At 69.8% G+C, this 112479-nt stretch carries 109 protein-coding genes and 2 pseudogenes (2 of these 111 only partly in view); 64 read left to right on the forward strand and 47 right to left on the reverse strand.

The features are described from left to right. Positions 1–103 carry the end of an NAD(P)-binding domain-containing protein gene (locus AB0M51_RS19705; RefSeq protein ID WP_344197445.1) on the forward strand. The gene continues 614 nt to the left of window position 1, outside the view, so the window shows 103 of its 717 coding nt (coding positions 615–717); the start codon falls outside the window, past its left edge; its stop codon occupies positions 101–103. A gap of 4 nt (positions 104–107) precedes the next feature. Here AB0M51_RS19705 and AB0M51_RS19710 read toward each other — a convergent pair whose 3' ends face one another. Next, the gene (locus AB0M51_RS19710; protein WP_344197447.1) at positions 108–1301 is read right to left on the reverse strand and encodes an NADH-quinone oxidoreductase subunit D; all 1194 of its coding nucleotides are present in this window, start codon (positions 1299–1301) and stop codon (positions 108–110) included. Between the two features lie 26 nt (positions 1302–1327). Here AB0M51_RS19710 and AB0M51_RS19715 point away from each other — a divergent pair, with 26 nt between their 5' ends. Both AB0M51_RS19715 and AB0M51_RS19720 read left to right on the forward strand, forming a co-directional pair. Then, complete coding sequence (locus AB0M51_RS19715; protein ID WP_344197449.1) at positions 1328–1816, forward strand: PH domain-containing protein; 489 nt, start codon at positions 1328–1330, stop codon at positions 1814–1816. After that, on the forward strand, positions 1813–3219 hold the full coding sequence (locus AB0M51_RS19720; protein WP_344197452.1) for a PH domain-containing protein: 1407 nt from the start codon (positions 1813–1815) through the stop codon (positions 3217–3219). The genes AB0M51_RS19715 and AB0M51_RS19720 overlap by 4 nt, the downstream gene beginning before the upstream one ends. Before the next feature lie 107 nt (positions 3220–3326). On the opposite strand, the pseudogene AB0M51_RS19725 reads toward AB0M51_RS19720, so the two are convergent. Further along, positions 3327–3971 (reverse strand): annotated as a pseudogene (locus AB0M51_RS19725) (SAM-dependent methyltransferase); the annotation flags it as partial. 30 nt (positions 3972–4001) lie between these two features. Here AB0M51_RS19725 and AB0M51_RS19730 point away from each other — a divergent pair. Beyond that, entirely contained in the window at positions 4002–6800 is a 2799-nt protein-coding gene (locus AB0M51_RS19730) for an AAA family ATPase (protein ID WP_344197454.1), read from the forward strand. Here the strand turns inward: AB0M51_RS19730 and AB0M51_RS19735 are convergent. Then, positions 6790–7347 (reverse strand): 2'-5' RNA ligase family protein, encoded by a 558-nt coding sequence (locus AB0M51_RS19735; protein ID WP_344197456.1) that lies wholly within the window; start codon positions 7345–7347, stop codon positions 6790–6792. The two genes, AB0M51_RS19730 and AB0M51_RS19735, sit on opposite strands and share 11 nt — an antisense overlap. A gap of 82 nt (positions 7348–7429) precedes the next feature. Between AB0M51_RS19735 and AB0M51_RS19740 the strand changes: the two genes are divergently transcribed. From AB0M51_RS19740 to AB0M51_RS19770, 7 genes are all read left to right on the forward strand, one after another. Then, positions 7430–8257, forward strand: a complete 828-nt coding sequence (locus AB0M51_RS19740; RefSeq protein WP_344197458.1) for a Rossmann-like and DUF2520 domain-containing protein — start codon at positions 7430–7432, stop codon at positions 8255–8257. Beyond that, positions 8254–9081, forward strand: a complete 828-nt coding sequence (gene panC / locus AB0M51_RS19745; RefSeq protein WP_344197460.1) for a pantoate--beta-alanine ligase — start codon at positions 8254–8256, stop codon at positions 9079–9081. Before AB0M51_RS19740 ends, panC begins: the two co-directional genes overlap by 4 nt. Before the next feature lie 22 nt (positions 9082–9103). Next, complete coding sequence (locus AB0M51_RS19750) at positions 9104–10762, forward strand: L-aspartate oxidase (protein WP_344197462.1); 1659 nt, start codon at positions 9104–9106, stop codon at positions 10760–10762. Further along, on the forward strand, positions 10755–11609 hold the full coding sequence (gene nadC / locus AB0M51_RS19755; protein ID WP_344197464.1) for a carboxylating nicotinate-nucleotide diphosphorylase: 855 nt from the start codon (positions 10755–10757) through the stop codon (positions 11607–11609). Before AB0M51_RS19750 ends, nadC begins: the two co-directional genes overlap by 8 nt. Further along, complete coding sequence (locus AB0M51_RS19760) at positions 11609–12373, forward strand: type III pantothenate kinase (protein WP_363749703.1); 765 nt, start codon at positions 11609–11611, stop codon at positions 12371–12373. Before nadC ends, AB0M51_RS19760 begins: the two co-directional genes overlap by 1 nt. A 63-nt stretch (positions 12374–12436) precedes the next feature. Beyond that, positions 12437–12868 (forward strand): DUF6220 domain-containing protein, encoded by a 432-nt coding sequence (locus AB0M51_RS19765; protein ID WP_344197469.1) that lies wholly within the window; start codon positions 12437–12439, stop codon positions 12866–12868. Further along, positions 12869–14314 carry a multicopper oxidase family protein gene (locus tag AB0M51_RS19770; protein WP_344197472.1) on the forward strand — a complete coding sequence of 482 codons (1446 nt, stop codon included), beginning with the start codon at positions 12869–12871 and terminating at the stop codon, positions 14312–14314. Here AB0M51_RS19770 and AB0M51_RS19775 read toward each other — a convergent pair. After that, positions 14302–14862 (reverse strand): carboxymuconolactone decarboxylase family protein, encoded by a 561-nt coding sequence (locus AB0M51_RS19775; protein WP_344197475.1) that lies wholly within the window; start codon positions 14860–14862, stop codon positions 14302–14304. The two genes, AB0M51_RS19770 and AB0M51_RS19775, sit on opposite strands and share 13 nt — an antisense overlap. Positions 14863–14990: 128 nt before the next feature. Here AB0M51_RS19775 and AB0M51_RS19780 point away from each other — a divergent pair, with 128 nt between their 5' ends. Further along, positions 14991–16289: a hypothetical protein gene (locus AB0M51_RS19780; RefSeq protein ID WP_344197478.1), complete on the forward strand. Its 1299-nt coding sequence runs from the start codon at positions 14991–14993 to the stop codon at positions 16287–16289. Here the strand turns inward: AB0M51_RS19780 and AB0M51_RS19785 are convergent. The 4 genes from AB0M51_RS19785 to AB0M51_RS19800 are packed head-to-tail and all read right to left on the reverse strand — an operon-like array spanning position 16269 to position 18964. Further along, positions 16269–16973 (reverse strand): DedA family protein, encoded by a 705-nt coding sequence (locus tag AB0M51_RS19785; protein ID WP_344197481.1) that lies wholly within the window; start codon positions 16971–16973, stop codon positions 16269–16271. The two genes, AB0M51_RS19780 and AB0M51_RS19785, sit on opposite strands and share 21 nt — an antisense overlap. Before the next feature lie 46 nt (positions 16974–17019). After that, complete coding sequence (locus AB0M51_RS19790; protein ID WP_363749704.1) at positions 17020–17916, reverse strand: SPFH domain-containing protein; 897 nt, start codon at positions 17914–17916, stop codon at positions 17020–17022. Next, complete coding sequence (locus tag AB0M51_RS19795) at positions 17904–18350, reverse strand: NfeD family protein (RefSeq protein ID WP_344197486.1); 447 nt, start codon at positions 18348–18350, stop codon at positions 17904–17906. Before AB0M51_RS19795 ends, AB0M51_RS19790 begins: the two co-directional genes overlap by 13 nt. 56 nt (positions 18351–18406) lie before the next feature. Beyond that, positions 18407–18964, reverse strand: coding sequence for a winged helix-turn-helix domain-containing protein (locus AB0M51_RS19800; protein ID WP_344197489.1), 558 nt, complete (start codon positions 18962–18964; stop codon positions 18407–18409). Positions 18965–19022: 58 nt separating this feature from the next. Between AB0M51_RS19800 and AB0M51_RS19805 the strand changes: the two genes are divergently transcribed. The 7 genes and pseudogenes from AB0M51_RS19805 to AB0M51_RS19835 all read left to right on the forward strand — a co-directional run. Further along, positions 19023–20234 carry an MFS transporter gene (locus AB0M51_RS19805; RefSeq protein ID WP_344197491.1) on the forward strand — a complete coding sequence of 404 codons (1212 nt, stop codon included), beginning with the start codon at positions 19023–19025 and terminating at the stop codon, positions 20232–20234. Between the two features lie 9 nt (positions 20235–20243). Next, a complete protein-coding gene (lysS, locus tag AB0M51_RS19810) occupies positions 20244–21764 on the forward strand; it encodes a lysine--tRNA ligase (RefSeq protein ID WP_344197493.1) in 1521 nt (506 codons plus the stop codon). A 189-nt stretch (positions 21765–21953) separates the two neighbouring features. Next, a complete protein-coding gene (locus AB0M51_RS19815) occupies positions 21954–22286 on the forward strand; it encodes an Lsr2 family protein (RefSeq protein ID WP_325039858.1) in 333 nt (110 codons plus the stop codon). Between the two features lie 342 nt (positions 22287–22628). Further along, complete coding sequence (locus tag AB0M51_RS19820; RefSeq protein ID WP_363749705.1) at positions 22629–25172, forward strand: ATP-dependent Clp protease ATP-binding subunit; 2544 nt, start codon at positions 22629–22631, stop codon at positions 25170–25172. A gap of 376 nt (positions 25173–25548) precedes the next feature. Next, positions 25549–27630: a kinetoplast-associated-like protein gene (locus tag AB0M51_RS19825; RefSeq protein ID WP_344197498.1), complete on the forward strand. Its 2082-nt coding sequence runs from the start codon at positions 25549–25551 to the stop codon at positions 27628–27630. A 132-nt stretch (positions 27631–27762) separates the two neighbouring features. Continuing rightward, positions 27763–28653 (forward strand): hypothetical protein, encoded by an 891-nt coding sequence (locus tag AB0M51_RS19830; protein WP_344197500.1) that lies wholly within the window; start codon positions 27763–27765, stop codon positions 28651–28653. Between the two features lie 371 nt (positions 28654–29024). Continuing rightward, positions 29025–29360, forward strand: a pseudogene (locus AB0M51_RS19835) (GNAT family N-acetyltransferase); the annotation flags it as partial. A gap of 84 nt (positions 29361–29444) precedes the next feature. On the opposite strand, the gene AB0M51_RS19840 reads toward AB0M51_RS19835, so the two are convergent. Then, positions 29445–30293, reverse strand: a complete 849-nt coding sequence (locus AB0M51_RS19840; protein ID WP_344197504.1) for an A/G-specific adenine glycosylase — start codon at positions 30291–30293, stop codon at positions 29445–29447. Positions 30294–30359: 66 nt separating this feature from the next. On the opposite strand from AB0M51_RS19840, the gene AB0M51_RS19845 reads away from it, so the two are divergent. Next, positions 30360–31028 carry a hypothetical protein gene (locus AB0M51_RS19845; protein ID WP_344197506.1) on the forward strand — a complete coding sequence of 223 codons (669 nt, stop codon included), beginning with the start codon at positions 30360–30362 and terminating at the stop codon, positions 31026–31028. A gap of 5 nt (positions 31029–31033) precedes the next feature. Here AB0M51_RS19845 and AB0M51_RS19850 read toward each other — a convergent pair whose 3' ends face one another. The 11 genes from AB0M51_RS19850 to AB0M51_RS19900 all read right to left on the reverse strand — a co-directional run bounded on the left by AB0M51_RS19850 (position 31034) and on the right by AB0M51_RS19900 (position 43805). After that, complete coding sequence (locus AB0M51_RS19850) at positions 31034–32539, reverse strand: DHA2 family efflux MFS transporter permease subunit (RefSeq protein WP_344197509.1); 1506 nt, start codon at positions 32537–32539, stop codon at positions 31034–31036. Continuing rightward, complete coding sequence (locus AB0M51_RS19855) at positions 32515–33087, reverse strand: PadR family transcriptional regulator (RefSeq protein ID WP_344197511.1); 573 nt, start codon at positions 33085–33087, stop codon at positions 32515–32517. The genes AB0M51_RS19850 and AB0M51_RS19855 overlap by 25 nt, the downstream gene beginning before the upstream one ends. 120 nt (positions 33088–33207) lie before the next feature. Then, positions 33208–34302: a DNA integrity scanning diadenylate cyclase DisA gene (gene disA, locus AB0M51_RS19860; RefSeq protein WP_344197513.1), complete on the reverse strand. Its 1095-nt coding sequence runs from the start codon at positions 34300–34302 to the stop codon at positions 33208–33210. Positions 34303–34470: 168 nt separating this feature from the next. Then, on the reverse strand, positions 34471–35445 hold the full coding sequence (locus tag AB0M51_RS19865) for a beta-ketoacyl-ACP synthase III (RefSeq protein ID WP_344197515.1): 975 nt from the start codon (positions 35443–35445) through the stop codon (positions 34471–34473). 111 nt (positions 35446–35556) lie between these two features. Then, positions 35557–36957, reverse strand: a complete 1401-nt coding sequence (gene radA / locus AB0M51_RS19870) for a DNA repair protein RadA (protein WP_344197517.1) — start codon at positions 36955–36957, stop codon at positions 35557–35559. A 10-nt stretch (positions 36958–36967) separates the two neighbouring features. Continuing rightward, positions 36968–38254, reverse strand: a complete 1287-nt coding sequence (locus tag AB0M51_RS19875; protein ID WP_344197519.1) for a hypothetical protein — start codon at positions 38252–38254, stop codon at positions 36968–36970. Then, positions 38251–40023: an ABC transporter permease subunit gene (locus tag AB0M51_RS19880; protein ID WP_344197521.1), complete on the reverse strand. Its 1773-nt coding sequence runs from the start codon at positions 40021–40023 to the stop codon at positions 38251–38253. The genes AB0M51_RS19875 and AB0M51_RS19880 overlap by 4 nt, the downstream gene beginning before the upstream one ends. Further along, the gene (locus AB0M51_RS19885; RefSeq protein ID WP_344197523.1) at positions 40023–41183 is read right to left on the reverse strand and encodes an ABC transporter substrate-binding protein; all 1161 of its coding nucleotides are present in this window, start codon (positions 41181–41183) and stop codon (positions 40023–40025) included. The genes AB0M51_RS19880 and AB0M51_RS19885 overlap by 1 nt, the downstream gene beginning before the upstream one ends. Positions 41184–41262: 79 nt before the next feature. Continuing rightward, positions 41263–41814, reverse strand: a complete 552-nt coding sequence (locus tag AB0M51_RS19890; protein WP_344197525.1) for a hypothetical protein — start codon at positions 41812–41814, stop codon at positions 41263–41265. 91 nt (positions 41815–41905) lie between these two features. After that, complete coding sequence (locus AB0M51_RS19895; RefSeq protein ID WP_344197527.1) at positions 41906–42601, reverse strand: class I SAM-dependent methyltransferase; 696 nt, start codon at positions 42599–42601, stop codon at positions 41906–41908. Positions 42602–42605: 4 nt separating this feature from the next. Further along, a complete protein-coding gene (locus AB0M51_RS19900) occupies positions 42606–43805 on the reverse strand; it encodes an MFS transporter (RefSeq protein ID WP_344197529.1) in 1200 nt (399 codons plus the stop codon). 84 nt (positions 43806–43889) lie between these two features. On the opposite strand from AB0M51_RS19900, the gene AB0M51_RS19905 reads away from it, so the two are divergent. After that, positions 43890–45314, forward strand: a complete 1425-nt coding sequence (locus AB0M51_RS19905; protein ID WP_344197531.1) for a family 20 glycosylhydrolase — start codon at positions 43890–43892, stop codon at positions 45312–45314. A gap of 88 nt (positions 45315–45402) precedes the next feature. Next, positions 45403–46839, forward strand: a complete 1437-nt coding sequence (locus AB0M51_RS19910; protein WP_344197533.1) for a wax ester/triacylglycerol synthase family O-acyltransferase — start codon at positions 45403–45405, stop codon at positions 46837–46839. On the opposite strand, the gene AB0M51_RS19915 is transcribed toward AB0M51_RS19910, so the two are convergent. Beyond that, positions 46836–47468: a VOC family protein gene (locus AB0M51_RS19915; RefSeq protein ID WP_344197535.1), complete on the reverse strand. Its 633-nt coding sequence runs from the start codon at positions 47466–47468 to the stop codon at positions 46836–46838. The genes AB0M51_RS19910 and AB0M51_RS19915 overlap by 4 nt on opposite strands. Positions 47469–47535: 67 nt before the next feature. Between AB0M51_RS19915 and AB0M51_RS19920 the strand changes: the two genes are divergently transcribed. Beyond that, on the forward strand, positions 47536–48459 hold the full coding sequence (locus tag AB0M51_RS19920; RefSeq protein ID WP_344197537.1) for an NAD-dependent epimerase/dehydratase family protein: 924 nt from the start codon (positions 47536–47538) through the stop codon (positions 48457–48459). Here the strand turns inward: AB0M51_RS19920 and AB0M51_RS19925 are convergent. Beyond that, positions 48452–49192 carry a hypothetical protein gene (locus tag AB0M51_RS19925; protein ID WP_344197539.1) on the reverse strand — a complete coding sequence of 247 codons (741 nt, stop codon included), beginning with the start codon at positions 49190–49192 and terminating at the stop codon, positions 48452–48454. The genes AB0M51_RS19920 and AB0M51_RS19925 overlap by 8 nt on opposite strands. A 62-nt stretch (positions 49193–49254) precedes the next feature. Here AB0M51_RS19925 and AB0M51_RS19930 point away from each other — a divergent pair, with 62 nt between their 5' ends. Genes AB0M51_RS19930 through AB0M51_RS19955 form a run of 6 tightly spaced genes read left to right on the forward strand, consistent with a single transcriptional unit; the run spans position 49255 to position 53704 of the window. Beyond that, entirely contained in the window at positions 49255–50187 is a 933-nt protein-coding gene (locus AB0M51_RS19930; protein ID WP_344197541.1) for a Ppx/GppA phosphatase family protein, read from the forward strand. 4 nt (positions 50188–50191) lie between these two features. After that, positions 50192–51040 (forward strand): sugar phosphate isomerase/epimerase family protein, encoded by an 849-nt coding sequence (locus AB0M51_RS19935; protein ID WP_344197543.1) that lies wholly within the window; start codon positions 50192–50194, stop codon positions 51038–51040. 7 nt (positions 51041–51047) lie between these two features. Continuing rightward, positions 51048–51638, forward strand: a complete 591-nt coding sequence (locus AB0M51_RS19940) for a TetR family transcriptional regulator (protein WP_344197545.1) — start codon at positions 51048–51050, stop codon at positions 51636–51638. Continuing rightward, positions 51638–52207: an HD domain-containing protein gene (locus AB0M51_RS19945; protein WP_344197546.1), complete on the forward strand. Its 570-nt coding sequence runs from the start codon at positions 51638–51640 to the stop codon at positions 52205–52207. The genes AB0M51_RS19940 and AB0M51_RS19945 overlap by 1 nt, the downstream gene beginning before the upstream one ends. A 40-nt stretch (positions 52208–52247) precedes the next feature. Next, positions 52248–52970 carry an ABC transporter ATP-binding protein gene (locus tag AB0M51_RS19950; protein WP_344197548.1) on the forward strand — a complete coding sequence of 241 codons (723 nt, stop codon included), beginning with the start codon at positions 52248–52250 and terminating at the stop codon, positions 52968–52970. Beyond that, positions 52967–53704, forward strand: coding sequence for an ABC transporter permease (locus AB0M51_RS19955; protein ID WP_344197550.1), 738 nt, complete (start codon positions 52967–52969; stop codon positions 53702–53704). Before AB0M51_RS19950 ends, AB0M51_RS19955 begins: the two co-directional genes overlap by 4 nt. A 33-nt stretch (positions 53705–53737) precedes the next feature. Here AB0M51_RS19955 and AB0M51_RS19960 read toward each other — a convergent pair whose 3' ends face one another. The 3 genes from AB0M51_RS19960 to AB0M51_RS19970 form a co-directional block, all read right to left on the reverse strand. Then, positions 53738–54769 carry a hypothetical protein gene (locus tag AB0M51_RS19960; RefSeq protein ID WP_344197552.1) on the reverse strand — a complete coding sequence of 344 codons (1032 nt, stop codon included), beginning with the start codon at positions 54767–54769 and terminating at the stop codon, positions 53738–53740. Between the two features lie 11 nt (positions 54770–54780). Continuing rightward, the gene (locus tag AB0M51_RS19965) at positions 54781–55287 is read right to left on the reverse strand and encodes a SigE family RNA polymerase sigma factor (protein ID WP_344197554.1); all 507 of its coding nucleotides are present in this window, start codon (positions 55285–55287) and stop codon (positions 54781–54783) included. 70 nt (positions 55288–55357) lie between these two features. Next, positions 55358–56392, reverse strand: coding sequence for a DUF695 domain-containing protein (locus AB0M51_RS19970; protein ID WP_344197556.1), 1035 nt, complete (start codon positions 56390–56392; stop codon positions 55358–55360). Positions 56393–56483: 91 nt separating this feature from the next. On the opposite strand from AB0M51_RS19970, the gene AB0M51_RS19975 reads away from it, so the two are divergent. From AB0M51_RS19975 to AB0M51_RS19985, 3 genes are all read left to right on the forward strand, one after another. After that, positions 56484–57413 carry a proline dehydrogenase family protein gene (locus tag AB0M51_RS19975; RefSeq protein ID WP_344197558.1) on the forward strand — a complete coding sequence of 310 codons (930 nt, stop codon included), beginning with the start codon at positions 56484–56486 and terminating at the stop codon, positions 57411–57413. 29 nt (positions 57414–57442) lie between these two features. Further along, entirely contained in the window at positions 57443–58246 is an 804-nt protein-coding gene (proC, locus tag AB0M51_RS19980; protein WP_344197560.1) for a pyrroline-5-carboxylate reductase, read from the forward strand. Positions 58247–58320: 74 nt separating this feature from the next. After that, positions 58321–58890, forward strand: coding sequence for a hypothetical protein (locus AB0M51_RS19985; RefSeq protein ID WP_344197562.1), 570 nt, complete (start codon positions 58321–58323; stop codon positions 58888–58890). On the opposite strand, the gene AB0M51_RS19990 is transcribed toward AB0M51_RS19985, so the two are convergent. Next, a complete protein-coding gene (locus AB0M51_RS19990) occupies positions 58862–59308 on the reverse strand; it encodes a TIGR03618 family F420-dependent PPOX class oxidoreductase (RefSeq protein ID WP_344197564.1) in 447 nt (148 codons plus the stop codon). The two genes, AB0M51_RS19985 and AB0M51_RS19990, sit on opposite strands and share 29 nt — an antisense overlap. Before the next feature lie 50 nt (positions 59309–59358). Here AB0M51_RS19990 and AB0M51_RS19995 point away from each other — a divergent pair, with 50 nt between their 5' ends. Then, positions 59359–59715: a helix-turn-helix domain-containing protein gene (locus tag AB0M51_RS19995; RefSeq protein WP_344197566.1), complete on the forward strand. Its 357-nt coding sequence runs from the start codon at positions 59359–59361 to the stop codon at positions 59713–59715. Between the two features lie 4 nt (positions 59716–59719). Then, positions 59720–60622, forward strand: coding sequence for a TIGR03560 family F420-dependent LLM class oxidoreductase (locus tag AB0M51_RS20000; protein WP_344197568.1), 903 nt, complete (start codon positions 59720–59722; stop codon positions 60620–60622). Here AB0M51_RS20000 and AB0M51_RS20005 read toward each other — a convergent pair. Further along, entirely contained in the window at positions 60608–61354 is a 747-nt protein-coding gene (locus AB0M51_RS20005) for an endonuclease/exonuclease/phosphatase family protein (RefSeq protein ID WP_344197571.1), read from the reverse strand. The genes AB0M51_RS20000 and AB0M51_RS20005 overlap by 15 nt on opposite strands. A 119-nt stretch (positions 61355–61473) precedes the next feature. On the opposite strand from AB0M51_RS20005, the gene AB0M51_RS20010 reads away from it, so the two are divergent. Continuing rightward, a complete protein-coding gene (locus AB0M51_RS20010; RefSeq protein ID WP_363749867.1) occupies positions 61474–62655 on the forward strand; it encodes a transposase in 1182 nt (393 codons plus the stop codon). Positions 62656–62693: 38 nt separating this feature from the next. On the opposite strand, the gene trpS is transcribed toward AB0M51_RS20010, so the two are convergent. From trpS to AB0M51_RS20030, 4 genes are all read right to left on the reverse strand, one after another. Further along, positions 62694–63662 (reverse strand): tryptophan--tRNA ligase, encoded by a 969-nt coding sequence (gene trpS / locus AB0M51_RS20015; RefSeq protein ID WP_344197573.1) that lies wholly within the window; start codon positions 63660–63662, stop codon positions 62694–62696. Positions 63663–63810: 148 nt separating this feature from the next. Then, complete coding sequence (locus tag AB0M51_RS20020; protein WP_344197575.1) at positions 63811–64569, reverse strand: hypothetical protein; 759 nt, start codon at positions 64567–64569, stop codon at positions 63811–63813. Positions 64570–64805: 236 nt separating this feature from the next. Then, on the reverse strand, positions 64806–65900 hold the full coding sequence (locus AB0M51_RS20025) for a GDSL-type esterase/lipase family protein (RefSeq protein ID WP_344197577.1): 1095 nt from the start codon (positions 65898–65900) through the stop codon (positions 64806–64808). 59 nt (positions 65901–65959) lie between these two features. Beyond that, a complete protein-coding gene (locus AB0M51_RS20030) occupies positions 65960–66517 on the reverse strand; it encodes a TetR family transcriptional regulator (protein ID WP_363749706.1) in 558 nt (185 codons plus the stop codon). A 74-nt stretch (positions 66518–66591) separates the two neighbouring features. Here AB0M51_RS20030 and AB0M51_RS20035 point away from each other — a divergent pair, with 74 nt between their 5' ends. The 3 genes from AB0M51_RS20035 (at position 66592) to AB0M51_RS20045 (ending at position 68430) form a co-directional block, all read left to right on the forward strand. After that, complete coding sequence (locus tag AB0M51_RS20035; RefSeq protein ID WP_363749707.1) at positions 66592–66903, forward strand: hypothetical protein; 312 nt, start codon at positions 66592–66594, stop codon at positions 66901–66903. 17 nt (positions 66904–66920) lie between these two features. Continuing rightward, positions 66921–68096 (forward strand): acetoin utilization protein AcuC, encoded by a 1176-nt coding sequence (locus AB0M51_RS20040; RefSeq protein WP_344197582.1) that lies wholly within the window; start codon positions 66921–66923, stop codon positions 68094–68096. Positions 68097–68214: 118 nt separating this feature from the next. Continuing rightward, positions 68215–68430, forward strand: a complete 216-nt coding sequence (locus AB0M51_RS20045) for a helix-turn-helix domain-containing protein (protein ID WP_012923942.1) — start codon at positions 68215–68217, stop codon at positions 68428–68430. 44 nt (positions 68431–68474) lie between these two features. Here AB0M51_RS20045 and AB0M51_RS20050 read toward each other — a convergent pair whose 3' ends face one another. Then, positions 68475–68954: a MarR family transcriptional regulator gene (locus tag AB0M51_RS20050; protein WP_344197583.1), complete on the reverse strand. Its 480-nt coding sequence runs from the start codon at positions 68952–68954 to the stop codon at positions 68475–68477. A 64-nt stretch (positions 68955–69018) separates the two neighbouring features. On the opposite strand from AB0M51_RS20050, the gene AB0M51_RS20055 reads away from it, so the two are divergent. Continuing rightward, complete coding sequence (locus AB0M51_RS20055) at positions 69019–70254, forward strand: amidohydrolase family protein (RefSeq protein WP_344197585.1); 1236 nt, start codon at positions 69019–69021, stop codon at positions 70252–70254. A gap of 48 nt (positions 70255–70302) precedes the next feature. On the opposite strand, the gene AB0M51_RS20060 is transcribed toward AB0M51_RS20055, so the two are convergent. Next, on the reverse strand, positions 70303–71163 hold the full coding sequence (locus AB0M51_RS20060; protein ID WP_344197587.1) for an alpha/beta hydrolase: 861 nt from the start codon (positions 71161–71163) through the stop codon (positions 70303–70305). A 53-nt stretch (positions 71164–71216) separates the two neighbouring features. Between AB0M51_RS20060 and AB0M51_RS20065 the strand changes: the two genes are divergently transcribed. Next, positions 71217–72992: a BTAD domain-containing putative transcriptional regulator gene (locus tag AB0M51_RS20065; protein WP_363749708.1), complete on the forward strand. Its 1776-nt coding sequence runs from the start codon at positions 71217–71219 to the stop codon at positions 72990–72992. A 174-nt stretch (positions 72993–73166) separates the two neighbouring features. Here the strand turns inward: AB0M51_RS20065 and AB0M51_RS20070 are convergent, their stop codons facing one another. Beyond that, a complete protein-coding gene (locus AB0M51_RS20070) occupies positions 73167–73382 on the reverse strand; it encodes a hypothetical protein (protein ID WP_344197590.1) in 216 nt (71 codons plus the stop codon). Positions 73383–73486: 104 nt separating this feature from the next. Here AB0M51_RS20070 and AB0M51_RS20075 point away from each other — a divergent pair, with 104 nt between their 5' ends. Further along, positions 73487–73660, forward strand: coding sequence for a hypothetical protein (locus tag AB0M51_RS20075; RefSeq protein WP_344197591.1), 174 nt, complete (start codon positions 73487–73489; stop codon positions 73658–73660). On the opposite strand, the gene AB0M51_RS20080 is transcribed toward AB0M51_RS20075, so the two are convergent. Next, positions 73657–74139, reverse strand: a complete 483-nt coding sequence (locus tag AB0M51_RS20080; protein ID WP_344197593.1) for a GNAT family N-acetyltransferase — start codon at positions 74137–74139, stop codon at positions 73657–73659. The two genes, AB0M51_RS20075 and AB0M51_RS20080, sit on opposite strands and share 4 nt — an antisense overlap. A 31-nt stretch (positions 74140–74170) precedes the next feature. Beyond that, the gene (locus tag AB0M51_RS20085) at positions 74171–74833 is read right to left on the reverse strand and encodes a class I SAM-dependent methyltransferase (protein ID WP_344197595.1); all 663 of its coding nucleotides are present in this window, start codon (positions 74831–74833) and stop codon (positions 74171–74173) included. Positions 74834–74943: 110 nt separating this feature from the next. Here AB0M51_RS20085 and AB0M51_RS20090 point away from each other — a divergent pair, with 110 nt between their 5' ends. From AB0M51_RS20090 to AB0M51_RS20100, 3 genes are all read left to right on the forward strand, one after another. Beyond that, positions 74944–75045: an AURKAIP1/COX24 domain-containing protein gene (locus AB0M51_RS20090; protein WP_008356322.1), complete on the forward strand. Its 102-nt coding sequence runs from the start codon at positions 74944–74946 to the stop codon at positions 75043–75045. Positions 75046–75082: 37 nt separating this feature from the next. Beyond that, a complete protein-coding gene (locus AB0M51_RS20095; protein WP_344197597.1) occupies positions 75083–76090 on the forward strand; it encodes an NAD-dependent epimerase/dehydratase family protein in 1008 nt (335 codons plus the stop codon). 310 nt (positions 76091–76400) lie between these two features. Further along, on the forward strand, positions 76401–77342 hold the full coding sequence (locus tag AB0M51_RS20100; protein ID WP_344197599.1) for a lysophospholipid acyltransferase family protein: 942 nt from the start codon (positions 76401–76403) through the stop codon (positions 77340–77342). 351 nt (positions 77343–77693) lie between these two features. Here the strand turns inward: AB0M51_RS20100 and AB0M51_RS20105 are convergent, their stop codons facing one another. Continuing rightward, complete coding sequence (locus AB0M51_RS20105; protein WP_344197601.1) at positions 77694–78824, reverse strand: DUF5667 domain-containing protein; 1131 nt, start codon at positions 78822–78824, stop codon at positions 77694–77696. A 205-nt stretch (positions 78825–79029) separates the two neighbouring features. After that, positions 79030–79572 carry a sigma-70 family RNA polymerase sigma factor gene (locus tag AB0M51_RS20110; RefSeq protein ID WP_130384882.1) on the reverse strand — a complete coding sequence of 181 codons (543 nt, stop codon included), beginning with the start codon at positions 79570–79572 and terminating at the stop codon, positions 79030–79032. A 394-nt stretch (positions 79573–79966) separates the two neighbouring features. Between AB0M51_RS20110 and AB0M51_RS20115 the strand changes: the two genes are divergently transcribed. From AB0M51_RS20115 to AB0M51_RS20155, 9 genes are all read left to right on the forward strand, one after another. Continuing rightward, positions 79967–81409, forward strand: a complete 1443-nt coding sequence (locus AB0M51_RS20115) for an AMP-binding protein (RefSeq protein WP_344197604.1) — start codon at positions 79967–79969, stop codon at positions 81407–81409. An 11-nt stretch (positions 81410–81420) separates the two neighbouring features. Continuing rightward, complete coding sequence (locus tag AB0M51_RS20120) at positions 81421–81642, forward strand: glutaredoxin family protein (RefSeq protein WP_344197606.1); 222 nt, start codon at positions 81421–81423, stop codon at positions 81640–81642. 100 nt (positions 81643–81742) lie between these two features. Beyond that, entirely contained in the window at positions 81743–82498 is a 756-nt protein-coding gene (locus tag AB0M51_RS20125; protein ID WP_344197608.1) for a redox-sensing transcriptional repressor Rex, read from the forward strand. After that, positions 82495–83772, forward strand: a complete 1278-nt coding sequence (locus tag AB0M51_RS20130) for a glutamyl-tRNA reductase (RefSeq protein ID WP_344197610.1) — start codon at positions 82495–82497, stop codon at positions 83770–83772. The genes AB0M51_RS20125 and AB0M51_RS20130 overlap by 4 nt, the downstream gene beginning before the upstream one ends. After that, a complete protein-coding gene (gene hemC, locus AB0M51_RS20135) occupies positions 83769–84662 on the forward strand; it encodes a hydroxymethylbilane synthase (protein WP_344197613.1) in 894 nt (297 codons plus the stop codon). The genes AB0M51_RS20130 and hemC overlap by 4 nt, the downstream gene beginning before the upstream one ends. Further along, positions 84659–86395 carry a uroporphyrinogen-III synthase gene (locus AB0M51_RS20140; protein WP_344197615.1) on the forward strand — a complete coding sequence of 579 codons (1737 nt, stop codon included), beginning with the start codon at positions 84659–84661 and terminating at the stop codon, positions 86393–86395. The genes hemC and AB0M51_RS20140 overlap by 4 nt, the downstream gene beginning before the upstream one ends. A 1-nt stretch (position 86396) precedes the next feature. After that, the gene (gene hemB, locus AB0M51_RS20145) at positions 86397–87380 is read left to right on the forward strand and encodes a porphobilinogen synthase (protein ID WP_344197617.1); all 984 of its coding nucleotides are present in this window, start codon (positions 86397–86399) and stop codon (positions 87378–87380) included. 126 nt (positions 87381–87506) lie between these two features. Continuing rightward, the gene (locus tag AB0M51_RS20150) at positions 87507–87992 is read left to right on the forward strand and encodes a nuclear transport factor 2 family protein (protein WP_344197620.1); all 486 of its coding nucleotides are present in this window, start codon (positions 87507–87509) and stop codon (positions 87990–87992) included. Between the two features lie 87 nt (positions 87993–88079). Beyond that, complete coding sequence (locus AB0M51_RS20155; protein WP_344197622.1) at positions 88080–88997, forward strand: acyltransferase domain-containing protein; 918 nt, start codon at positions 88080–88082, stop codon at positions 88995–88997. Here AB0M51_RS20155 and AB0M51_RS20160 read toward each other — a convergent pair. The 5 genes from AB0M51_RS20160 to AB0M51_RS20180 are packed head-to-tail and all read right to left on the reverse strand — an operon-like array spanning position 88987 to position 94653. Beyond that, entirely contained in the window at positions 88987–89811 is an 825-nt protein-coding gene (locus AB0M51_RS20160; RefSeq protein WP_344197624.1) for a carbohydrate ABC transporter permease, read from the reverse strand. The genes AB0M51_RS20155 and AB0M51_RS20160 overlap by 11 nt on opposite strands. Next, entirely contained in the window at positions 89801–90739 is a 939-nt protein-coding gene (locus AB0M51_RS20165) for a sugar ABC transporter permease (RefSeq protein WP_344197626.1), read from the reverse strand. Before AB0M51_RS20165 ends, AB0M51_RS20160 begins: the two co-directional genes overlap by 11 nt. Further along, positions 90736–91986, reverse strand: coding sequence for a sugar ABC transporter substrate-binding protein (locus tag AB0M51_RS20170; protein WP_344197628.1), 1251 nt, complete (start codon positions 91984–91986; stop codon positions 90736–90738). Before AB0M51_RS20170 ends, AB0M51_RS20165 begins: the two co-directional genes overlap by 4 nt. 42 nt (positions 91987–92028) lie before the next feature. After that, the gene (locus AB0M51_RS20175) at positions 92029–93624 is read right to left on the reverse strand and encodes an FAD-dependent oxidoreductase (RefSeq protein WP_363749709.1); all 1596 of its coding nucleotides are present in this window, start codon (positions 93622–93624) and stop codon (positions 92029–92031) included. Then, a complete protein-coding gene (locus tag AB0M51_RS20180) occupies positions 93625–94653 on the reverse strand; it encodes a LacI family DNA-binding transcriptional regulator (protein WP_363749710.1) in 1029 nt (342 codons plus the stop codon). A gap of 172 nt (positions 94654–94825) precedes the next feature. On the opposite strand from AB0M51_RS20180, the gene AB0M51_RS20185 reads away from it, so the two are divergent. Next, on the forward strand, positions 94826–96688 hold the full coding sequence (locus AB0M51_RS20185) for a hypothetical protein (RefSeq protein WP_363749711.1): 1863 nt from the start codon (positions 94826–94828) through the stop codon (positions 96686–96688). Here the strand turns inward: AB0M51_RS20185 and AB0M51_RS20190 are convergent. Then, positions 96685–98430, reverse strand: coding sequence for a hypothetical protein (locus AB0M51_RS20190; protein WP_344197637.1), 1746 nt, complete (start codon positions 98428–98430; stop codon positions 96685–96687). The genes AB0M51_RS20185 and AB0M51_RS20190 overlap by 4 nt on opposite strands. 203 nt (positions 98431–98633) lie before the next feature. Here AB0M51_RS20190 and AB0M51_RS20195 point away from each other — a divergent pair, with 203 nt between their 5' ends. The 5 genes from AB0M51_RS20195 to AB0M51_RS20215 all read left to right on the forward strand — a co-directional run bounded on the left by AB0M51_RS20195 (position 98634) and on the right by AB0M51_RS20215 (position 104145). Beyond that, positions 98634–99557 carry a sugar ABC transporter permease gene (locus tag AB0M51_RS20195; protein WP_344197639.1) on the forward strand — a complete coding sequence of 308 codons (924 nt, stop codon included), beginning with the start codon at positions 98634–98636 and terminating at the stop codon, positions 99555–99557. Further along, positions 99547–100431: a carbohydrate ABC transporter permease gene (locus tag AB0M51_RS20200; protein WP_344197641.1), complete on the forward strand. Its 885-nt coding sequence runs from the start codon at positions 99547–99549 to the stop codon at positions 100429–100431. Before AB0M51_RS20195 ends, AB0M51_RS20200 begins: the two co-directional genes overlap by 11 nt. 18 nt (positions 100432–100449) lie before the next feature. Then, positions 100450–101751 carry a sugar ABC transporter substrate-binding protein gene (locus AB0M51_RS20205; RefSeq protein WP_344197643.1) on the forward strand — a complete coding sequence of 434 codons (1302 nt, stop codon included), beginning with the start codon at positions 100450–100452 and terminating at the stop codon, positions 101749–101751. A gap of 40 nt (positions 101752–101791) precedes the next feature. Further along, positions 101792–102862 carry a Gfo/Idh/MocA family oxidoreductase gene (locus tag AB0M51_RS20210; protein ID WP_344197645.1) on the forward strand — a complete coding sequence of 357 codons (1071 nt, stop codon included), beginning with the start codon at positions 101792–101794 and terminating at the stop codon, positions 102860–102862. A gap of 65 nt (positions 102863–102927) precedes the next feature. After that, positions 102928–104145 carry a cytochrome P450 gene (locus AB0M51_RS20215; protein ID WP_344197647.1) on the forward strand — a complete coding sequence of 406 codons (1218 nt, stop codon included), beginning with the start codon at positions 102928–102930 and terminating at the stop codon, positions 104143–104145. Between the two features lies 1 nt (position 104146). Here AB0M51_RS20215 and AB0M51_RS20220 read toward each other — a convergent pair whose 3' ends face one another. Further along, on the reverse strand, positions 104147–105496 hold the full coding sequence (locus AB0M51_RS20220; RefSeq protein WP_344197650.1) for a hypothetical protein: 1350 nt from the start codon (positions 105494–105496) through the stop codon (positions 104147–104149). 194 nt (positions 105497–105690) lie between these two features. Here AB0M51_RS20220 and AB0M51_RS20225 point away from each other — a divergent pair, with 194 nt between their 5' ends. Together AB0M51_RS20225 and AB0M51_RS20230 are read left to right on the forward strand one after the other, a co-directional pair. Next, complete coding sequence (locus AB0M51_RS20225) at positions 105691–106620, forward strand: phosphotransferase (protein ID WP_344197652.1); 930 nt, start codon at positions 105691–105693, stop codon at positions 106618–106620. A 24-nt stretch (positions 106621–106644) separates the two neighbouring features. Beyond that, positions 106645–108042 carry a HAMP domain-containing sensor histidine kinase gene (locus AB0M51_RS20230; protein ID WP_344197654.1) on the forward strand — a complete coding sequence of 466 codons (1398 nt, stop codon included), beginning with the start codon at positions 106645–106647 and terminating at the stop codon, positions 108040–108042. Positions 108043–108053: 11 nt separating this feature from the next. Here AB0M51_RS20230 and AB0M51_RS20235 read toward each other — a convergent pair whose 3' ends face one another. Beyond that, complete coding sequence (locus AB0M51_RS20235; protein ID WP_344197656.1) at positions 108054–108632, reverse strand: TetR family transcriptional regulator; 579 nt, start codon at positions 108630–108632, stop codon at positions 108054–108056. A 101-nt stretch (positions 108633–108733) separates the two neighbouring features. Between AB0M51_RS20235 and AB0M51_RS20240 the strand changes: the two genes are divergently transcribed. After that, positions 108734–109516, forward strand: coding sequence for an SDR family NAD(P)-dependent oxidoreductase (locus AB0M51_RS20240; RefSeq protein ID WP_344197658.1), 783 nt, complete (start codon positions 108734–108736; stop codon positions 109514–109516). Between the two features lie 44 nt (positions 109517–109560). Here AB0M51_RS20240 and AB0M51_RS20245 read toward each other — a convergent pair whose 3' ends face one another. Further along, positions 109561–110793 (reverse strand): aldose epimerase family protein, encoded by a 1233-nt coding sequence (locus AB0M51_RS20245; RefSeq protein WP_344197660.1) that lies wholly within the window; start codon positions 110791–110793, stop codon positions 109561–109563. A gap of 178 nt (positions 110794–110971) precedes the next feature. Between AB0M51_RS20245 and AB0M51_RS20250 the strand changes: the two genes are divergently transcribed. Next, positions 110972–111571, forward strand: coding sequence for an isochorismatase family protein (locus tag AB0M51_RS20250; protein WP_344197662.1), 600 nt, complete (start codon positions 110972–110974; stop codon positions 111569–111571). Between the two features lie 4 nt (positions 111572–111575). Then, on the forward strand, positions 111576–112479 hold the 5' portion of the coding sequence (locus AB0M51_RS20255) for a DJ-1/PfpI family protein (RefSeq protein ID WP_344197664.1). Its footprint extends 14 nt past the window's final position; 904 of the gene's 918 nt are visible here — the first part of the coding sequence; the start codon lies at positions 111576–111578; its stop codon lies off the right edge, out of view.

The following is a 112479-nucleotide window of genomic DNA, read 5'->3' on the forward strand; positions in this document are numbered from 1 at the left end:
CGCCGCCGGGAACGCCGATCCGGGGAAGCCGCTGCCGGTGGCCAAGCTCGTCCAGCTGATCGCGGCGGCACACCGTCCGCCGGTGGCCGGCCGCGAGTTCTGACGCGCTACTTGTCGATGTCGCCGACGACGAAGAACATGCTGCCGAGGATCGCGATCATGTCCGGGATCATCGTGCCGGGGAGCAGCGCGGGGAGGGCGGAGATGTTGTTGAAGCTGGCCGAGCGGAGTTTCAGCCGCCACGGGGTCTTGTCGCCGCGGGAGACCAGGTAGTACCCGTTGATGCCGAGCGGGCTCTCGGTCCAGGCGTACGTCTGCCCCTCGGGGACCTTGAGGATCTTCGGCAGCCGCACGTTGACCGGCCCGCCCGGCAGCGTGCGGAGCTTGTCGAGGCAGGCGTCGACCAGGTCGAGCGACACCTTCACCTGTTCGAGCAGTACGGCGAACCGTGCGAAGCAGTCGCCCTCCGGCCGGGTGACCACCCGCAGCACGTCCTGCAGGTCGCCGTACGCCAGGTAGGGCTCGTCGCGGCGCAGGTCGGCGTCCACCCCGGAGGCACGCGCGATCGGGCCGGAGACGCCGTACTGCGCGACGAGTTCGGGGGAGAGCTTGCCGACGCCGACGGTGCGGGCGCGGAAGATCTCGTTGCCGAGGATGATCTCCTCGATGTCGGGCAGCCGCTTGCGGACCGCGGCCGACGCGGCGGACGCGCGGCCGAGCCAGCCGTACGGGAGGTCCTCCTTCAGCCCGCCGACGCGGTTGAACATGTAGTGCATCCGGCCGCCGGACAGCTCCTCCATCACCGCCTGGATGGTCTCGCGCTCGCGGAACGCGTAGAACACCGGCGTGATCGCGCCCAGCTCGAGCGGGTAGGAGCCGAGGAACATCAGGTGGTTCAGCACCCGGTTCAGCTCGGCCAGCAGGGTGCGCAGCCAGACCGCGCGCTCCGGGACCTCGAGGTTCATCATCCGCTCGACCGCGAGCACCACGCCGAGCTCGTTCGCGAACGCCGACAGCCAGTCGTGCCGGTTCGCGAGCACGATGATCTGCCGGTAGTCGCGGACCTCGAAGAGCTTCTCGGCGCCGCGGTGCATGTAGCCGATGATCGGCTCGCAGCCGACGATCCGCTCACCGTCCAGCGTCAGCCGCAACCGCAGTACGCCGTGCGTCGCCGGGTGCTGCGGGCCGATGTTGAGCACCATGTCCGTGGTCGGCAGGTCCGAGCCGGCCCCGCCACGCTCGTACGCAGGGTCGAATCCAGCAGCTCCTGCCCCGACTCCGACCACTTTTTCCGTGCTCATGACCACTATCGTGACAGGCTTTACCCGTGGACGACCTCTTCGCACCCTCGGATGTCAGCTGGACGCCGGTCTCGCCGAAGCTGGCCACGCTGCGCCGGCTCAACGCGGGAATCATCGCCGGGCTGGTCGCGATCGCGGCGCTGCTCGCGCTCGGACTGACCGTGGGCTGGCTCTACGGCGTGCTCGCGGCGGTGGTGACCGCGCTCGTCCTCGGCTGGGCGTGGATCCTGATCGGGCGTAACCAGCGGTCCTGGAAGTACGCCGAGCGCGAGGACGAGCTGCTGGTCAGCCACGGGATCATGTTCCGCGAGCTGGTCGTCGTACCGTACGGCCGGATGCAGTTCGTGGACGTCACCGCCGGGCCGCTGGAGCGGGCGTACGGGATGGCCACGGTCGAGCTGCACACGGCCACGCCGGCCACCGACGCGAAGATCCCCGGGCTGCATCCCGACGAGGCGGGGCGGCTGCGTGACCGGTTGTCGGCCCTCGGCCAGTCGCAGGCGTGGGGCCTGTGACCCAGCAGGCTGTGGAGACCGTCGGGCAACGGCTCCACCCGCTGACCCCGTTCGTGAAGGGCTGGGGCTACTTCGTCGTCGCGGCCATCGCCCTGGTCAACAACGAGGGCCTGCGGCAGAACCTGACGTACGCCGGGATCGGCCTGGCCGCCGTCCTGGTCGGCGGGATCCTGCTCGGCGCGCTGTCCTGGTGGTTCACCAAGTGGCAGCTCACCGAGGATGCGATCCGGGTGGACAGCGGGTTCCTGTTCCGGCGGACGCGGATCATCCGGTTCGACCGGATCCAGGCGATCGACGTGGCGCAGCCGTTCGTCGCGCGGCTGTTCGGGATGGCCGAGCTGCGGATGGACGTGGCCGGCGGCGGCAAGAGCGACGGCAAGCTGAGCTTCTTCCGGTACGAGCACGCGCAGGAACTCCGTACGACGCTGCTGGTCCGTGCGAAGGGCCGGCAAGCCGCGGAACAGCAGGCGGCCGAGCAGCAGACCGAGGCCGTCGCCCCGCCGCTGCTGACCGTGCCGACCGGGCGCCTGCTCGGTGCGACGCTGCTGTCGTCCACCGTGGTCGGTAGTGCGGGTGGTCTGATCTGGTTGATCGTGGCGACGACCGTGCTGAACTTCCATGTCGGGTTGGTCGCCGGTGTGCCGCTGCTGCTCGGTGTGGTGCAGCCGATCTGGAAGCAGGTCGTCGGGAACCACGGGTTCACGCTGTCGGAGTCGACCCACGGTCTGCGCACCAAGCGCGGGCTGTTCGACGTCCAGCGGCAGACGATCCCGCCGGGCCGGGTACAGGGGCTGCTCATCACCGAGCCGCTGATCTGGCGACTACTGCGCTGGTCGCGGGTCGAGCTGGATATCGCCGGAGTAGCCGGTAAGCAGGACGACGCCGACGACCACATGGAGGGTGCGCAGCTGCTGCCGGTCGGCGACCGTGCCGAGGTGGCTTACGTGCTGGCGCGGATCCTTCCTGGGTTCGACATGAGCACCATCGAGCTGCACCCGGCTCCGGCACGCGCCAAGTGGCTGCGGCCGGTCGGCTGGCGTTACCTGGCGTACGGCGTCGACGAGCAGGTGATGGTCACCCGCCGCGGCTGGGTCAGCCGCCGTACCTCGATCGTGCTGCATCACAAGACGCAGTCCGTGCGCTTGGAGCAGGGGCCGATCCAACGGCGGCTGGGGCTCGCCAACGTGCATGTGGACACGCCGCTCGGTCCTACGGACGCGGTGGCGCTGCACCAGGATCAGGTGGACGCGGCGGCGCTGGTGGAGGCTCAGGCGGACAGGGCGCGCGCTGCCCGCCGTACGGTGTCTGCTCCGGTCGCCGTCCAGACCCAGCCGAAGCCACCCAGTCCGGAGGGGTCCAGCAGCTCGGCTGCTTCGCCGGCTGACGACAGCTCGGACAGGTAGCGCAACGGGTCCGTCTGAGCGAGCTCCAGCGGTGGCCTGCGCCCGGACACGCCCAGGGCAGTCAGAGCCTCGCGCTGCGAGATGAGGTGCCCGCCGACGGCGGCCGCGAGTGAGTCCAGCGCTACGTGTGCGGTGATGTCGCAGCTGCCGTCCGGCGTTGGGTCACACTCGTGGCCGTTGCGGAAGCCGGTCAGGGTCCCGTACGGCGGCCTGGTCGCCTTCTCGTGCCCGTAGTCGATCGCGAGAGCGAGGCTCCCCGGCCTGAGCCGACCGACGACGTCCGCCCAGGCCCGTTCACGAGCCAACCCCACCTCAGCCTGCTCACCCGCCGGCCACCACGTGTTGAGCCAGCGCAGATCGTTGCCCTCAACAACCGGACCTGGCGTCGAGTCGGCGAGCAGGTAACGGGGGACACCTGCGTCGTCCCACTCGACGACCTCGCACGGGATGTTGTCGAGCCATTCGTTCGCGATCACCAGCCCGGACAGCTGCGCGGGCAGTTCGTCGTCGAGTTCGATGCCGGTGACGGTCAGGCCTTCGGCCCGCAATACCTCGCCCAGCTCGCCGGAGCCGGCGCCGATGTCCACCACGACATCCAGCTCGAGCTGCCGGGCCAGCCGCGCGATCGCCCGGCCGAACAGCGGCGAGGCGTGCACCGACGTACGGAAGTGGGCAGCCGGCCGCTCCCGGCGGTAGAACCCGCCAGGCCCGTAGAGCGCCCGTTGCCAGGCCGCCCGGAAGTATTCGGTCATATGGACCAGACCGCTCCTAGGATCGGCGTCGTGGCGATCCTTCCAGAAGAGCTCGGTGTCATGTACGACGGCGAACCGGTGTTCGACGTCGTCGGTGCGGACCGGCCGTTCGGCGTCACGCCGGAGTGGCTGGACAGCACCCGGACGAAGGTGGCGGAGATCGTCGCCCGGGTACCGAACGACGACCCCACGAAGGGCCGGTCCGGTTACCGCGACGGCACGCCGCGACTGGCGAGCAACTTCTACTTCGTCGTCCGGAGCCTGCTGCCACCGCTCGGCATCGTGATCGGCGGCGCCCGCAACCTGGGCTGGCTGATCGCCTCCGAATGGCGGACCGAGCCGGAGACGATCTTGACCGACATCGAGGGCTGGGTGGCCGGGCCGACCGAGTTCGTCATCCCGTTCCCGTTGCGGAGCAAGCTCGACCCCGCGTTGCAGGAGCCGTACGTGCGCGCCTGCCGCGAGATGCTCGACCTGCTCGCCGGCGTCCCCGGCCTGGAGACCCGCAGGGCTGCGATGGCCACGATGCTGGACGACGTGCTGGCCGACCCGGAGTTCCTCGCTCTGCACACCAAGGAACTGCGGCCCGCGATGCTGAAGCGCTGGGCCGAGCGGTTCGGCGACGACCAGCTCCGCCGGGCGTTCCCGAACCTGTCCGGCAATCCGCTCGACCTGATGGTGTACGGCGTGAACCGGCTGCAGTCGGCGTACGACAAGATCGCCGCAGCCACGCCCGAGACCGAGCAGCCGTTCGCGGCGGAGCTGGGCGCCCTGCTCCGGCAGCTGGGGCGCACCAGTACGCCGGCCGGGCTGTCCTTCACCGGTCTCGGCCCGTCCGGCGCGGCCGACGTACAGAAGGCGCTCGACCAGAAGAAGGACGTGTTGACGCCGGCCGAGTGGCGGCGCCGGCAGCTGGACCGGATGAGCCGGGCCGTCGAGGCAGGCGTGCCGTACCAGGCACGCGAGTACCTGGCCGCGATGTACCAGGTCAGCGCCAGCTTCAACGGCCTGCCGAACCAGCCGGACGCCCCGAAGGACCTGCTGATGACCGTCGGCTTCGTCCGGCGGCTACGGGACCTCAACGCGCTCCGGCCGACCAGCCCGGCCGATGCCGCGGTGGACCCGGCCGGCACGCCGGACCCGCAGCGCGCGGACCCGCCGGTCGACGGCGACCCGATCGCCGACCTGAACGCGATGATCGGCCTCGGCCCGGTGAAGACCCGGGTGCACGAACTGGTCGCCGAGGCGCAGGTCGCCAAGCTCCGGATCGACGCCGGCCTGCGGCTGCCGAAGCCGATGGGCCACCTGGTGTTCAGCGGCAACCCGGGCACCGGCAAGACCACGGTCGCGCGGATCCTCGCCGAGGTGTACCGGGATTTGGGCATGCTCTCGTCCGGGCACCTGGTCGAGGTGGGCCGGGCCGACCTGGTCGCGTCGTACATCGGGCAGACGGCGCCGAAGGTGACCGAGGTGGTCGAGCGGGCGCTCGGCGGCGTGCTGTTCATCGACGAGGCGTACTCGCTCTACAACGACTCCGGGAAGGACTTCGGCCGGGAGGCGATCGCGACGCTGATCCAGCTGATGGAGAAGTACCGGGACAACCTGGTCGTGGTGATGGCCGGGTATCCCGGCGAGATGTACCAGCTGCTGGAGAGCAACCCGGGCGTGAAGTCGCGGATCCGGACATTCGTGAACTTCCCGGACTACACCGACACCGAGCTGCACAAGATCTTCCTGCACGCCGTCGAGCAGTCCGGGTTCGTGCTCGGCGAGGGTGTGTCCGGGCTGGTGCTGACCGGGTTGCAGAAGGTGCCGCGGGGGCCGGGGTTCGGCAACGCGCGGACGATCCGCACGCTGCTCGAGCGGATCGCGACGCTGCAGGCGGTCCGGCTGGCCGCGCTCGAGTCGCCCAGCCTGGAAGAGGTCCGGACCATCGAGCCGGCCGATGTCAGCAACCTGTCCGAGGAGAGCCTGCGGGACCTGCCGCGGAACCGGGACCCGCAGGCCGAGCTCGCCGCGATGACCGGCCTGACCGACGTGAAGGCCACCGTCCAGCGGCTCGCCGCCGAGGCCAAGGCCGACGTCCTGCGGGCGCAGGCGGGGATGCCGCCGCCGGAGCGTTCCCGGCACCTGATGTTCACCGGGAACCCGGGCACCGGGAAGACGACCGTGGCGCGGCTGGTCGCACAGATCTACCGGGACCTGGGCCTGCTCGGCGTCGGCCAACTGGTGGAGACGACCGCGACGAACATGGTCGGCGAGGCGTACGGGCGGACCGGTCCGAAGGTGCGGCGGCTGGTCGACCAGGCGCTCGGCGGGGTGCTGTTCGTCGACGAGGCGTACGCGTTCGCGGATCTGAGCGACCTCGGCCGCGAGGCGATCGCGACCTTGATCAAGCTGATGGAGGAGCACCGCGACGACCTGGTCGTGGTGCTCGCCGGGTACACCGAGCCGATGGAGCGGCTGTTCCAGCTGAACCCCGGGCTGCGCTCGCGGGTGCCGACGACGGTGGACTTCCCGGACTACTCGGAGCCGGAGCTGGAGCAGATCTTCGCGTACCTGGCCACCAAGGCCGGGTACGTGCCGGCCGAGGATGTGCTGGAGCGGATCGGTCCGCTGCTGCGGCAGGCGCGGAACGCCGAGGACTTCGGCAACGGCCGGGACGTCCGCAACCTGTTCGACGCGGTCGTCGCGCAGCAGGCGGTCCGGATCAACGCGCTGCGGGACCCGTCGGTCGAGCAGATCCGTGCGCTGACGGCCGCCGACGTACCGGCGGAGTGGCGGACCGCTGAAACGCCGGTGTCAATGGGGTTCCAGGTCAGGCGCTGAGCGGTACGGCGCCGAACTGGCGCCACACGCCCGCTGCGTCCTCCCGCCACAGGCCCAGCTCGGTCAGCTGGACTGTGGGCGCCGGTGTGGCGGCCAGGGCGGCGTTGGCCTCGGCCACGACCTCAGGGCCGCCCTGGGTGGACGAGGAGATGGTCAGGTGCGGGTGCGGATCCGGGAAGTCGCCGCCGTACGGCGGACACTCCGGGAAGGCCTCGAAGACCGTCAGGAGCAGTGCGCGGACCTGGTCGAACGGCTCCGGCTTCAACCACGCCGTACCGTTCGGGAACTGGCCCGCGGTCGGAAAGCTCAGCTCGAACGGCTTCACGGTGGACAGGGCGCCCTGCAGACGGGCCACGTCGTCGTCAGTCGGCTCAGCGACCCACGGGACCAGCACAGTCACGTGCGGCGGGATCAGCTCGGTCAACGGGACGTGAGGGCGTGCCGACGAGCGGGACACCGCCCGCCAGCGGTCCGTGTACGCCGCCAGTTCGGGCACTGTGATCAGGATCGCCGTCAATTCGGTCCGCGCAGCCCACGCTTCAGTCACCGCGCCATCCTCCCATCGCCTACGCTGACAAGTAGATCGTCTGGTACCCCGACGCGGGACTGGAACGAGAAGAGAGTGAGTGATGGAACGGATCGGCTTGATCGGAGCCGGCCGGGCCGGGACCGCCTTGGGAGCAGCCTTGGCGGCAGCCGGACATCCCCTGGTCGGAGTGACCGCGCGGTCGGACGCGTCCCTGGAACGCGCCGCCCGTCTTCTGCCTGCTGTCCCGGTACTGGCCGCCGACGAGGTCGTGGAGCGCGCTGACGTCGTACTGGTCGCCGTGCCGGACGACCGGATCCAGGACGTCGCGCGGACGCTCCCGTTGACCAGTGCCCAGTACGTCGTGCACTTGTCTGGAGCACACGGTCTGACGCCGCTGGCAGGGCTGGCCGCGACACCTGTTGCGCTGCACCCGGCCATGACGTTCCCAGGCGGCCCGGTGTCGCTGGACGGGGTCATGTTCACGGCAACGGCACCCGACGCGGCCCGGGAGCTCGTAGAGCGCCTGGTGAAGGCTCTTGGCGCCCAGGTGCAGTGGGTCGCCGACGACGAGCGCACGGCGTACCACGCCGGCTTGGTGCACGGTGCGAACCACCTGACCACCCTGGTCTGCCAAGCGGTCGCCGTACTGCGGGAAGCGGGCGTCGCCGACCCGGCGGCGACGCTCCGGCCCTTGCTGACCGCAACCCTCGACAACACGCTCCGATCCGGTCATCATGCGCTCACCGGGCCGATCGCCCGCGGCGATGTCGACACGGTGGCAGCACATCTGGCCGTACTGCGGGGCAGCACGCGCGACACCTACACCGCGCTGGCCAGGGCCACTGTGGAGATCGCGGACCGGCTGGACGCGGGAACAGTCGCTGGATTCAGCGAAGTACTGAACCGGACAGGGGAGGCACCGCGATGAGACTCACCCAGACCAAGGCCGAACTGCGGGCAGCGGCCGCGATCCGGCCCCGGGCGGTCGTGATGACCATGGGCGCCCTGCACGACGGGCATGCCGCGCTGCTGACCGAGGCCCGGGAACGGGTCGGTCCGGACGGCAGCGTCGTACTGACGATCTTCGTGAACCCGTTGCAGTTCGGGCCGACCGAGGACTTCGACCGGTACCCGCGGACGCTGGCCAGCGACCTGGCGATCGCGAAGAACGCCGGCGTCGACCTGGTGTTCAACCCGTCCCGGGACGAGCTGTACCCGAACGAGCCGTCGGTCACCGTGCACCCCGGGCCGCTCGCGGACGAGCTCGAGGGCGTGTTCCGGCCGGGCCACTTCTCCGGCGTACTCACGGTGGTGTCGAAGCTGCTGCACCTGACCGCGCCGGATCTCGCGCTGTTCGGCGAGAAGGACTACCAGCAGCTGACGCTGATCCGCGAGATGGTGTGCGACCTGGACATGGACGTCGACATCGTGCCGGTGCCGACCGTACGGGAGCCGGACGGGCTCGCGTTGTCCTCACGCAACCGCTACCTGAGCGAGACCGAGCGTGACGAGGCGCTGGTGCTGTACCGGGCGCTGAGTGCCGGCGCGAAGGCCGGGATGAACGGGCCGGACGCGGTGCTCGCCGCCGCCCAGGCCGAGCTGGAGGCGGTGCCGTCGGTGAAGATCGACTACCTCGCGCTGAGGGCGCCCGACCTCGGCCCGGTGATCGGCCCCGGCGAGGCCCGGATGCTGATCGCCGCCCGGGTGGGGCTGACCCGTCTCATTGACAACATTTCCATCACCCTCAGATGAAATCGGTTGATACGGTCGCCGAATGAGCGCTCCCGCTGTCCCGCGACGGCTGTCCGCGCCGGAACCCGGCTGGACCGATTCCGTCGACGTGGTGGTGATCGGGTCCGGGGTTGCCGGGCTGACTGCTGCCCTGAAAGCCCGTGAGCTCGGCTCCGTGCTGGTGGTGACCAAGGACGTCGTCGCGTCCGGGTCCACCCAGTGGGCCCAGGGCGGGATCGCCGCCGCCCTCGACCCGGAGGACTCGCCCGAGGAACACCTGCGGGACACGCTCGTCGCGGGTGCCGGGCTGAGCGACCCCGAGGCGGTCCGGGTGCTGGTCACCGAAGGCCCGGACGCGGTCCGGGACCTGATCGAGCTGGGGGCCCGCTTCGACACCCTGGCCGACGGCGAGATCTCGCTCGGCCGCGAGGGCGGCCACCACCGGAACCGGATCGCGCACGCCGGCGGCGACGCGACCGGCGCGGAGATCGAGCGGGCGCTGGTCGCCGCGGTCAAGCGCGCCAAGGAGATCCGGATCATCGAGCACGCGCTGGTGCTGGACCTGCTGACCGCCGCGGACGGCGCGATCGCGGGCGTCACCCTGCACGTGATGGGCGAGGGTCAACTGGACGGCGTCGGCGCGATCCGCGCCCGGGCGGTGATCCTGGCCTCCGGCGGGCTCGGGCAGTTGTATGCGGCAACGACCAACCCGAGCGTCTCGACCGGTGACGGGATGGCGCTCGCGCTGCGCGCCGGTGCGAAGGTCCGGGACCTGGAGTTCGTGCAGTTCCACCCGACCGTGCTGTGGCTGGGCAAGAGCGCGAAAGGCCAGCAGCCGTTGGTGTCCGAGGCGGTCCGGGGTGAGGGCGCGTTCCTTGTCGACCACACCGGGCAGCGTTTCATGCAAGGGCAGCACGAGCTGGCCGACCTGGCGCCGCGGGACATCGTGGCGAAGGCGATCATGCGCCAGATGCTTGCCACCGGCAAGGATCATGTGTACCTGGACGCCCGGCACTTCGGCGACGAGAAGTGGCGGGTCCGGTTCCCGACGATCCTGGCGTCCTGCCGCTCGCACGGCATCGACCCGGTGCGCGAGCTGATCCCGGTCGCGCCGGCCTGTCACTATTCGTCCGGCGGCGTCCGGACCGACCTGAACGGGCAGACCTCGGTCCCCGGGCTGTACGCGTGCGGCGAGGTCGCCTGCACCGGCGTGCACGGCGCGAACCGGCTCGCGTCGAACTCGCTGCTCGAAGGACTGGTGTTCGCCCGGCGGATCGCGGCGCACCTCGCGGACGGCCTGCCGGCGCAGCGCGAGCCGGTCGAGGACCGCCGTACGCCGGGGCTCGTGGACGCGGACGCCGTACCCGAGCTGCAGCGGGCGATGACCGTCGGCGCCGGAGTGATCCGGAGTGCCGCCGGACTGGCCGAGGCCGGGTCGACGATCGGCAAGCTGACCGAGCAGCCGGCCGCCGAGCCCGGGACGCCCGGCTGGGAGGCGACCAACCTGGTGACGGTCGCGTCCGCCCTGATCGCCGCGGCCACCGTCCGCGAGGAGAGCCGCGGCGCGCACTGGCGCGAGGACCACCCGGACCGCGATGATCTGCACTGGTTCGGCAGCCTGGACGTCACCCTCGACCAGCACGCCGTGCCGCACGCCACATTTGTTCCACGCGATCACGAGGAGAATGAGCGGCATGGATGAGACAGTCGATCGGCAGTGGGTCGGGGACCTCGTACGGGCGACCATCGAAGAGGACCTGGCCGGCGGCGTCGACGTGACGACCACGGCGACGGTGGACCCGGACCAGGTGTCGGTCGCCGAGCTGGTCGCCCGGGCGGACGGTGTGGTCGCCGGGCTGGAGATCGCCGAGCTGGTGCTCCGCCAGGTCGCGGCGCCGGACGAGCTCGAGATCGAGCACGCCGTCCGCGACGGTGCCGCCGTACGGGCGGGTGACCTGCTGCTGTCCGCCCGCGGCAAGACCCGGCAGCTGCTGACCGCGGAGCGCACCACGCTGAACCTGCTCTGTCACCTGAGCGGCGTCGCGACGCTGACCCGGCGCTGGGTGGAGGCGGTCGAGGGCACCGGCGCGGTCGTCCGCGACACCCGCAAGACGATGCCGCTGCTGCGGTCGCTGGAGAAGTACGCCGTGCGCTGCGGCGGCGGGAAGAACCACCGGATGGCGCTGTCCGACGCCGCGCTGATCAAGGACAACCACGTGGTCGCGGCCGGCGGTGTCGCGGAGGCGTTCCGGCTGGTCCGCAAGGCCTTCCCGGACATCTCGATCGAGGTCGAGGTGGACTCGATCGAGGACGCGCTGATCGCGGTCGAGTCCGGCGCGGAGCTGATCCTGCTGGACAACATGGACGTCCCGCTGCTCCGCGAGGCCGTCGAGAAGGTCGCCGGCCGGGCCCGCCTGGAGGCCTCCGGCGGACTCACCCTCGAGCAGGCCCGCGCGGTCGCCGAGACCGGCGTCGACTTCCTCGCCGTCGGCGCGCTGACGCACTCGGCCCCGGTGCTCGACATCGGCCTGGACCTGCGCGAAGTCTGATGTTGCTCACGGTCGCCGTCGAGAACACCAGGACGCTGGTCGGCCTGGTGTTCGAGGGGCCGGTCAAGCGGCACTGGTGGGTCGGTACGGACGACCGGCGTACCGCGGACGAGTGGGCCGTGCTGCTGCAGGGCCTGCTGAACGGTGAGGCTCCGGTGAGCGGGATCGCCGTGTGTTCCGCCGTACCGCATGTCCTGCACGAGCTGCGGGACGTCGTGGCGCGGTACTACCGCGACGTGCCGAGCATCGTCGTCGAGCCCGGCGTGCGGACCGGGCTGCCGGTGCTGGTCGACAACCCGCGCGAGGTCGGCACCGACCGGATCGCGAACGCGCTCGGGGCGCTGACGCTGGCCGGCGCGCCCTGCCTGGTGGTCGACGTCGGTACCGCGATCACCATCGACGTGGTCAACCCGGCCGGCGCGTTCGTCGGCGGAGTGATTGCCCCGGGCATCGAAACCGCGACCGACGCGCTCGGCCTGGCGGCCGCCCAGTTGCGCCGGGTGGAGCTGGTCCGGCCGCGCTCGGTGGTCGCGAAGAACACCGTCGAAGCGCTGCAGTCGGGCGCGATCCACGGTTTCGCGGCACTCGTCGACGGGCTGGTCTCCCGGATTCGGACCGAACAGTCGCTTGCCGGCGACACCCCGGTGGTGCTCACCGGAGCGCTCGCGTCGCTGCTCGACGGCCAACTGCACACGCACACCCGCAGCGAACCGCTCCTGCCCCTGCGCGGTTTGTATCAGGCGTTCGTCCGCAATTCCTCCTGAAAAAGCTCTTGTGCGCTTGAGGTGATCTGTCTCACTATGTAGGCAGCTGCATTGGGGGGAACCATGAAAGCTGCTTATCGGGTGCTGGCCGGTCTCGTGGCGATCGGCGTGGTGTTGCAGGCGATGTTCATCGCCTGGGGATTCTTCACGGTGGACAAGGACGTCGACGGCGGTGCGGTGATCGCCAAGAACTCGACGCCGGACGTCACCGGACTGTCGCTGCACGGCGCCTTCGGGATGACGCTCATCCCGATCGTCGCGTTGCTGCTGCTGATCGTGTCGTTCTTCGCGAAGGTCGACGGCGGTATCAAGTGGGCGTTGTTCGTGGTCGGGCTGGTCGTGCTGCAGATCGCGCTCGCGTTCGTGTCGTTCGGCGCGCCGGTCGTCGGCCTGCTGCACGGGCTGAACGCGTTCGCACTGGCGGCAGTCGCGAGCCTGGCATCCCGGCGGGCCTCCCGGGTCCACACACCGGCCACCGAGACCACCACCGTCTAGATGCTGTTGGCAACAAAACTGAGCGGTCGGCGCCGGTCGGTGCTGGCGGTCGTCGCGACGCTGGCGGTGCTGGCGCCGATCGGGTTCCTGTGGCAGCGGAGCCTGGTCCCGAACGACCTGTCGCCGATGTCGATGGGGTACGCCGACTACGGCGGCGGGCCGTCGTCGATGCACGTCCACCACGCCACGGACGTCAGCCAGCTGACAGGACCGGTCGACCGGACGCCTGACGTCGCCGTGGACCTGGTGGCGCGCAAGGAGCGCTTCGACCTCCCGGGCCGCGGCCCGACGGACGGCTACACGTTGAACCACACGTCACCCGGGCCCCGGATCGTCGCACAGCAAGGGGATCTGGTGCAGGTCACCCTGCACAACGAGAACATCGTCGCGGGTATCACCCTGCACTGGCACGGCGTCGACGTACCGAACGCCGAGGACGGTGTCGCGGGCGTGACGCAGGACGCGGTGCAGCCTGGACAGTCGTACGTCTACCGCTTCGTCGCGAAGGACGCCGGCACGTACTGGTACCACTCGCACCAGGTCTCCCACGATCAGGTATTGAAGGGTCTGTACGGCATATTGGTGGTGCAGCCAACGACACGAGATGTGATCGCGGCCGTGCACACGTACGGCCAGGTCCGGACCGTCAACGGCGAGTACGGCGAGCGACGTGTGCCGGCGCCGGGACCGACGGCGCGCGTCCGGGTGGTCAACACCGACAACGGGCCGATGGCGGTCTGGGTCGACGGGGCGCCCTACAAAGTGCTCGCGGTCGACGGCGCCGACGTGAATGCGCCGACCGAGATCCGCGGCCGGTCGGTACTGGTCACCGCGGGCGGCCGGATCGACCTCGAGGTGCCGACCGCGAAGGCGGTCCGGATCGGCCTCGGCGGCGGGCCGACCACGCTGGTGATCGGGAACGGCGACGCGCCGGCCGGTCCGGAACCTGCCGCTCGGGTCGACCTGCTCAGTTACGGCTCGCCGAAGCCGCTCGGGTTCGACCCGGCGAAGGCGGACCGGGTGTTCCGGTACGACATCGGCCGGCACTTCGGGTTCCTCGACGGCAAGCCCGGGCTGTGGTGGACGATCAACGGGCACCAGTACCCCGACGTACCGATGTTCGTGGTCAGCGAGGGCGACGTCGTCCGGATGGCGATCAGCAACACCTCGGGCCAGGTCCATCCGATGCACCTGCACGGCCGCCACGTCGTCGTACTGAGCCGCAACGGGGTGCGGGCGACCGGCAGCCCGTGGTGGACGGACTCGCTGAACGTCGAGGACAAGGAGACCTACGAGGTCGCGTTCGTGGCGGGCAATCCCGGCATCTGGATGGACCACTGCCACAACCTGCCGCACGCCGCCCAGGGCCTCGTCACGCACCTGATGTACGCCGGCGTGAGCACGAAGTACCACCTGGGCGGCGCACCCGGGAATCAGCCCGAATAGATCGGGCGGCCGACCGTGAGTGCTGTGCGGAGGACGTCGGGGAGGCTGTTGAACACCGAGTCCGGCTGGGTGCCGGTCGCGTCGAGTGTCTTCGAGAAGAACGCGCGGGCGGCCGCGGCGAGGGCGACGTCGAGTACGTCGCTGTCGGTCAGGCCGAGCGCCTTCAGTTGGTCGACGTCCGCCTGGGTGACCGAGTCGGCGCCCAACGCGACCTGGCGGGCGAACGCCATCACCGCGCGGTCGACGGGGTCGTTCGGCGGCTCTCCGGCCAGGGCCGCGACCTCGTCGGCGGTGTAGAACTTGTCCGCCAGCACCTGCCCGTGCGCGAGGCTGCAGTAGCTGGACCTCAGTGCGGTCGCCGCGGCCAGCGTGGCGAGTTCGTAGCGTCTCAGGTCCATCGATTCCTTGATCGCGCCGTTCAGCTGTTTCCACGCCTCGAACACGGCAGGTCGCGCGGCGAAGGTGCGGACGAAGTTGGGTACGTGTCCGGCCGCTGCCCGGTTCGCGTCGAAGAACGCGGGATCGTCGGGCGTGCTGATGAAAGCCATCGTGGTTCCCCCCTCTGTGGCTTCTCTCACGGTAGGTCCGGCATACCGATCCGGCAACGGGCGTGGAGGGTGGGCACCGTGCACTGGGTATGGTTCACCCGGTCAGTCGTGAGGCGGAGGTGGTCGGAGTGCGGCGAGTGCTCGCCGTAGCACTGGCGGTGCTGGCGGGGGCGTCCTGCCTGACAGCGTGTGCCTCGGACCCGGCGCCGACCGACGTCGCGGTGGCCTGGGCGCCCAAGGGCCGCCCGGCGATCGCGGTGACCTGGAAGGACACCGGCCAGCCGAACCGGATCACGATCGAGGGCGTGCTCAGCGAGAGCCCGTCGTACGTGAAGTACGTCCCGGCCGGCGATCCGAACCGGTGGGAGATCCCGACCTCGGAGTTCCCGCCCGACGGGAACTACAAGATCGTGGTGGCCACCGGCACGTCGCAGGGCGGCGTGACCAGCAAGCCGTCGAAGTCGCCGGTCTTCGACACCGACGGGCCGGTGCGGCCGAGCGGGGCCACGGTCGCGCAGCAGGGCCGCGGGGTGATGATCCGCTGGTCGGTGCCGGTCGCACCGCAGGACTTCACGCCGAACGACCCGCTCGACGTGAAGGGCAAGAAGACCCAGCGGTACGTGCCGATGGTCGGCCGCCCGGGTCAGCTGCTGAAGGCGATCGGCCCGGCGACCACGGCGAACCATCAGCTGATCAAGAGCATCAAACCGCCGTACGTCTTCCAGCTCGCGGCCCAGAACGAGTGGGGTACCCGGGCCGGCGGCGACGTCTTCGGGCTGACCAGCTCGATCAGTGGCACAGTCCCGCCGAAGGCGCAGTACGGCGTAGCGATCCGCGCCCGCGGACGGGTCATCCTGCACCAGGTCTCGTGCGACCTCGAGTCGCCGTGCATCACCCGGCGCGCGACTCCGGCCGGCGTACCGGTCGTGGTGCTGACGCAGGTCACGCCGGGCGCCCGCTGGACCCCGGCCGCCCGCGGCGCGACGACCGCGGGCGGGTACTACGACATCGCCGTACCGACGTCCGGGAGCCGTCCGTACAAGATCACCGTGCCGGTGACGGCCAAGGGCGGATCGTTCACGGGTACGTCGACGAGTCGGCCGGCGTACACCAAGACCGTGGTGCGGATCGCTTCCGCGGGGTTCGCGGGCGGCGACACCGCGAAGGCGAAGGGCTCGACGGTGACCGTCTCGGTGGCGGTGCAGCCGGCCATGAACACGACCGTGATGCTGCAGGCGTGGAACCGGCAGACCCGCCGGTGGATGCCCGCGAAGGCACTGGCGATGCGCAACGGCAAGGCCGCGCTGGCGTTCAAGGCCGGGCAGGCGGGCGACTTCGTCTACCGGATCGTGGTGCCGGGCGGGATGATGTTCGGCCGGCCGATGGACGGGATCGTCACGCCACAGCTACAGCTGCACATCCGCTGACTCGGCCGCGGCGGCCCCGGCGGCCCCGGTCGCCTCTGTCGACTCCGTCGTCCCGGCCGTCTCCGCCTGCTCGCGGCGGCGCTTGCGGACCTTGTGGACGACGTACAGCGCGACCGCGACCACCGCGATCGCGATCAGCGCGCCGACCGAGACCCGGCCGAAGATCTTGTCGGCGTTGTCGCCGATCTTGTACGCGACCACGCCGATCGTGGTCGCCCAGGCGATCCCGCCGGCCGCGTTCGCGGCCAGGAACCGCGGGTAGTGCATCCGCAGCATGCCGGCCATCGGACCCGCGAAGATCCGCAGCAGGGCGACCCAGCGGCCGAAGAACACCGTCCAGACGCCGTACTTGTGGAAATACTTCTCGGCCTTCACGATCCGGTCCTCGGAGAAGTGGTGGAACCGTTTGCCGAGCCGCTCGAACAGGCTGCGGCCCGCCTTCCGGCCGATGAAGTACCCGATCGAGTCGCCGATGATCGCGCCGAGCGCGGCCGCCAGGATCACGAACTCGATCTTCAGGTGGTGCTGCGAGGCGAGCAGCGCGGCCGCGATCAGCGTGGTCTCACCGGGCAGCGGCACCCCCATGCTCTCCACACCGATGACGAGTCCGACCACCAGGTACGCCAGTACGGCGACACCGGTCGGGATGGCGATGGCCTGAGCGATCAGCAGAGGTTCCCCCATGTACCCATAGTGACATCGACAGCCAACCGATTTGGTGCAGGGGCAACTATCTGGGGGTGATTTCAGGGTTGTGACCGTTCTCCGAGGGGACCTCGGCGGGAATCTTCGGTGCCTCCCCGGTGAACGCCTTGGTCACACTCTGCAGCGCTGAGGTGACCTCGGACGGGATCACCCAGAACGTGTTGCCAGGGCCCTTGGCGAGCTCGGGCAGCATCTGCAGGTACTGGTACGCGAGCAGCTTCGGGTCCGGGTCGTTGCGGTGGATCGCGTCGAACACGGTGTCGATCGCCTTCGCCTGGCCCTCGGCGCGCAGGATCGCGGCCTGCCGGTCGCCCTCCGCGGTCAGGATCCGGGACTGCCGCACGCCCTCGGCGTTGAGGATCGCGGCCCGCTTCTCCCGCTCGGCCCGCATCTGCTTCTCCATCGACTCCTTGATCGACGGCGGCGGCTCGATCGCCTTCAGCTCGACCCGGTTCACCCGGATCCCCCACTTGCCGGACGCCTCGTCGAGGACCCCGCGCAGGATCGAGTTGATGTGTTCGCGCGACGTCAGCGTCTTCTCCAGGTCCAGCGCGCCGATGACGTTCCGCAGCGTGGTCACGGTCAGCTGCTCGATCGCCTGGATGTAGTTCTGGATCTCGTACGCCGCGGCGCGCGGGTCGGTGACCTGGAAGTACAGCACCGTGTCGATGTGCACGACCAGGTTGTCCTCGGTGATCACCGAGTTCGGCTCGAACGACACCACCTGCTCGCGCAGGTCGATCAGCTGCCGGGGCCGGTCGACGAACGGGATCACCACGTTCAGCCCCGGTTCCAGCGTGCGCAGGTACCGCCCGAGGCGCTCGACGTTGCTGGCCCGGGCCTGCGGGACGATCCGTACCGTCCGCAGGACCAGGACGACGGCGAGAAATGCGACGACGATGCCGATGATCAGTGCGGCCATGGTTCCTCCTGGGGATGGACGAGGGCGGTGGCCCCCTCGATCGCGAAGACGTCGACCCTGGTCCCGGCGGGGATCTGCAGGTCCGGGTCGTAGGACCGGGCGCTCCACTCCTCGCCGCCGATCCGGACCCGGCCGGTGTCCCGGTCACAGGGTGCGAGGACGACGGCCTCCCGCCCGACCAGGGCGGCGACCCCGGTACGCAGTCCCGGGTGCCCCATCAGGTGCCGGCGCGCGACCGGGCGGACCAGGCCGATCATCGCGGCGGCGGTGACCGCGAACGCGACCACCTGGAAGCCGATACCGAGCCCGAGCGCGGCGGTACCGGCCGCCGCGACCGCGGCGACGGCGAGCAGGAGCAGGTCGAAGGTCGCTGTCATCAACTCGGCCGTGCCGAGGACGGCCGCGACGATCGACCACAGGATCCACGACTGCATGCGCAATACCTCTACTTCGAAGGTACTCCGACATACGCAACCAGGCAGCTAACGGTTCAGCTCTGCTCCGGACTCGGGACGACCGCGATCAGCGAAGTGACCTCCCGGGCCGCCGCGGGGTGACTGTTCGCGGTCCTGCCCTTCTTGTACCGATCGACGACCGCGTTCAGTTCCTCGTTGAACGCCTTCGCTTCGTCCTCGGTCAGCCAGAGCCGCGACCGGCTCATCGAGCTGGCGTCGTCCCAGGGGTCGTCGGCGTCCACCTCCAGGAACTGCTCGGCGACCGCGTCCATCGCCGTCCTGATCATCGCCTGGCTCGCCAGCCGGCCCGCGGTCGTGGATTGGCCGGAGATCACCAGACTGGAGGCGGGCGCCTTCCAGGGGCGTTCGCGGCCGTCCGCCGACTCGTCGGCGCGCTGGACGATGCCCCACTTCTCCAGTGCCCGCAGGTGGTAGCTCATCGCCGACGGGGTCAGCCCGGCGAGCTCCGCGCACTCGGTCGCGGTCAGCACCTTGCCGTTGAACAGTTCGTCGATGACCCGCTGCCGGGCCGGATGCGCGAGCGCGCGGATCGCCCGCGGATCGGTGATCACCAGCCGCTTCTTGGTACCCACGAGGTCAGCGTAGCGAACCGCTTGACGCCGTCAAATCTGAAGTGTTTACTTCATAACTGTGAAGCAAACACTTCAGACTTCGATCTGGTCGTACCGCGACATCCGGCTCGTGCTGCCGGCCCGCGCGCTGTCCTACGCCGGCGACTCGATCGCGATGATCGCGCTGATGCTGCGGGTCTCCGACGGTCACGGGCCGGCCGCGGTCACCGCGCTGCTGCTGGCGTTCGCCGTACCGACGGTGGCGATGATCCCGTTCGCGGGACGGATCGTGGACGGGTACGACTCGCGGACCGTCCTGGTCTGGTCGGGGTTGCTGCAGGTCGTCGCGGGCGTCGGGCTGGCGTTCGTGCACGACCTGGTCCACACGCTCGCGCTGGTCTGCGTACTGCAGCTCGGCCAGGCCGTCGCGGGTCCCGCCTGGGGCGCGCTGATCCCGCGGATCGTCGGCGAGGAACTGGTCGGCCGCAGCACCGGGGCCAGTCAGGCGCTGATCGGTGTCGCGACCCTGGCCGGCTCGGCCGCGGGCGGCGTCCTGGTCGGCTGGACCGGGAGCCGCGGCGCCCTGCTGGTCGACGCCGCCACCTTCCTGGTGCTGGTCCTCGTCGCCCGGCTCGTTCGCACCCGCCGCCGCCCCGAGCCCGGGAGCACAGTCGAGAAGGGCGGCGTGACGGCCGGGCTGCGCGCGATCTTCGACGACAGCATCCTGCGGATCCTGGTCCCGGCGCTCTGGCTGTTCGTGGTGGTCGGCGAGGCGGTCAACGTGGTCGAGGTCTTCCTGATCACCGGCGAACTCGGCCTCGGCCCCGCGCTGTACGGCGCCGCCGGCGCGGCGACCGGCCTCGGCGCCATCGCCGGCTCGTCGTACACCGGCCACCTGCACGGCGACCTGGGCCGGTCCCGTGCCGTCATCGGCGGTATGGCCGCGATCGGCGGATCCTGTGTGCTGATGGGCCTGGCCGGCAACATCGTCACGCTGATGATTGGCGCGACCACCATCGGTGTCGGCAGCGGAATGCTGAACGCCGCGACCAGCGCGCTCGTGGTGACCCGTGCACCCGAAACGCTGCGCGGCCGGGTGATCGCCGCCCTGAACGGGACGGTCCGCACGTTCAGCATCCTCGCCCTGCTGCTCGGCGGCACGGCGGCCGCGCTGCTCGGCCCGCGCGGGACGTTCGTGGCCTGCGGCCTGGCCTGCGCGGTGGCCGCGGCGGTCGCGGGCGTGCTCGTCGTACGAACAAAGGATTCGGAGCTGGAGGCGGTCAGTCACTAGCCTTAAGGCATGACTGATACACACGTGGACCCGGTGAACCCCGACAGCGGGCAGGACGACCTGCCCGAGCAGATGCGGGTCCGCCGGGAGAAGCGTGACCGCCTGCTGGCGGAAGGAGTGCCGCCGTACCCGATCTCGGTGCCGCGGACGCACCTGCTGAAGGACCTGCGGGAGAAGTACGACGCACAGGACCTGGAGGCCGACACCAGGACCGGCGAGCAGGTCTCGGTGACCGGCCGGGTGATCTTCCTGCGCAACACCGGCAAGCTCTGTTTCGTCCGGCTCCGCGAGGGCGACGGGACCGAGCTCCAGGTGATGCTGTCGCTGGCCGACCTCGGCGAGGAGGAGCTGGCCCGCTTCAAGCAGCTCGTCGACATCGGCGACCTGCTGGCGGTCCAGGGTGAGGTGATCACCAGCCGGCGCGGTGAGCTGTCCGTCCAGGCGACGGCGTGGCAGATGGCCGCGAAGACCCTCCGCCCGCTGCCGAACGAGCACAAGCCGCTCAGCGAAGAGGCCCGCGTCCGGATGCGGTACGTCGACCTGATCGTCCGCCCGGAGGCCCGGGAGATGGTCCGCGCCAAGGCCGCCGTACTGAAGGCACTGCGGGCGACGTACGACGGCCACGGCTTCGTCGAGGTCGAGACGCCGGTGCTGCAGCTGACCAACGGCGGTGCCGCGGCGCGCCCGTTCTCGACCCACCTGAACGCGTTCGACCAGGAGATGAAGCTCCGGATCGCGCTCGAGCTGGACCTGAAGCGGGCGATGATCGGCGGCGTCGACCGGGTCTACGAGATCGGCCGTACGTTCCGTAACGAGGGCCTGGACTCCACGCACTCGGCGGAATTCTCGATGATCGAGGCGTATCAGGCGTACGGCGATTACGACACGATGGCCGAGCTGATCCAGGAGCTGATCCGGAACTCCGGGCGCGCGATCGGCCGCACGTCGATCACCGCGCGCGACGGCCAGACCATCGACTTCGAGCAGCCGTTCCGGCACGCGACGCTTTTCGGGTTGCTGTCCGACGCGGTCGGCGAGAGCGTCGACGTGACCACCGACCTGGCCACGCTGCTGAAGTTGGCGGAGCAGCACGACGTCGAGCTGCAGCCCGGCCGGAATGCCGGCGAGATCGCGGTCGACTTGTTCGAGAAGCTCTGCGAGCACTCGCTGATCCAGCCCACCTTTGTCCGCGACTATCCGGAGTCGGCGCGGCCGCTGGCGAAGCCGCACCGGGAAATTCCGGGACTGGTCGAGGCCTGGGACCTGTTCGTGAACGGCGTCGAGCTCGGGGTCGCGTACTCGGAGCTGAACGATCCGGTGATCCAGCGCGATCGCCTGGAGGCGCAGTCGATCCAGGCCGCGGCCGGTGATCCGGAGGCGATGGAACTCGACGAGGACTTCCTCCGCGCAATGGAATTCGGCATGCCGCCGGCCGGTGGTATGGGGATGGGCCTGGACCGGTTGGTGATGCTGCTCACCGGTACCGGTATCCGGGAGACGATTCTGTTCCCGTTGCTCCGTCCGGAGTGATTCCGGTAGTTGCATAGCACAACGGACCCGATCCACAAATTCAGGGTCGAATTGATTCCGGTCCAGCCGGTTTCAGAAGTCGCGAATACTCTTGGTCACGACGGCTGCGCAGTGTTGATGAATGACACGGGCCGGGTTTGTGCGGTACAAATCAGGTGCTAACAATTCGGCGCGGAAAGGTTGTCATCGATGGCGCAAAGGGTGCAGGTGGTTCTCGAGGACGATCTCGACGGCGGTAAGGCCGACGAGACCGTCACTTTCGGGCTGGACGGAACGACCTACGAGATCGACCTGTCCAAGAAGAACGCCGCAAAACTTCGCGACGCCCTGGCCGCGTACGTCGGCAACGGCCGCCGGGTGGCCGGCCGCCGGGGCGCGGCGGGCCGGTCCCGCGGGCGCGGCGGGCGCTCGGCCTCGGACTCGGCGGACATCCGGGCCTGGGCCAAGGAGAACGGGTACGACGTCAGCGAGCGCGGCCGGATCTCGGCCGAGGTGCGCGCGGCGTACAACGAAGCCAAGTAATTTCCCAGCATCGCCGGTCCCGGCTCCCAATGTGGGGTGCCGGGGCCGTCCGCATTCCGGTTGTTTCACAGAGTGGGACGCGGGCGTGTCGGGTCCGGTGACTGACTCCGCAGGTAGTCCGGGGAATTCGCTGGTGGCGAACAAGCTGTCCGGGACTGGTCACGCGGGAACACGCTGGAGATCCGGTCGGTTGTTCCCTTGTGATGCCGCCCGGGTGGCCGGTGGAAGCGTGATCGGGTGTTCGCCGAGAGCGAGGCTGTCGGCACCGGGGACTAGCATGCAGGTACGGGGGTCGGCCAACACGGCACGTCCGACTCCTCTGAGGCAAGGAGCGCTTTGGCGATGTTTGAACGATTTACGGACCGCGCCCGTCGGGTAGTCGTCCTGGCTCAGGAAGAGGCCAGGATGCTCAGCCACAACTACATCGGGACCGAGCACATCCTGCTCGGCCTGATCCACGAGGGTGAGGGTGTCGCCGCCAAGGCTCTCGAGAGCCTGGGTATCTCGCTCGAGGCCGTTCGCTCCCAGGTCGAGGAGATCATCGGCCAGGGGCAGCAGGCACCGAGTGGGCACATCCCGTTCACCCCCCGCGCCAAGAAGGTGCTGGAGCTCTCCCTGCGTGAGGCCCTGCAACTGGGCCACAACTACATCGGCACCGAGCACATCCTGCTCGGCCTCATCCGCGAGGGTGAGGGTGTCGCCGCGCAGGTCCTGGTCAAGCTCGGTGCGGACCTGAACAAGGTCCGGCAGCAGGTCATCCAGCTGCTCAGCGGGTACCAGGGCAAGGAGACCACCGCGCCCGGCGCCGGGAGCCAGGGCGATGCCCCGAGCAGTTCCCTGGTGCTCGACCAGTTCGGCCGGAACTACACCCAGTCGGCCCGCGAGGCGAAGCTCGACCCGGTGATCGGCCGGGAGACCGAGATCGAGCGGGTCATGCAGGTGCTGTCCCGCCGTACCAAGAACAACCCTGTCCTGATCGGTGAGCCGGGCGTCGGCAAGACCGCCATCGTGGAAGGTCTGGCCCAGCAGATCGTCCGTGGTGACGTCCCGGAGACGCTGAAGGACAAGCAGATCTACTCCCTCGACCTGGGCGCCCTGGTGGCGGGTTCGCGCTACCGCGGTGACTTCGAGGAGCGCCTGAAGAAGGTGCTGAAGGAGATCCGCACCCGCGGCGACATCGTGCTGTTCATCGACGAGATCCACACCCTCGTCGGGGCCGGCGCGGCCGAGGGCGCGATCGACGCGGCGAGCATCCTGAAGCCGATGCTGGCCCGCGGCGAGCTGCAGACGATCGGCGCGACCACCCTCGACGAGTACCGCAAGTACGTCGAGAAGGACGCCGCGCTGGAGCGCCGGTTCCAGCCGATCCAGGTGGCCGAGCCCTCGATCGCGCACACGATCGAGATCCTCAAGGGCCTCCGCGACCGGTACGAGGCGCACCACCGGGTGACGATCACCGACGCCGCGCTGGTGAACGCCGCGCAGATGGCCGACCGGTACATCTCGGACCGGTTCCTGCCGGACAAGGCGATCGACCTGATCGACGAGGCCGGTGCCCGGCTCCGGATCCGCCGGATGACGGCTCCGCCGGACCTGCGCGAGTTCGACGAGAAGATCGCGACGGTCCGCCGGGAGAAGGAGTCGGCGATCGCCGCGCAGGACTTCGAGCGCGCCGCCCGGCTGCGGGACGACGAGAAGAAGCTGATCAACGCCAAGTCCGAGCGGGAGAAGCAGTGGAAGGCCGGCGACATGGACGTCGTCGCCGAGGTCGACGAGGAGCTGATCGCCGAGGTGCTCAGCACCGCGACCGGCATCCCGGTCTTCAAGCTGACCGAGGAGGAGTCCTCGCGGCTGCTGGACATGGAGAAGGAGCTGGCCAAGCGCTACATCGGCCAGACCGACGCGGTCAAGGCGCTGTCCCGCTCGATCCGGCGTACCCGCGCCGGTCTGAAGGACCCGCGCCGCCCGAGCGGCTCGTTCATCTTCGCCGGCCCGTCCGGCGTCGGTAAGACCGAGCTGTCCAAGGCGCTGACCGAGTTCCTGTTCGGCGACGAGAACGCGCTGATCAGCCTCGACATGTCGGAGTACTCGGAGAAGCACACCGCCTCCCGGCTGTTCGGCTCGCCTCCGGGGTACGTCGGCTACGAAGAGGGCGGTCAGCTGACCGAGAAGGTCCGCCGCAAGCCGTTCAGCGTGGTGCTGTTCGACGAGGTGGAGAAGGCCCACCCGGACATCTTCAACTCGCTGCTGCAGATCCTGGACGAAGGTCGGCTGACCGACGCCCAGGGCCGCGTGGTCGACTTCAAGAACACCGTGATCATCATGACCACGAACCTCGGCACCAAGGACATCGCGAAGGCGGTCTCCCTGGGCTTCTCGCAGGCGAGCGACACCACGTCGTCGTACGAGAAGATGAAGGGCAAGGTCACGGAGGAGCTCAAGCAGCACTTCCGTCCGGAGTTCCTGAACCGCGTCGACGAGATCGTGGTCTTCCACCAGCACACGATGGAGGACATCGTCCAGATCGTGGACCTGATGGTGGCCCAGATCGAGCAGCGGCTGAAGGACAAGGACATGGGCATCGAGCTCACGCCGGCGGCGAAGGAACTCGTCGCGAAGCGCGGCTTCGACCCGGTCCTGGGTGCCCGTCCGTTGCGCCGCGCGCTGCAGCGCGACGTCGAGGACGTGCTGGCCGAGAAGATCCTGTTCGGGGAGCTGCGTCCCGGCCAGATCGTCCTGGTCGACGCGGCACCGGAGGGCACGGTCAACGAGGACGGCCTGACCGAGTACTTCACCTTCACCGGGAACCAGAAGTCCTCGACCTCCGACCTGGAGCTCACGGACCTGACCACCGGCGGCGGCAGCACCGGCGTCCAGGACTCGTAACCACAACCGAACACCTCACCCGAGACGCTCGGCGGACCCTTCCGCCGGGCGTCTCGCACGTCCGCCCCCCGCCCCGCGCATCGCGTGCGGGAGCTGTGGTCCAGGCCGGATTTGTTTTTGGACGACTGGTCAGTACTGCGGGGTGCTTCGGCGTACCGGGGAGACACGCGAGATTTGCACGGAGGCTACTGATTGGTCGTATCGTCCTGCGGAGCGTGATCTTCCGGCTCGCGCGTACCGAGGTTTCGATGGGAAGATCGCGCGACTGCTGATGAAGCAGTTACCTACCGCCTGTCTACCGCGTTGTAACCCTGTGACCACGCTGTTCGGACCCGGACTGTCGGAAAGGGGGCCGGTGATGGAATCATCTCGTCGCATGGACGCTCCGCGTCTGCCGCTGACCCAGGAACCGGTCGCCGACACCGGTTCCTTTGGCGTGCGGCAGGCGGGCGGGGTGCTCGAACGGGCCCAGCGGATCGCCGACACACTCCGCGAGCAGGCCGAGCGCGAGAACGATCTCGCCCGCGACGAGGCGAGCCGGATCCGGGCCGCGAACGAGCGTCTGAAGGCCGACGCCGAAGCCGCCGCGAAGAAGCTCCGTGCCGACGCGATGACCGCCGCCCAGCGGGTCCTGAACGACGCCGAGCGAGCCGCCGAGCAGCTCCGTACGGAGTCCGAGGCCGAGGCCGCCCGAGTCCGCTCCGAGGCCACCGAGGCCGCCGAGCAGCTCCGCACCGAATCCACCACCGAAGCCGACCGGGTCCGCCGCGAGGCCGCCGCCGCAGCCGAACTGCTGACGTCGGAGTCGACCGCCGAGGCAGAGCGTGTCCGCTCCGAGGCCGCCGAAGTTGCCGCTCAACTGCGAGCCGAATCCACCGCCGAGGCCGAGCGGGTACGCCGGGACGCTGCCGCTGCGGCCGAGCTGCTGACGTCGGAGTCCACCGCCGAGGCCGAGCGGGTCCGCTCCGAGGCTGCTGCGGTTGCGGAGCGGGTGACGGCCGAGGCCGAGGCGGCCGCGGCGGCGTTGAAGGAGAAGAGCGAGGCAGAGGCAGCCGCGCTGACGGCGGCGAGTGAGGCGGCGGCCGAGAAGTTGCGGGCCGAGTCGCAGGCGGCGGCGGATCGCCGGATCGCGGAGGCGGAGGCCGCGGCCGAGCGGGTCAAGGACGAGGCCGACGAGCTGCTCGAGGACGCGCGGATGGCGCGCGAGTCGGCGCAGGCCGCCGTCGAGCGGGCCGGCAAGGAAGCACAGCAGCTGGTCGCGGACGCGGGCGAGCAGGCCGCGCTGGTGTCGCAGGCCGCCGTACGCAACGAGGCCGACCTGATCGCCCGCGCCGAGGCCGAGGCGAGCGAGCTCCGGGCCGCCGCCGAGCGCGAGGTCGAGACCGCCCGGGAGAAGTCCCGCGTGGAGATCGCGGAGGCGCATGCCGAGATCGAGCGGCTGCGCGGCGAGAACCGCACCGAGCTGGAGCGCCGTACGGCGGAGCTCGAGGAGACCGAGCGGGCCAAGCTGGCCGCGATCAAGCTGGAGATCGACAAGCTCCGGGCCGAGGCGGTCGCGGAGATCGCCGAGCGCAAGGCCGAGACCGAGGCCGGCAACGAGCGGCTGATGGCCGACGCCCGCGCCCAGGCCAAGCTGGTGGTCGACTCCATCGAGGCGGACCGGCGCGCCGCGGCGGGCGAGGCGCAGCGGATCCTGGACGAGGCGAACCAGACGGCCGAGGCCGCGCTCGCGGAGGCCGAGAAGCAGACGCAGTGGAGCAAGCAGACCGTCGACGGCCTGATCGCCGCAGCGGAGGCCGAGGCGCGGTCGATCCGCGACCAGGCCGCCGCCGACGCGGCCGAGCTGCTGAAGCAGAAGCGCGCGCACCTGCGCCGGGTGGTCGGCCGCTCGACCAGCCGGCTGAAGCAGACCCAGGAGACGATCGCCAAGGAGAACGCCGAGCTGACCCAGCTCGCCGAGACCACGCTGTACTCGGCCGGCGAGCGCGCGGAGGCGATGCTGGCGGACGCGGAGAAGCAGGCCGCGAAGGTCACCGCCCAGGCGCAGGCCCGCGCGGACCGGCTGAAGACCACCGCCGCGGAGGACGCCCGGGAGATCATCGAGCGGGCGAACCGTCGCGAGGCCGAGGCCGAGGCGAGTACGCAGGTACTGCGGGAGCGCGCCGCGAACGACCTGTCCGAGGCGCAGCGCCAGTCGCACGAGCTGATCCGCAAGTCCCGCGCCGAGGCCCAGCAGATCGAGGCCCAGGCCCGCGAGCACTCCGACGACCTGCGCGCGCAGGCCCGCAAACTTCTCGCCGACGCCGAGGCGAGGGTCGCGGCGCTGAACCAGCGCCGTGATGAGATCACCAAGGAGCTCACCCAGCTTTCGGGTGTGATCGAGGCACTCGCTGTACCGGGGTTCCGCCCAGGTGGTGGAATGTCCTCCAGTGAGGGTTCCACGGGGGAATCAGGATGAGGACGTGACAGTCAGATCCTTGTCAGTGACAATGTGTGATCCACCCACCCATCGAAGTGAGCATCGGAAAACATGAGCAGTGAAAGCCCAACCCCGTTCCGTACCGTTCTGCGTGGCTACGAGCCTGCCCAGGTGGATCAGCACATCCGTGAGCTGACCACCTCCCTGACCGCGTTGCAGCAGCAGTCCGAGCAGCTGCAGCGGCACGTCCAGGAGCTGCAGTCCCGCACGGACGCTGCGGAGGCGGCCGTCATCTCCGCCCAGGAGGACTCCAAGGACCGCACGCCCACCTTCACCGAGTTCGGTGAGCGTGTCGCGAAGATCCTGTCGCTGGCCGACGACGAGGCCCGTGACCTGGTGACCCGCGCCCGCACCGACGCGGAGGCGATCGTCGCCGACGCCGAGGCGCACGCGAAGAAGGTCCGCAAGGAGGCCGAGCAGTACTCCCTGGACTGGAAGAGCGAGGTGGACGCCGAGGCCGCCCGGATCCTCGAAGAGGCCCGGACCCAGGCCGACGACATGCGCGACGAGGCCGAGCGCGACGCCACCGCGCGGCGCAGCGAGGCGCAGGCGCTGTACGAGCAGGAGCGGGCCAAGTCCGCCCAGGCCGCGGCCGCCTTCGAGACCACCCTGGCCGAGCGCCGGGGCAAGGTCGAGCAGGAGTTCGCCGCCCGTACCGCGCTGGCCGAGCAGCAGCTGGCCGCCGTCACCGACCGCGCTGCTCAGGTGCAGCGGGAGGCCGACCGGTCCCGGTCCGAGGCGGAGCGCCTGGCCCAGCAGCAGCTGGCAGACGCGAACCGGCAGGCGCAGGAGATCGTCGCCGCCGCGAAGGACAAGTCCGAGCGGATCCGCGCCGAGTCCGAGCGCGAGCTCGCCGCCGCGACCCAGCGTCGGGACAGCATCAACGCGCAGCTGACCAACGTCCGCCAGATGCTGGCGACGCTGTCCGGCAGCCCCGCGATGCCGCTCGACCTGCTGGCCGACGACGACGAGGACGCCACCACCGGCAGCAAGAAGAACTGAAACACCAACCCCGTGAGAAGCCGGCTCGACTCCTCGAGCCGGCTTCTTGGTTGATGGACGTGTACGAGGCCGCCGACGCCAACGTCGCGGCGGCCGTCAGCCTGTTCGGCCGGTACGGCGCCGGCTCGGTGCTCGACGTACGCCCGGGTCTGCTGCTGGTCGCGGCGGCTTCGGAGTACGCCGGTGCCTTCCACAACGCGGCGCTGAGAACAGACCCGACCGCCGACCCGCACCGGGTCGTCGACGACATGCAGTCCTTCGGGCGGGCGCATCGGCGGGACATGGTGCTCTGGGCATCGACCCATCGAGACCAGGATCTGGCTGAGGTTGCTGAAGCACGCGGGCTGCGGATTCGTTCGACCGCGGTGGGGATGGCGCTTCGCACGCCGCCGACGGTGGAACAGCCCGGTGACATCGAGTTGGTTGCCGCCGACGTCGACGGGTTCGCCGCGGTGCATCGGGACGTTGTTGCCGACGTCGATGCCGTTCCGCAGTTCGCGAGTGCCGGTGTGTTGCTCGCGCCGGGTGTTTCCTCGCTGGTGGCCTATGCGGACGGTACGCCGGTGTCCTGCGCGATGGCCGTTCGCAGCGGACGTACGGCGGGGATCTACTGGGTCGCGACCCGTCCCGCGGCCCGGCGGCGCGGGTACGGGAGTCTGGTGACCGCAGCTGTCGCGCGACTCGGATTCGAGCAGGGCGCCGAGGTCGTCGTACTGCAGGCAACCGCGATGGGGGCGCCGGTCTACGGAGGCGCTCGGGTTCGAGGCGTTCACGGAATACCGGCGGTTCGGTCAGCCGGGCAGCCGGTAGTGGCCGTTCGCGAGGGGTTCTACCAGGCCGTCGGAGACGAGGCCGTCGAGGGCTCGTTCGCGTTGGGCGGCGTGGGGCCAGGCGGCGTCGAGGGTCGGCTTGGGAACGGGTGCGGTGGCCGCGCGGAGTACGGCGAGCAGGCGGCCGCGGGCCTGGCGGTCGGTGCCTTCGTAGGTCTGGCCGCGGCGGGGCGGGCCGTCGTACGGCGGGCTGCCGGCCAGGACCCAGGCGCAGTGCGAGCGGATCGGGCAGTCCGCGCAGTTCGGCGTGCGGGCGGTGCAGACCAGGGCGCCGAGCTCCATCGAGGCGACTGCCCAGCGGGCGGCGGTGGGTTCGTCCTCGGGGAGGGCGCTGACCGCCAGCCGCTGGTCGGCCGCGGTGGGGGAGACGGCGGGTTGCGCGACGCCGGTGAGCGAACGGGCGAGGACGCGCCGGACGTTCGTGTCGACGACGGCATGCCGCTGGCCGAACGCGAACGATGCGATCGCGGCCGCCGTGTACGTCCCGACGCCGGGCAGCGCCAGCAGGGCCTCGTGGTCGTCGGGGACCTCGCCGCCGTGACGCTCCACGATCGCCTGAGCGGCCGCATGCAGCCGTAGGGCGCGCCGGGGGTACCCGAGGCGGTCCCAGGCCCGCACAGCCTCACCTGGGGCCTCTGCGGCCAGGTCAGCCGGCGTCGGCCAGCGCTCCAGCCAGCGTTGGTACGCCGGGAGCACCCGATTGACCGGCGTCTGCTGCAACATGAACTCGCTGACCATCACCGCCCACGCCCCGGCGCCGGCCTCCCGCCAGGGCAGCACCCGCTTGTTGGCGTCGTACCACGTGAGCACAGGGGCATGGAGAGCTAACGGCGAGCCTGAGTGGTCCAGCACAGTGCCGATATTAGAGTGCGCTTCATGAGCAGTCTGCTCCGTCCGGTCGGGCACCTGCCCGCCAGCGTGTACTGGTTCCGGCGTGGACTTGTGCTCGCGGTCGTTGTGGTGCTGATCATCCTGATCTCGAACCTGTTCGGCGGCGGTGACGCGCAGAACGCGGCCGCCACGGATCCGCAGCCGAATCCGACGACCGCGCCGCCGGCCTCGGCCCCCAGTACGACGCCGACCACGAAGCCCACGAAGACGCCCACGGAGACACCCACCGGGACACCCACCACCCCGAAGCCGACGAAGACGACTCCGCCCACGGACCTGCCGTGCAAGCCGTCGGACCTGAACGTCGCCGCACTGCCGGCGAACCGCAAGATCGTCTCCGGCTCGATGCTGAACTTCGTCGTCCAGCTGACCCCGTCCGGTGACGGCTGCAAGGCGAGCACCGACAACCTGACCGTCACGGTGACGTCTGGCAAGGACCTGATCTGGAGCACCTCGCAGTGCGAGAAGGCGATCCAGAACGCCACCCTCGTCGTTGCCAAGGGCAAGCAGTCCGCCGTGACGGTGCCCTGGGACGGACACCGGTCCAGGCCTGGCTGTCTTCCGGGTCAACCGGTCGCCAAGCCTGGAACCTATGTCGTCAAGGCCGAGTACAACGGCCGCCTGTCCGGCGCCCAGGCCTTCCAGGTCGTGTAGGGCGATCAGCTTGCTTCGGCGGCCGCGGTCTCCGGCTGCTTGCGGAGGTGGCTCGGTGCCGCGAACAGCAGCGCCGCGACCAGTCCGATCAACAGCACGAGCGCGGGCAGGACGAGCGACTGCGCCATCGAGTCGCTGAACCCCTGTCGCACCATCGCCGGCAACTTCCCGCTGGAGAAGCCCTCCGCGGAAGCGCCTCCGCTCATCCCCGGCAGGTTGTGCGCCAGCCGCGACTCCATCAGTACGGCGATACTCGCGCTGCCGAGCACGGCACCGACCTGCCGCGTCGTGTTGTAGACGCCCGCGCCGGCGCCGGCCTGGTGCAGCGGGAGATTCCGGGTGGCCGTCGTACCGATCGGGGCCCACATGAACCCGTTCGCGACACCGAGCAGCGCGATCGGCAGCAGCAGGTGCCAGATCGGTACGTCGGGTTCGATCACCTGGCTCATCCAGAACATCGACCCCGCGCAGCACGCCAGCCCGAACCCGGCGATGAACCGCGGCGGCGTCCGGTCGACGAGCCGGCCGACGAACGGCGCGAGCGCGCCGGAGATGACCGCCATCGGGACCAGCAGCAGTGCCGATCGGGTCGGGGACAGGCCGCGGACCGCCTGCGCCCAGAGCATCAGCGGGAACGCCATCGCGGTGATCGCGAACCCGACCGTGGTGATCGCGACGTTCGCGAGCGAGAAGTTCCGTTCCTTGAACAGTCCGAGCGGCAGCAGCGGCTCGCCCTTGTTCCGGGACTGCCAGATCACGAAGCCCGCGAGTACGACGACACCGGCGATGATCAGCCCCCACACCGAGATCGGGCCGGTGATCGTGCCCCAGTTGTACTTCTGCCCCTCCTGGATCCCGAACACCAGCAGGAACAGTCCCGCCGCGCTCAGCACGACGCCGACCAGGTCGAACTTGTGCTCGTGCGTCGGCAGGTCCGGGACCAGCCGCAGCGCGAGGAAGAAGCCGACCACGCCGACCGGCGCGTTGATGAAGAAGATCCACTGCCAGCCGAGGCCGTCGACCAGGACGCCGCCGAGGATCGGGCCGACCAGTGTGGCCACGCCGGCGGTCGCGCCCCACAGGCTCATCGCCCGGCCGCGCTGGTTCGGCGGGAAGATCCGGGTGATGACGGCCATCGTCTGCGGCGTCATCATCGAGGCGCCGAGGCCCTGGAACACCCGGGCCACGATCAGCAGCTCGATCGTGTTCGTCAGGCCGCACCACACCGACGCCAGCGTGAACAGCGACAGTCCGGTCAGGTACAGCTTCTTCGGGCCGATCCGGTCGCCGAGGCGCCCGGTGATCAGCAGCGGTACGGCGTACGCGAGCAGGTACGCACTGGTCACCCAGACGACCGTGCCGACGTCCGAGCCGAGGTCCTCGAGGATCGCCGGGGTGGCGACCGAGACGATGGTCGAGTCGACCAGGATCATGAAGAAGCCGAGGACGAGCGCCCAGAGCGCCGGCCACGGCCGGATCTCCGGCCTCACTGTGTCTTGCGGGGATGCCATTCCAGGTCCTTGCTCTCGATACGTTCGATGGTGGTGAGCAGCCAGTCGCGTTCCGCCGCGGCCTGGCCGCGCAGGTAGTCGGCGACCATCCAGTACGGTTCCGGCACCCCGGTCGCCTCGGCCTTCGCGATCGTCCCGTTCACGTCGTCCAGCCAGCGGTCCAGGTCCTCGACCCGGCGGCGGAACCGCAGTACGGCGTCCTCGACGTCGAGGTTGTGCGCTTCGCTCAGTACCACCGGGAAGAGCGGGTATTCGTAGACATGCTGCTCGATGCCGAGCTCGACGCGCTCGCTGAGTGCGTCGCTGCCGGCCGGGGTGAGCTCGTACGTGGTCCGCTCGGGCCGGTTGCCGGCCCGGTCGGTCCCGGTCGCCCGGACGTACTCGTGCCGGGCCAGCCGCTCGACCGTGTGGTACAGCGAGCCGGGCCGCACCTTGACGATCCGGTGCTGCTCGCGGTTCATCAGCAGTTGGTACATCTCGTAGGCGTGCATCGGCCGTTCGCGCAGCAGCGCCAGCACCGCGATCGCCAGCGGGGTGAGCTCCGCCATGTCCTCCACCTGGATTGTTCCGTGCGAAATGTTCCACTTGGAGTATTAGGCCGTGTGAGCGGAAACGCAAGACGCCTCCGGCTCTTTCACGAACCGGAGGCGCCTGGTGACGATGTGCTACTACACGTAGCGCTCCAGGATGCTGGACTCGGCCAGCCGGGACAGGCCCTCGCGGACCGTGCGGGCCCGGTTCTCGCCGACGCCCTCGACCGTCTGCAGGTCGTCGATGCTTGCCGCCAGCAACTTCTGCAGGTGGCCGAAGTGGTCGATCAGCCGGTCGATCACTGCACCCGGCAGCCGCGGCACCTTGGCCAACAGCCGGTACCCGCGCGGGGTGACCGCGGCGTCCAGTTGCTCGGCGCCGCCGATCTGCAGCGCACGGGCGACCTGGCCGATGTCCAGCAGGTCGGTGGCGCTGACCGCGTCCAGCTCGAGCAGTACGTCGTCGGCAGTCTTGGCTCGGCGCCCGGTGGCCGGCGGCAGGTAGTCGCGGACGACCAGTTCGCGCTCGCCGGCGACGCCCGCGACGAGTTCGTTGAGCTGCAGGGTGAGCAGCCGGCCGTCGGTGCCGAGCTCGACGACGTACCCGTCGATCTCGGTGGCGATCCGGCGGACCATCTCCAGCCGCTGTGCGACCGCGGCGACGTCCCGGACCGTGACCAGGTCCTCGATCTCCAGGGCGGACAGGGTGCCGGACACCTCGTCCAGCCGGAGCTTGTAGCGCTCCAGCGTGGCGAGCGCCTGGTTCGCGCGGGACAGGATCGCGCCGGAGTCCTCGAGGACGTAACGCTGGTTGTCGACGTACAGCGCGATGATGTGCATCGACTGCGACACCGAGATCACCGGGAAGCCGGTCTGCCGGTGCACGCGGTCGGCGGTGCGGTGCCGGGTGCCGGTCTCCTGGGTCGCGATCGCCGGGTCCGGCATCAGGTGCACAGCCGCCCGGATCAACCGGGTGGCATCGCGGTCGAGGACGATCGCGCCGTCCATCTTGCTGAGCTCCCGCAGCCCGGTCGCGGTGAACTCGACGTCGATCTCGAAGCCGCCGGTGGAGATCGCGTCCACGGCCTTGTCGTGACCGAGCACGATCAGGGCGCCGGTCCGGCCCCGCAGAATTCGTTCCAGGCCTTCGCGTAGTTCGGTGCCCGGAGCCACCGCCGCGAGCGTCGCTCGCAGCTTGGCGCCGGGGCTGTTCTTGTCCGTGTTCGCCGCCACGGAACCTGAGTCTATGCGGTTCCGCGCACGCAGATGTGCGGATATCCGCCACCTCGCCCCGACGGGCGGTCGCGGTCCGGCGCCCGACGCCGGGTGCGCGTGCACTCGCTCGTGCATCTGACCGTGCAACACCCCGTTCCCGCCTGCGTCGGCGGGACGTCAGCGGTGTCAGGGGCAGCGGATGACCTGGCCGGCGTACGAGAGGCCGCCGCCGAATCCGAACAGCAGCACCGGCGCGCCGGACGGGATCTCGCGCTTCTCGACCAGCTTCGAGAGCGCGATCGGGATACTCGCGGCCGAGGTGTTGCCGGACTCCACGACGTCCTTGGCGACCACCGCGTTGACAGCACCGAGGCGCTTCGCGAGCGGCTCGATGATCCGCAGGTTCGCCTGGTGCAGGACGACGCCGCCCAGCTCCTCGGGCTTCAGGCCCGCCTTCTCGCAGACCTGCTGGGCGATCTGCGGCAGCTGGGTGGTGGCCCAGCGGAAGACGCTCAGGCCCTCCTGGGCGAACGGGCCTTCGCGGCCCTCGATCCGGACCGCGTCGGACATCTCCGGCACCGAGCCCCAGACCACCGGGCCGACACCGGCAACGCCGCCGGTGTCGGCAGCGTCGTCAGTGTCGGCAGTGTCGTCCGCCACCAGCACCGCGGCGCCGGCACCGTCGCCGATCAGCACGCAGGTGGTGCGGTCGGTCCAGTCCGTCCAGTCGCTGAGCTTCTCGACGCCGATCACGATCGCCTTCGTCGCCGCGCCGGCGCGGATCGCCTGGTCGGCGGTCGCCAGCGCGTAGGCGAAACCGGAGCAGGCGGTGTTCAGGTCGATGGCGGCCGGGTTGCCGAGACCGAGCCGGGCGGCGACCCGGGCCGCGATGTTCGGCGACCGGTCGATCGCGGTGCAGGTGGCGACGATCACGTAGTCGATCTCGGTGACGTCCAGGCCGGCGTTCGCGATCGCCTTGTCGGCGGCCCGCCAGGCCATCTCGTCGACGGACTCGTCGGGCGCGGCGATCCGGCGTTCGCGGATCCCGACCCGGCTCTGGATCCACTCGTCGTTGGTCTCGACCATGGTGGCGAGCTCGTCGTTGGTGAGCACCCGCTCGGGCTGGTAGTGGCCGAGCGCGACAACTCTTGATCCGGTCATCTACCTGCTCCTGCGGGTTCGCGTCGGGCGTGGGGGCGCCCCCAGAGTACGTTCCCCGACCGGCTGCTGTTGATCCCCTGTCTCACACCTGTGGCGCGGAACACAGGCTCGTTACGCCAACCCGGCGGCGCTCAGGGCCGAGCGCAGGTCGGGCGCCGCGAAGGTGCGCAGACCGTACTTCTTCTGGATGTCCATCGGCTTCGCCTCGCGGCTGCGGTTCGGGATGTCGGCCGGGATGATCGCCTTGGTGAACCCGAGCCGGGCCGCCTCCGCCAGCCGCTTCTCCAGGCCGCCGACCCGGCGCACCTCACCGGCCAGGCCGACCTCGCCGATCGCGATCAGGCCGGGGTGGATCGGCTTGTCCATCACCGACGACGCGACCGCGATCGCCACCGACAGGTCCGCCACCGGCTCGGTGATCTTGACCCCGCCGACGGTCGCGACGTACACCTCCTGGTCGGTCAGCTTCAGCCCCGCGCGGTTGCCCAGGACGGCGAGCACCATCGCCACCCGGGAGGACTCCAGTCCGGACGTCGTACGCCGGGGTTGTGGCGCGGCCGACGGGCCGACGAGGGCCTGGACCTCGGCCAGCAGCGGCCGGCGGCCCTCCATCATCACGGTCACGCAGGTGCCGGCGACCGGCTCGGCGTGCTCGGAGACGAACAGTCCGGTCGGGTCGGTGACCTCGACGATCCCGGTGTCGACCATGTCGAAGCAGCCGACCTCGTCGGACGGGCCGAACCGGTTCTTGGTCGCGCGCACCATCCGGAATCCCGAGTGCCGGTCGCCGTCGAACGCCAGCACGACGTCGACCAGGTGCTCGAGCATCCGCGGACCGGCGATCGCGCCGTCCTTGGTCACGTGGCCGACCAGGACCACCGCGATGTGCCGCTCCTTGGCCAGCCGGACCAGAGCGCCGGTCACCTCGCGGACCTGGGTCACGCCGCCGGGCGCACCGTCGACCTCGGGGTGCGCCATGGTCTGCACGGAGTCGATCACCAGGAACGACGGCTCGACCGCGTCGACCTGGCCGACCACCGCGCCCAGGTCGGTCTCGGCGGCCAGGTACAGGTCGTCGACGAGGGCGTCCGTACGCCCGGCGCGCAGCCGCACCTGGGCGGCCGACTCCTCGCCGGACACGTACAGCGTGCGCTCGCCGCCGCGGGCGGACTGCGCCGCGACCTCGAGCAGCAGCGTGGACTTCCCGACGCCGGGCTCGCCCGCGAGCAGGATCACCGCGCCCGGCACCACGCCGCCGCCGAGCACCCGGTCCAGCTCGCCGATCCCGGTCGGCCGGGACTCGGCCTCGATCGCGGACACCTTGGCGATCGGCATCGCCGGCGAGGACACCGGACCGGCGGTGATCCGGGCGGCCTTCGGCGCCCCGACCTCGGCGACCGTGCCCCAGGCCTGGCACTCGCCGCACCGGCCGATCCACCGCGCCGAGGTCCACCCGCACTCCGAGCACGCGTACGCCGATTTGCCCTTCGCCTGAGTCGCCGCCTTCGCCATGGACCTCAACCTATTCGAGGCCGCCGACAAAACGCCTGAAGGCACGTTTCAGCCAGGTCCCGGCCTTCCGGTGCGGCGGGTCCTCGTCGACCGCCGGCAGCTCCGACGTACGCCGGGCGGCGTCGAGGTACTTGGTGAGGAGCTCGCTCTCCGAGGTACGCAACTGCCGGCTCTGTTCGAGCAGGACCAAGGCGCTCTCGAGGTTGCCCTCGGCGACCTCGGCGGAGCCCAGGTGCTGCAGGCAGCGGGCGTGGCCTTCGCGTTCGTCGATCTCGGCGTACAGGTGGGCGGCGTGCTCCCAGCGGCCGACGGCCTCGTTGCGGTTGCGCTGCATCCAGGCGGCGACACCGATGAGCTCCAGCGCGTGTGCCTCGCCGCTGACGTCACCTGCCGCGGTGGCGTGGGCGTGTGCGGGCCGCAGGTGTTCCAGTGCGCCCTCGCTGTCGTGCTGGTAGAGGTGCACGACCGCCAGGTTGATGGAAATCGCCACATCGGCAGCCAGGTCCGGGCCGGGCCGGCGGAGGCGGGCCTCGTCCAGACGGTCCCGTGCGTTCAGTACGGCCTCGTCGCGGTCGTTGCCGGCCGGTGCCCGATCCGCGATGGCCAGGTTCACCAAGGCCCGCTCCACCTGCCGCCGCATCTTCAGCGCGAACGCCGTACGGCCGTTGGCGCCGATGTTGTCCGAGACGCTCAGCCGGGCGTTGGCCGCGTCCAGATCACCCAGCATGCGGTACGCCGTTGCCGCGCGGGCTGCTGCGAGTTCGGAGAGGCTCCGGCGGCCGGCTGCTTCCGCTGCCGCGCTGAGCAGCTCACTGAGCTGAAGCAGCGCCTCCGGGTGCGGACGGCGTACGTACCAGGCCTCCAGTGCGTCGCAGATGCGGGCGTAGTCGTCGATGGAGTCGTTGTGAGGCTTCTCGTTCGCGAGCAGCTCCCAGAGCCGGTCCTCCTGCAGCGTGAACCATTCGGCAGCGGCCATGCCGCCGGCGTTGGAGCCGAGCGCGACCATCCACTGCTCCGCCTCTTCAGCAGCAACATGGAGGTCGCTCATGCCGAGCTGCCGACGGCGCCGGATCCGCTTGGCCCGGGCGCGCAGCCGGATCACGATCGTGACCACGAGCAGGAGCGCCACGGAGTACCCGGCCCACTGCACGCCGGTCTTCCCGAAGCTCTGGCTGAGGAGCTGCGACGACAGGTCGGTGAGTAACGCGATGGAGACGGCGCTGATGGTCAGGCCCACGTCCTGGATCAGCGACGGCTCTTCCCGTTCTTCCGCCGGCTTCGGCTGCTCCTCACTCATGGCCGGCTCCCTGTGGTCAGCCCACGCACCACGGTTCGCCAGAAGGACAGCAACAGCACCACAGGTACGACGGAGGCGACAACAGCCGCCGCCGCGACCGGTCCGCTCGACGTGGAGAACTGCCGCGCCTCACCCCACAGCACCAACGAGAGCGGCGTCGTACCGGGTCCACTGATCAGGAACCCAACGATGAAGTCGTTCCACACCAGGGCGAACTCCAACACCGCAACAGCGATCAGTGCGGGCCGATACGTCCGCTGCACAGTCGCCAATACTGCGCTCTGCCGCACCGGTCCCTGCAGGGCTTCAGACACGACAGCGGGCGGTGCCGACGCGAAGGCGGACCGCAGGAGCAGTACTGCGAACGGCAGACCAGCTGCCGCGTGGACCAGCGCCAGCGCGACCCGTGACCCGGCCAGGCCCGCTGCGTCGATCGCATCGCGCAAGGGAGCGGCGTACATCTGCACAGGTGTCACAGCGAGGACCACAAACACGGCCATCGCGACCCGGCCCAGCCGCGGCGGCAGACCGCCCCAAGCGACCAGGTACGCCGTAGGCACCGCAATCACCAGCAGTACCGCGGTCGCAGCCGTAGCAATGACCAGCGTGGACAGCAACGCTCGGAACAGCCCGACATTGGCCGCATCCGCGAGCGACGAGAACCCGAACCCCGACGGCGACCACCAGCCACGCAGCCCTGCCTCCCGTGGCGAGTGCAGTGCAGTGGCCACGAGTACTACGGCCGGAAACACCCACACCAGCGCCACAGCCGACCCGATGAACCACCCGAGCCGCCGTACCACCGGCCGCGGTCGAGGCTTTCTCGACGTTGGCTCCTGCGGTACGACGGAAACCGGCATCGCCCACCGCCGACGTCGCAGCCCGCGTACGCCGATCAGCCCGACAGCCGCGACGATCGCGAACAGTACGACACCCAACGCCGCCGTACGCCCGGAGTCCACATTGGACGTGGACGCCCGCCACCAGTTCAGCCCCAGTACGTCGGCAGACCGCTGCATGGACCCCGGTACGACGATCAGTACCAGGTCGAAGACCCGTACCGCGGCGATGACCAATGTCAGCGTGACCACACCGGTGATCGGGCGCAGTAGCGGGATCTCCAACGCCCACAGGCGTTTCCAGCCCCGTACTCCCTCGGCCGCGAGCGTCCGGGACATGTCGTCGGGTATCGCGTCCAGACCGGCGCGGAACAGCGACACGACGTACCCGAGCCACGTCCAGCCGAACGCCGACATCAGCACGATCCAGAACAAGCCAGGACCCAGCCACACCGGGCTGGAGCCGAACAGACGGGTCGAGATCGCAGTGATCGTCCCGCGTTCCGGTGTCGGGTCGAAGATCATCCGGAAGGTCGCACCGGACACCAGCACCGAGACCGCGAACGGAATCACCAGCGCGGGCTGCAGCAACGTCGTGACCGCCGGCAGTCGATAGCTCAGCAACGCAAGGGAAAACCCGACCGCGACTGTACCGAAGGCGATCAGCACCCAGAGCAGGCTGTTGCCGACGGCATGCAATGCGCCCGGGTCGCCGATCACCGCGAAGTTCCCGAGCCCGAAATGCTTGTTCGTGACGAACGCCTTCACCACGGTGACGCCGATCGGGATCAGCAGGACGCAACTGAGCAGCAGCGCCGGCAGCCCGAGCAGGAACGGTCCGGCCGGCCGCCGCGGTTTGCCCTGCACCGGCCGGCCGGTGATCTCCCGGCCGACGACCTCGAGCGACAGGCCGTTCGTCTGCAGCCCCATCAGCTCGTCTCCACCTTCCGCATCGCCCGCACCGCCGCGTCGACCGCGTCCGGCAAGGCGTCCGCGCCCCGGCCGCCCACCGCGATCAGGAAGTCCGTCAGCACCCGCCAGAGCCCGTTGATGCCGCCGAGCGCTCCGAGCAGGTCGGACAGGTCGAACTGCAGTTGCTCACCCGGCATCGTGAGCTGCTCCGCGAGCCGGGTGAGCTCGGGGGAGTACCCGGTGGTGCGCCCGTCGACCAGGAAACCGCCCTCGGCGATCCACGGATCGACGGCCTTCGGGTCGGCCAGCCGACGGACCAGGTCGCGCGAGTCGTCCGAGATCGGTGCCGTCAGCACCATCACGTCACCGCCCACGACGACCGGCGCCGCAGCCCCGTCGGACATCGGCGGGAACGTGAAGAGCGCGATGTCGTCGGGATCGGCGGCGAACGAGCGGACCACCGGCTCCGCGAAGTCGGACGCGAGCACCATCGCGGCCCTGCGATGCCCGAAAACCTCCACCAGGGCGTCCGGGAACTGCTGGACCAGTGACTCCTTCACACCACCCGCCAGCGCACCGGGTGCCGACCACATCGTGCCCAGCATCCGCAGTGCGGCCGCGAACTCCGGCTGCTGCGAGGGACGAGGATGGGCTGCCGTAGCGAGCCCGACGTACACCGAGGGCGCGATGCCCAGCAGGACGTTCTCCAGGAAGTCCGTGAGCACCCAGCCGTCTCCGGCGCCCAGGGCCAGCGGGGTTACGCCCGCCTCTATCAGTGTCCCGTTCAACTTCAGCCAGTCCGACCAATGCTGCGGTGGCTGTACGCCGACCTGCCGGAACACCGACGGGCGATACCAGACCGCGGACTTGTGCGCCGTCTTGAACGGAACGCCGTACGTCTGTCCCTTCTGCACCAGGAGGTCCCGCCAGAGTCTCGCCTGACCTCGTTGGGCGAGGTCGTCGGGCATCGGCGCCAGCTCCTGCCAGTGCTCCCGTACGAGGCCTGGCTGCGGCAGCATCACGACGTCCGGCCTCCTGGCGGCAGGGGCGTCGAAAGCTGTCGAGATGTCGTCGCCGAGTGGAATGACCTCCACCGGGTAGCTCAACGAGCCGAGACCGCCCAGGACCTTGTGGAACGCGCGTAGCTCCTCACCGCTCCAGCTGACGGCCACACGCACCGCACGGCGCAGTCCTAGGACGTCAGTGGAGCACCCGGTCAGCAAGAGCGTTGCTGCGGCTCCGAGGAACGTTCTGCGGCTACTCGGCATCGTCGAATCCAGTAGTACGGGTCGTGCTGGTCGTGATGAGCAGCAGGGCGACCGAGGCGAGGTCAGGGTTGGGCCGGATCGACAGAAGCGAGCCCCAGGTCGGCAGACCGTTCGCGTCCTCCAGCACGATCACCCGCGGGTAAGCGCCGAGCGCACGGGCCACACCGGCCAGCCGGCGACGCCCTGGCGTGATCTCGTGCGGGTAGCGATCCAGCACGTCCTCGAGCCCACAGCCGACGGCCTGTACCCGGCTCTGCTCGCGAGCGGCCTGCTTGGTGACCGCTTGCGTCGTGAGATGGCCGTGCACGACATTGCCGAGCACTGTCAGGTGTGGGAGCAGTCCGCCCTCGGCCGGTACCAGCCGGACCTGGCCGCCGGGCAGGACGATCGCGTTCGGCGGTGGATCCTCCAGACCGATCAGGAGGTCCGCCAGCCTGCGACGGTCGGCCGCATGCGGTACCACCACCGCACGCTGCTCACCTACGTCGATCCGGAGCCGCTCCGGCAGGCCCGGTACGCGTTCGAGCAGCAGTCCGTCCATCTGTGCCCGGCGCCTCCCACGACTGCCCCGTCGAATCGGTTCGTCAACCCTATGGGGATCGGGGGCCCATCCGCAGGCAATGGGGTGTCGCTCAGTAACCGCGGCTCCACAGGTTGACCGCGTAGTCGACCTCGACACCCGTGTGCGAGGCCAGGATCCGGCGGGCGTCCTCGGGGGTGAACTCGATCTTCACCACCGCCTCCAGGTCGGCCCGGCTCTCGAACCGCCAGCCCATGTCCAGCCGCGTGCGCTGCCAGCCGCGGTCCGCCCAGAACCTCTCCACCACGGGCGCCTTGATCATCGGGTACGACGTGCTGAACCACTGCCCGAACGTCGACCGGCTGCCGTCGTTGTCGATCACGAACGCGGTCCCGCCGCGGCGCATCACCCGGTCCAGTTCGGTCAACCCGGGCTCGCATCCCGGACCGAAGAAGTACGCCCACCGCGCGTGCATCACGTCCACCGACGCGTCCGGCACCGGCAGCCGCTGCGCCGATCCCTGCCGTACTTCGACGTTCGGCAACGACCGGGTACGCCGTCGGGCCGCGTCGACGAGGCCGCCGTGCGGCTCGACGCCGACCACCTTCGCGGCCGTCGCCGCGAACATCGGCAGGTAGAACCCGGTGCCGCAGCCGATGTCGAGCACGTTCCCACCGGCCCAGTCCCGGATCGCCCGCATCGCCGGCTCGATCACGCCGTTCGGGTCGACCGCCCGGTTCTCGATCTCGTACACCTTCGGGTGCTGCCAGATGTTCGGGCTCGGGATCCCGCCTTCCGCGATGCTCACAGCGTCAGACCCTAGCGACGGCCTGCTTGGTGGTGGCGGCCAGCAGTGCTGCCGGGACGAGCAGGATGCCGCAGAAGACCGCCAGCCAGTGGAAGCCGAGGTGTGCGAGCACCGGGCCGGCAGCTGTGCCCGAAAGGGAAGCCAGGATGCCCATCGTCAGGTCGGACAGCCCCTGCGCCGACGTACGGATCTCGTCCGGGACGGACCGCGACAGCAGGGCGGACCCCGCGACCAGACAGGCGGACCAGCCGAGGCCGAGCGTGAACAGCGCGAGCCCGGTGAGCGCATGCGCGTTGTCCGGCGCCACCGCGGCCAGCGTCATGGCCACGGCGAGGATGCCCAGGCCGATGCCGATCGTGGGGATGCGGCCGAGCCGGTCCGCCAGCCAGCCGGTCAGCGGGGACAGGGCGTACATGCCGGCCACGTGGCCGCTGATGACGAAGCCGACGATGGTCAGCGAAGCACCGTGGTGCCGCAGGTGGACCGAGGTCATCGACATCACACCGACCATCACCGCGTGCGCGGTGGCGATCGCCAGCAGGCCGAGCCGCGCGTGCGGGATGCTGACGACCCGGCGGAACGTCTCTGCCAGCGGCTGACGCTCCACCTTGCCCGGGCGCACCTGGCTGCGCATGCCCGTCCACACGGTGAGCGCACTGAGGCCGAACGCGACCACGGAGAACACGTACGGGCCGGCCAGCGCCAGGATGCCGAGCTTGCTGCCGACCGAGCCGCCGACCCCGGTCAGGTTCGGGCCGATGATCACGCCGATCGTGGTGGCCCAGACGACCAGACCGAGCGAGCGGGCGATCTTGCTGGGCTCGGCGTTGTCGGTGGCGGCGTACCGGGACTGGAGATTGGAGGCGTTGCCGCTGCCGAACAGACAGCCGGCCGCCAGCAGCAGGGCGAGCGAGCCGATCTGCGCGGCGAGGATCGTCAGCAGGGCACCGGCGAACGCGAGCCCGTAGCCGATCGTCAGCGAGACCCGGCGGCCGTGGGTCCGGGCGAGACCGGCCAGCGGTACGGCGACCGCCGCGGCGCCGAGGGTGGTCGAGGTGGCCACCAGGCCGGCGAGCGACGTCGAGCCGGAGACCTTCTCGGCGAGTAGGCCGGCGACCGCGAAGCCGCTGGCTGTCGCGACCCCGCCGAGGGCATTGCTGGTCACCAGGACCCGGAGAGTGGTCCGCTGCGGCACGCTTGTCACGGGCAAACCCTCTCATGAACCTGACACGGAAGCCGCTTATAGGATGGTCCTGACGTAATTCGACAAGCTTCCCCTGGAGTCCGGATGTCCGAGATCGCGATCGTTCCCGCACCGCGTGAGCTCACCGTCGAGGCGGGCCGGTGGATCACCGCCGACCCGATCGCCGACGCCGTCCGGGACGTGGTCGAGAACCTCGACGCGACCGAGTACCGGATCGACGTCGGCACCGGCGGGGCTCGGCTGACCGCGGGTTCCGAGGACGCGCTGCGGCACGCGGAGACGACGTACGCGCAGCTCGTGGAGGCTGCCGAACCGGCCGCGGACGGGAAGGTCGCCGTCCCGCTGGCGCACGTCGCGGACGCGCCGCGGTTCGGGTGGCGCGGGATGATGCTGGACGTCGCGCGGCACTTCATGCCGAAGGAGTTCGTGCTCAAGGTCATCGACGTACTCGCCCTGCACCGGCTGAACGTGCTGCACTTCCACCTCACCGACGACCAGGGCTGGCGGGTCGAGATCGCGGCGTACCCGAAGCTCACCGAGGTCGGCGGGTGGCGGGAGCACACGATGGTCGGGAAGATGACGCCCGGCCAGACCGAGTTCGAGTACGACGGGACCCGGCACGGCGGGTTCTACACCAAGGACGAGCTCCGCGAGATCGTCGCGTACGCCGCGGAGCGGGGGATCACGGTCGTCCCCGAGATCGACCTGCCGGGGCACATGCAGGCGGCGATCACGGCGTACCCGGAGCTCGGGAACCATCCGGACCGGCAGCTGAGCGTGCGGCCGTACTGGGGGATCAGCGAGGACGTGCTGAACGTCAACGACGCGACCGTCGAGTTCGTGAAGACCGTGCTGCGGGAGGTGCTGGAGATCTTCCCGTCGCCGTACGTGCACCTCGGCGGTGACGAGTGCCCGTCCGTGCAGTGGGCCGAGTCGGAGGCGGCACAGAAGCGGCAGGCCGAGCTCGGGCTGGACGAGCCGGGGCAGCTGCAGGGGTGGTTCACGGCCCAGGTCGCGGAGGTGCTGGCCGAGCAGGGGCGGCGGCTCGTCGGCTGGGACGAGATGGTCGAGACCGACTGCCCGAAGGACGCGGTCATCATGGCGTGGCGGAGCGCCGAGCGCGGCGAGGTGGCGGCGAAGGCCGGCCACGAGGTCGTGATGGCGCCGTGCGAGTCGGTGTACTTCGACTACTACCAGGGCGACCCGGCGACCGAGCCGCTGGCGATCGGCGGCGACATCCCGCTGCGGAAGGTGTACGACTTCGAGGTGGTCCCGGCGGCGCTGTCGCCGCAGGAGCAGGCGCTGATCGTCGGGACGCAGTGCCAGATCTGGACCGAGTACATGGAGGGACCGGAGCAGGTCGGGTACATGCTGCTGCCCCGGCTGTCCGCGTTCGCCGAGCGCGCCTGGGGCTCGCCGAAGACGTCGTACGACGAGTTCCTCACCCGCCTCCGCCCCCACCTGGCCCGGATCGAGAACCTCGGCCTCAACTACCGCCCCCTCGACTGACCCCCGCCGCCTGGTGGGGTAGACGTCGCGGGGCTGTCTGGCGAACGATGAACCGTCGGAAGGCCCGGGCTGGAGCGGAGGCGCGCAGATGACCGCGGTGGGACCCTTGGACGCGATGTTCCTCGGCGGGGAGACGCGCGAGCAGCCGATGCACGTCGGCGGGCTGATGCTGTTCGAGCTGCCGGAGGGCGCCGGGCGGGACCATGTGTTCCCGGAGAGTTCGCGGGACTTCGTGTCGCGGCTGTACCACGAGCTGGTGGCGGCCCCGGAGATGAACCCGTTGTTCGCCCGGCGGGTGCGGAACCGGGTGGTGGACCTCGGGTACTGGTCGTGGGAACAGGACGACGAGATCGACCTGGAGTACCACGTCCGGCTGTCCGCGCTGCCACGCCCGGGGCGGTACCGCGAACTGTTCGAACTCACGAGCCAGCTGCACGGCACGCTCCTCGACAGGCATCGCCCGCTGTGGGAGATGCACCTGATCGACGGCGTGGAGGGTCGCCGGTTCGCCGTCTACAGCAAGATCCACCACTCGATGATCGACGGCGTGACCGCCCTCCGTCTGATGCAGCAAACCCTCACCACGGACCCCGCGCGCACGCACATGCCGGCCACCTACGCCCTACCGGGCGGGCCGACCGCCGAAGGCGCTGCCGGCATGCCGACTCCGGGGGAGTTGCTGGCGGCCGTCGGCCGCATCCCGCGCCGGGCGTTCGGCTCCACGGCGCAGGCGGTTGGTGGTGCCGGGCGGTTGCTGGCGGATCTGGCGGGGTTGCCGGTGGCGGGGTTGCAGGGGTTGCTGCATTCGACGATGCCGTTCCAGGCGCCGCGGACTGTCTTCAACCAGGGAGTGACCGGGGCGCGGCGGTTCGCGGCTCAGTCCTGGCCGTTGGAGCGGCTGGAGAAGGTGCGGGCGATCACCGGCGCGACGCTCAACGACGTACTGCTCGCGATGTGTTCAGGTGCCCTGCGCAACTACCTGCTCGACCTGAACGCGCTCCCGGACAAGGCGCTGACGGCGATGGTCCCGGTCAACCTGCGGACCAAGGACAGCGGCCCCGGCGGCGGCAACTCGCTCGCCACGCTGATCGCCGACCTGGCCACCGACGTCGCCGACCCGGAGCGACGCATCCGCCGGATCATGGCGTCGACCGCGCAGGCGAAGAGCGTGCTGTCCGGCCTCACCCCGCTGCAGAACCTGGTCGTCGGCGCCCTCGGCTTCGCGGTTGCTGGACCCGGCGCGGTCCTTCCGGGCGTCGCCGGCCGTACGGCGCCGCCGTACAACATCGTGATCTCGAACGTCCCCGGCCCCACCGAGAGCCCGCTGTACTGGAACGGCTCCCGCCTGCTCGGTCTCTACCCGGTGAGCATCGTGATGAACGGCCAGGCGCTGAACATCAGCGTCACCAGCTACGCCCAGCAGCTCCACTTCGGCCTGATCGGCTGCCGCCGTACCGTCCCGCACCTGCAACGCATGCTCACCCACCTCGAAACCTCACTCGCCGAGCTGGAGAACATCAACTAGACCCGAACGATCCCGCTCGGAGTCTGGAAGACGGCCGCGACCAGGCCCGGCTGGCCGTTGGGCCCGACCCAGGCGACGTCGAGGTCGTCCAGCAGGTGGTCCGCCGGGTGGCCGATCCAGTCGGTGACCCGGGTCGGGTCGCCGGCGATCTCCAGGCCGGTCAGCTTCACGTCCTTGCCGCCGATCGACGGGTGCTCGCCGAGGTCGTCCCAGTGGATGAAGAACGGCAGTTGCGGGTCCGCGATCAGGCCCTTGACGCCGATCTGCCGCCAGGTCAGGTTCACTCCGTCGGGCCGGTGCCGGTTGCCGGGGACCGCCTGGCGGCCGAGGCGCTGCTCCATCGCCTCCATGTCGGTCACCTCGACGACCCAGCCGAGCCAGCCGCCGCCGAGCTCCTTGCGGGCCCGGACCGCCTGGCCGAACGGCGCCTTGTCCGACGCCGGGTGGTCGAGCACGTCGACCACCTCGATGTACCGGTCGTTCTCCAGCGGCAGGATGTGGTTCACCGTGCCGAACCGTGGATGCACCCCGCCGTCCACGAACTCGGCCCCGAGCAGCGCGGACAGCCGCTCGATGGTGGCCGCACAACCATCCGGTCCGCACGCGTACGACAAGTGATCCAGACGCATGCCAGCCATTCTGACCGCCCCCACCGACAACCGCCCCACCAGGGGTGTGTCGGACTAGGCTCAACCCATGCGCACAGTCGTCATCGGCGGTACCGGACACATCGGCACCTACCTGGTCCCGCAGTTGGTCGATCGAGGGCACGAGGTCACGGTGCTGAGCCGTGGCGAGCGTACGGCGTACCAGCCGGACGCGGCGTGGGACAAGGTCGAGCTGCTCCAGATCGACCGGGCCGCGGAGGATGCCGCGGGCACCTTCGGCGAGCGGGTGAGCGGCCTGGAGCCGGACATCGTCATCGACCTGATCTGCTTCACCGAGGACAGCGCCCGGCAGCTCGCCGAGGCGGTCACCGGGAAGGTCCAGCACTTCCTGCACTGCGGCACGATCTGGGTGCACGGGCCGAGCGTCACCGTCCCCACGCGCGAGGACGCCCCGCGCCGTCCCTTCGGCGACTACGGCATCCGGAAGGCCGCGATCGAGAAGTACCTGCTCAGCAAGGCTCCGGCGCTCCCGGTCACGATCATCCACCCGGGGCACATCTGCGGCCCGGGCTGGACCCCGATCAACCCGGCCGGCAACTTCGACCGCGCGGTCTACGAGACGCTGGCCAAGGGCGAGGAGCTGCAGCTGCCCAACTTCGGCCTGGAGACCGTCAACCCGGTCCACGCCGAGGACGTCGCAAGCCTCTTCACCGCCGCGATCGCCAGCCGCTCGACCGCGGTCGGCGAGAGCTTCCACGCCGTGGCGAGCGACGCGATCACGCTCCGTGGGTACGCCGAGCAGCTCGCCGCCTGGTACGGCCAGGAGGCCAACCTGACCTTCCACCCCTGGGACGAGTGGGCCGCCAAGCACCCGGACACCGCGCCGGCGACCCGCGACCACATCCAGCACAGCCCCAACTGCTCGATGGAGAAGGCCGCCCGGCTCCTCGGCTACCGCCCGCGCTACTCGGCGTTCGAGTCCGCGCTCGCGGGGATCAAGGCGCTCACGTAGAGGCAGGGTGCGGCAGCACCGGCCGGGCCGCTTCCAGGCGTTGGCGGCACAGGTCGGCCAGCACGTCGTACGCCTTGAGGCCCATCAGCGTCTGCAGCTCGACCTTGCTGGACTCGAAGACCGGCTCGACCGCGATGTGCGCCTCGGTGTTCCCGGTGCAGTACCAGTCCAGGTCGTGCCCGCCGGGGCCCCAGCCGCGCCGGTCGTACTCCCCGATCCCGACCTCGGTGTACGTCGTACCGTCCGGGCGCTCGACCTCGCGGAACGTCCGCCGGATCGGCAGCTGCCAGCACACGTCCGGCTTGGTCTCGACGAAGTGCACGCCGCGCTTCAGTGCCAGCCCGTGCAGCGCGCACCCGGCGCCGCCGGCGAAGCCCGGACGGTTCAGGAAGATGCACGCACCGTCCCAGACCCGGGTCTTCCGGTCGCCGTCGTCGTCGGTCTCCACCCAGCCGTTGGCGCGACCCTCCTTGCGGAACTGCCAGTCGTCCTTGCCGAGCTCCTTGACGTACTTCTTCACCCGCTTCTCGTCGTCCGCGTCGGAGAAGTGCGCACCGAGCGTGCAGCAGCCGTCGTTGGGACGGCCCTTGTAGATCCCCTGGCAGCCGCCGCCGAAGATGCAGGACCAGTTGGACGTCAACCAGGTCAGGTCGCAGCGGAAGACCTGGTCGGGGTCGTCGGGGTCGATGAACTCGACCCAGGCGCGGGGGAAGTCGAGCGAAACCTCAGGCACCTGGAAAGCCTACGCGCAACCGGGAACACACCGGTACTCCGGTTGTCCAGTAGCGTGAGGGTATGCGGCTCGGCGTACTCGACGTGGGATCAAACACCGTCCATCTGCTCGTGGTGGACGCGCATCGTGGTGCCGCGCCGTTGCCGGCGTACTCGCACAAGACCGAGCTCCGGCTGGCCGAGCACCTCGACAAGGACGGCAAGATCGACGGCTCCGGCGCCGACGGGCTGATCGCGTTCACCAAGGAGGCCGTGGAGCTCGCCGAGGACAAGGGCTGCGAGTCGGTGCTCGCGTTCGCCACCTCCGCGCTCCGCGAGGCGCCGAACGGCGAGAAGGTGCTGGCCCGCGTCCGCGCCGAGACCGGCGTGGACCTGGAGGTGCTCAGCGGCGAGGACGAGGCGCGGCTGACGTTCCTCGCCGTACGCCGGTGGTTCGGCTGGTCCTCGGGCCGGCTCGCCGTCTTCGACATAGGCGGCGGCTCGCTGGAGATCGCCGCCGGGTCGGACGAACAACCGACCGTGGCGGAGTCGGTCCAGCTCGGCGCGGGCCGGCTGACCCGGGAGGGGCTGACCGCGGACCCGCCCGACAAGGAGGAGGTCCGGGCGCTGCGTCGCCGGATCCGGATGGAGCTGGCCGCGGTCGCCGGTCCGGTACTGCGGGCCGGCAAGCCCCAGCGCTCCGTGGCCACCAGCAAGACCTTCCGCTCACTCGCCCGGATCACCGGCGCCGCACCGTCCGCCGACGGACCGTACGTGCCGCGCAGCCTGAGCCGGGACGACCTGGACGAATGGATCCCGAAGCTGACCAAGATGTCGGCCGCCGAACGGGCCGCCCTGCCCGGGGTCTCGGCCGGCCGGGCGTCCCAGCTGACCGCCGGCGCGCTGGTCGCCGACGCCGTGATGGACCTCTTCGACCTGCCCGCGCTGGAGGTCTGCCCGTGGGCGCTGCGCGAGGGTGTCATCCTGTCCCGGCTCGACCAGCTGCAACCCCGGTGAACCGATGAGCCCTCGTACGACCGCGAAGATCGGCCTGTCCACCGCCTCCGTCTACCCCGAGTCCACCGCCAGCGGGTTCGAGCTGGCCGCCCGGCTCGGGTACGACGGGGTCGAGGTGATGATCGGGATCGATCCGCTGAGCACCCAGATCGACGCGATCAAGCGACTCGTCGACTATCACCAGCTCCCCGTGCTCGCGCTGCACGCGCCGACGCTGCTGATCATGCAGCGGGTCTGGGGGACCGACCCGTGGAGCAAGCTCGAGCGCAGCGCCGAGGCGGCGAAGGAGCTCGGCGCGGACGTGGTCGTCGTGCACCCGCCGTTCCGCTGGCAGCGGGACTACGCGCGCGGGTTCGTCGAGGGGATCGCTCGGCTGGAGGCCGAGACGGGCGTGACTCTCGCGGTCGAGAACATGTACCCGTGGCGCGCGCCCGGCCGGGACCTGCAGGCGTACGCGCCGAGCTGGGACCCGACCGAGCAGACCTACGCGCACACCACGCTCGACCTGTCGCACGCGTCCACCGCCGAGCAGGACTGCGTCGAGCTGGCCGCGACGATGGGCAGGAGCCTCACGCACGTCCACCTCACCGACGGCACCGGTTCGGCGAAGGACGAGCACCTGGTCCCGGGCCGCGGAACGCAGCGCGCCGCCGACCTGCTCACCGAGCTGGCGAAGCAGGACTTCGGCGGGCACATCATCATCGAGATCAACACCCGCCGCGCGACCAGCCGCTCGGAGCGTGAGGTCGACCTGGTCGAGTCGCTGGAGTTCACCCGCCGGCACTTCGTGAAGACTCGGCGGACGCCGTTCGCGGTCACCCCGGAGGGCGAGATCTCGGAGCTGACGCCGTGACGCCCCGATGACCACCGAGCGGCGGACGCCGGGACGCCGCCCGGGCGGACCGGACACCCGCGGGGAGATCGTGCAGGCCGCCCGGGAATCCTTTGCGGACAAGGGATTCGCGGCCACCTCGATGCGGGCGGTCGCACGGCGGGCCGGTGTCGACGCGGCGCTCGTGCACCACTACTTCGACAGCAAGAACGAGCTGTTCATCGAGGCGTTGGCGCTGCCCGTCGACCCGCGCCGGATCGCCGCGCAGATCCTCGACGGGCCGGACGACGAGATCGGCCGCCGGATCGCGACCGCGTTCCTCGGGGTCTGGGAATCGCCGGACGGGCAGCAGCGGATGAAGGCGCTGTTCCGGAGCGCGCTGAGCAGCGACGAGGTGGCCCGGATGATGCGCGAAGGCATCACCGAGCTGATCATCCAGCCGGTCTCGGCCATGCTCGACGTACCGGACGCCAAGCTGCGGGTCGGCATGGTCGCGACGCAGCTGGTCGGGACCGCGGTCGTCCGGTACCTGGTCGGTCTCGAGCCGGTGGCGTCGGTCGACGCCGAGACGTTGATCGACCGGCTGGCGCCGGTCCTGCAGCAGCACCTGACCGGCTGATGGAGATCCCCGGCGACGCCGAGATCCGCGAGCTGCACCGCACGTACGCGCCGAGCCGCGAGGCGTTCGAGGTGGTGTTCGAGCACTGCCGGCTGGTGTGTTCGGTGGCGTCGCAGTTCTTCGCGGGGCTGGACGTCGACACCGATCTGGTCCGGGCGGGCGCACTGCTGCACGACATCGGGGTGTACCGGCTGGAGGCGTCGGCGTACGTGCGGCACGGCGTGCTGGGACACGAGTTGCTCGCGTCGCTCGGGCTCCCGCTGGAGGTCTGCCGGTTCTGCTCGTGCCACACCGGCGTCGGGATCACCCGGGACGACGTCGTCCGGCAGGGGCTGCCGATCCCGGTCGCGGACTACCTGCCGCGGACGCCGGAGGAGGAGCTGGTGATGTACGCGGACAAGTTCCACAGCAAGCGGACGCCGCCGGTCTTCCTCTCGGCGAATACGTATGCAACGGAGGTCCGCCGGTTCGGGCCGGAGAAGGTGCAGCGGTTCGGTGAGCTCCGGGAGCGGTACGGCGAACCGGCGCTGGGCGGGCTCAGTGCGGCGACGGGGTACGCGGTCGTCTGACCCCTTGCACCGGCTCGTCGGCAGGGGCTAAATTCATCATATGATGAAAAACTCGGTGAGCTGCCGCGACGTGGTCGTGGTGCGCGGCGAGCAGGAGGTACTGCACGGGATCGGTTTCGATCTCCGGACCGGGACCGTGACGGGTCTGCTCGGGCCGTCCGGTTGCGGGAAGACGACGCTGATCCGGGCGATCGTAGGCCTCCAGGCGCAGGTCACCGGCGAGGTGACGGTGCTCGGGCTGCTGGCCGGGGCGCCGAAGCTGCGCGGCCGGGTTGGCTACGTGACCCAGGAAGCCAGTGTGTACGGCGATCTGACCGTCACCGAGAACCTGCGCTTCTTCGCCGCGGTGCTCGGCGTGCCGGTGTCCGACGTGGCGCGGGTGATCGAGACCGTCGACCTCGTGTCGCACGCCGGTGTACGGGTCGACCGGCTGTCCGGCGGGCAGCGCTCGCGGGTGTCGCTGGCGGTCGCGCTGCTCGGCAGTCCCGAGCTGTTGGTGTTGGACGAGCCAACGGTCGGGCTGGATCCGGTGCTGCGGAGGGATCTCTGGCAGCTGTTCCACCGGCTGGCCGACGACGGCGCGGCGCTGCTGGTGTCCAGTCACGTGATGGACGAGGCGTCCCGCTGCGACCGCCTGCTGCTGATGCGCGAAGGGGAACTGCTCGCCGACGAGACTCCCGACGCGTTGCTCGCCTCGGCCGGTACGTCGGACATCGAGCAGGCGTTCCTGACCCTGATCGAGCAGAAGGAGGCGGCCCGATGACTCCGCGCGTGACTCTCGCCGTCGCCGCCCGGGTGATCACCCAGCTGCGGCGGGACCCGCGGACGGTGGCGCTGCTGATCGCGCTGCCGACCGTGTTCGTCACGTTGATGTGGTGGATGTTCCACGACGACCCAGTGGTCTTCGACCAGATCGGCGGGCCGCTGCTGGCGATCTTCCCGTCGATCGTGATGTTCGTGGTGACTGCGGTGACGACCCTGCGCGAACGGTCCGGCGGGACGTTGTCGCGGTTGTTCACGATGCCGATGGCGAGGCTGGACTTCCTGCTCGGGTACGCGCTCGCGTTCGCCCTGGTCGCCGTCGTACAGGCGGTCGTGCTGGTCTCGATCGCCCTCTATCTGTTGGGCTTGAACATCCAGGGCGCCGCCTGGCAGCTGGGCGTCGTCGCGGTTCTCGACGGCGTCCTCGGCGCCGCGCTCGGGCTGTTGTCCAGCGCGTTCGCGGCGACCGAGTTCCAGGCCGTGCAGATGATGCCCGCGATCATGATCCCGCAGATCCTGCTCTGCGGCCTGTTCGTCCCCCGGGACAGCCTGCCGTCGGTGCTGCACGCGCTGAGCGACGTACTCCCGCTGTCCTACGCAGTCGACGCCGTCCTGGGAGTTGCCAAGGGCAACGGCTTCACCACATCCACCGGCAACGACGCCCTCGTGGTCTTCGCCTTCATCCTCGCCGCCCTGGCCCTGGGCGCCGCCACCCTCCGCCGCCGCACCGCCTAGGCGTCGGCTCCCCAACCCGCTCGCGACCGCTGCTCAGGGGAGGGTGCGGACGACGTTGTCGAACTTGTCGAAGGCGGTGGCCTTGAGGGCGCTCGCGGGGGCTGTTGTCGGTTGGCTCAGCCAGATGTAGGCGAACCAGCCGTCGGTGACCGGGATATCGGTGTGGGCCGACGGGCCGATCTGCAGGTGGATCCTGGTCGCGGTACTGGCGACTCGTCCCCAGGCCCGCACTTCGTAGCACATCTTCGTGCCGCATTTCTGGCCGCCCAGGTCGGTACCGGTGTACAGGTCGGCGCGCTGCGAGCCCTTTGCGGGCGTGAGGATCGGGTCCTTGCCGCGGACGAGCGAGTCCAGGTCCAGGAACGCCGTACCTCGCATCACCATGCCACCGTCCAGTGAGTTCTTCTCGATCTCACAGGTGATCGCCTTCCGCCCGCTCGGGGAGACCGCGGTCAGCAGGATGCTCGGCCAGGTCTTCGAGCGCGCGGACGCGACGATGCGCCAGTTGGTGACGTCCACCCAGCTCTGCGCCGAGCAGTTCAGCAGTTGGGTGGCCGGGTCGGTCGGCACCGGGTCCTTCCGGAGTTTCGCCAGCAGAGCGGCCGTCGGCCGGTCCCCACCTGGAACGGTGCACAGCTGGATCCGCTTACTGCGCATGGGATTGGTGGTGGCGCGGTCCCCGGTGCGGTAGCCGCCGACCACGTTCTCCAACGGCCCCTTCAGATCGGGCAGCCGGAGAGTGCAGCGGCGGAGTGCCTCGGCGTTGGACACCGGTACGCCGACCGCGTCCTCGCCGCGGGGGATACCGGGGACCGGCTGGAAGTACGCCTCGTGCTTCTGCTCCTCCGCGACCGAAGGCTGACCGGCCCGGCTGTTCCCGGGCAGCAGGCTGACGGTGACCGCGACCGCCGCGACGGCGGCGACCGCCCCACTGACGGTGAGGATGCGCCGGTGCCGCCGGCCACGGTGGCCGCGGTCCAACAGGCCCACGGTGTCCAGCGGGTCGAACTGCTCGGCATCGGCGATCCGGCACAGCTCGGCGGTGACGTCTCGTACGTCGTCCATAGGGTTCTCCTTCACAGCGCCTGGCTTGCCCGGCGTTCGGCGATGGCTCGACGGAGAGTTTCGAGGCCGCGGGATGCTTGGCTTTTCACGGTCCCTTCGGAGCAGCCGAGGATTTCGGCGGTCTGCTCGACGGACAGGTCCTCGTAGTACCGCAGGACGACGCACGCGCGTTGCCGCGGGCCCAGCGAGCGCAGGACTTCCAGTACCTCGTCCCGCTCGGCGTGCCCGGCGGTGAAGTCGTCGGGCTCGGTGCGGTCCGGCAGGTCGGCGATCGCCACCTCCCGTCGCCACGGCCGGCGGCCGCCGTCGTACGCCGCGTTGACCACGACACGGCGTGCGTACGCGAACGGATTACCTGCCCGCCGGACCTTCGGCCACGCCAGGTACAGCTTGTAGAACGCGTCCTGGACGATGTCATCGGCCCGGTGTCGGTCGCCCACCACCAGAAACGCGGTTCGCCGCAAGGCCGTCGAGGTCTCCTCGACGAACTCGGCGAACTCCCGGTCCCGCTCCGCCATCAGTGCCTCCACTCCCCATCTCCACCCCAAGACGGAAAGGCCTGCCCACCAGGTTGCATCAGGCAGCGGTTCAGCCGGCGAGGTGGGCGACGCCCTCCCAGGCAGGGTCGGGGGTGGTGGTGAGGGTGACCTTGCCGTGTGGCCAGCCGGTGGTGGCGGCCTGGAGCTGGGCGTCCGCGGGGGTGGTGCCGTCGACGTAGTAGTGCAGGATGCGGACGCCCGCGGAGGTCTCGTGGGCGAGGAGGTTGCCGGAGCCGCCGAGGCGGTCGGTGAGGTGGTCCTCGAAGGCACGCAGTTCGTCCAGCATCTCGGACTCCGGCAGGCCGTCCTCGCGGACGACGGGGTACAGGATCGACACCGCGACGTGTGTGTCGAGGTGCGGCCGGCGGATCGAGCGCAGCGGGTACTCCGCGGTCGCGATCACCCGCTGCCCGTCCCGGGTCCCCTCGAGCATCTTCCAGGCCGGGCTGCCGTCGTCCAGCGTGTGCTCGGCCGCGAACCCGGCCACCGCCGGCAGCAGCTCCACCACGGGTACGGCGCCCGCCGGGGCGTCGGCGAGCGGGTCGATGGCGCCGACCCAGGTCTCCACCATCTCCTCGCCCAGCACCAGGTCCAGGATCAGGAACGTCACCCGCCGCTGCGTGTCCACCGACAGCGACGCGAACGCCGGATGATGGACACCGACGTGCACCGAGGCGGAGTCCGGCTCGATCGACACCACGGACTCGTCGATCGCGACCGGCGGCAGTCCGTCGAACTCGATCGTCACCGCGGGACCCGGCCGGCGCAGGTCGGCGTACTCCCAGACGCGGTCCGACGGCGGGGCCGCGCGCAACCAGCGGCGGGCGACCGCGCGCTGGGCGGGGTTGCCCGCGGCGGTCACGATCAGCACGTGCTCGGCGTGCAGCCCGGGGCCCAGCTCCCATTCGAGGTCGGGGTGGATGCGGCCGATCCGGTCGCTCAGGTCCGCGTTCGCGGCGGTCGGCTCGCGGCGGGCGACGGCGTTCGCGACCAGGTCGGCGCCGGACGTCGTCCACCAGGACCAGAACGCGCCGATCGGGTCGGCCTCCACGGCGTTCCGGCGACGACGCTTGAAGATGGGCATGAGCGCATCCTCTAACAACCAGGGGTGCGACTATCGAATCAGTGACGGTGCTGGTGTGGCCCCGGCAAGGATTGACGAGGAGGAACACGTAGTGCTTCGGCGAGTCCTGCTGGGTATGTCCCGCAGCCACCAGATCAAGAAGGCAGTGTCGTCGCTGCCGGTGTCCAGCGGCATCGTCGCGCGGTTCGTCGCCGGTGAGAGCGCTCCGGAGGCCGTGCTCGCCACCGAGAAGCTGGTCAGCAACGGACTGTGCGTCACCCTCGACCACCTCGGCGAGGACGTCACCGATCCGGCCGCCGCGACCGCCACCGCCGACGCGTACCTGGACCTGCTGAAGAAGCTCACCGCGGCCGGCCTGGCCGCGAACGCCGAGGTCTCGGTGAAGCTCTCCGCAGTCGGCCAGGCGCTCCCCGGCGACGGCGAGAAGATCGCGCTGGAGCACGCCCGCACGATCTGCCGCGCGGCCCGCAACGCCGGTACGACGGTCACCCTCGACATGGAGGACCACACCACCACCGACTCGACGCTGGGCATCCTCCGCGAGCTGCGCCAGGACTTCCCCGAAACCGGAGCGGTCCTGCAGGCGTACCTGCGGCGTACCGAGGGCGACTGCCGCGACCTGGCCCACCCGGGCTCCCGGGTCCGGCTGTGCAAGGGTGCGTACAAGGAGCCGGAGTCGGTCGCGTTCCAGGAGAAGCGGCAGGTCGACAAGGCGTACGTCCGGGCGATGAAGGTCCTGATGAACGGCGCGGGCTACCCGATGATCGCCTCGCACGACCCGCGGCTGATCTCGATCGCGGGCGCGCTGGCGGATCGGGCCGGCCGCAAGCCGGGCACCTTCGAGTACCAGATGCTGTACGGCATCCGCCCCGAGGAGCAGCTCCGGCTGGCCGGCCTCGGGCACACGGTGCGCATCTACGTCCCGTACGGCGCGGACTGGTACGGCTACCTGGTCCGCCGCCTCGCCGAGCGCCCCGCGAACCTGCAGTTCTTCGCCCGCTCCTTGATCAGCAAGAAGTAACACCGAGCCGGGCGGCTAACCTGAGCACCATGAGTGCAAAGGTGGCCGTCCTCGGGGCGGGTGTGATGGGGGAGACGTTGCTGTCCGGGCTGATTCGGGCCGGCCGGCGACCGGAGGACCTCCTGATCACCGAGCGCCGCCCGGAGCGCGCCGCCGAGCTGCGGGAGCGGTACGGCGTCGACGTGGTCTCCAACCTGGAGGCGGCGAAGCGGGCGGACACGCTGGTCCTGGTGGTGAAGCCGCAGGACATGCCGGACCTGCTCGCGGAGATCGCCCCGGCCGTGGAGCCGACCCAGACCGTGGTCTCGCTCGCCGCGGGTATCAGCACCACCTTCGTCGAGTCGCGGCTGCCCGACGGGGTCGCCGTGGTGCGGGTGATGCCGAACACGCCCGCCCTGGTCGACGAGGGGATGGCCGCGATCTCCCGCGGTGCGCACTGCGACGAGAGCCACCTCGAGCTGGCCGAGAGCCTGCTCGCGGCGACCGGCCGGGTGGTGCGGGTTCCGGAGAAGCAGCAGGACGCGGTGACCGCGATCTCCGGTTCGGGCCCGGCGTACATCTTCTTCGTGGTCGAGTCGATGATCGAGGCCGGCGTACACATGGGTCTGCCGCGGAACACCGCGACGGAGCTCGTCGTACAGACGGTGGTCGGGTCCGCGAAGCTGCTCCGCGAGACCGGCGAACACCCGACCGTGCTGCGGGAGCGCGTCACCTCGCCCGGCGGTACGACGGCAGCCGCGGTCCGCGAACTCGAGGACCACAAGGTCCGCGCCGCGTTCCTGTCCGCGATCGAGGCGGCCCGGAACCGTTCGCGCGATCTCGCCGCCGAATAACACCTGTCCCTCAGGTGGCGTTAAGGTGGGCCCCGCCGAGGTTTCCTGCCATGTTCGAGGGATTGAGTCCGCCCATGGGTAATGGTTCGGTCGAGCCTGTCACCAAGCCTGTACCAGCGCAGCAGGAGGTGCCGCAGCTCCCGTGGCGTGTGCCGCTGGACCCGGCGCCGTGGTGGGCCTGGGCCCTGTTCCTGCTGCCGTTCGTCGCCGTGCCGGCGTTGAACTCGTGGCTCTGGATGGGTGCCCGCGACATGCTCGCGGTCGGCCTGCTGACGATCATCGGCGCGTCCGTGGTGCGGGTCGCCGGCGGCGTGGTGCTGTACCGGGTCGAGCTGTTCCCGACCGGCCTGAAGGCGCGGACCAGCATGCTGATCCGCAGCCTGGCCTGGCAGGACGTCGGCAAGATCGAGATCGGCGAGGACAGCGTCGTACTCACCCGCGGGCCCGACGAGCACGAGATCAACGGCATCCCGACGGACCGTACCGCCGAGGTCGCCGCGGTGATGGAGGTGCTGCGGGAACGCTCCCTCACCACCCAGGTCCGCCGCCACCGCCCGCGCCCCGGCATCGGCACTGCCCTGGTCCTGCTCTACGTCGTGCTCTCGATCGGCGCCTTCATGCTCCGCTGGCACCTGGTGATCTGACCCACGGGCCCTCGCCGCTGACCCGCTCGACGGTGATGCGGGCGATCACGCCGGTGTCCCAGATCCCTTCGCCGAAAGGGAATTCCGGCAGTCCCAGGTAGCGCTGCGTCTCGCGGTCCATCAGCGCCTTGTACTCGTCCGGGATCCCCGGCCCCTCGAGCTTCGCCGTACCGCGCAGCACGAGGTACTGCGTGATCCCGCGCCAACCGACCTGGTCGTCCTGGATCAGCAGCGTCACGCGCGGATCGCGGAACAGGTTGCGGGTCTTGCGGTGCGGCGCCTGGATCCCGGCCAGTACGTCGTCGCCGTCGCGTTCCACCCACACGAGCGAGGCCTGCGGCGACCCGTCCGGGTCGATGGTGATGATCGTGGCGTTCTTCGGCTCGTCGAAGAGGCGATAGGCACTTTCGGGAATCATGCGGCAGACGCTAGACAGCACCGTGGGAACCCCCGGGTACCCTGACCGCTGTGTACGGTGTGGAACCCGGCGACGTCTTCCTGGCCGACTGTCCAGCGCGGCTCGCGGTCGAGGTGATCGCGGACAAGTGGTCGGTCGTGGTGCTGTGGGGGCTGAACGATCACGCCCGGCGGCACACCGAGCTGGTCGAGTTGATCGGTGGCATCTCGAAGAAGGTGCTCACGCAGACGCTCCGTCGGCTGCAGGCCAACGGCTTGGTCACCCGTACCGATCACGGCGGTGTCCCACCTCGCGTCGAGTACGACCTGACCGACCTCGGCCGCACGCTGATGGGGCCGATCCGGCTGCTCACGGAGTGGGCCGAAGAGAACGGAGAGGCGGTCCTCGCGGCGCAGGAGGCAGGATGAGCGCATGGACTTTTCTTTGTGGCCCGCGGCTTCCAGGAACTGGCAGTCTGTGCTCGAAGGCGCGGAGTACGCCGAACGGACCGGATGGCACGGGGTCTGGGTTGCCGACCATTTCATGCAGAACGGGGACGACCTCAGCGTCCCGGTGAACGAATGTCTCGCGTTGATCGCGGGGATCGTCGCGCGGACCGAGCGGGTGCGGGTCGGGTCGATGGTGCTCGGGAACACCTACCGGCATCCGGCTGTGGTGGCGAACGCGGCCGCGACGATCGACCAGATGGCGGGCGGTCGGTTCGTGCTCGGGATCGGGGCCGGGTGGCAGGTCAACGAGCACGAGGTGTACGGGATCGAGCTGCCGGCGATCGGCCCGCGGCTCAAGCGGTTCGAGGAAGCCTGTCAGGTGATCACGGGGCTGCTCACCCAGGAGCGTACGTCGTTCGACGGCAAGTACTACCAGTTGCAGGACGCGCCGTGCGAGCCCAAGCCTGCCAAGCTCCCGATTCTGATCGGGGCCTCCGGCGAGAAGGTTGCCCTGGGCATCGTTGCGAAGTATGCGGACGAGTGGAACCACTGGGGGCGGCCGGAGCTCGCGGCGCAGAAGGGTGCGGTGTTCGCCCAGCACTGCGAGCGACTGGGGCGGGATCCGCACGAGGTACGGCGGTCGGCCCAGACGTTCCTGGAGGTCGTCGTGCCCGGCGACGCCGAGGCCGCGGAGCGCAAACAGCGGCTCGAGAGCCGGGGGATGCACGTGATCATGGGGTCGGCGCAGGAAGTGCTCGACGTGGTGGCGCAGTACCCGGACGCGGGCATCGACGAACTGCTGGTGCCGGACGCGTTCCTGGGCGAGGGAATCCGGCGGTTCGACGCGTTGGAGCGGCTGCGCGAAGAGGTGTTAGCGAAGCTCTAGTGTCGCGACGACCGGCCAGTGGTCGCTCGGTACGCGACCTTCGGGACGGAAGTGGGAGACGGCCGCGTCGGTCACGGTCCACTCTGGGGTGACCAGGAGGTGGTCGATGCGGTCGTCGTCGACGGCGCCGGTGAAGTCGTGCCAGCTGCCACCTTCGGACAGCGGTACGGCGAGCCGCAGCCCGGCGTCGACCAGGGTCTTGACCGGCGGCGAGTCCGGGGTCGCGTTCAGGTCGCCCATCACGATCCACGGCAGCGATCCGGTGACCCAGCGGGCGATCAGCCTGGACGACTGCAGTTGCGCGACCTCGCCCGCGTGGTCGTAGTGCGTGTTGACGACGCCGACCGTCGTACCGTTGCGGTGCCGCAGCCAGACCAGGGTGGCGATCCGGGTCAGGTCGGCGTCCCACCCGATCGAGCCCGGCGTCCCCGGGTCGTCGGACAGCCAGCGGGTCTCGTGCCGCTCGATCCGCCAGTCGCCGGGCCGGACCAGGACGGGGGAGTGCTCACCGGCACTCATCCCGTCGTCCCGGCCGGCGCCGACGATCTCGTACTTCGGGAACCGCCAGCGCAGGTACTCGAGCTGGTCGGGCAGCACCTCCTGCAGCCCGACCACGTCGGCGTCCAGCGCTTCGATCGCCGCCACGGTCGCCTTCCGCCGTACCGGCCAGGCGTTGTCGCCGTCCGGTGCGGACGAGTTGCGGATGTTGAACGAAGCGGCGCGGATCTTCATCGGATTGGTCGCGGGGGATCCCGTCCTTCGAGACGGGAAGAATCGCGACTGCCTCCTTTCGGGATTGCGGGCAAATGTCGGTGCCGGCTGATTGGGTAGACGGCGTGTCCCGGTTTCGGATGTCCCCGACTCCCGCGCAGCAGGTTGCGTTGCTGGAGCAGTGTAAGCAGGCGCGGTACATGTGGAACCTTGCGCTCGAGCAGTGGTCGATGTGGACCGCCGACCAGGGCCCGACGCCAGGCTACGTCGAGCAGGCGCGGCAACTGACCGAGGCCCGCGCGGCCTTCGGGTGGCTGCGGGCTGGGTCGCAGACCGTGCAGCAGCAGGCGCTGCGGGACTTCGACCAGGCGGTCAAGAATTTCTGCTCCCGGACCCACCGGCGGCCGACGTGGCGAAAGGCCGGTCGGCACGAGGGCTTTCGCATCGTCGGGTCCCAGGCGTCGAGGATCGTGAGGCTGAACCGGAAGTGGGCGAAGATCAACGTACCGAAGGTCGGCTGGGTTCGGTTCCGGCTGTCCCGTCCTCTACCGGACGTGAAGTCATATCGCATCACTTGCGATGGATTGGGCCGGTGGCATGTCGCGTTCGCCGTCGTCCCGCCCCCGATCGAGGCGCCGGGCACGGGCGAGATCGTCGGAGTGGACCGCGGCGTCACGGTCTCGGCCGCGCTGTCCACCGGTGAACTCTTGTCGTGTCCGGGTCTGTCGAACCGTGAGCAGGAACGGCTGAAGCACCTGCAGCGTCGCTTGGCCCGGTGCTGTCGCGGCTCGAAGCGGCGGCTGCGGGTGAAGGCCGCGATCGCCAACCTGCACGCCTGCGCCACCGACCGGCGCAGGGACTGGGTGGAGAAAACCAGTACCGACCTCGCGCGACGCTTCGACGTCGTCAGGGTCGAAGACCTGCGTATCGCCCAGATGACCAGGCGCCCCAAACCCAAGCCCGACCCGCAACGACCGGGCACGTATGTGCCGAACCGGCGCCGCGCCAAAGCCGGCCTGAACCGCGGCATCCTGGCCAACGGTTGGGGCGACCTCGTGCGTCGTCTGGAGCAGAAGGCGCCAGGTCGAGTCGAGAAAGTGAACCCCGCGTACACGTCGCAGACCTGCAGCGCCTGCAGGCATTGCGCACCGGAGAACCGCGAGAACCAAGCGGTCTTCCGGTGCGTGGCCTGTGGGTACCAGGCTCATGCGGACGTAAACGCGGCCATCAACATCGCGGCCGGACGGGCCGACTGTGCACGCCGAGAGACGCCTGTACAGGTCTCGCCGACGCGTGAACCTCAACTCGCTACCTCCGCGTAGTGGTTGGAATCCCCGTCCCTGAAGGAGCGGGGAGGACGTCAAGGAGCAGATCCTGCCAAACCCATCGCCCGGGTCGCAGCCTGGAGCCGGGGCGTGCTCGCCTCCAGTGCCCGGTCCCGGCCCTGCGCGAGCAGGTGGTCGATCGCGCCCGGGTCGGTCGCCAGCCGCGCGTACTCCTTCTGCAGCGGCTCGACCACCGCCAGTACGGCGTCCGCGACGTCCTGCTTCAGGGCGCCGTACGACGTGTACGAGGCGGCCAGCTCGACCGGGTCGCCGGCGGTGCAGGCGGCCAGGATCTCCAGCAGGTTGGTGACGCCGGGCTTGTTCTTCTCGTCGTGCCGGACAACGTTTTCGGAATCGGTGACAGCGCGCATGATCTGCCGGCGGATCACGTCCGGCGGGTCCAGCAGCCGGATCGTGCCGACCGCGTCGTCGGCGTCGGACTTGCTCATCTTGGCGGTCGGGTTCTGCAGGTCCTTGACCCTGGTCGCCAGCGCCGCCTTGTTCAGCCGCGGTACGACGAACGTCTCGCCGTACTCGCGGTTGAACCGGATCGCGACGTCCCGGGCCAGTTCGACGTGCTGGTCCTGGTCACCGCCGACCGGCACCCGCTCCGCGCCGTACAGCAGGATGTCCGCGGCCATCAGGCACGGGTACGTGAACAGCGAGGCCCGCGTCATCGGGCGGCCCTTGCCCTTCTCCTTGTACTGGATCATCCGGGACAGCTCGCCGACGTACGACGTGCACTCGAGCAGGTACGCGAGCTGGGCGTGCGTGGGCACGTCGGACTGCACGAACACCGTGCCCTCCGGGACGCCGGCCGCGAGCATCAGCGTCGCGAACTCGCGGGTCAGCGTGGCGAGTCTTCGGGGATCGTGCTTGGTCGTCATCGCGTGCAGGTTCGCGACGAAGTAGAAACCGTCCGGGTCGGTGAACCGGCGGAGTGCGCCGAGGTGGTTGCCGAGCGTCAGCCGCCCGGACGGGGTGATGCCGGAAAGCGAGGTCATGATCGTGCCCTTCAGTGGTCGAGAGGCCCCACCGAGGGCAAACAAAAAGGCCGCCTCGGTGAGGCGGCCGTGGTGGCTGCGTGCGAACACGCGCTGGGATGGACCGCCCTAGGCGGCCCACCACAGCTGCAAGTTCGTGTTCACATCATCAGCTTAGCAGTGATTGAACGATCAGCTCGTTGCGGGCGTCCTGGCCCAGCGGCACCGACGGGTGGACTCCGTCGCGCAGGTAGTTGAGCAGCCGGTACGGCTTCACCCAGAGCCACTCGGCCCAGCGAATGATCCGCAGGTTCGGGTACTTGGTCTGCGCGTCGTACAGCTGCATGTTGAGCCACGCGCTGTTGCGCTGGTCGGCCTGCTGCACGGTCGCGGTCACGCTCCTGCGCACGACCTGGATGTCGACCCAGAACACGGTCCGGTCCCGGCCGGCGATGCTCATCGCACGGTCGACCTGGGCCCGGAACTTCGGCGGGTCGAAGATGTCGTTCGAGCCGCTGGCCATCAGGATCCGGCGCGGCAGCCCGTACGCCGACGCGGCCGCCTGCAGCGCGTCGACCGCGCCCGAGCTGGGCCGGCTGGACCAGTTGTTGACGGCGAGCTGGGTGCCGTTGCGGTTCAGCAGCCGGATCGCCAGCGCCTTGCCGTCCTGGACCGAGATGCTGTCGCCGAACATGAAGACGCCGTTGGTCTGCCGGGTCTTCTCGAACTGCGCGGCGGTGGAGATGGCGCGGGTGCTGTTCGTCCACGAGCCCGCGACGCCGGAGCCGTACGGACCGGTGGTCGAGGAGGTGGTGGCGGCGAACTCGACGGCCGCCGGTGCGGCGGCCGCGGTCTGGGCCGAGGCGGCGACCGACGCGGCGGCCGCGGCTGCGCCCACCGTGAAGATCTGCCGTCGGTTGGGTTTCATTTGCCTCACGGAAGAACTGTGGTCCCCTCGGATACCTACTCGCAAGTCCGGATCTCACTGTCCGCAGTCGGACCGTGCCGGAAGTCGTGCAGATTCTCCGGTTTCTCGGCAGAGAAGTGCAAAACCTGTAACGCTTTGCAGTCCGCCGCCGATGAATCGACTGTTGGACCACTGACGGGTCGGCGCGGCCAGGGAGGGGTGTCGCGCCGCCCGTTCGTCTGGGTCGTGTCTCCTGGTCAGGCGGTGGGCACCGGGCTGACGTCGATCGCGTCGAGCTCGGTGTAGCAGGCGCCCTTGGTGAACTTCACCGTGTTCCACCCCGCGTTCAGCGGCAGGTCGACCGCCGACTCCCCGAGCAGGTCCCAGCTGTACGACGGGTAGCTGACGGTCGCCGCCGTACCCCCGTTCGCGGACACCTGGTGGCTGCAGACCGTGCCCATCCCGTTGGCGCCGCGCGCCCGGATCCGGTACGTGCCGGCGCTGCCGACCTGGAACCGGAACGTCACCGAGCTGTCCGGGTAGTCGATGTAGCCGATCTTCGCCCCGCCGGAGGCCGACACGATCGACACCTTCTTCGCGTTCGTGACGGTCGCGTTCGCGGTCTGCTCGGCCTCGAACCGGGTGATCGGTACGCCGGTCAGCGCGCCGTACCAGCGGATCGCGGCCTTCGACGCGGCGCCGTAGTTCGGATGCCACATGTCGACGAAGTCGTACGGCTGGAACAGCCCGGAGTTCGCGTCGACGTAGTGCACGTGCGGGCCGGCGGCGGCGACGATGCCCGGGATCGTGGAGTTGAACGCCGCGACCCGGGCGTAGTGGTTCGGGTCGGCGAGCTGCGGGAGGTTCGCGACGAACAGCTGGACGTCCGGCAGGGTCGTGGTGATGGTGCCGATCAGCGTGGCCAGCTTGCCCGGTGCGGCACCCGCGGAGGTGTCGTCGTACATGTCGTTGGTGCCGATCTGCAGCGTGATCACGTCCGGCCGGTAGGTGGTCAGCCAGCCGGTGACGCTGCCCTGGATCTGGCCGATCGTCCAGCCGCCGTGCCCCTCGTGGTCGCGGTCGCCGAGTACGCCGGCCGGCCCGCTGGTCACCGACCCGACGAAGTCCACCGGTCGCCCGTCGGCGCGCAGCAACTGCCAGAGGTCGGCCCGGTACGCCGCGCCGACGGCGTCACCGCCCGCGGTGTTGGAGTCGCCCAACGGCATGATCCTGGTCGGTGTCGCTCTGTTGACCGGTACGGCTGGTTCGTCGGCGGCCGGCGCCGGGCCGAGAGTGAAGACCAGGGCGCCGAGACTGGCAAGGGCAGGCAAAGCACGAACGATCCCACGCATGGGCGTCTCCTTCGGGGCGGATGGCCCCGATCATCGGCACCCGCGCCCGCCGCGGCAATCTATTCGACCGGCCTGGAACCCGTCACCAGTTCGTCGATCAGCGGGCCGGCGATCGCCATCAGCCGCTCGGGCGGTACGTCGAGACCGTCGAGCTGGACCAGGTGCCGGGAGACGACCAGTCCGAGGGTCAGCGCACCGATCACGCCGGACCGCACCAGCGCGTCGTCACCGGGGAGCTGGTCGGCGATCTGCCGCTGCTGTGCGGTCATCGCCTTGCGGACCTCGCCGGCCGCTTCCGGGTGGCTGAACATCGCGCGCAACGCCGCCAGGGCCCCAACCGGCTCATCGGCCAGCTTCTCGGTGAGTGCGGCGGTGAGCTGCGCCGCGATCTCGTCGGGTGTGCCCTCGATCGCCCCGTCCGCCGGGATCGCTGCCGCCTGCGCGAACAACTGCTCCTTGGAGCCGAAGTACCGCATCACCAGCCCGGGATCGCTGCCCGCCCGGGCGGCGACCATCCGGACCGTGGTCCGGTCGAACCCGTGCTCACCGAACAACTCCCGTGCCGCGCTGAGGATCCTGCTCTCGGTCTGCCTGCGCGCCTCCGCCCTGGTGGTCACTGCTTCAGTCTACGCATGTTGACTCATCGGTGTTACGCTTTCAGTCAACAAGCGTAGACTGAAAGGGGTGGGTGATGGTTCAGACGATCGTGCTGGCCTTCCTGGCCGGGCTGATGGGGCTCAACGGCGTACCGCACTTCGTCACCGGGATCACCGGGCGCGAGTTCCCGAACCTGACCGGAAACTCCGCCACCAACAACGCCGTCGGCGGCCTCGTGGCGTTCGCGATCGCCGCCGTACTGCTGACGTTCGCCCACGTCGGCATGCACCCGTGGGCCGCCCTGGTCGCCGGCGCGACCGGCGCCCTCCTGATGACCGTCTTCCACGCCCGCCGCGGCGCCTACTGGCTGAGCAGACACTTCGGCAGGCCCCTTCCACAAGCTTGACGGTTAAGGTCAGGAGCATGAGTGGTGAGGCGTTGCTGGTGTTCGACGACGGGCTGACGGCGTACGACTTCGGCCGTGGGCATCCGATGAGTCCGATCCGGGTGGAGTTGACGATCAAGCTGGCCCGGGAGCTCGGCGTACTCGATCAGCTGAAGATCGTGCCCGCGCCGACCGCGGACGACGCGCTGCTCGAGACCGTGCACACCGCGGAGTACGTCGCCGCCGTGAAGCACGCCGGCGAGCACCCCGACGACGCCGACCCGGAGCACGGACTCGGTACGTCGGACACGTACTGCTTCCCGCGGATGCACGAGGTCTCCGCGCGGATCGCCGGCGCCTCGGTCGAGGCGGCCCGCGCGGTCTGGGAGGGCGACGTACTGCACGCCGCGAACATCGCCGGCGGTCTGCACCACGCGATGCCCAACCTGGCCAGCGGATTCTGCGTGTACAACGACCCGGCGATCGCGATCCGCTGGCTGCTCGACCACGGCGCGGAGCGGGTCGCGTACGTCGACGTGGACGTGCACCACGGGGACGGCGTACAGACGGTGTTCTACAACGACCCGCGCGTCCTCACGGTCAGCCTGCACGAGTCGCCCACCACGCTCTTCCCGGGGACAGGCAGTGCCGGCGAGACGGGCGGCCCGGACGCGGAAGGTACGGCGGTCAACGTCGCGCTGCCGCCCGGGACCGGGGATGCGGGCTGGTTGCGCGCGTTCCACGCCGTCGTACCGGACGTGGTGAAGGCGTTCCGGCCGCAGGTGCTCGTCACGCAGCACGGGTGCGACTCGCATGTCGAGGATCCGCTGGCGCATCTGACGAAGACCGTGGACGGGCAGCGGGCGGCGTACGTCGCGTTGCACGACCTCGCGCATCGGTTGACCGACGGCAAGTGGATCGCGACCGGTGGTGGCGGGTACGCGATCGTCGACGTGGTGCCGCGGGCGTGGACGCATCTGCTGGCGATCGTGGCCGGGAACCCGATCGACCCGGCGACGCCGGTTCCGGACGCTTGGCGCGAGGAGGTCCAGATGCGCTTCGGCCGGGTGGCTCCGCTGCGGATGACCGACGGCCGGGACCCTTCGTACGTGGACTGGTCGACGGGCTACAACCCGGACACCTGGCTCGACCGGGCGATCAAGGCGACGCGCGACGCGAGCTTCCCGTTGCTCGGGCTGGATCCTTCCTACTGAGTCACAGGAGTCCCCCTCTTTCCCATTCGTACCAACAGCCACTACGCTCGTTGTATGCACGGACGGAGGTGCCGGAGGGGAAGCCGGCGCACGATCCGTGCTGGAAGTGCGGTGCGCAATGGCATCAAAGAAGTCCGGTGGTGAGCAGCCGCTCGCCGAGGTGAAGTTCCTGACCGTGGCGGAAGTCGCCACGGCCATGCGCGTGTCCAAGATGACGGTGTACCGACTGGTGCACTCCGGTGAGCTGCCCGCGGTGCGGGTGGGTCGTTCGTTCCGGGTCTCCGAGGATGCCGTGCACGACTACCTCAAGGGCGCCTTCTTTCAGGCCGGATAACAACACACAGCGAAGGGGCCGGATCCGCGGATCCGGCCCCTTCGTCATGTCCGCAGCCCCCGAAGTGCGGCGGACGCCCGCTCGACGACCTCGTCCGGAAGTCCGGACCAGAGCTCGTGATGTGCGGCGGCGCTCGCCTTCACGGCCTTCTCGGCCAGGGCGATCCCCTCGTCGGTGAGGCGGATCTGCGTGCCGCGGCCGTCGGCCGGATCCGGCTCGCGGACCACGAGCCCCCGCCGTACCAGCTGGTTCGTCACGTTGCTCGTGCCGCCGGTGGACAGCAGCAGGGTCCGGCTGAGGTCGACCGGCTTCTGGCGGTACGGCGTACCCGCGCGGCGCAGCGCCACGATCACGTCGAACTCCGCCGTGGTCAGCCCCAGATCGCGGAGCACCCGCCGGGTGGCCTCGTGCAGTTCGCCGGCCAGCACCAGGATCCGCTTCGTCAGCTCGGTCGACGGATACAGCACCTCCGGCAGTTCCTGCTCCCAGGCGGTGATCAGCCGGTCCACCGGATCGTCGCTCATGGTTGACATCCTAGAAGGCTTTGCTGATAGCTTTCAGTAAAGCTTTCTACTGAGGGAGATGTTCGTGAGGCTGTTGCTCCGGGGCGGGACGGTGATCGACACCCATCCGGAGGTGGTCGTCCGCCGGGACACCGACGTATTGATCGAGGACGGCCGGATCGCGGCCGTGGGTCCCGGGATCGTCGCGGACGCCGAAGTGATCGACGCGCGCGAGCGGATCGTGCTGCCCGGGTTCGTCGACACGCATCGGCACCTGTGGCAGACGGCGCTGCGGGGGACCGTGGTGGACGCCGGGCTCGGGTCGTACTTCGAGGTGGTGCTCGGGGTGTACGGGTCGCGGTTCCGGGCGGAAGATGTTGCCACAGGCAATCTTGTCGGCGCGTTGGAGTGTTTGGATGCCGGGATCACCACCGTGCAGGACTACTCGCATGTGCAGCACACTCCCGAGCACGCCGACGCGGCGCTGGACGCGCTGGAGCGGAGCGGGATCCGGGCAGTGTTCGGGTACGGGCCGTCGCCGCTGAGCGGTGGTGCGGTGGACGCGGGGGAGATGCGGCGGATCATGGCGCGCCGGTCCGATCGGCTCGAGTTGGCTGTCGCGGCGATCGGGCCGTCGTTCGCGCCGTTCGAGACGGTGCGGGCGGACTGGGAGCTGGCGGACTCGCTGGGGGTGCCGGTCGTGGTGCACCTGAGCAGCAGTTCGGAGCTGCCGGATCCGGTGACGCGGTTGCGGGACGCGGGGCTCGCGCGGGCGAACACGCTGTACGTGCACGGCAACAAGCTGACGGACGCCGAGCTGAAGGTGATCGCGGGGACCGGCGCGGCGATGTCGACGACGCCGACCGTCGAGGCCCGGATGCAGATGGGTGACCCGCTGGCCGGACGGTTGCGGGCCGCCGGGGTGCGGTTCGGCCTGGGTATCGACGTGGTGACGACGGCCGGCGGCGACATGTTCCGGGCGATGCACGAAGTTCTCGCCCTTGGCTACGAGAGCTTCAGCGCCGCCGATGTCCTGCAACTGGCAACGTACGGTGGCGCCCAGGCACTCGGTCTGTCGCAGGTGGGATCGCTTGCTGTCGGCAACCACGCCGACCTGATCTTGCTCCGCACCACGGACCTCAACCTCGCCGGCGGCCTCCACGACCCGGTCGCCACCGTCGTCACCGCCGCCCACCCCGGCAACGTCGACACGGTCCTGGTAGGCGGCACCCCCGTCAAACACAACGGCCGCCTCACCAGCACACCGCCCAAAGCCGCACTGACCGCCCTCGCCGAGTCAACCGCCCACCTCACCTCCTGACCCCAATGGGTGGTGCAGGCCGACGTCTCCTCCGCGCGGGGCTTGAGGTTATCGGTTGAGGAGGGCGCGCAGGGCGGTGGTGATCTCTGTGGGGGACGTTTCCGCCATGAAGTGGCCTGCTGTGGTGGTTTGGTGGTGGAGGTCGGTGGTCCAGGTTTTCCAGCGGGCCGCGGCGTCGAAGCCCAGGGCGGCGCCCCAGTCCTGCTGGATCACCGTCACCGGCATCCGGAGCTTGTTGCCTGCGGCAAGATCCTCCTCGTCCTGGGCGACGTCGACGGTCGCCGACGCCCGGTAGTCCGCGACGATCGACGGTACGGCGTTCCGCGACGCCTCCAGGTACGCCGCCCGGACGTCGGCCGGGATCGCCCGCGGATCATTCGCCCAGACGTCGAGGAAGTACCCGAAGAACTCGTCCGCCGACGCCGCGATCATCCGCTCCGGCAGCCCCGGCGGCTGTGCCATCAGGTACAGGTGGAACCCGACCGCCGCACTCGCCCCGTGCATCACGTCCCACATGTCGAGCGTCGGCAGTACGTCGAGAATCATCAGGTGCGAGACGGCGTCCGGGTGGTCGAGTCCCGCCCGGAACGCCACCAGCGCACCCCGGTCGTGCCCGACGAGCCCGAACCGCGAATGCCCGAGGGCCGCGGCCACCGCGACCACGTCCGCCGCCATCTCCCGCTTCGAGTACCCGTCCGCCGGCTTGTCGCTGGCGCCGTACCCGCGTAGATCCGGACAGATCACGGTGTGGTCCGCCGCCAGGTCCCGCGCCACGTGCCGCCACATCACGTGCGTCTGCGGGAACCCGTGCAGCAACACCACCGGCGTTCCCGAACCCCCGACGGCGACGTTCAGCTCGACGTCGCCGGCCCCGCGCACCCGGGTGTACTCGAATCCTTCGATCTTCATGCCCCCAGCGTCGCGCCCGTCGATGAGCAACGGATGAGCGCTACCGTGGCCGGGTGGAGTTCGGGGTGCTCGGGCCGGTCGTGGCCTGGGATCGGCAGCAGGTCGATCTGAAGGGGCCGCGGCACCGGGCGGTGCTGGCGCGGTTGATCGTCGCGCGCGGGCGCGTCGTACCGGCGAGGGTGCTGGTCGACGACCTCTGGAGCGATCCGCCGGAGGGCGCGTTGAGCGCGCTGCGGACCTTCGTCGCGGCACTCCGGCGGGCGATCGAACCGGACCGGGCGCCACGGGCTCCGGCGCGGGTGCTGGTCACCGACGGCCCGGGGTATGCGTTGCGGACCGAGGCCGTCGACGCCTGGCGGTTCGAAAGCGTCGTCCGGGCGGCGTCGCCCACGCTGTCCGAGTTGCAGGATGCGCTGGGGTTGTGGCGCGGGCCGGCGTACGCCGAGTTCGCGGACGAGCCGTGGGCGCTACCGGAGCGGACCCGGTTGACCGAGTTGCGGTTGCGCGCCGTGGAGCGGATCGGGGAGACGCGGCTGGAGTCGGGCCTCGCGGCCGAGGCGGTGCCGGATCTCGATGCGCACGTTGCCGAGCATCCGTGGCGTGAGGACGCGTGGCGGTTGCTGGCGCTGGCGTTGTACCGGAGCGACCGGCAGGGCGACGCGCTCGCCGTACTGCGGCGCGCCCGGGAGACGCTGGTGGGGCAACTCGGGGTGGATCCCGGTCCCGCGCTGGCCCGGCTGGAGCGCGACATCCTCAACCAGGCAACACATCTCACGCCACCCGGCAACGCGCGGACGGAGACCGCCCCGCCCGGCAACGGTCGGGCCGAGATCGCCCCGCCCGGGCACGGCCGGGCGGAGGGCGCGCCGGCGGGGAACGTGTGGGCGGAGGCGGCCGCGGCGTACGACCGGGCTGTCGGTGGCACGCGGGCGCGGATCGAGTCGACCGTCGGGCTGTTGCGCAATCTCGCGGTCACCGGCGGGGGTGGGCTCGAGGCGGCACGCCGGCATCGGCTGGCCGCCGTACGGGCGGCCGAGGAGCTCGGCGATCCTGACGTGACCGCGCGCATCATCGGGGCGTACGACGTACCGGCGATCTGGACGCGCTCCGACGACGAGGCGCAGTCCGCGGCGATCGTGGCGGCGGCCGAACGGGTGCTGCCGACGCAGGACCATCCGAGCATCCGCGCCCGGCTGCTCGCCACGATCGCGCTCGAATCCCGCGGCTCGCGGGACATCCGCCCGCGTGAGGCCGCGCGCGAGGCCGAGCAGCTCGCGCGCGGTCTCGACGATCCGGCGCTGCTGGCGTTCACGTTGAACGGAGTCTTCATGCAGACGTGTTATCGCGCCGGCCTCGCACCGGAACGGGACGCGATCGGTGCGGAACTCGTCACGTTGTCGCAACGCCACAACCTCTTCACCTACGAGGTTCTCGGCCACCTGATCCGCCTGCAATCAGCCTGCGCCCGAGCCGACCACACAGCAGCAGACGACCACGCCGCGGCCGCCGACACCCTCGCCGTACGGCACGAACTCCCACTCGTCGAGGTCTTCACCCGCTGGTACGCCGCCCTCCGCGCCGACACCCCCGAGTCGTACCGCGCCGCCGCCACCCTCCTCACCAGCGCCGGCATGCCCGGCCTGGCCGAGGGCCTCCTCCCCCTGGCCCTAGCTACCCACGCCATCCGCCACAACCAACCCATCCCACCCGCCGACTACGGCCCCCACACCCCGTGGGTGCACGGAACGATCACGCCGGCCGCCCACCGCACCACCCGCGACGCCCCCCCACGGCGGCGCGGAGCCGCGGCGGGGCGGGGGAGTGCTTGAGCCGCCGGCTGGGTTGTTGCTCGAGGTGCATCTGGGGTTGGTCGTGCATGCGGCTCGGCGTTCGGAGGATGGTGAGTTGCTGGCGGTGGCCCAGGAGGCACTGGCGCCGGCGGCTGGTGAGCACGCTGCGGGCAGCGGCCTCGTCACGCTCGGCCCGGTCGCGGACTACCTCGGTTAAAGGTCGTCGGGCGAGGCGGACTCCGACGTGCGCTCGGACTGCCGGCGCAGCTCGTGATGCGACTGGTGGGCGGTCGTCCGGTACGCCTCTTCGTACGCCGCGAGCGCGCCCGCCACACCCGAGCTGCGGCCCCGGCGCTTGGCCCAGGACGCGAACCAGGTCAGGCCCGCGAGCACCACCACGACCCCCGCGAGGAACACGACGTACGCCATGCGATCCACGCTACCTCGCACTCCCAGCCGGCTCCCAGGAACCTTCCAGGGCCGTCGCAGACCGCTCCCTCAGGATGGAATCACCAACCCGAAGGAGGCTCCCGATGCCGATCCGAATCGTCAGAACCGTTGCCGTGGGCACCATCGCGACCCTGGGCCTGGCCGCCGTCGCCTTCACCCCCGCCGCCTACGCGAGCACCACCACGCGCACCGCCACCCCGCACCTGGCCGTCCTCACCAAGCCCGTCACTCCGGTCGCGGTCCGCAAGGCAGCCTAAAGGTCGAGACTCCAATCGTTGCAGCGCATCCAGTGCCCCTTCGGGTACTCGAAGTCGCGCTCGCCGAGTGCCGTGAACCCGGCCTTGCGGCACAACGCGTTGGACGCGGTGTTGGCCACGCCGGGGTACGCGTGCAGCGTCCGGTGTGAGCCCGACGCGGCCGCGACCTTCGCCACCTCGTGCACCGCCTCCGTGGCCAGTCCGCGTCCCTGGAACTCCGGCAGGATCGCCCATCCCGTCTCCCAGACGGTCTCGTCGCCCTCGGCGTGTTCCCAGTACCCGATCGAGCCGGCCCGCTCACCGGCGGCGGTGAGGATCACGAACATCTGCCCGGTGAACGCGTTGTCGACGTACTTGCGATGCCGGTCCCGCAACTTCTCGGGCGTCTCCGGACCACCGAGGTACGCCGTCATCTCGGGCGTGTTGCAGCGCTCGAGCAACTCGAAGTCCTGCTCACTCCAGCTGACCAGCGTCACCATGGACCCAGTACATCAGCGGCCACCGACAAGCTCAGCCGGGACGGCGGGCGCGGAAGGCCAGGGCGTGCGGAATGTCGTGCCCCGCGGGTTCCTCGAACCGCTCGACGACCAGCCCGCTCCCGATGATCGCGTTGAGGTAGTCGGCCAGCGTGAGATGCGACATACCGATCCGCCGCCGGATCCCGTCCTCGGCCCACCACGGCATCTCGGTGTGCCAGCCGGTCTGTCGGTACGTCTGGTACACGGTCCGCCGCCCGTCGTCCTCGTACACGACGTGCGGCCCGTTGAAGCACGGATGGACGCCGTACGCGACCAGCACACCCCCGGGCCGCAGCACCCGCGCGGCCTCCCGCAGTACGGCGCCGAAATCGTCGACGTCGGTCGAGATCCACAGCGTGATCGCGGTGTCGAACGACGCGTCCGCGAACGGCAGGACGGCGGCGTCGCCGTGCAGCAGCGGGCCGTCCGTGCGCATCCGGGCGCGCCGGAGCTGGTCGATCGAGAAGTCCAGGCCGACGACGCTCCGGCCGCTGGCGCGGATGCTGTCGAAGTTCCGCCCGGTGCCGCAGCCGATGTCCAGGCACGGGCCCGAACCGGGGCCGAGCAGTTCCAGCAGACCGGGCTGGTGAGGTGGCGCGTCGGCCCCGAAACGCTCGTCGTACCACTCCGCCAAGCCGTCGTACCGAGCCCGCATCCAGCCTCCCCAGGTAAGGTGCCAGTCTAGTAGAGGAGCCTGCTTTAGGTCGGACAAGCGACCTACGGGTAAGCTTTGCCGACGTTCTCTTTGAGTTTGGATGGTCCGACGTGGGTTCCGTTATCAAGAAGCGCCGTAAGCGTATGGCGAAGAAGAAGCACCGCAAGCTGCTGAAGAAGACGCGGGTGCAGCGCCGCAAGCTCGGCAAGTAAGTAGTTCTGCCGCGCCCGGTCCGGCTGGGGGTAGCTCGTGGCACAGGTGGTGATGGTGACCGGCGTCTCGCGGGACGCCGGTGCTCGCTGTGCTCGGAGACTGACCGAGGACCCGTCGATCGGCGCCGTGATCGGCGTCGACGTGGTCCCGCCGCGCGCGGAGCTCGGCCGGGTCCGGTTCGTCCGGGCCGACATCCGCAACCCGGTGATCGCCAAGGTGATCGCCGCTGAGGACGTGGACACGGTCGTCCACACCGGCGTCGTGGCCACCCCCGGCAGCGCCGGCGGCCGGTCGTCGATGAAGGAGATCAACGTCATCGGCACCATGCAGCTGCTCGCCGCGTGCCAGAAGGCGCCCGGCGTCGCGAAGCTGGTGGTGAAGTCCTCGACCACGGTGTACGGCGCGGGTCCGCGGGACCCGGCGATGTTCACCGAGGAGATGGCGCCGCGGGCGATCCATCACCACGGGCTGAGCAAGGACGCGGTCGAGGTCGAGGGGTACGTGCGGGGTTTCGCCCGGCGCCGCCCCGACGTCTGCGTCAGCACGCTCCGGATGGCGAACTGGATCGGCCCCAAGACAGACTCCCCGATCACCCGGTACTTCGGGCTCCCCGTCGTGCCGACGGTGTTCGGGTACGACGCGCGCCTGCAGTTCCTGCACGAGGACGACGGCGTCGAGGCGATCCGGCATGCCACCGTGCACGACCTGCCGGGGACGTTCAACCTGGCCGGTGACGGCGTACTGTCGCTGTCCCAGGCGATCCGCCGGCTCGGCCGGCCCACGCTCCGGCTGCCGTCGTTCACTGCTTCGAGTACGGCGGCCGTGGTGCGGCGGGCCCGGCTGGCGGACTTCTCGCCGGATCAGATCACGTTCCTGACGTACGGGCGGGGTGTGGACACGACGCGGATGCGCAGCGAGTTCGGGTTCGAGCCCGAGTACACGACCGCGGAGGCGTTCGACGACTTCCGCCGGTCGCTCGGCACCGGCGCGATGTCCCGGGCGTCCGGCCTGCTGCACGCCGGTCTGGGGGCACTCCGTGGCTGACGCCGACATCATCCCGATCGGCGCCGCCGGCCACCCCGGCCGCGGCAGCAGCCGCCGAACCACCCCCTCGTCAGCAGCTCGCTCCCTCGCAGGATCAAAGGCTCGCAAGAAGAACACGCCCCCCGACACCGAACCGCCAACCGCGACCTCCGGCGCCGCGAGCGCGAAGCGCGCGGCTGGGTCGGCTGAACCGGCGGGACGCCGCGGCGGAGCGGGGCGAGGCGTCAGTGGTCGGTCCGCCGCGGACGCTGCCGGCGGCTCCAGCAGCTCCGGCGGCTCGGGGGGCTCGGGCGGCGCCGTGGACAGCGGCGTGCCGGATGTCGACGGGCCGGACGTGTCCCTGGCGGGTGACGGCGGGCTCGACTTGGGCGGGCTGGACTTCGGGCGGCTCGAGCGGGGCGTGCGGGAGCTGTTCGGGGCGGACGGGGAGCGGCGGGTCGCGGAGTGGCTGGCGTTCCTGCGACGGCGGCTGACGGGTGAGTACGAGCTCGACGAGTTCGGGTACGACGCGGAGCTGACCGACCAGGTGCTGTTGCCGATGCTGCGGCCGATGGTGGAGAAGTGGTTCCGGGTCGAGGTGCGGGGAATCGAGAACATCCCGGCCGACGGCAGCGCACTGATCGTCGCGAACCACTCCGGCACGATGCCGCTCGACGGGCTGGTCAGCCAGGTCGTGGTCGCGGACCACACCGGCCGCCCGCTGCGTACGCTCGCGGCTGACCTGGTGTTCCAGACGCCGTTCGTCGGTGAGCTGTCCCGCAAGGGCGGCGCCACGCTGGCGAACAACGACGACGCCGAGCGGCTGCTCCGCCAGGGCAACCTGGTCGGCGTCTGGCCGGAGGGTTTCAAGGGCCTCGGCAAGCCGTTCTCCGAGCGGTACAAGCTGCAGCGCTTCGGCCGCGGCGGGTTCGTCAGCGCCGCGATGCGGACCGGCGTACCGATCGTGCCGTGCTCGATCGTCGGTGCCGAGGAGATCTATCCGCTGGTCGGCAACATCGCTTCACTGGCCCGGCTGCTGGGCGTCCCGTACATCCCGGTCACCCCGTTCTTCCCGCTGCTCGGCCCGCTCGGCCTGATCCCGTTGCCGTCCAAGTGGCTGATCGAGTTCGGCGAACCGATCCGGACCGACGACTTCGCCGACGGCGCCGCGGACGACCCGATGCTGGTCTTCAACGTCACCGACCAGGTCCGCGAAACCATCCAGCAGACCCTCTACACACTGCTCATGCAACGCCGCAGCGTCTTCTTCTAACCCCCGCACACCTGGCCCCCGCGCCACACTCCCGCGTCACGCGCCCGCGCTTCCGCGCCCGCGCTCCTTCCTCCACGTGAGGGGAAATCCGGCTCTCCTGAGCCGGATATCCCCTCGTGTTGTGGGTTCTCTGTTGGTAGTAGAGGGGCGAAGCACCAACACCAACGGATATCCCCTCGCGTGCGAGGGGCGACGGGGCAGCGTGGGCTCCGCGCACCTGGGGGCGTGGGCGCCGCGGCGCGGTGGGGACACCCGCGGGGAGGTGGGACACCGACGGGGAGGCGGGCTGCGCGGGGTGGAGACGACCCAGCCCCCGGCGCGAGCGCCGGGGGCTGGGGTGCTGAGGGCCTGCTACTTCCAGGGTGGAAGCAGAGTCTGGACCAGGCCAGGCAGGTTGATCAGCGGGGTGGTCGGGAACGGCCAGGGCCACGACGGTGTGGCCGGTGTCAACGTGGAAGGCAGCACCGTAGGCGTCGCAATCGGCGAGTTTGACGACGACGGCTTGGGTGGAGTCTTCAGGACGGTCGGCGGCGGAGTAGCGGACTCCTCGAGGATCGTCGTGTTCGGCACATTGGTCGGCGTGGTGCCCGGTTGCTGCGAGGTCGAGTCCACCGGGGTCGGGATCGTCGACGAAGCCTTCGGGCTGGTCGACGAGGCCTTCACCGGGTCGCTCGGCTCGTTCACGCCGGGGGTGGTGCGGTTCGGATGGTTGCTCGTGGTGCTGCCGGTGCTCGGGGCTCCGGCGGCCGGCTTCGGCGCATCGCACTTCGGGCACGCGGCCGTGGTGAGTTGCGCCAGCTGCTCGATCGTGGCGAGCGCCTCGACACCGGACTTCAACGACTCCGGCGGGAGGTTCGGCGTCGCGCCCACCAAGGCCTGGCGGGCGCTGGTGATGAACGACGTGATCGCACTGATCGAGCTCTCGTCGCTGTTCTGCTGGTACGACGCGAGCAGCCGGGACACGCCCTTGCGGGCCTGCGCCGAGAAGTCGTCCAGCGTCGCGTTGATGGTGTCCACCGAACCGCCGTTGTCGGTCAGCTCGCGGACTTCGGACAACCTGGTCATCGCATGCTCGAGGTCGCGCCGGCCGCGGGAGTCGTCGCCGACACCCACATTGGTGGCCACGTTCTCGATACTGCGCTTCATCCCGTACAACGTGTCGCCGGGCATCGCCTGCTGGGCGGCGGCGGCAGAACCGATGCCACCTCCCAGCAGCACCAGCGCGGCTGTCGAGGCCACCAACCGGATCTTCCGGCCCTGGCGGCGGCGGATATCTGTCACGGACGCGCCAACGTCCTCGCTACCCGGCGGGTCGTCCGAGTCGTCTGGTGCGGTGTGCACCGTCAGCTGAGTCCCAGTGGTCGCCGCCCGCGCCGCCGCCTGCTCCATCAGGCGGTGCCGCAGCTCGGCACTGAACTCGGGTCGCGGTGCAACTGCGCCGGCGGTCCTCAGCCGTCCGACCAGCTCCACAGCTTCCAGCAACTCTGGATCGTCGCCCAGTCGCGCGGAGTGACGGGGCCCGTGATCGACGGCGTGCGCGAATGCCTCCGCGCGCGCTCGAGCCCTGTGTAGGTCACTCATGAGTTCTCGTTCTCCTCAATGGCCAGTCGGGGTCACCGACAGGTCCTCACCAGGCAAACGAGGTAACTCCCTGACTGGTTACGAAAGACGTTCGTTGTCATCCGCCTCATCTCAAGTCCTTGGGGATAACCTTCGCCAAGTGCCGCACGGCTCTCAGCTGGAGCTGCTTGACGGCGCCCTCGGATTTCTCCAGCGCCTTGGCCGTCTCGGCGATCGACAGGCCCGCGAAGAACCGCATCGTCAGGCAGTCACGTTGCTCGTCGGGCAGGCCGGCGACCGCGTCCCGGAGTACCTCCGCGGTGGCCGCGGCCAGCACGTCGATCTCCGGACCCTCGGTCTGCCGGTCGTGGGTCTCGATCTCGTCGGTGACCACCTCGAGCCGGACCCGGCCGGACTTGTAGTGGTCGGTGATCAGGTTCCGGGCGATCGTCACCAGCCAGGCGCCGAAATCCCGGCCCTGCCAGCGGAACGAGTCCAGCGCGCGGAGCGCCCGCACGAAGGTCTCGCTGGTCAGGTCCTCGGCGAGTGCCGACGACGACACCCGGGCGTAGATGTAGCGATAGACGGTGAGCGAGTACTCGTCGTACAGCTCACCGAAGGCACCGACGTCCCCGGCCTGGGCGCGATCGACGAGCTCTGCACGTCGCATCCCGTCCGGGCTTGGTTCCGGCGTGGTCAAGTTGTCTCCCCGTTCGACTGACACGTCGTTCGACACATCCGCGAATGGCCTCAGTAACTGAATCAGCACAGAGCGTTACCGCTCGGGCACGTGCTGTCAACAGGCTGGGGCGTGCCGCCTTCCGTCCGGTCCGATGGTCACGAATGCGCCAGCGGACTGCGTCCGGTGCAAAACGGAGCAGCCTGCTGTCGGGGAGTGGTACGTCGCGCATGAGGATCCCCGCGCGGACGGGTTTCTGCAGTGTGAGGTTCGACAGAAGCTCGGCCGCGAAGTCACCTGTATATCGGTGGTCACGCTCCGCTGCAACCGTTCTGGGCAAGCTGGTTGCTCCCGGCCCGGATCCCGGGCGTGACAGACTCGCCTGGTGAACGTGAATTTCGCGGACATCCTTCGTGACACAGCGCAACGTCACGGCGGGCGTCCCGCGCTGGTCGACGGGGATCGGCGGCTGACCTGGAGCGAGCTCGACCAGGCCGTCGACCGGACCGCGCAGGGGCTCGCCGCGGCCGGCCTGGTACCGGGCTACCGGGTGCTGCTCCTGGTTGCCAACAGCATCGAGTTCGTCACGTCCTACCTGGGCGTTCTCCGGGCCGGGCTGGTCGCCGTACCGCTGAACACCGGCCTCACCAAGCCCGAGCTGGCGACCGTCGCGGAGCACTCCGGGGCCCGGCTGGCGATCGTCGACGCGGTCCTCGCGGAGCGCGTCGAGGGGGTCCGGACGGTGGCCCCGGACGAGCTCCAGGGTGACGCTCCGTTACTTCCGGCGATCGACCCGGAGACCCTCGCGGTGCTCCTCTACACGTCCGGGACCAGTGGCGACCCGCGGGCCGCGATGCTCACCCATCGGGCACTTTCGGCGAATGTGCAGAACCTCACCCAGCTCGGCGAGGACCGGATGGGCCCCGAGGACGTGGTGCTCGGGGTGCTGCCGATGTTCCACGCGTTCGGCCTGAACGCGGTCCTCGGCTGGGCGGTCGCCACCGGCGCCGCGCTGATCGTCGAGCGCCGGTTCGACCCGGAGCAGACCCTCGGACTGATCGGCCGGTACGGCGTGACCCGGCTGCCGCTCGCCCCGCCGGCCCTGCACGCGCTGCTGTCCCGCCCGGACCTGCGGGAGGGGCTGAAGACGGTCAAGGTCGTGCTGACCGGGGCGTCCACCCTCGACCGTGGGCTGGCGGACCGGTTCGAAGCGGCGACCGGCCTGCACGTCCACCAGGGCTACGGGCTGACCGAGGCGTCCCCCGGCGTCACCACGACGCTCGGCGAGGCCGCTCCGAAGCCGGGCTCGGTCGGCCGGCCGCTGCCGAACGTCGAGCTCCGGATCGCCGACGAGCAGGGCGAGGACGTCGAGGGCGACGACCCGGGGGAGATCCTGATCCGCGGCGGCAACCTGTTCTCCGGCTACTGGCCGGACGGTGCCGACGGCCCGGACGCGGACGGCTGGTACCGGACCGGTGACGTCGGATACCTGGACGCCGACGGCGACCTGTTCCTGGTCGACCGGTTGCGCGAGCTGATCATCGTGTCCGGCTTCAACGTCTTCCCGAGCGAGGTCGAGGACGTCCTGGTGGGTGCTCCGGGCGTCCGCGAGGCCGCGGTGATCGGCGTACCGTCCGAGGAGACCGGCGAGGCGGTGAAGGCGTTCGTGGTGCCGTTGCCGGACGCATCGGTCGACGTCGCAACGGTCCGGGAGTACGCCGCGGCCCGGCTGGCCCGGTTCAAGTGCCCGGTGGAGATCGAGGTGGTGGAGCACCTGCCGCACTCGGTCACCGGCAAGGTCGCGAAGGGACGGCTGCGGGAGCGATGAGCAGGGTCTTGATGTATGGGAAACCAGGGTGTCATCTCTGCGACGACGCCCGGGAGATCATCCGGGCGGTCTGCGCCGAGGCGGGCGTGGAGTGGTCCGAGGTGGACATCACACAGGACGACCGGTTGTTCACGCAGTACGGCGAACAGATCCCGGTCACGTTCGTGGACGGCAAGCAGCACGACTTCTGGCGTGTGGACCCCGCTCGACTGCGAAAAGCGCTGATGAGGTAGGGGTCACTTTCGCCGATTTTGTTCTCACGTTCACAAGCTCCTAGAGTAAGAGAGCCGCCGGCCGTCAGACCGCGGTGAACCAACCGCTCCCAGGAGAATTGTGACGCGTGCCAGCAGCCGTCGCCCCGGCCCGCCGACGAGAACCGAACGCGGCATCCCCGAGGCGACTGTCGCGCGCTTGCCGGTCTACCTGCGGGCCCTGACCGCGCTCTCCGACGGTGGCACCGCCACCGCGTCGAGCGAGGACCTGGCGACCGCCGCGGGCGTGAACTCCGCCAAGCTCCGCAAGGACCTGTCCTACCTGGGCTCGTACGGCACCCGCGGCGTCGGGTACGACGTCGAGTACCTGCGCTACCAGATCGCCCGCGAGATCGGCGTCACCCAGGACTGGGCGGTCGTCATCGTCGGGATCGGAAACCTCGGCCACGCGCTGGCGAACTACTCCGGCTTCGGCACCCGGGGCTTCCGGATCGTCGCGCTGCTGGACGCCGACCCGACCCTGATCGGCGAGCGGATCGGCGACATGGAGGTCCGCGACTTCGCCGAGCTCGAGGACATCGTGAAGGCCGACCGGGTCTCGATCGGCGTCATCACCACCCCGGCCGGCCCGGCGCAGGAGGTGTGCGACCGGCTGGTCGCCGCCGGCGTCACCAGCATCCTGAACTTCGCGCCCGTGGTGCTGTCCGTGCCCGACGGCGTCGACATCCGCAAGGTGGACCTCTCGATCGAGTTGCAGATCCTGGCGTACCACGAACAACGAAAGTCCGGAGAGGCGGCGCTCCCCCAGGTGCCCGAACTACCAGCGCTGAACGGTCTGACGGACTTCCCCAGTGTCGGGGGAGGTGTGGGCGCATGAGCTACCTGGTCGTCGGCATCAGTCACCGGTCCGCTGCCATCGACGTCCTCGAGCGGGTCGCCCTGGACGCGGACGCCGCGACCAAGCTCGGGCTCGCGGTGCGGAACTCGCCCGCCGTCGCCGAGTCCGCGGTCGTTGCCACCTGCAACCGCACCGAGGTGTACGCGACCGTCGACCGGTTCCACGCCGGGATGGACGAGGTCACCGCGATCCTGTCGGACATCACCGGCGTACCGCTGCTGGATCTCGCCGAGCACCTGTACGTGCACTTCGAGGAGGGCGCGGTCGCGCACCTGTTCCAGGTCGCGGTCGGGCTGGACTCGATGATCGTCGGCGAGAGCCAGATCCTCGGCCAGCTCAAGGAGACGCTGCGGGCCGGCCAGGACAACGAGACCATCGCCACCGACCTGAACGCGCTGTTCCAGCACGCGTTGCGGGTCGGCAAGCGGGCTCGCACCGAGACCGGGATCGACTCGGCCGGCCGCTCGGTGGTCTCCGCCGGGCTGGAGGCCGTCGGTGGGACCGAAGGCCGCCGGGCGCTGATCGTCGGCGCCGGCTCGATGGCCTCGCTGGCCGCGCAGACCCTGATGAACGGCGGCGCGCGGAGCGTGACCGTTGCCAACCGCAACTACGACCGCGCGGTCGCGCTCACCGACCGGATCGGCGGTACGGCGATCAAGCTGGCCGGCGTACCGGACGCGCTGAAGGAAGCCGACCTGCTGGTGTCCTGCACCGGCGCCCGCGGTGTGGTGATCACCGAGGAGATGATCCGGGACGCCGCCGGCGACCGGCCGCTCGGCGTCCTCGACGTCGCCCTGCCGCGCGACGTCGCGCCCGAGGCGGCCCGGATCCCCGGCGTCACCCTGATCACGCTGGCCGACCTGGTCGGCACCGCGGGCGGCAGCGAGGCCGACATCGACGAGGTACGGCGGATCGTCGGCGAGGAGACCGGCGCGTTCGAGGCCACCCGGCGGGCCGCGTCGGTGGCGCCGACCGTGGTCGCGCTGCGGGCGATGGCCAGCTCGCTGGTCGACCAGGAGCTGGCCCGGCTGGAGCGCCGGCTGCCGGACCTGGACGAGCACGAGCGGCACGAGGTCGAGCGGACCATCCACCGGGTCGTCGACAAGGTGCTGCACAACCCGACGGTCCGGGTGAAGGAGCTCGGCGGCGACCCGGGCGGACCGACGTACGCCGACGCGCTCCGGCAACTGTTCGCACTCGACCAGGCGGCCGTGGACGCGGTCACCACTCCGAAGGGCGGTGAGCAGGCATGATCCGCCAGATTCGGCTTGGTACCCGCCGCTCCCAGCTGGCCACCGCACAGGCGACGCTGGTCGCGGACGCGCTGCGGAAGCTCGGCCACGAGGTCGAGCTGATCCCGATCTCCACCACCGGCGACAAGGACAAGGTGTCCCCGGTCGAGCAGATCGGCGGCACCGGCATCTACGTCAGCGCGCTCCGGGACGCGCTGCTGGCCGGCGACATCGACATCGCGGTGCACTCGCTCAAGGACCTCCCGACCGCGCCCGTCGACGGTCTGGTGATCGGCGCGATCCCGGTCCGCGAGGACCCGCGCGACGTACTGGTCGCCCGTGACGGGCTGACGCTCGGCGAGCTGCCGCGCGGCGCGGTGATCGGAACCGGTGCGCCGCGCCGGTCGGCGCAGATCGAGGCGCTCGGCCTGGGCATCGAGTGCACCGGCGTCCGCGGCAACGTGGACACCCGGATCGGCCTGGTCGCCGACGGCAAGGTCGACGCGGTGGTGCTGGCCCGTGCCGGGCTGGCCCGGCTGGGGCGGCTCGACGAGGCGACCGAGACGCTGGACCCGATCCAGATGCTGCCGTCGCCCGGACAGGGCGCGCTGGCCGTCGAGTGCCGCGCGGACGACACCGGCGTACTGGCTGCGCTGGCACCGCTGGAGGATGCCGCCACCCGCGCGTCGGTGACGGCGGAGCGGCAGCTGCTGGCGACCCTCGAGGCAGGGTGCACGGCGCCGGTCGGGGCCCTCGCCGAGGTGGTCGAGGGCGAGGACGGCCCGGAGCTGTGGCTGCGCGGCGCGCTCGGCCAGGAGGACGGCGTACGCCGGCTCTCGGCGAACGGGCCGGTGGACGACCCGGTGGCGCTCGGCAGGGCGCTGGCGAACGAGTTGCTGGAGCGAACATGACACCGGCACAGGGCACGAGCACAGCCCACAAGAAGGCCCAGAAGACGGCCCACAGGACGAGCACGAAAACGACGAGGGCGAAGGCAGACGTGAGCGCGAAGACAGCCGCAACCGCGGCACCGCAGAAGGCCGCGACCAGTACCGTCAAGCAGACCAAACCGCTCGGCCATGTCACGTTCGTCGGGGTCGGGCCTGGTGACCCGGCGCTGCTGACGCTGGCCGGTCGGGACGTGCTCGCGAACGCCGACGCGGTGGTTGTCGAGGGCCCCGAACACGACGCGTTCCTGGGCTACTGCAAGGCCGGCGTCGAGGTCGTGGACGGCTCCGGCGCCGAGGGCAGCCGGGCGCTCCGGGTGGCCGCCCGCGCGCGGCTGGTGGTGAAGACCGCGAAGACCGCGGCGAACGTGGTGCGACTGCTCAGCGGCGACCCGTTCACCTTCTCCAGCGGCGCCGAGGAGGCCGCCGCCTGCAAGAAGGCAGGGATCGCGTTCAACGTGGTCCCGGGGGTCAGCGAGCTGAGCGCGGTTCCGACGTACGCCGGGATCCCGCTGACGATGAAGGGCGACCGCGAGGTCACCGTCGTCGACCTGGCCGAGAACAAGCTCGACCTGACCCGCCTGCAGCCGAAGCAGACCCTGGTCCTGCTGAACGCCGTGGAGACTCTGAAGGAGACCGTCGCGGCCCTGGTCGAGGCCGGCTTCGACGCCGCCACCCCGGTCGCGGTGACCGTCGGCGGCACGACGACCTCGCAGACCAGCGTGGTCGGCACGCTGGAGACGATCATCACCGACCTGCGGACCGCGAAGGTCACCGGCGAGGCCGTGATCGTGGTCGGCGCGGTGGTCGAGCAGCGTGAGGCGCTGTCCTGGTTCGAGACCAAGCCGCTGTTCGGCTGGCGGATCCTGGTCCCGCGGACCAAGGACCAGGCCGGGCCGTTGATGGACCGGCTCCGTCGGTACGGCGCGATGCCCGAGGAGGTGCCGACGATCTCCGTCGAGCCGCCGCGGAACCCGCAGCAGATGGACAAGGCGATCCGCGGTCTGGTCGAGGGTCGCTACGAGTGGGTCGCGTTCACCTCGGTCAACGCGGTGAAGGCGGTCCGGGAGAAGTTCGACGAGTACGGGCTGGACGCGCGGGCGTTCTCCGGGCTGAAGATCGCCGCGGTCGGCGACAAGACCGCGGAGGCGATCGGGGCCTGGGGCATCCGTCCGGACCTGGTCCCGTCCGGTGAGCAGTCGGCCGCCGGGCTGGTCGAGGACTGGCCGCCGTACGACGAGCTGCTGGACCCGATCAACCGGGTCTTCCTGCCGCGCGCCGACATCGCCACCGAGACCCTGGTCGCGGGCCTGACCGATCTCGGCTGGGAGGTCGACGACGTGACGGCGTACCGGACCGTCCGGGCCGCCCCGCCGCCGGCGCCGACCCGCGAGGCGATCAAGTCCGGCAAGTTCGACGCGGTGGTGTTCACCTCGTCGTCCACGGTCCGGAACCTGGTCGGCATCGCCGGCAAGCCGCACGCGTCCACGGTGATCGCGGTGATCGGCCCGGCCACGCTGAAGACCGCCGAGGAGCACGGCCTGCGGGTCGACGCGATGGCCGAGACGCCGTCGGTCGAGGAGTTGGCCGACGCCCTGGCCCGGTTCGGTGCGGACCGCCGTGACACGATGGTGGAGGCCGGTGAACCGGTCACCCGTCCGTCCGAGCGCCGCTCGGGCTCGCGCCGAAAGAGCTGAAATGCCTGGATTCCCGGAAGTGAGGCCGCGCCGGCTCCGGTCGTCGGCGGCGATCCGCAGGCTGGTCGCGGAGACCACGCTGGAGCCGCGGCAGCTGATCCTGCCGATGTTCGTCCGGGAGGACGCCCGGGAGGCGATCCCGATCGCGTCGATGCCGGGCGTCGTCCAGCACACCCGGGACACCGCACGGAAGGCGGTCGCGGAGGCGGCGCAGCTCGGACTGGGCGGCGTGATGCTGTTCGGCGTACCGACCTCGAAGGACCCTGAGGGCTCGGGCGCGCTGGACCCCGAGGGGATCCTGAACGTGGCGATCGCCGACGCCCGGTCCGAGGTCGGCGACTCGCTGCTGGTGATGTCCGACCTCTGCCTGGACGAGTTCACCTCCCACGGGCACTGCGGCGTACTCGACGCCGAGGGCCGGGTGGACAACGACGCGACGCTGAAGATCTACGCGGAGATGGGCGTCGCGCAGGCGTCCGCCGGCGCGCACGTGGTCGGCCCGTCCGGGATGATGGACGGCCAGGTCGGCGTGGTCCGCAAGGCTTTGGACGCGGCCGGCTTCGTCGACACGGTGATCCTCGCGTACGCCGTGAAGTACGCGTCGGCGTTCTTCGGCCCGTTCCGCGAGGCCGTCGACTCGTCCCTCACCGGCGACCGGAAGACGTACCAGCAGGACAACGCCAACTCCCGCGACGCCATCCGCGAGGTCGACCTCGACATCGCCGAAGGCGCCGACATCGTGATGGTGAAGCCGGCCCTGGCGTACCTCGACATCATCCGTCAGGTCCGCGACCACGTGAACGTCCCGGTCGCGGCGTACAACATCTCCGGCGAGTACGCGATGGTCGAGGCCGCCGCCGCCAACGGCTGGATCGACCGCGAAGCAGCCATCGTCGAAACCCTCACCGCCATCCGCCGGGCCGGCGCCGACACCATCCTCACCTACTGGGCCACCGAAATGGCCCAGCAGCTCGCCAGCCGCTGACCCGCGACTGGTTGTCGCCACACAGCGTGAGGTCAGGCGACAAGCTATTGCTTGTTCCCTGACCCCGCCGAGCGTTCTCGGACTGGGTGCGCTGGGCTGTCGGTGGGGTTTGCTTGAGTGGGGTGCATGGAGAACCCGACAGCAGCGGTTGAGGTTTTACGTCAGGCGGGGGAGCGGGGGGATGCGGACGCGGTCGGAGCGGTGCTGGCCGACGACGTCGTCTTCCATTCGCCGCTGACCGATCGGCTCACGTTCCAGGGGCGCGACGAGGTGGTCGCGCTGCATCGCGACATCTTCGCCGTACTCGAAGACCTCCACACCGGCGAACCGCTGACCCGCGGCGACACCCAGGCGTTCTCGTTCCGCGCCCAGGTCCGGGGCGTGGAACTCGAGGCGATGAACCTGGTCCGTTGCGACGAGCACGGCAAGATCGCCGAACTGACCGTCTTCATCCGCCCACTCCCGGCCCTCGCCACCCTGTTCGCGACCCTCCCACCCCGAGTCTCCACCCGCCGCCGCGGCCCCCTCATCGGCACCCTCGTGGCCTGCGTAGGCGCCCCACTCGCCCTCGCCTTCCGCACCGCGGACCGCCTGGCCCCCAAGTTCCTCTAGCGGACGAGATAGGTTGTTGGAGGGAAACCCTTAGGTCCCCCCGTCGAGACGAGCCCGGTTGTGGCTCACGGACGAGGGAGGTACCCGATGAATGAGGTTGTCCTGCCGCCGGACGACGGTGTTGAGCAACTGTGCAGCAGGTTGCGGATCGACCGGGCTGATCGCGAGTCGACGCTCGCCGCGCGGCCGGATCCCGGCGAACATCCAGAGCTTTGGCGTGTGCTCGAACGGTCGTACCAAGTGCTGCTGGCACAGCTGGGGCGACGGGTCCCGGGGAATCCCGCGTGGGCGCCGTTGCCGGCAGCGACCGGAGCGGTGGGACGTCATCTGTTCGTGTGGGTGTTCCTCGCCGTCGTGCCGCACGTACGCGACTACCACGCGACCATCGGGCTCACTGATCGCGAATCGTGGGACTCGCTAGGTGCGCTGGGAGAAGAACTGGAGTTGTCACGTCGGCTGACCGGGCGGGCCGGGCTGGATGCCACTTGGGGACTGCCGTTGGTGTTCAGCGGTACGAGCTTCCGGCTCGGGCGGTTGGCCTTCGAGCGGCAGCCGCCTGGGGACGACAACGCCTGGAACACGCATGTGCCGGGCGATCGAACGCCGTTGACCAGCGCGGCGTGCGACGCGTCCTTCGCGCGCGCGATGGAACTCGCGGAACAGTGCGGCGGCCACGTCGACGGCTTCGTCTGCCATTCCTGGCTGATGGACGACCAGTTGCAGCGGTACTTGCCGACGACGTCGAACATCATCCGGTTCCAGCAGCGCTTCACCCGGTTCACCGACCGGGTGAAGGCTGACTGGGCACCCATCGAGCACGTGTTCCACCGCCGCTTCGACGGCGACGACGTACCGCCGTCCCTGCTCGATGAGCTGCCGCAACGTACGACTCTGGAACGCGCGGTCGTAACCCATCTCCGCTACGGCGGTCACTGGTACAACCGAACTGGGTGGATGCGCAGGCGCCGAACGCCTGTCCGTCATGCGCCTCGGCTCAGCCTTTGAGGCCGGTTTGGGCTAGGCCTTCGACGAATTGGCGTTGGGCGAGGATGAAGATGATGAGGACGGGGAGGGCGGAGAGGGTGGCGGCGGCCAGTTGGGTGTTCCACATGGGGCCGCCGTAGGCGTCGACGTACTGGGTGAGGGCCTGGGGGATGGTGAACTTCTGTTTGGAGGAGAGGAAGACGATCGGCTCCAGGTAGAGGTTCCAGCTGTGCAGGAACGTGAAGATCGCGACCGCGCCGATTGCCGGCCGGGCCAACGGTAGGCAGATGCGGTAGAAGAGGCCGAAGCGGCCCAGGCCGTCGACGCGGCCGGCTTCCTCGAGTTCGGCGGGGAGCGTGATGAAGAACTGGCGCATGATGAAGGTCGCCAGCACGCTGGGGGCACCGAGCATCGGGATCAGGATGAGCGGCCAGTGGGTGTCCACCAGGCCGAAGGCGTCGAACATCTTGTACAACGGGATGATCGTCACCTCGTTCGGGATCAGCAGCCCGGTCAGGACGACCAGGAACACAACCCCGGCGCCGCGGAACTTCACCCGGGCGAACGCGTACCCGGCGAGCGACGACACCGCCAGCGTCCCGATCGTCACCACCAGCGCGATGTAGAGGCTGTTCAGGTACTGCCGCCCGAACGGCTGCAGCTCGAACACCTGCTTGTAGGCGTCCAACGTCGGCGACCCCGGCAGCAGCGAGGGCGGAAACGCGAAGATCTCCGACACCGGCTTGAGCGACGTCGTCGCCATCCACCAGATCGGGAACACGAAGGGCACACAACACACCAGCAGTACGCCGTAGATCAGCAGCTTAAGCCTCATGGAACACCCACTTCTTACGCATCTGCCACTGGATCACCGTCAGCACCAGCACGATCAGGAACAGCACCAGCGACAGCGTCGCGCCGTACCCGAAGTGGTGGAACTGGAACGCCTGCTGGTAGAGGTAGTACACGAGCACCGTCGTCGACGTCCCCGGACCGCCCTGCGTCAGGACGGCGATCTGCGCGAACACCTGCAGCGACCCGACGATCGTCAGGATCATCGTCAGCAGGATCGTTGGGCTGATCAACGGTACGGTCACCCGCCGGAACCGCGCCCACGCCGACGCCCCGTCGATCCGGGCCGCCTCGTACAGCTCCGCCGGTACGCCCTGCAGCGCCGCCAGGAACAGCACCATGTTCAGCCCGACGTTCTTGAAGAGCTGTACGACGATCACCGACAGCATCGCCGTACCGCCGGAGCGCAGCCAGTTCGGCCCGTTGATACCGAAGACGTGCAGGAACGCGTTCACGCCGCCGTTGTCCTGCAGGAGGAAGCCCCACACGATCGTCCAGGCGACGAGCGTCACCACGACCGGCGAGAAGAACAACGTCCGGAACACCACGGTCCCGCGGAGCTTCTGATTCAGCAGTACGGCGAGGAACAGCGCCAGGCTGAGGTTCAGTACGACGAGCCCGACCGAGAACAGACCTGTTGCCCGCAGCACCGGCCCGAGTCGCTGGTCGTCCGCGAGCGCCTGGTAGTTGTCGCCGCCGACGAACTCGAACGTGCCGCCCAGCACGTTCCACTCGTGCACGCTGTACCAGACCACCAGCCCGAGCGGCACCAGGACGAACGTGACGATGCCGGCCAGCTGAGGCGCGACCATCAGCCAGCCCGCCAGCGTGTCCCGCCGGCGCATCGTCCAGTACGGCGCCCGCGCGGCCGGGCTGTCCGACCGCGTGGGCTTCTCCAACGTCAAGGTCATTTCGCCAGCAAGGGGTTGATCTTCGAGCAGACGCCGGACAGTACGGTCTTCACGTCGGCGTCCGGCTTCCACAACGGGTCAAGGGCGGCGCGCACCGTCTGCTGCAGCTCGGCGTACCCGGTGTGACTGGGCTTGATGGTGCCGTTTTCGATGCCCTTGACAACGACACTGTCGAGTTGGGCCGGCTTGAGCAGCGGGTTGGCCTTCGCGAGGGTGGCCGCGTTCAGCTCGGACTTGCGCGGCGGCGGGAAGTACTCCGCCAGCTTCGCCGAGTTCTGCGCGTTGCTGAAGTAGGCGAGGAACTGCTTCGCCGCATCCGCGTGCTTGCCGCGCTTGAACACGCCGATCCCGGCCTGCCCGACGACCGAGTAGTCACCGGCCGGACCCTTCGGCAGCGGCACCAGATCCCAATGGAACTTGGCCTTCTCGAGCAGCGCCGCCCGGCTGATCTGGGTCAGCACCATCGACGAGTCGCCGGCGAAGAAGTCCTTCGTGACGCCCGGCCCCGGCATGCCCTTGTCGGTGAAGATCATCTTGTGGACGAACGTCATCGCGTCCACCATCTGCGGCTGGTCGAACTGGCAGCTCTTGCCGTCCTCGCTCCACGGCCGCGCGCCCCACCCGGACCAGATCGCGTTCAGCGTGTCCCAGCCCTTGTAGTCGAAGTCGCCGACCACCAGGCCGCCCTTGCCGGTCTTGGCCTGTACGGCGGCGGCGGTCTTCGCGGCCTCGTCCCAGGTCCAGGTCCCGGAGGCGATCTGCTGCGCGGGCGACGGCCGCCCGGCCGCCTTCACCAGATCGGTGTTCACGAAGACGCCCAGCGGCGAGGTGGACAACGGGTACGCGTAGAGCTTGCCGTCCTTCTCCCAGTTGGCCGTCGTACTCGGGACCAGATCGGGGTCCTTGTCGATCGGCTCCAGCGCGCCGGAGCTGACGAAGTCCGGTGCGTTGGTCTCGAAGATCCACGCCAGGTCCGGGACGTTGCCGCCGCCGATCTGCGTGGTCAGCGTGGTCGTGTAGCTGTCGAACGGGATCGACTCGAAAGTGATCTTGCCGATCTCCGGGTGGTCCTTCTTGTAGGCGGCCGCGATCTGGTCGAACAACGCCAGATGCTTGGCGTTCGCGCTCCAGATCGTCATCCGCAGGTCGATCGGCGCTCCGGCGCTCGCGCCGGAGCCGGAGCCGCCGCCGCAGCCGGCCGCCACCAGCAGGGCGGCCGCGGACAACGCCGCTGTCAGTCGTTTCATCAGGGGACCTCCATCAGGTAACCGGAGCTCAGTAGCCGGAACTCAGTAACCGGCGATGGCCGGCCAGGCGAGTTCGATGCCCTGGGCAACCAGGTGGTCCTGGAACTCGCCGAGCAGGGCAGGGGTGGCGTGGACCGCGCGCGGACTGACACCGCGATCAAGGCAGAAGCCGGCGAGCAGGCCCGCGGCCTCGCCGATGTTCCACTCGACCGGGTGCAGCCGGTAACAGCCGTTGGTGATGTGCGTGGTGCCGAGGTTCTTGCTCGCGGGCAGCAGGTTCTCCACCCGCTGCGGGACCAGCGCCCCGAGCGGGATCCGGAACGGGCTGCTCGCCACGTCGATGTAGTTGTCCCCGCCGGTCGACGGGTGCAGGTCGATCCGGTACATCCCGATCCCGACGCTGTCGGCGTACTCCACGGCGCCCCGGGAACCGCGGACCGCGACCGACAGGTCCTGCTCGACGATCGTGTACGCCGCCTTGATCCGCCGCGACTCCCGGATGTACGGCGCCTGCGCGAGCCCGTCGGCGGATCCGACCAGGTCGCCGCGCAGCCGGAGCCCCGGGAACCCGGTACCGCCGTCGGGCCGGGGTGCCTCGGTCTGCAGCCAGTAGAACACCGCCTGGGACAGCTCCTTGGCCGCCGCGAGATGCTTCGCCGCATCCGGTACGTCGATCACCGGGCCCTCGAAGTAGTCGATCATCGGCCAGTTCACCAGGCAGATGTCGCTCGCGTACGCGCCGGGGACGAAGTGCCGGCGGGCCGCGATCCGGCGGAAGGTCCACAGGTTCAGGTCGCCGCCGCTGCGCCGCTGGTCCGCGACCACGGCGAGCGGGTCGTCGTCGGGGTTCGGGGTGAAGGACCGGTGTGAGCTCTCCAGGGTCCGGGGGTTCGGCGCCGTCCAGGACAGCAGCCGGTCGCCCCAGAAGTCCGGTTGGTAGTTCCGCCAGAAGGCGTAGTTGGCCGGCTTGTCGCCGACCTGGTCTCCGTCCACGTGGTCGACCGCGAAGCAGTACGACACCGCCTGCATGTTCAGCGGCTGCGCCTCGGCCGGCGCGCTCGGCTCCCCGGTCTCGTGCTGCGCCTCGAACCCGGTGACGTACTCCGTCCCGGTCAGCGGCAGCAGTTCGCCGGTCTCGGTCGCGTCGAGGATGTACGGCGCCGTGAGGGTGAGCTGCTCCCCGGTGTCCCGGTGCTGCACGGTGACCGCGGTGACCCGGTCGCCGTCGGTGTCGGCGGAGACCGGGCGGTACGGCTGCAGGACCTGCAGCCGGCGGCTGGCGCGGTACGGCGCGAGCATCTCGTCCAGTACGGCGACAGCGACGCGCGGCTCGTGACAGAGCTTCGACACGTACCCGGCGCCGGGGTTCAGGTGTGGATCCGCCCGGGACGCGACGGTCAACGGGTAGTGCCGGCGGTAGTAGTCGCGGATCCCGTCGCGCAACGCGCGGTACGACGCGGTGATGCCGAACTGCTCGACCCAGGAGTGTTCGTCCGGCGGGACAGCCTGGCTGGTCAGCTGACCGCCGAGCCAGTCGAACTCCTCGGTCAGGACCACCGACCGACCGGTCCGGAGCGCGGCCAGGGCCGCGGCAACGCCGCCGAGCCCACCGCCGACGACGAGAACATCTGTATGCATCTAGGCACCTTTGCTGGGCGGAGTGAGAGTGATTCCGTCGGTCAGGTCACAGGGGAGGAGCAGTTGCTGCTCTGTGGCGGTGCCGCTGAGGACGGCCTCGAGCAGCTCGACCGCGCGCAGCCCCATCGCCCGCCGCGGGACGTGGAAGCCGGAGAAGTCCAGGTCGCTGGCCGCGGGCCGGGTGGCATCGCCGAGCGTGACCACGGACAGGTCGCCGGGTACGTCGACGCCGCGCTCGGCGGCAGCGGCGTACAGCGCGATCGCGTCCGCGCGCTCCTCGACGAAGGCCGCGGTGATCTTGCGGTCGAGGAGGTCGTCGAGGACCTCGCCCGCTGAGCGGTCGGCGGTCGGCACGTGCGGTGCGCGCGCGCCGGCGGCCTCCCGGAAGCCGCGCATGCGGTCAGCCGACGACTCCGCGCCGCTGCCGAGCCCGGCGTACGCGATCCGCCGGTGGCCGAGCGCGCGGGCCTGTTCGACGACGGTGCGGGTGGCGCTGGTGTAGTCGGCGCCGACGTACGGCACCGGGCCGCCGGCGTCGTCGCGGCGGCCGACCGACACGAACGGGTACTCCTCGGCGATCAACCGGGCGAGCTCCTCGCCCGGGATCTGCCGACCGAGCAGGAGGCAACCGTCCGCGATCCGGAGCCGGTTGTTCTCGTGGAAGATCCGCCGCCGGCCCTCGGCCACCGGCGCGCTGGTGAACAGCAGCAGGTCCCAGCCGAGCCGCTCGGCGCAGTCCTCGATCCCGGCCATGAACGGGTGGTAGAAGTCGCCGCTGGCGCTCGGGAAGACCGACTCGTACGTGAACACGCCGAGGATCTGGTTGCGCTGCTGGGTCATCCGGCGGGCCAGCGGATCGGCCTGGTAGCCGGTCTCGCGGATCACCTTGAGCACCCGGTCCCGGGTCTCGGCCGGGATCCGCGCGGTGGCGTCGCTGCGGTTGTTCAGCACCAGCGAAACCGTCGTCTGACTGACCTTCGCCAGCCGCGCGATGTCGCGCTGGGTGAGCCGGGTCGCCTTGTCTGCCATCGTCGATCCTTCGCGGTAATACGGATTGCCGGGAACCGTAGAACAGTCCGCCGGTACCCGTCAAGAGCTGGAATTCGATGATAATTCGAATTATCACCGTCCAAGGTCTTGACCCGCCGAGAGCTGCCGCAGAAGACTCACCGCAGTCCGCTCGCAGCTAGGAGATCCCGCTATGTCTCTGAAACGCCGTACCGTCCTGCTCGGCGCCGTGGCCGCCACTACGATGACGTCGATGTCGATACCCGCCCGTGCCGCCGGCCTCCCGTTGCTGGCCGGACTCCCGGCCGGGGCGCCGGACCGGGGGTTGTTCGCGCCGGGGGAGCAGCGGTTCGCGCCGTACCTGGTGATCCTGGCTCCGATGGCGAACGACATCGTTACCAGTGACACCGTGGATGGCGATCCATACGGCTTCATGGCCGGTGGCTGGTGGCGGACGCCGGCTCAGCCGTACAACTCGCGCGTCCAGGAACACGTTTTCACCCTGAGCTGGTTCTACGCGAACGAGCGCGCCTGGAACCCGTACTACCGGGACAACGCGCTGCTCGGCCGGCTCGACGCCGCGTTGCAGCACTACATCGGGTTGCAGAACCCGGACGGGTCGTGGCCCGAGTACCACCCGGGCGAACAAGGAAAGGCGTCAAGCGGTTTCGGAATCGGATATCTGGCGAAGACGCTGGCCAACCTCCGGCAGGCGAACGCGCTTCCCGGCCGGCAGGCGCAGCTGGAGGTTGCCCTGCGCAAGGGAGTCGACTGGTACCTGGACCCGGGGAACTCGGTGGTCTGGGACGATCCGTTCGAGTACACCAACCAGGCGACCGCGGGGGTGGCCGGCTCGGCGCTGACGCTGAAGCTGCTGCCCGACCACGACCGGTCGCTGAAGCTCCAGGACCGGATCCGGTTCATCGCGAAGTGGGCGCAGAGCCCGGCCGGGTTCTTCTACGACCCGCGCGGGATGGACATCAACTACAACTTCGAGGTGATGCTTCCGGAGCTGGCCGAGCTGTACCTGCTCACCCGGAACCCGCAGCTCGCCACCATGGCGCGGCGGTTCGCCGACTGGTTCGGGTACAACCTGCTCCGGGAGCCCGACGGCTCCGGCTGGCTGACGTACTACGCCGTCTCGGACCGGACCGCGGAGGCGTTCTACGACGACGTGATCCCGGACCCGGACCGCACCATCCTCGGCTCGCACTTCGTCCCGGTCGCGCCGGACCTCGGCGCGTTCTTCACCTCCCGCGAGGACCAGACCGCATCCCGGCAGGCCTGGGCCGCGGACCCGGCCCCGGTGCCCGCGCTCGCGAAGCAGGACACGTCGCCGCGGATCATCGCGCACGCACCGTACGGCGAGACGATGCCGACCCGCGCCGCGAAGGAGGCAGCGATCGCGCGCCTGCCGTACCTGCGCAGCGATCACTTCACCGAGCGGCGGCACGACGACTACGGCAACCAGGACTACCTCTACGTACGCCGTCCCGGCCTCTATCTGGGCGCGTTCTTCGGGGACCGGCAGGGGAGCGGCGTGAAGGCCGGCACAGGATTCCTCTGGCACCCGGTCGCGGGCACGGTGATCCACGCCCAGCAGACAGCGACCGGGGCCTGGGCCACGGTCCTCGGAGGCAAGGCCGACGCGGAGACCAACCTCGTCGCCACGTACCCGTCGAACGACCTGGTCCGCTACCACACGCCCGACGGTTCGGTGGCGACCGAGCTGCTGGTCGGCCCGAACTCGGTCAGCCGCCGGGTCACCGCGACCGGCGCCGCGACCGAACAGATCCCGCTGGTACTGCAGCCGGACGACGAGGTCGTCTTCTCCGACGGGACCGTCGTGCCCTACAACCAGAGCCGCACCGCGACGGCCGACGGCCTGGTGATCCGCCGCGGCAAGGCCACGATCACGATCACCTGGTCGAGCCCCCGGACGGCGACCGTCAGCACGTCGTCCCGGACGTACCTCCGCGACGCCCGCCGCCGGATCCACGTGCTCCGGATCCCCCACGACGGAAACCTGGAAACCGTTGTACGAACGGTTTCCTAGACCCGGAACCTGAGCACCTGGCGACCCGGCGTACGACCGGTCAGGTAGACACGAAGTCCGTCCGGGGTGAGGCTGCCGCCCAGGTAGGTGTAGCGCTCGCCCGGGTCCATCGCGACCCGGGCGGCGCCGCTCCCCGGCCCGAACTCGATCCGGTCGGCGCCGACCGTGTAGCTCCCGGTTCCGGACACCAGTTGGTAGTTGCCGTTAGCATCCAGTTCGGAAACGCCGGAAAGCGTTCCGCCCGGGCGGAAGCACAGCTCGATCGCGTACGCCGTCTCGTCGCCGGCGAACTCGAACGTCAGGTCGAACCCGTCCGCGACCTCGGCCACCGTGACGTCGGTCCGCAACGTCCGGTACTGCTTCGGCCGGTGCGGGAAGTCCATCGACGCGTAGAACCGGCCCTCGGGCGTCAGCGCGTACAGGCCGTCGGGCCGCCGGTACCGCCTGGGCAGCGGCAGGTGGTACGGAACCTCGACCTCCTGCTGGAGCTTGAAGGTGCCCGGTCCGGTGCGCCGCAGCCCGTCGCTGCGGAAGTGCCCCGTGCTGAAGAACTGCGGGGACAGCCGCACGGAGTCGAGGATCGCCGAACCCGTGCGCAGCTTGAAGAAGGTCGGGTTGGTGGACAGCCCTGACGAGATCACCGGGATGTCGTGGAAGTCCGTGCCACCGAAGACCGTCGCCGTGCGGGCGCCGCGCCGTACCCGGACCGACGCCTGCGACGGGTAGTGCTGGGCGAAGTCGTCGGGCGCCGGTGCGGCGGCCGGAAGCGTCGCGGACAGCGACGGCCGTTCGAGGACCTCGGCCAGGAAATCGCCGAGCTCCCCGGTCCCGCGCGCTTCGATGCTCTTGGCGACAGTCGTGAACCGCCCGTCCCCGGTGTGCAGCGCGAGCTCGCGGAACTGGGTGAGATACCACCAGACCTCGCGGACGCCCTTCTGGTCCTGGCGGCGGGACGCGGTCGTGTCCACCTCGCCGTTCGGCTCGAGGAGGTAGAGGGTCACGTCGAGGTTGCGCCGTACGTAGTCCAGCAGGCCGGGCCTGTCGCGCAGCCACGCGATCGTGAGCAGGCACGGGTTCGTCACCTCGGCGGCGTACGTCGAACTCCGCTCGCTGTAGATCCCGTCCGGGGTCGCGTCGATGCCCTCGTCCAGCCACTCGTCGATCCGCGCGGTGTACCGCCGATCCGGGAACAGGTGGTTGGCCCGTGCCAGTGCCGCGGACACCTCCCACCGGTGGTTCGGCGTGTGGACGCCGCCGGTCGCCAACGCGGGCGCCGCCTTCTGCACGACCGACGCGAGCGTGGCCCGTAGGGCGGCGGTCGCCGGCTGACCGTCCGCGTCGAGCAGCGCGTACAGCATGCAGACGTCCTGGATCGCGAACGCGCTGTCGGGTGGCGAGTGCAGGTTGCCGACGTCGTACAGCCCGTCCTCGTGCTGCCGCGCCGCGAGCTGCTCTACGAGCCGGCCGAGCGGCTCCAGAAGCGACGTGTCGTGGTGGTACGTCGACCGGCCCCACACATACCCGGAGACCAGCCGCCGCGCCTTCCGGGCGACCGTACGGACGCTGTCGGCGGCGTTCCGGTAGTTCGCGAGCACCAGCGGGATCTGGGTCTGGTTGGCCTCGGTCAGCAGTGTCAGGAAGTCCTCGTCCACAGCTGTCACTTCAGCACGAGCAGCGCCCGGATGCAGGGCGCCGACCGCGACCGTGGTCAGCGAACCGGTCAGAAACGTACGTCGGAGCATCGGGGTCTCCCGTCGGTAAGCGGTTCCCAAATGTCCAGAACTGTCGCTGCGCCACTTTGTCCTGTCAAGACCGCGCGAACGACCGTATCCGGACACCCCGGCGAGCTGGCGAACCCTTGCATAAACCGGTTTCTCGTACTAGTTTCACCGGCCAGAGCAAACGCTTTCCGAATCATTTCCGCTGTTCCGGAGGTAACGAGACGATGAGTGCGCTGGGTGAGCTCGGCAGCCTCCGGGGGAAGAAGTCCGCAGGTCAGAAGAAGGACAACCTGGCCGGCTACCTCTTCCTCGCGCCCTGGCTGCTGGGCCTGTTCCTGATCACGATCGGCCCGATGCTGGCCTCGCTGTATCTGTCCTTCACGGACTACAACCTGATCCAGGCGCCGAAGTGGATCGGCCTGGAGAACTTCACCCGGATGCTGTCCGACCAGCGGCTGCACAACTCGCTGAAGGTGACGTTCACCTACGTGTTCGTGTCGGTTCCCCTGCAGCTGATGATCGCGCTGCTGCTCGCTGTGGTGCTGGACCGGGGCGTGCGCGGGATGGCATTTTATCGATCCATCTTCTACCTGCCGTCGCTGCTCGGCTCGAGCGTCGCTATCGCGATCCTCTGGCGGCAGGTGTTCGGCACCACCGGCCTGCTGAACCAGTTGCTCGACCTGTTCGGAATCCACGGAAAAGGCTGGATCTCCGACCCGAGTACCGCGCTCGGCACGCTGGTCGTGCTGAACGTCTGGACGTTCGGCTCGCCGATGGTGATCTTCCTGGCCGGGCTGAGACAGATCCCGTCGATGTACTACGAGGCGGCCGCGGTCGACGGCGCCGGGACGCTGCGCCGGTTCTTCAGTATCACGCTGCCGCTGCTGACGCCGATCGTGTTCTTCAACCTGGTGCTGCAGATCATCCACGCGTTCCAGTCGTTCACCCAGGCGTTCGTCGTCTCCGGGGGCAGCGGCGGGCCGTCGGACTCGACGATGTTCTTCACGCTGTACCTCTACGACCGGGGCTTCGGGAACTTCGACATGGGCTACGCCTCCGCGATGGCGTGGTTCCTGCTCGTGATCATCGGGGTCTTCACCGCCGCGAACTTCTTCGCCTCGAAGTACTGGGTGTTCTATGACGACTGAGACGCTGTCCCGTACCGTCGCCACCCGCCGGACCGCGGGCCTCAGCTGGGCCCGGATCCGGCCGCTGGTGATCCACGTCGTACTCGCCGGCTCGGCGCTGGTGATGCTCTACCCGGTGATCTGGATGGTGGTCAGCTCGCTGCGGCCGGGCAACGAGATCTTCCGCGACCCCGGCATCCTGATCAAGGACCTGCGGATCGAGAACTACCGGGTCGGCTGGAACGCGCTGACCGAGCCGTTCACCCGGTACCTGCTGAACTCGGCGCTGGTGGTGCTCGGCTCGATCCTCGGCAACCTGGTGTCCTGCTCGATGGCGGCGTACGCGTTCGCCCGGCTGGAGTTCACCGCGAAGAAGCTCTGGTTCGGGATCATGCTGCTCAGCATCATGCTGCCGATCCACGTGGTGATCGTGCCGCAGTACATCCTGTTCTCGAAGCTGGGCTGGATCAACACGGTGCTGCCGCTGATCGTGCCGAAGCTGCTCGCCACCGACGCGTTCTTCGTCTTCCTGATGGTGCAGTTCATCCGCGGCATCCCGCGCGAGCTGGACGAGGCCGCCCGGATCGACGGCTGCGGCAAGGCGTCGATCTTCCTCCGGATCATCCTGCCGCTGATGGTGCCGGCGCTGGCCACCACGACGATCTTCACGTTCATCTGGACCTGGAACGACTTCTTCAGCCAGCTGATCTACCTGACCGACCCGCACATGTACACCGTGCCGATCGCGCTCCGGTCGTTCGTCGACGCGACCTCCAGTTCGTCCTGGGGCTCGATGTTCGCGATGTCGGTGGTGTCGCTGGTCCCGGTCTTCCTCGCCTTCCTGCTCGGTCAGCGGTTCCTGATCAAGGGCATCGCCACCACCGGCATCAAGTAACCCCTGAAAGGTCATCACATGAGGCACATCCCCAAGGCCCTGACGGCCCTGGCGCTGGCCACCACGCTGCTGGCCGCCAGCGCGTGCGGCGGCGACTCCGGCGGCGGATCGTCGTCCGCGGACGGCGGCAAGGTCACGCTCCGATTCACCTGGTGGGGGTCGGACACCCGGACCAAGCTCACCCAGCAGGTGATCGACGCGTACCAGAAGGACCATCCGAACGTCACGATCAAGGGCGAGTTCGGCGACTGGTCCGGCTACTGGGACAAGCTCGCCACCACGGTCGCGGCGAACGACGCGCCGGACATCATCCAGATGGACGAGAAGTACCTGCGGGAGTACGCCGACCGCGGTGCGCTGCTCGACCTGAAGAAGGCGCAGGGCCTGGACACCGGCAAGTTCGAGCCGGACACGCTCGGCGCCGGCGAGTTCGACGGCGGGCTGTACGGGCTGAACGCCGGCATCAACTCGTTCGCGGTGGTCGTCAACCCGGCGGCGTTCAAGACCGCCGGCGTACCGGTCCCGGACGACAAGACCTGGACCTGGGACGACTTCGCCAAGACCGCCGCGGAGATCACCACCAAGACCGGCGGCAAGGTCACCGGCACCGGACCCCTCGGTACGAACGAGGCCGGCCTGAACCTGTGGGCGCGACAGCACGGCGAGTCGCTGTGGACCAAGGACGGCAAGCTCGGCGTCTCGCCGGAGACGACCACGGACTTCTTCAAGTACATCCTGAAGCTGCGGGACCAGAAGGCGATCCCGTCGGCCGAGGCGGTCTCCCAGGACATCAACGCGTCGCTCGACCAGTCCGCGTTCGCGACCGGCAAGCTCGCGATGAGCTTCATCTGGAGCAACCAGCTGGTGGCGTTCAGCAAGGCGACCGGCCAGCAGCTGAAGCTGCTCCGGATCCCGAGCGCGGACGGCAAGGCCGCCGACAACGGCTCGTACTACAAGGGCTCGATGTTCTGGTCGATCTCGTCGCGGACCAAGCACCAGAAGGAGGCCGCGGAGTTCGTCAACTACCTGGCGAACAGCACCGCCGCCGGCAACGTGCTGCTGGCCGAGCGGGGCGTGCCGCCGAACACCGAGGTGCGCGCCGAGGTGACGCCGAAGCTGCAGCCGGCCGACGCCGCGACCGCGAAGTTCATCCAGGACATCAAGCCGGATCTCGGCGACCCGTCGCCGGCCCCGCCGGTCGGTGGTGGACAGGTGGAGAAGATCATCCAGCGGTACACGACCGATGTACTGTTCGGGCGGCAGGCGCCGGACGCGGCCGCGAAGGCATTCCTGGACGAGGTCAAGGGTGGGCTCAAATAGTGTTGCTGACCGCAACTGATTGTCGATGACGGTGGCCCGCGTGGCCGTGGTGGGAATCCACGGCCACGGAGCCTCCCATGTCCGTAACGTCACCCGGCTGCCCGGTGCCGAGCTGGTCGCCGTCGCCGACCCGCAAGGCGGTGGCGACCTGCCGGACGGCGTCCAGGTGTACGCCGCGCTCGACGAGCTGCTGGCCGCCACCGAGGTCGACGTCGTGGTGATCTGTACGCCGATCCAGACGCACGTCCCGCTGGCGGAGCTGGCGATGCGGGCGGGTGCCGACGTACTGCTGGAGAAACCGCCGACGGCGTCGCTGGACGAGTTCGAGCAGCTCACCGCGGTGGTCGAGGAGACCGGGCGGGCGCTGCAGGTCGGCTTCCAGGCGCAGTCCTCCGAGGCCACGCTGACGCTGGCGAAGCTGATCGCCGACGGAGAGCTCGGCGAGCTCCGCGGGATCAGCGCGACCGGGAAGTGGGTCCGCAAGGCGCGCTACTTCCAGCGCGCCCGCTGGTCCGGGCGACGGCGGCTGGACGGCGTCGACGTCGTCGACGGCGCGGTGACGAACCCGCTCGCGCACGCGACCGCGGCCGCCCTGCTGCTGGACGGGTCGACCGGCGTGGACGACATCCGCTCGATCGAGACCGAGCTGTACCGGGCGAACCCGATCGAGTCGGACGACACGTCCTCGGTCCGGATCACCACCAGCCGCGGTACGCCGATCCTGATCGCGGTCACGCTGTGCGCCACCGAACACCTCGAGGCGTCGGTGATCGTCCACGGGTCGAAGCGGCGCGCGGTGCTCACGTACCAGTCGGACCTGATCGACGGCAGGAAGTACGGCCGCGCGGATCTGCTGGAGAATCTGCTCGCCCATCGGGCGGACCCCGCCGTGCCGCTGTACGTCCCGCTCGAGGCGACCGGCGGCTTCACCCGCGTCGTCGAGGCGGTGCGGACGGCGCCGGACCCGGCCGTCATTCCGCCAGACCTCATCCAGTGGGAGGGCGAAGGCCTGGACCGCCGCCCGATCCTGCAGGACGTGGAGAAGTGGATCGACCGCGCCTCCGACGAACTCGCGCTCTTCTCCGAGCTCGGCGCCCCCTGGGCGACCTGACACCGCCGCGCGGCGACGCGCTGGTCCGGCAAGCAAGGGTAACCTAACTTGCATAGGGTTCGAGTATGAGCGAACCCGTGCTGCAGATTCCGTTCGAGGACGCGTTCCGGTTCGACCCGTCGCCGACCTTCGCCGAGCTCCGGGAGCAGCAGCCGGTCGCGCGGGTGCGGACGCTGGCGGGGGCCGAGGTCTGGCTGGTGACGCGGTACGACGACGTGAAGCTGGTGCTGGCCGACCCGCGGTTCTCGCGGGCCGCGGTGGTGAAGCAGGGCGCGCCGCGGGTGGCGCTGGCCAAGCCGATGCCGAACAGCCTGACCACCACCGACCCGCCGGAACACACCCGGCTCCGGCGATTGGTGGTGCCAACGTTCGCGCACCGGAAGATCGAGCGCACCCGCCCGTGGGTCGCGGAGCTGTCCGCGCGGTTGGCCGAGGACGTCGCGCGGGCCGGTGACGGCGCCGACATCCGGCAACGGGTCGCGTTGCCGCTGCCGATCCAGGTGATCTGCCAGCTGCTCGGCGTACCGTACGAGGACCGCGCCCAGTTCCGGGAGTGGACCGAGCTCGGGTACAGCATGAAGATGGCCGAGAAGGACCTGGTCGAGGACGCGATGACCAACCTGACCGCCTACATCGAGGACCTGGTCACCAAGAAGCTCGCGAACATCGACGGACCGGCCGAGGACCTCCTCGACGAGCTGGTCCGCGCCCGCGAGGAGGGCGACCGGCTCAGTCAGGAAGAACTGATTGCCTTCGGCGTCAATCTGCTGGTCGCCGGGCACGAGACGTCCGCGAACCAGATCTCCAGTTGCGTCGCGACCCTCTTGCGCCGGCCGTCCAATTGGGCGCGGCTGGTGGCGGAGCCGGAACTGGTCCCGGCCGCGATCGAGGAGCTACTGCGGTTCAACAGGTTCAGCGAGGTCGGGCAGCTGCGGGTGGCGCTCGAGGACGTCGAGCTGCACGGCGTACGGATCAAGGCCGGCGACGGCGTGATGGCCGCGCTCAACGCGGCGAACCGGGATCCGCGCGCGTACGACGCGCCCGACGAGCTGCGGCTGGATCGCGCGGACAACAAGCACCTGTCGTTCGGCTTCGGTCCGCACTTCTGCCTCGGCGCGCAGCTCGCCCGGATCGAGCTGCAGGAGTCGCTGCTGGCGCTGGTCCGGCGGTTCCCGCGGCTGAGCCTCGCGAAGCCGGCCGAAGAGCTCGAGTGGCGTCGCGTCCTGGTCAGCGGTCTCGCAGAACTGCCGGTGAACCTCGGAGGTCCACCGGCAGCTGGGTGAATCAGTTCTGCGAGCTGAACACGAGGCCGTGCTCGGTCTCGTACTGCTCGATGAAACGCTTCGCCATCGGCTCGCTGCAGCTGACGGCCCGGGCGAGGTTCGCCGCGGTGCGCTCGTGGCCCTCCGGCCAGTCGGCCAGCATGTTCCACGCCCGCATGCGCTTCTTCTCGAGGTCGGTCGGCTCGGCGGGTTCCTCTTCGACCGGCTCGACGACCTTCGGGGTGGTGATCAGGGCCGGGGGCTGCGAATCCGTCGGGCCGGCGAACGGGGACGGGGGCTTCGGCTTCTCGACCAGCGGCTCCGCCTTGGGTTGCGGGGCGAACGGCTTCAGGCTGCTGCCCGCCGTACCGTTCACGACGTGCTCCGGCTCGCTCTCGTCCTCGACGACGACCGCTTCGGACACGTTCCCGCTGTCCGCGGGGTCCTGGTCGACGATCGCCATCAGCTCACCGGTCCAGGCGTCGTCGTCGCGCAGCCCGACCCCGGTGCCGTCCGCACGCCGTGGCTGCCCGCCCTCGAGCACCCAGACGGCAGCCGGTACGGCGGGCCGCTCCTCGGGCTCCGGCGGCGGCGAGATCGCCTTGGTCAGCTTGTTGGTGATGACCTCGTAGTTGATCCGCTCCTCGAGCATCCCGGCCAGCCGGTCCGGGTCGTACGTCGTCTCGGCGATCTTCGCCAGCCGCTCGTCCTGGTGCTCCGACCGGATGTACTCCGCGACGGTCCCGGCGATCGCCTCGCGACGGCTCCGGTTCCGGATCTGGTGATGCGCGGCCCGCAGGCTTTCGTACAACGTGTAGCCGTGCTCGATCGCCAGCGACCGCGCCAGCCAGGTGACCCGCGGCTCGCGGGCCCACTGGACGACGCCGTACACCGGGCCGGTGTCGCGCATCTGCCCGGCCCGCCGCAGTGCGTCGCGACGCCGGGCCGAGCTGTGGATCAGCCAGAGCACGTACGCGAACGCGGACAGGCCGCCGAAGCCGAAGGCCAGGAACCGCTCCTCCGGGCGCCAGTGCCCGACCACGTTGAACACGACCGCGACCAGTGCCGCGAAGAACGACATCGCGCGGTACGCGTACGCCTGCTCGCCCTTGCGCCGGCGCAGGTCGGCGAGCGCCGCGGTGGCCACACCGCCGAGCTCGAGCACCGCGACCGCGGGCGTGACGAGAATGATCTTGAGCAACGGCGAGAAGCCGTCGCTCGGCCAGGGGATGTGGGTCACGCCGGCCCAGACCTGGCCGACCAGCGCCGCGGCAGCCGCGGTCGCGTAGAAAGCGTAGGCGACTTTGTCCGCACCGGTGAGGGGTACGTTGACCAGTTCGCCAGTACTGGGATTGCTGGTGTTCTCCTGCAAGACGTGCTCTCCTGACCGGTTTGGGCTCTCCGGCAGTTCGTCGGTTGGGTGGTACGGCGGCCCCCATAGCGCGCTGCAAGAGGCTACCGGTTTCCGGCCCCGAACGGGGAGGCGAATCCGGAAACGTCTCGAACCATCCCCGGTCTTGTCCGGGTTCTAACCTGCGAATTCGCACCGCCCTCTAGTCTCGGGTGATGATCCGGACCTTCCGCTCGTTACCCGACCCGACCGCATTGGCCGCCGGCATAGGCCCGCGGTACGGCGTCACGTTCGTCCACTGCGAGCTGCGCCGGACACTCGTCAACGACGTGTACGAGCTGGCGACGGACGACGCGCGCTACGTCCTCAAGCTCTACCAGTACGGCCGGCGTACAGCGAACGAAATCCGTTGGGAGACAGGGCTTTCGGCGCATCTGGCCGCGGCTGGTCTGCGTACTCCGCACGTCGTCGAACTGCTCGACGGCGACACCGTCGGACTGCTGGAGACACCTGAAGGACCGCGCCCGTTCACCCTGCTCGGGTACGTCGAAGGGAGTACGCCGCAACCGCCTTTCAGCGACGAGCTGTACCACGCGTTCGGCCGGCAGGTCGCGAGATTTCACAACGCCGCGGAGAACTACACGTCGCCGTACTTCCGGCCGCCCGCGGAAGACGTCGAGCAAGCGCTCGAACAAATCCTCGCCGTCGACGACGCGGAGGAAAACCTGCTCCGGACTCTGGTGGCCGCAGTACGGAACAACGTCTCGCAGTACTCAACGGCAGGAACCTGCCACGGTGACGTCTCGATGGACAATGTTTTGTTGACGCCACAGGGACTTCTGTTGCTCGATTTCGACCTGGCCGCGCGCGGTTCGCTGGCGCCCGATTTCTGCGGTGTCGCGTCGACGCCGCACTGGGCGGCGTTCAAGGCCGGCTATCGGATCTACCGCCCGATCTCCGCCGAGGACGAGGCCGCGATCCCGTACCTGCAGATCGTCGCGCGGATCCTGAACCTGCGCTTCCATCTGGTCGACAAGCCGCGCTACCGGGGCACCGAGTCACGCGGCGAGGGCTGGGCGGCCGCGGAGTACGAAGGACTGCGCGCGGTTCACAGCGCGTTGCCAGGAAACGTGCAGCGCACCTGAGGACTGGCTGTTCATGCTGAGTGCATGAGGTTCGCGGCGCGGTCGTTGAGTGTGCGGGTCGCGGCGGCGATGGTGGTGCTGGTGGCGGTGGTGAGTATCGCGATCGGCGCATTGACGACCGCCGCGATCAGCTCGTACCTGACCAACCAGCTCGACGACAAGGTCAACGCCGCCCAGGGCCGCGCGGCCGGTGCGTTGTGGCACGGCGGTCCGCCGCCGGACGCACCGCACGGTCAGGACGCCGGCACGGTCACCGTCTACGTCCAGTCGTCCAGGCCGGTCGGCACCGTGATCACCTCGGACGGACAACTCACCGCGCTCTCGGACGACGCGATGAACCTTCTCGCTCAGTCGGCGGTCGACCAGAACAGTACGGTCGACGTCCCGGAGCTCGGCACGTACCGCGTCCGCGCGTCGAACGTCGGCACGGTCACCGTCATCGCGGGCCTGCCCACGAAGGACATCCAGAACACCGTCAACCGCCTGATCGGCTGGGAGGCGCTCTTCGGCGGTATCGGCGTCCTCACCGCGGGCGGTGTCGCGATCTTCGTCGTACGCCGTCAGCTCCGGCCGCTGCGCCAGGTCGCGCAGACCGCCCGGGAGGTGGCCGCCCTACCGCTCGACACCGGCGAGATCGGGGTCACCGCGCGGGTGCCGGACCAGCTCACCGACGAACGGACCGAGGTCGGCCAGGTCGCCGTCGCACTGAACACGCTGCTCGGGCACATGGAGGGGGCGCTCGACGCCCGGCACCGCAGCGAGCAGCAGGTCCGGCAGTTCGTCGCGGACGCGTCGCACGAGCTGCGGACGCCGCTCACCACGATCCACGGCTACGCGCAGCTGAGCCTGCACCAGCAGGATCCGGAGCTGTACACCCATGCGATGGGCAAGGTGATGGTCGAGACCACCCGGATGGCGTCGCTGGTCGAGGACCTGCTGCTGCTCGCCCGCCTCGACGCCGGCCGGCCGCTCGACCGCCGGCCGGTCGACCTGTCCCGGCTCGCCCGGGACTCGGTCGCCGACGCGGAAATAGTTGCCCCCAGCCACCATTGGGAGCTCGCCGTACCACCCGACCCGATCCTCGTGATCGGCGACGAGCAGCGCCTGCACCAGGTCGTCACGAACCTGCTCACGAACGCCCGCCGGCACACGCCCGCGGGTACCACCGTCACAGTGGCCGTCCGGCGTCTCGACCACACCGCCGTACTCACCGTCCACGACGACGGCCCCGGCATTCCGTCCGAGCTGCTCCCGAACGTCTTCCGGCGTTTCACCCGCGCCGACACCGCCCGTACCCGCGCCACCGGCGGCAGCGGCCTCGGTCTCTCCCTCGCCGAGTCCATCGCGCACGCCCACGCAGGCACCTTGACGCTCACGTCCAGGCCCGGCAGTACGACGTTCAGCCTCGCACTACCGGCCTGACCTCCGCTGGATCAGAGCTGAGCGGTCGGGGTGCCCGCGCCGTGCAGGAGAGTGTCGACGACCCGCGTGGCCAGGGTGTCGATGTCGGTCTTCTCGGCGTCGCCGCCCTGGGCGACCTCGTGGAGCAGGGCGTAGTACACCCGACGGACCCAGACGAGGTCGACGTCGTCGCGGAGTACGCCGGCCTGCTGCAGGCGGGCGAAGAGGCGGTCGCAGGAGGCGACGACACCGGCCATGATCTCGTCGCTCTCGCTGCCGTCGGCGGGCGCGCTGTTCATCGAGAAGCCCCAGGACACCTTCACCTGGAGCGCGTTCGCGGTTGCCTGGTAGAGCGCGACGAGTGGCGGCGCGGTGTCGAAGCGGGCGTCGTCGACGGCGCTCGCGAGTTGGCGGGACGCCCAGGTCTTCATTGTGGTGACCAGGGCCTCGCGGGTTGCGAACCGCCGGTGCACGGTCGTCCGGGCGACACCGGCCGCGGCGGCGATCGCCTCCATCGAGGCGGACGGGTTGCGGCTCAGGACGCGCTCGGCCGCTTCCAGGATGGTGCGCACGGTCCGCTCGGCGTCGCTGCGCAGGGGTCGGACGGTCATGCTCAGAGAATACCTGGGTGTCCTCTCTTTCGAGTTAGTTGCTACACAGTTGTAGCAAGTAGTAGCTTTGAAGCGTCACTCAAGATGCAAGAGGAGTTGTCATGGAGCTGCAGTTGAAGGACAAGACGGCGCTCGTCACCGGGGCAAGCCGGGGGATCGGGCTCGCGGTGGTCGAGCAGTTGACGGCCGAGGGCGTGCGGGTGGTCGCGGTCGCGCGGACGGTCACACCTGAGCTGCGCGGCACCGGCTCGTACGTCGTACCGGCGGATCTCGCCGCGGCGGACGGGCCGGAGCGTGCGGTCGCGGCGGCGCTCGCCGAGGTCGGGGAGCTGGATCTGCTGGTCAACAACGTCGGCGGTGGGGACGGCGAGTTGGCCGCCGGGTTCCTGAACCTGGACGACGAGGCGTGGCGGCAGTTGTTCGAGGTGAACTACTTCGCGACCGTACGGACGACCCGGGCGGCGCTGCCGAGCCTGCTGCGGCGGCGTGGGGCGATCGTGAACGTGTCGTCGAACAGCGCCCGCATGCCGTCCAGCGGGCCGGTGCCGTACACGACCGCGAAGGCGGCGCTGACCGCGCTGGGCAAGGCCCTCGCCGAGGAGTTCGGTCCGCAAGGCGTGCGCGTGAACACGGTGTCACCAGGCCCGGTGCGGACCGCGCTGTTGACGGACCCCGCCAAGTACGGCGGCCAGCTCGCACGGACACTGGGCATCTCCCACGAGGACCTGCTCGCGGCGCTGCCCCAGCAGACCGGCATGCTCACGGGCCGCCTGATCGAACCGGCCGAGGTCGCCGCACTCGTCGTACAGCTCTGCTCGCCAGTAACCGCCAGCATCGTCGGCGCCGACTACCTGATCGACGGCGGCATCGTGAAGACGGCTTGAGCTGCGGAACGCCGTACCCGCTCGAGGTACGGCGTTCCGTCGGGCTACTTGGTGCCGAAGGAGTAGACGGTGGTGGACCGGTAGGTCTCGCCGGGGCGGAGGACGGTGGACGGGAAGTTGGGGTGGTTGGGGGAGTCCGGGAAGTGCTGGGTCTCGAACGCGAAGGCGTCGCCCTGGCGGTAGGCCTTCTTGCCGATACCGAGGAACGTGCCGTCGAGGAAGTTGCCGCTGTAGAACTGCACGCCGGGCTGGTCGGTGTGGACCTCGAGGGTGCGGCCGTGCTCGGGCTCCCAGAAGCGGCCCGCGAGCCGCAGGCCTTCCTTGTCCGGCTGGTCGCCGAGCACGAAGTTGTGGTCGTACCCGCGGCCGAACACCAGTTGCTGGTGGTCGCCGCGGAGCCGGGCGCCGATCGCGGTCGGCCGGCTGAAGTCGAACGGCGTACCGGCGACCGGCGCGATCTCGCCGGTCGGGATCAGCGTCGCGTCGACCGGGGTGTACTTCGGGGCGTTCAGTTCGAGGACGTGGTCGTAGATCGTGCCGTTGCCCTCGCCGAGCAGGTTGAAGTAGCAGTGGTTGGTGAGGTTCACGATCGTCGGCTTGCCGGCGACCGTCGCGTGGTAGTCGATCCGCAGGTTGTCGCGGGTGTCCAGCGTGTACGTGACGGTGCTGGTGAGCTCACCGGGGAAGCCCATCTCGCCGTCCGGGCTGACGTAGGTGAACGCGACGCCCACGGACGAGTCGTCCTGGACGACCTTCGCCTTCCAGACCTTCTTGTCGAAGCCGATGGTGCCGCCGTGCAGCGCGTTCTCGCCGTTGTTGACCGGGATCTGGTACGACGTCCCGTCGAGTGTGAACTTGCCCTTGGCGATCCGGTTGCCGTACCGGCCGATGGTGGCGCCGAAGTACGGGCTGAGCTTCGCGTAGTCGGGCAGGTTGTCGAAGCCGAGGCTGATGTTCTCGGTGCGGCCGCGGCGGTCCGGGGTCTCGATCCGCTGCAGGGTCGCGCCCCAGGTCAGCATCGAGATCGTCACCCGGCCGTTCGTGAACGTGTACACGTCCACGCCTTGGCCGTCCGGGGTGGTGCCGAACGGGTCCTTGCGGATCTCGAGCTTGCCGTGGTGTGCGCCCATACCGTGCAACTTATCCGGCGTACCAGTGCGGCCGGCGGTTCGGGTGGCTGCTTCCGCGGTGCTGCTGAGAGCGCCCGCGGCGGCGGCACCGAGGCCCAGTGCGCCGGCGGTCCGGAGGACCTGGCGGCGGGGCAGGTGATCGGGCATCGCAATCCCCTCAATCGTTGTAGAGACTGACCTGGGCACGATAGGACGGCGCCGGATTGTTTGGAACAGTTCGTAACGGTTCGAATTCGTCCGATCTCTTCGGCGTGACCGGATCCGTCCGCCGGCCGCCCCGATCGAGCCTTCTGCGGTACGCCGTTCCGCGCGCATCCTGGTGGGCATGAGCCGAACCGCACTGATCGTGATCGACGTCCAGGAATCGTTCCGGGTCCGCCCGAACTGGCAGCTGGTGAACCACCCCGACATCGCCGACCGGGTGCAGCGCCTGGTGCGCGCCGCCCGCGAGCGGGACGAGCTGGTGGTGTGGGTGCTGCACACCGAACCCGGCACCGGTGGCGCGTTCGACCCGGCCGAGGGGCACGTCCGGCTGATCGACGGACTCGAGCCGTTGCCGGCCGAACCGATTCTGCGGAAAACGTCGCACAACGCCTTCACCACAACGAATCTTCAGCAATTACTGACTCAGGAACGCGTTTCCGAAATCGTTGTCTGCGGTATCCGGACCGAGCAGTGCTGCGAGACCACCGCCCGGGTCGGGTCGGATCTCGGGTACGACGTCGTGTTCGTCACCGAGGCGACCGCGACGATGGCGCTCGCGCACTGGTCGATCCGGGAGCGGGCATCGGTCGAGGAGATCCTCGCCGACCCGCTGACGCTGACCGCGGACCAGGTCGCCGAGCGCACCGAGTACGTCCTGGCCGGCCGGTTCGCCACCGTCCGCACCCTCGACGACCTCACCGGCGTACCCGTGGCATCCTGACCTGATGCGCCCCACCCGCGTGGTCTTCGTACTGGTGCCGCGACTCCACTTGCTCGATCTCGCCGGGCCGGCGCAGGTGTTCACGACCGCGGACGATTTCGGCTACGGGTACGACGTGTCGTACGTGGCGGAGTCCGACGAGGTCGCGACCGCGCAGGGGGTGCCGTTGCGGACCCGGTCCGAGTGGCCGGAGCTCGACCCGCGCGACCTGATCGTCGTACCGGGCTGGCGGTCGCCGCGGCTGTCGCCGGAGCCGCCGATCGGGCCGGACTTCCGGCGCCGGCTGCGGGCCCACCACGCGGCCGGCGGATCGGTCGCGAGCGTCTGCTCGGGCGCCGACGCGCTCGGCTGGGCCGGGCTGCTCGACGGCCGCCGGTTCACCACCCACCACGACCTGACCGACGAGCTGGCCGCCCGGTACCCGCGGGCGACCATCGTCCGGGACGTGCTGTACGTCGAGGACGACCGCGTGATCACGTCCGCCGGTATCGCCAGCGGTATCGACCTCGCGCTGCACCTGGTCGCGGTCGGCCGCGGCGCGGAGGCGGCCGCCCGGGTGGCGCGGGAGATGGTCGTGTACGCCCGGCGGAACGGCGACGAGCTGCAGGAGTCCGCGATGCTCCGGCACCGCGACCACCTGAGCGACCTCGCGCACCGCGTCCAGGACGTGATCGACGCGCGGTACGCCGACAAGCTCCCGCTCGCCGAACTGGCCGGGGACGTCGGCGTCAGCGAACGCACCCTGACCCGGATCTTCACCACCGCGACCGGCCTGACGCCGCTGCGCTACCAGCAACTACTGCGGGTGGAGCGCGCCGAGCACCTGATCGGCCACGGCAGCACGGTCGAGTCGGCAGCCCGATCGGTCGGCTTCGAGGACCCGCGAATGCTCCGCCGGTTACGGTCCC

The sequence above is a fragment of the Kribbella sp. NPDC051137 genome (assembly GCF_040682535.1).
Taxonomy (GTDB): Bacteria; Actinomycetota; Actinomycetes; order Propionibacteriales; family Kribbellaceae; genus Kribbella; species Kribbella karoonensis.

Coding starts and splice junctions, on each gene's coding strand:
- AB0M51_RS19945 (WP_344197546.1), top strand. CDS start 51,638: ATGGAGATCCCCGGCGACGCCGAGATCCGCGAGCTGCACCGCACGTAC.
- AB0M51_RS19915 (WP_344197535.1), bottom strand. CDS start 47,468: ATGCGTCTGGATCACTTGTCGTACGCGTGCGGACCGGATGGTTGTGCG.
- AB0M51_RS20050 (WP_344197583.1), bottom strand. CDS start 68,954: ATGAGCGACGATCCGGTGGACCGGCTGATCACCGCCTGGGAGCAGGAA.
- AB0M51_RS19815 (WP_325039858.1), top strand. CDS start 21,954: ATGGCGCAAAGGGTGCAGGTGGTTCTCGAGGACGATCTCGACGGCGGT.
- AB0M51_RS20250 (WP_344197662.1), top strand. CDS start 110,972: ATGAGCCGAACCGCACTGATCGTGATCGACGTCCAGGAATCGTTCCGG.
- AB0M51_RS19850 (WP_344197509.1), bottom strand. CDS start 32,539: ATGGCATCCCCGCAAGACACAGTGAGGCCGGAGATCCGGCCGTGGCCG.
- trpS (WP_344197573.1), bottom strand. CDS start 63,662: ATGACCTCGCTTTCCGGCATCACCCCGTCCGGGCGGCTGACGCTCGGC.
- AB0M51_RS19775 (WP_344197475.1), bottom strand. CDS start 14,862: ATGGCTTTCATCAGCACGCCCGACGATCCCGCGTTCTTCGACGCGAAC.
- AB0M51_RS20240 (WP_344197658.1), top strand. CDS start 108,734: ATGGAGCTGCAGTTGAAGGACAAGACGGCGCTCGTCACCGGGGCAAGC.
- AB0M51_RS20035 (WP_363749707.1), top strand. CDS start 66,592: ATGGTTCAGACGATCGTGCTGGCCTTCCTGGCCGGGCTGATGGGGCTC.
- AB0M51_RS19960 (WP_344197552.1), bottom strand. CDS start 54,769: ATGGACGACGTACGAGACGTCACCGCCGAGCTGTGCCGGATCGCCGAT.
- AB0M51_RS20200 (WP_344197641.1), top strand. CDS start 99,547: ATGACGACTGAGACGCTGTCCCGTACCGTCGCCACCCGCCGGACCGCG.
- AB0M51_RS20185 (WP_363749711.1), top strand. CDS start 94,826: ATGTCTCTGAAACGCCGTACCGTCCTGCTCGGCGCCGTGGCCGCCACT.
- AB0M51_RS20075 (WP_344197591.1), top strand. CDS start 73,487: ATGCCGATCCGAATCGTCAGAACCGTTGCCGTGGGCACCATCGCGACC.
- AB0M51_RS19865 (WP_344197515.1), bottom strand. CDS start 35,445: ATGACCGGATCAAGAGTTGTCGCGCTCGGCCACTACCAGCCCGAGCGG.
- AB0M51_RS20010 (WP_363749867.1), top strand. CDS start 61,474: ATGTCCCCGACTCCCGCGCAGCAGGTTGCGTTGCTGGAGCAGTGTAAG.
- proC (WP_344197560.1), top strand. CDS start 57,443: ATGAGTGCAAAGGTGGCCGTCCTCGGGGCGGGTGTGATGGGGGAGACG.
- AB0M51_RS19710 (WP_344197447.1), bottom strand. CDS start 1,301: ATGAGCACGGAAAAAGTGGTCGGAGTCGGGGCAGGAGCTGCTGGATTC.
- AB0M51_RS20245 (WP_344197660.1), bottom strand. CDS start 110,793: ATGCCCGATCACCTGCCCCGCCGCCAGGTCCTCCGGACCGCCGGCGCA.
- AB0M51_RS19880 (WP_344197521.1), bottom strand. CDS start 40,023: ATGGGGCTGCAGACGAACGGCCTGTCGCTCGAGGTCGTCGGCCGGGAG.
- AB0M51_RS19770 (WP_344197472.1), top strand. CDS start 12,869: ATGCTGTTGGCAACAAAACTGAGCGGTCGGCGCCGGTCGGTGCTGGCG.
- AB0M51_RS19930 (WP_344197541.1), top strand. CDS start 49,255: ATGCGGCTCGGCGTACTCGACGTGGGATCAAACACCGTCCATCTGCTC.
- AB0M51_RS20120 (WP_344197606.1), top strand. CDS start 81,421: ATGTATGGGAAACCAGGGTGTCATCTCTGCGACGACGCCCGGGAGATC.
- AB0M51_RS19970 (WP_344197556.1), bottom strand. CDS start 56,392: ATGCCCATCTTCAAGCGTCGTCGCCGGAACGCCGTGGAGGCCGACCCG.
- AB0M51_RS20070 (WP_344197590.1), bottom strand. CDS start 73,382: ATGGCGTACGTCGTGTTCCTCGCGGGGGTCGTGGTGGTGCTCGCGGGC.
- AB0M51_RS19875 (WP_344197519.1), bottom strand. CDS start 38,254: ATGAGTGAGGAGCAGCCGAAGCCGGCGGAAGAACGGGAAGAGCCGTCG.
- lysS (WP_344197493.1), top strand. CDS start 20,244: ATGACTGATACACACGTGGACCCGGTGAACCCCGACAGCGGGCAGGAC.
- hemC (WP_344197613.1), top strand. CDS start 83,769: ATGATCCGCCAGATTCGGCTTGGTACCCGCCGCTCCCAGCTGGCCACC.
- AB0M51_RS20040 (WP_344197582.1), top strand. CDS start 66,921: ATGAGTGGTGAGGCGTTGCTGGTGTTCGACGACGGGCTGACGGCGTAC.
- AB0M51_RS19785 (WP_344197481.1), bottom strand. CDS start 16,973: ATGGGGGAACCTCTGCTGATCGCTCAGGCCATCGCCATCCCGACCGGT.
- AB0M51_RS19905 (WP_344197531.1), top strand. CDS start 43,890: ATGTCCGAGATCGCGATCGTTCCCGCACCGCGTGAGCTCACCGTCGAG.
- AB0M51_RS19985 (WP_344197562.1), top strand. CDS start 58,321: ATGGGTAATGGTTCGGTCGAGCCTGTCACCAAGCCTGTACCAGCGCAG.
- AB0M51_RS19940 (WP_344197545.1), top strand. CDS start 51,048: ATGACCACCGAGCGGCGGACGCCGGGACGCCGCCCGGGCGGACCGGAC.
- AB0M51_RS20215 (WP_344197647.1), top strand. CDS start 102,928: ATGAGCGAACCCGTGCTGCAGATTCCGTTCGAGGACGCGTTCCGGTTC.
- AB0M51_RS20170 (WP_344197628.1), bottom strand. CDS start 91,986: ATGAAACGACTGACAGCGGCGTTGTCCGCGGCCGCCCTGCTGGTGGCG.
- AB0M51_RS19855 (WP_344197511.1), bottom strand. CDS start 33,087: ATGGCGGAGCTCACCCCGCTGGCGATCGCGGTGCTGGCGCTGCTGCGC.
- AB0M51_RS19820 (WP_363749705.1), top strand. CDS start 22,629: ATGTTTGAACGATTTACGGACCGCGCCCGTCGGGTAGTCGTCCTGGCT.
- AB0M51_RS20190 (WP_344197637.1), bottom strand. CDS start 98,430: ATGCTCCGACGTACGTTTCTGACCGGTTCGCTGACCACGGTCGCGGTC.
- AB0M51_RS20085 (WP_344197595.1), bottom strand. CDS start 74,833: ATGCGGGCTCGGTACGACGGCTTGGCGGAGTGGTACGACGAGCGTTTC.
- AB0M51_RS20080 (WP_344197593.1), bottom strand. CDS start 74,139: ATGGTGACGCTGGTCAGCTGGAGTGAGCAGGACTTCGAGTTGCTCGAG.
- AB0M51_RS19795 (WP_344197486.1), bottom strand. CDS start 18,350: ATGCAGTCGTGGATCCTGTGGTCGATCGTCGCGGCCGTCCTCGGCACG.
- AB0M51_RS20180 (WP_363749710.1), bottom strand. CDS start 94,653: ATGGCAGACAAGGCGACCCGGCTCACCCAGCGCGACATCGCGCGGCTG.
- AB0M51_RS19765 (WP_344197469.1), top strand. CDS start 12,437: ATGAAAGCTGCTTATCGGGTGCTGGCCGGTCTCGTGGCGATCGGCGTG.
- AB0M51_RS20005 (WP_344197571.1), bottom strand. CDS start 61,354: ATGAAGATCCGCGCCGCTTCGTTCAACATCCGCAACTCGTCCGCACCG.
- AB0M51_RS20045 (WP_012923942.1), top strand. CDS start 68,215: ATGGCATCAAAGAAGTCCGGTGGTGAGCAGCCGCTCGCCGAGGTGAAG.
- AB0M51_RS19750 (WP_344197462.1), top strand. CDS start 9,104: ATGAGCGCTCCCGCTGTCCCGCGACGGCTGTCCGCGCCGGAACCCGGC.
- AB0M51_RS19990 (WP_344197564.1), bottom strand. CDS start 59,308: ATGATTCCCGAAAGTGCCTATCGCCTCTTCGACGAGCCGAAGAACGCC.
- AB0M51_RS19920 (WP_344197537.1), top strand. CDS start 47,536: ATGCGCACAGTCGTCATCGGCGGTACCGGACACATCGGCACCTACCTG.
- AB0M51_RS19740 (WP_344197458.1), top strand. CDS start 7,430: ATGGAACGGATCGGCTTGATCGGAGCCGGCCGGGCCGGGACCGCCTTG.
- AB0M51_RS20205 (WP_344197643.1), top strand. CDS start 100,450: ATGAGGCACATCCCCAAGGCCCTGACGGCCCTGGCGCTGGCCACCACG.
- AB0M51_RS20165 (WP_344197626.1), bottom strand. CDS start 90,739: ATGACCTTGACGTTGGAGAAGCCCACGCGGTCGGACAGCCCGGCCGCG.
- AB0M51_RS20225 (WP_344197652.1), top strand. CDS start 105,691: ATGATCCGGACCTTCCGCTCGTTACCCGACCCGACCGCATTGGCCGCC.
- panC (WP_344197460.1), top strand. CDS start 8,254: ATGAGACTCACCCAGACCAAGGCCGAACTGCGGGCAGCGGCCGCGATC.
- AB0M51_RS20235 (WP_344197656.1), bottom strand. CDS start 108,632: ATGACCGTCCGACCCCTGCGCAGCGACGCCGAGCGGACCGTGCGCACC.
- AB0M51_RS20130 (WP_344197610.1), top strand. CDS start 82,495: ATGAGCTACCTGGTCGTCGGCATCAGTCACCGGTCCGCTGCCATCGAC.
- AB0M51_RS19965 (WP_344197554.1), bottom strand. CDS start 55,287: ATGGCGGAGCGGGACCGGGAGTTCGCCGAGTTCGTCGAGGAGACCTCG.
- AB0M51_RS19935 (WP_344197543.1), top strand. CDS start 50,192: ATGAGCCCTCGTACGACCGCGAAGATCGGCCTGTCCACCGCCTCCGTC.
- AB0M51_RS20140 (WP_344197615.1), top strand. CDS start 84,659: ATGACACCGGCACAGGGCACGAGCACAGCCCACAAGAAGGCCCAGAAG.
- AB0M51_RS20195 (WP_344197639.1), top strand. CDS start 98,634: ATGAGTGCGCTGGGTGAGCTCGGCAGCCTCCGGGGGAAGAAGTCCGCA.
- AB0M51_RS20150 (WP_344197620.1), top strand. CDS start 87,507: ATGGAGAACCCGACAGCAGCGGTTGAGGTTTTACGTCAGGCGGGGGAG.
- AB0M51_RS20110 (WP_130384882.1), bottom strand. CDS start 79,572: ATGCGACGTGCAGAGCTCGTCGATCGCGCCCAGGCCGGGGACGTCGGT.
- AB0M51_RS19890 (WP_344197525.1), bottom strand. CDS start 41,814: ATGGACGGACTGCTGCTCGAACGCGTACCGGGCCTGCCGGAGCGGCTC.
- AB0M51_RS20155 (WP_344197622.1), top strand. CDS start 88,080: ATGAATGAGGTTGTCCTGCCGCCGGACGACGGTGTTGAGCAACTGTGC.
- AB0M51_RS20175 (WP_363749709.1), bottom strand. CDS start 93,624: ATGCATACAGATGTTCTCGTCGTCGGCGGTGGGCTCGGCGGCGTTGCC.
- AB0M51_RS20230 (WP_344197654.1), top strand. CDS start 106,645: ATGAGGTTCGCGGCGCGGTCGTTGAGTGTGCGGGTCGCGGCGGCGATG.
- hemB (WP_344197617.1), top strand. CDS start 86,397: ATGCCTGGATTCCCGGAAGTGAGGCCGCGCCGGCTCCGGTCGTCGGCG.
- AB0M51_RS19790 (WP_363749704.1), bottom strand. CDS start 17,916: ATGGCCGCACTGATCATCGGCATCGTCGTCGCATTTCTCGCCGTCGTC.
- AB0M51_RS20060 (WP_344197587.1), bottom strand. CDS start 71,163: ATGAAGATCGAAGGATTCGAGTACACCCGGGTGCGCGGGGCCGGCGAC.
- radA (WP_344197517.1), bottom strand. CDS start 36,957: ATGGCGAAGGCGGCGACTCAGGCGAAGGGCAAATCGGCGTACGCGTGC.
- AB0M51_RS19825 (WP_344197498.1), top strand. CDS start 25,549: ATGGACGCTCCGCGTCTGCCGCTGACCCAGGAACCGGTCGCCGACACC.
- AB0M51_RS19845 (WP_344197506.1), top strand. CDS start 30,360: ATGAGCAGTCTGCTCCGTCCGGTCGGGCACCTGCCCGCCAGCGTGTAC.
- AB0M51_RS20160 (WP_344197624.1), bottom strand. CDS start 89,811: ATGAGGCTTAAGCTGCTGATCTACGGCGTACTGCTGGTGTGTTGTGTG.
- AB0M51_RS20025 (WP_344197577.1), bottom strand. CDS start 65,900: ATGCGTGGGATCGTTCGTGCTTTGCCTGCCCTTGCCAGTCTCGGCGCC.
- nadC (WP_344197464.1), top strand. CDS start 10,755: ATGGATGAGACAGTCGATCGGCAGTGGGTCGGGGACCTCGTACGGGCG.
- AB0M51_RS20000 (WP_344197568.1), top strand. CDS start 59,720: ATGGACTTTTCTTTGTGGCCCGCGGCTTCCAGGAACTGGCAGTCTGTG.
- AB0M51_RS19950 (WP_344197548.1), top strand. CDS start 52,248: ATGATGAAAAACTCGGTGAGCTGCCGCGACGTGGTCGTGGTGCGCGGC.
- AB0M51_RS20020 (WP_344197575.1), bottom strand. CDS start 64,569: ATGAAACCCAACCGACGGCAGATCTTCACGGTGGGCGCAGCCGCGGCC.
- AB0M51_RS19910 (WP_344197533.1), top strand. CDS start 45,403: ATGACCGCGGTGGGACCCTTGGACGCGATGTTCCTCGGCGGGGAGACG.
- AB0M51_RS19760 (WP_363749703.1), top strand. CDS start 11,609: ATGTTGCTCACGGTCGCCGTCGAGAACACCAGGACGCTGGTCGGCCTG.
- AB0M51_RS19955 (WP_344197550.1), top strand. CDS start 52,967: ATGACTCCGCGCGTGACTCTCGCCGTCGCCGCCCGGGTGATCACCCAG.